Raw genomic sequence first — 98,229 nt, forward strand, 5'->3', positions numbered from 1 at the left:
TGCGTGAGGGTGAGCTTCGCTCACCCGAACGCAAAAAAAGTGGAACGCCATCCCTTTGGGTTCGCCTCCCGACCCGACGGGTATGGTTTCACTTGGGTTGGTGGTTTCCCAGTTCAGTAAGGAGGGACAGATCACCCACGAGATGGAAGAGCGCGCCCGGACCGCGGCGGCCGAACACGACGCGAAGATCGTTGCGACCGTTCCGGTACCGGGATCGTACGACACGCCGCTGGCCGCCGATCGATTGGCACGACGGGACGATATCGACGCCGTTGCGGTGCTGGGTGCGATCGTCACCGGCGACACCGACCACGACCAGGTCATCGCAGACGCCGCTGCTCAGGGGTTGACTGACGTATCCCTCAAACGGGATACGCCCGTCACGCTCGGCATCACCGGCCCGGCAATGAGCGTCGACGAAGCCAACGCGCGCGTCGACCACGGTGCGACCGCTGTCGAAAGCGCTATCGATCTTGCGAAAACGTTGTGAATGTGTACACGAGTATGAGTATGAATTTCACAGAGCGCATCCAACGCGTCGAACCGAGCGCGACGATCGCCATCAGCAACCTTGCGTCCGAACTCGAAGCCGACGGCGTCGATGTCGTCGATCTGAGCGTCGGTGAACCGGACTTTCCAACGCCCGAGCCGATCGTCGACGCGGCCAAAGACGCGATGGACGCCGGCCATACGGGGTACGCGCCATCGAACGGAATCCCAGCGCTCCGGTCGGCCATCGCTGACTCCCTCGGAGAGCGCGGGCTGTCCTACGATCCTGAGGAGATCATGGTCACCCCCGGCGGAAAACAAGCGTTGTTCGAAGTCGTACAGACACTCGTCGAAGACGGCAGCGAGGTCGTTCTCCTCGATCCGGCGTGGGTGTCCTACGAGGCGATGGTGAAAATCGCCGGCGGATCACTCAAACGCGTTGATCTCACCCCCCACGATTTCCAACTCGAACCCGCTCTTCCCGAACTTGCTGAGACCGTCTCTGCACAGACGGATCTCATGATCGTCAACTCCCCGAGCAACCCCTCTGGAGCGGTGTTCTCCGAGACGGCCCTCGACGGCGTGCGAGATCTCGCGGTGGAACACGACGTAACCGTCATCGCTGATGAGATGTACGATCGGATCACCTACGGCGTCGAACAGACGAGCCTCGGAACGCTCGATGGGATGGCAGACCGCACCGTCACCGTCAATGGGTTCTCCAAAGCGTATTCGATGACCGGCTGGCGACTGGGCTATTTCGCCGCGCCGGGCGATCTCGTCGATCAAGCGGACAAGCTCCAGTCCCATTCGGTCACGTGCGCGACGAACTTCGTCCAACACGCTGGTGTCGCCGCACTCACCGAATGCGAGGAGTACGTTACAGAGATGCGCGACGCGTTTGCCGAACGGCGCGATATGCTCGTGGATCTCTTCGACGACCATGGCGTAGATGTGCCCGTCGGTGACGGCGCGTTCTACATGATGGTACCTGTCGCGGACGACGACCAACAGTGGTGTGAAAACGCCCTCTCAGAGGCCCACGTCGCCACCGTCCCCGGCAGCGCCTTCGGAACGCCCGGCTACGCGCGCCTGTCGTATGCAGCAAGCACCGAGCGGCTCAAAGAAGGCGTCGACCGGCTCGCTGACAACGGTTACCTGTAAGTCCGGTCGTTGCCGTCGTTTTCCCGACGGAATCCATTAACACCGTTCCGTGCAGATCCGATCGATGATCTGTCCGGTTGAGAACAGTTCGCCATTGTACTGTGGCTCTCGCTCCGAAGCGCGCTCAACCGAGCAGTCGATCCCTCGGTCTGCCAGTGCGGCTTCGATGTCGCTTTCGTCGTGGTGTTGGTCGTGTCCCAACAGGATGATGTCGGGATCGATCCGTTCGATCGGAACGAAGATGTCCTCTGTGTGTCCCAGATGCGCTTGATCGACCATATCTAATGCCCCAACCATATCGCGGCGCTGGCGGTCGGGCAGAACGGGCTGGTCCTTGTGGGTTACGTTGCTCCGGCGAGCGATGATGACGTGGAGTTCTTCCCCCATCGCCTTACCTTCACGGAAGTAGTGCAGGTGACCTGGGTGGAGGATGTCGAAGGTCCCCTGGGCGACGACTCTCATCGGCGTAGCTCCTTATCGATGTCCGCCTGTGTGAAATCGAAGAACTGTTCTTCCGGATCCGACAGCGCTACATCGAGCACTGACAGCTCAGTGGGCGTTCCGTCCCGATCAAACGCCTGCCAGTCGGATTCCCCGTAGGGCGCACCGAGTATGATGTGAACCGATCCGCTCCCGAAGGTAGCGATGTCGGCGTCGCTTGGCTGGAGGACGCCGTTGGGATGAGAGTGAACGGAGCCGACAGCCTGCCGGTCGTTCGGAACCATGTTCGTTTTCATCGTCGCGCTCACCGGCGACGATTCCGTACCGGGGACGACGAGTACGTCGGTGATAACAGTGCCCGATTTTTCTAGTCCAAGTGACCGGGCGTCTTCACCGCGAAGCAACCCCATATACTCATCGGGGTGTGTGTTCTCGGCAGCCTCACGCGCGAACGTGAGCGTCTCCTCGGCAATGCCGAGAATCTCGTCCGAGCGAAACAGGCGCATATCTACTAAGAGGATCCGGTTTCCATCTAAGGGTTCCGAAACGGGTGGCCACCGCTCGCGGGTGGTATCCTGCGTCTCACCCATTCCTGAGCCGATTCAACCGATCTGTTTTTGAGTATGGACAGAATTTAGACAAAGGTCGTTCGAAAGGGAAGCGTTAACACCGACGAGTGCCGAGTTCGGGGAAATGCCACCTTCACGCGTCTCTATCACTATTGTCTACGACCTTGCACCGAACTGTACGATGGACGATGTCGAGGTCGGTGAGCATTATCACGCCACAGTCAACGGTGTCGCCGATTACGGTGTCTTCGTGGACCTCTCAGACAATCTCTCGGGACTGGTTCACGAATCGAAGCTTCTCGATGAGTACGAGTACGGCGATTCGCTCATCGTTGAGTTGGATGAGGTCCTTGACAATGGCGATCTGAGCTTCAGCGAGGCCCAGCCAACCGAATACCGAACGGATGTCATCGAGCCGGGACAGCTCATCACCGCGGCTGCTCTCGATGACAACATTGGCGATCCCGTCCATTTCGTCGGTGAGATCATTCAGATCCGCCAAACCTCTGGGCCGACGATCTTTCAGGTCCGAGACGAAGTTGGTGTCGTTCCGTGTGCCGGCTTCGAGGAGGCTGGTGTTCGCGCGTATCCAGAGTACGAGATCGGTGACATCGTTCGGGCGTCTGGCACTGTCGAGCAACACGACGGTGGGAAACAACTCGAAATCGATCAGTTAGAACCAGTTCCGAACGCCGAGGAAGTGCGCGCACAGATCGACGAATCGCTCGACGCAGTCGCGGAACCCAACGATGTCGCTCCGTTGGTCGACTGGCCGGAACTCGATACCATCCTCTCAGACCTCTCTGACGTTGCGAAAACGCTTCGTCGGGCTGTGCTTGATGGGCGTCCGATCCGAATCCGCCACCATGCCGACGGTGACGGCATGTGTGCCAGTATTCCGCTCCAACTCGCGCTCGAACGGTTCATCGAGGAGCGATACGAAACGCCCGAAGCCTCCGAATATCTGCTTCGCCGCCTGCCGAGCAAAGCCCCATTCTACGAAATGGAAGACGTGACGCGCGACCTCAACCACTCGTTGTCCGACCGGGACCGTCACGGGCAGAAGCTGCCGCTGTTTTTGATGCTCGACAACGGCTCGACTGAGGAGGACACGCCTGCATACCGGACGCTTGCTGAATACGACATTCCGATCGTCGTCGTCGACCACCACCATCCGGATCCGGACGCCGTCGAGCCGTTGGTCACACAGCACGTCAATCCGTATCTGCACGACGAGGATTACCGTGTCACGACCGGTATGATGTCAACTGAACTCGCGCGGATGATCGATCCCGAGCTGACGGCGGATCTCAAACACGTCCCGGCCGTTGCGGGATTGTGTGATCGCTCGCGCGCAGACGCGATGGACGCGTATCTCTCGCTCGCCGCCGACGCCGGCTACGACGAAGCCGACATCGAGGACATTGGTGAGGCGCTCGATTACGCCGCGTTTTGGCTCCGGTATGACGACGGTAACGGTTTCGTCAACGACGTACTCGATGTGGGTTGTGACGATTCCGGGCGACACGAGGAGTTGGTGTCGTTTCTCGCTGACCGGGCCGAACGCGACCGTGACCGCCAACTCGACGTAACACTTTCCCACACTGACCACGAGCAGCTTGCTAACGGTGCACACTTGTACCGAATCGATGTCGAACATCACGCCCACCGCTTCACCTATCCAGCGCCGGGGAAGACAACGGGCGCGGTCCACGACGAGATGGTGACGAAACACGACGGCGATCCCGTGATCACGATCGGTTATGGGCCGGATTTCGCCGTGCTCCGGAGCGATGGTGTGCGCCTCGACATTCCTGAGATGGTCGCCACCTTAGCAGAAGAATACCCCGAAGCGGGGGTCAGCGGTGGGGGACACCTCGTTGTGGGTTCGATCAAATTCGTCTCTGGCCAGCGGCAGGCGGTGGTTGACGCGCTCGTCGAGAAGATGGCCGACGCCGATATCGACGAACAGCTCCGAAGCACCCTACTGTAGCTGTCATTTCACTGGTCGCGTTCAAAGTCGATCGTTTTAGCGAGTACTAACGCGATCAGCAGGAGGATCCCGATCGCGGCGATGATTCCAACCGGAAGTCCGCCGTCAGTCTCGCCTCCCCAGTCCCGTTCGAACACCGCTTTGTAGTAGCTTCCGGCCGCATCTCCTGTGAGGACGACCATGACTTCCCGGTTCTCTCGGGCGGATTCCTCGTTCCAGTTGAGGCTGCCAACAACGACGTGTTTGCCATCGATGATCACTCCCTTCGCGTGGATCTTCTCATAGCGATCGTTCGGCTCCGCAAGCTTCGCTTCGAGCGGGAGATCCTGCTCGGCTGCAATCCGGTTGAGGTGCTCAACGAGCGCGCTGTTTTCCTCGCTGACGTACCATTCATCGCTAAGGAGGAGACGAACATCGACACCCCGGCGCGCGGCCCTGAGCACCGCCTTCGTGAATGGACCGTCGGGACCGGCAGTCGACACCTGTACAACTCGGATCGTTTCGGTGGCGTTGTCGATCAGATCGATCACCCCCGATTCTGCGTTGTCGGGCGCAACGAGCAACTGCGCCCGATCGATGGGTACCCGCTTGGAATCGAATTCAGATGGATAGGATTCGAACGCCTGACCGGTCGCCTCGAACGTTTCGTTTCGACGAAACTCCGACCACGGCGTCGTGTCCTTCCAACCGGTATCTGCTCGAAACACCCCAGCCAATCGGTCGGTGAGTGCTGCATCATTGACGATCGCGCCCCACCCCCGACTTGACCGACCACCGACCCCCGATGGTTTCCAATTTTCTGTCATCACGAGCGAGCGATCGTCCACGACGGCGTATTTCGCGTGGTGGTAGGCGTATCGCGCCCGTTCACCACCAAGGACGTGGACTTCGATACCTGCCGCCACTAGTCGGTCAAGGACTGTCGCCTCGTGGGTCGAGATTCCGCCGACGGGACCACCATCAACGAGCACCTCGACGTGGACACCACGCCGGTGTGCCCGGATCAGTGTAGTGGCAATCGTCTCGGACGTGAACGTGTAGCCGCCGATCAGGATCTGATCGGTAGCGGAATCGAGTGCGTCACGGGGAACGTCAGGCGAATCCGGAAGCACGAACAGCTTTGAGGACGCCGCTCCCGTTTCGAACACCGAAACGGTGGTGTGACCGAGAGGCTGCCAGTTCCATCGCTCACCGGTCTGCTGGTATCGTTCTCCTTCCGGTGCGGTGTCGTACTCGACTGTATCGATCGATGTGTTGTCCTGTACGAGACGGAGCCGCTCGCCGCTGTTGGTAAGCGCCAGCGTTCCTCCGAGCGGTTCAACCGACTTCTCCACTGCGGTTTCGGCCGCCGCTGGCTCCGTCGAGAGCACGACCCGGCCGCTCACTGTCGTATTTGGTAACGAGGCGGTCGATTCCCCATCACGGAACTGCCAGCCGCTCACGTTCGTGGCGTTTGGAACGTCGATAACGATGAACTCACCGGCGTCACTCTCTGTGACTGGGTTCGGATACACACCGACGATTTCGGCGGCGGCGGTCGCTGATTCGTCTGCGACTGCCGTCGGGGAAACGCCTGCGAACGCCGAGACGACGAACAACGTGATGATCGTGCAAGCCAGTCTTACCGCTTGTGAGTTACGTTTACCCCCTGCGGCTCTCGTCGTCGTTCCCACAACCGCGATGGATGCGCTATTCGATATAAAATTACGCCCAGTTCACCGACGCGGCCGTCAAACCGCCTCGGCGTCGTTGTCAGCCGTGGCCGTCGTGGCTCGTTCGGCTTCGGCCTGAACGAGATACGACCGGTCATCGTCGTAGTCGCTCGCGTGTTCGAGCGCTGTCCGGGTACCGATCCGATTGAGTGCCCACGCGGCACTCGCTCGCACTGTGTCGTCGTCGTCGTCGTCGAGTTGTTCGGCCAGCGGCTCAACAGCACGAGTGTCACCGATGCGCCCGAGTGCCTTGGCGGCCGCGCTACGGACCGATGGCGAATCAGCAACGAGCCGATTAGCCACGGCTTGGGTCGCCTCTTCGGAACCGATCTCTCCGAGAGCCTTGAGCGTTACCGTCTGTAAGACGGGATCGCCATCCTCTTCGATGAACGGGACCAGCGTCTCGACGGCCCGGTCGTCACCGATCTTTCCAAGCACCTCGATCGATTTTTGGCCTCGCCTTTGCGCGCGCTGGTTCATCTCCTCGAACGCGGCTTGAGGTCCCATCCGGGCCAGTGCGTCGAGACAGTTCTCCTCCATGAATTCCGAGGCGAGTTTGTCGAGCGCGAGCAGGATCGGTTCAGGATCGTTGTCCGATTCTGCGATCCGAATTACGGTGAGTTCTGGAGGGTAGTCCTTGCGGTTTTTCGGAGTAAGAACGTCGTAAAACCCTTGCCGTTCGAGTTGCTTGCGTACCGTTAGGTCGCTCCACTCCTGTGCCTCGTCGATCTCGGTTTGGAGCGTCTCGGTCGCTTCGAGGACGATCTCGATTGTTTCCGTATTGTCGTCGGGGTGGAGTTGTGCGGATTCGACGGCGTCAATTGCCGCTTCGAGCGCAGTAGCCGCCTCGTCTGCCGAAGTCGGTTCGTGTGCGATGTCGGTTTCGATGGCTCCAGAAACCGTTTCCACGAACGTCTCGACAGCGCTGGCAACGTCGGCGTCCCCCTGTTCAGTCCATCGGGTATCAGTGATCTGGGAAGCGATCGATTCGATCTCCTCGGTGGCGTCGCTCGCGTACGGTCCGCGCTGCTCTTCCAACTCCTCGCGGCTCTCGTCTGCACGCTCTTGGAGGCGAACGCGTGGGGACTCTTCGTCCTCATCAGCTTCGTCCTCGTCCGGTGCTGGAAGCTGTTCGATCTCTTCATCCACCACGTCGAGTTCTGCCTCGATGTCGTCGAGTTCCGCCTCTGTTGACGCGGCTTCGAGCGATTCCTCGATCGCATCGAGCCGATCGACGATCTTCTCGGGATCGGGGGCGGATCCATCCGAGTCCGTTGCCGTCGTTTCGTCGTCCCCGTTGCTCATGCATCAGACTGCGATAGTCCCAGCCAAGAGCGTTTCCTTTCGAAGCACGACACACCTCGATGATCGGGATCTGGTATCGAAAACCGCCGGGTCTATATTTTCGTGGTCGCTACCACCGCTATGGATCGGCGCGCGTTTTTGGCGACGGCAGCAGGACTCACGAGCGCCACGCTTGCAGGGTGTTTCGCTTCAGGATCGCTCTCCGCTACTGAGTACGATATCGGCATGGCGTCGAACGCGTTTACGCCCGACCACTACACCACCTCTGTCGGTGAGACCGTCGTTTGGGGTAACACCAACTCCCGCGCTCACTCTGTGACCGCCTACGAAAACGCAATTCCAGACGAGGCCGATTACTTCGCTTCTGGCGGCTTCGACACTACAACTGCTGCCAGAGAATCGTGGCGGGAGCACAACGGACGTGATGGCGGCAAAATCCTCACCGGACAGACGTACTCACACACCTTCGAGGTGCCAGGGACGTACAGCTACTTTTGCATTCCACACGAGAAAGTCATGACCGGCGTGATCGTCGTCGAAGAAAAGAAGTAAAGGGTTACTCGTCGAGTTCGACGTCGTCGCCTTCGACACTAACCGACGTTGCCTGTTCTTCTGCGATCTCTTCGGGGTGCGCTTCGAGCGTCGCTTTCTGGATCTCGACGCGTCGGAGCGGATAGATCGTTTTTGCTTCGTTGTAGATCCCACCTGACAGCCGACCGGAGACGATGCCGTCGATGAACTCTTCGAACGTTCGCTCTTCGGCAGCTGTCTCTACAATGTCGGTCATCTGCCGCCGGATCGCCTTCTCCTGGCTGTGATCGGCCTTCTTGGTGGTGTAAGCGACAGGCTGAACCTGTATCCGGTAGTCATCGGCCGTGAGGACGGTTACGAATGCGCCGATCTTCGAAGAGCCTCGGCGGACGAGGCTCCGGAGATAGTCGCGCGTGAGTTCGTGTTTGATGAACTCCGTGTAGGCGCTGTCGCTTCCCACATCCCTGATTTTGAATGTGAGTTTGGTGTTGTTCTCGCTGGCGTCGTTTCGCAACGCGCCGAGCGTCGTTTCGATTGTTCGCCCGTCGAGTTGTTCGGGCTCCCGTGCGACTGTTTCACCGAGTTCGGCCCGGTCGAACTGCTCCGGGGCGAACACCGTGTACCAGCGTTTCTCTCGCTTTTGTCGTGAGACTGATCGTTCACTCATGATTGGTTGTCGTGTCGTTCGTCAACTGTGCTGCTACTGTAAGATTTGTAACGTAATCGTCCACCGTCGTCCGCAAGCCGCCGGTCGTCTCCCGTTCGATCTCGGTTACGATCGTGCCATCACACACCGTCGTCGTCATCTCCTCGGTGTTGTCCGGTGTGAGGGCCGCTGCGATGACACTCGCGTTATCCGTCTCCGTCCGGATGGTTGCTCGACGTGACATCTCAGACCGCCTCCCGGAACGCGTTCACGACGGCGCTCCGTGATTCCGATTCCACGAGCGCGTGGGCGTACCGGCCGCGCTTCGTTACCGTTGTCTCCTCTTCGACAGCCGAGACGGCACTAGCTAGTGGCGTTCCAATATCTCGCTCTCTCGTTCGTGCCGTGGCTACGACACCGTCGTCCGTGGTGGCGACCACGACCGGTTCCGGCGAACGGTACTCTCGAATGAGTCGTACAACTGTCTCGACGGTTGCTGTCGGCGTCTTGGGAAGTTCCACGACGACACACTCAGGATATCGGTCGAGTTCTGCAGTTCGAACGGCGTCGTGGACGTTCCGGGCATACTTCCGCCACCCCGTAAGGGCGTTCTCGGGACGCCCGTGTCCGAGAGCGAGCGCCAATCCTTCGCCTGGGTTCGATCGGGCAAGCGCGTCGAGTACGTCTGCGTATCCCGCGAGCGTCGTAAACGGACAGCTCTCATCCGCTTCGACCACGTCGGGACTGAGCGCCCGCTCAACCGCAGTCGACGCGTGCGTACCTGACTCGTCGACGACCGACACCGCAAGCATCGACGCGATCTGTACGCGAGAGGCAGCACCATCTCCTGTGCCATCGATTTCGGACACCACTTCGGCCGCTGCGTCCGGGTCGCCCGAGAACGGCGCGTGGGCCAACGTCGTGTGTGCTAACCCATCGACCGGATCGGTCGTCGGAATGGCAAGCCCCGGTCGATCGTCCCTGTTGAGGCGTTCACCGAACACGTCCGCGTAGTCATCGATGTCCCGCTCGGCCGCGATGATCCCAGCGAGCGCGAGCACTTGGAGCGTCGATGACAAGCCTGTTTCCGTGCTGTTCGAACGCTCTCGTGCGATTTCGACGGCGCGAACCGATACCGGTCGATTCGTGATCGAAACGTCACCGCCAGTCTGCCCGACGCCAACAGTTACGTCCGCTTCGCTCACACCGGCCGTGGCTCTTGTCACACGGGCCTGAAACGGGATCGAAAGCCCCTGTGCAAGGATGCCTGTCGCTGCTACTGCGTCTCCGTTCGACGCCGTAACGAACTGGACGAATTCCGCCTCGTTGAGTTCGCTGACGACGGCACGTACGGAGCGATCGGTTGCGGTGTGATCAGCGGTGGACATCGTGACTATTGAACTACTCCTGGTTGAGGAGTTCGCGCGCCGTCTCGTAGGTGTAATCGAACTCCGAATCGATCTCGTCTCCTCGGTAGTAGTTCACCAGACGGCGAACTTTCGACTCCGTGTTCTGGAGCGCCCGCTTGTTCTGGTGATCTCCGGGATGTTTCTCCATGTGTTCATTGAGACGCACTGCGCGTTCGAGTAGATTCCGGAGATCCTCCGGAATGTCCTGTCGAGCGTCGTGTTCTTCAAGAATCTCGGTCACCTTCTTCCCGGTGGCGAGCTTGACATCGGGCACTGGGACACCTTGAACGCCCTCGTCTCGGAGTTTGAGTCCGATAACGCTCGGATCGTGTCCCTGTTCTGCGAGTTCGACGACCCGCTCTTCGATCTTGTCCGTTTCTACGTCACTCCACTCTGGTGGTTCGTCTGCCGCCGGGCGGTCCGAACCGGACGAGCCCCGGCGACGGGTGTGCATGCGTGCCATAGTTGTGATTGGAACCACACGATACGCTCTATGCAGCGCTCGCGCGAGACGAGCAGCTGTTGCACTACCGCACTCCCGAGCCGTGAAAGCCCACGACGGTGATGTCGGATGTGCGGCCGTGCCGTTCCCATCCGATGGTACGCCGTCAACCTCAAAACGGTTTCTACTTCTGCCTCGACGCTTCGATGGGGTTAAGTCACCCGAACGGATACACCAGTTTGCGGGCTCGTAGATCAGGGGTAGATCACTCCCTTGGCATGGGAGAGGCCCCGGGTTCAAATCCCGGCGAGTCCATGAGCGAGCTGAGTTTTACGGAGCGAGTGAATAGTGAGATGGGTTTGGGCCAGCGAGTCGCAGCACCCGACCGGCGGGAGGGTGATCGTCTTGCCCAGTTCAAATCCCGGCGAGTCCATGAGATATGGGGTTGTCGTGCCTGTCAAATGGAGAGAAGCCCGCGAACAACCGTATTGAGTTCAACTTCACACACGATAGTAGACCTTCATCGTAGGATCAATGGCTTGCAGACCGACAATAGAACGATGGGAATTATTCACTGGCATCTACCACCTACGATCGGCTAGCAGCGGGCATCACAACGACGCATACCGAAAATAGCCGCTGTGATTGACTCCTGTGTGATTACGGGAACTTTTGAGCATACACTATTGTATAATGATGTATATTATATCAATTACATATATCGTCGAACTTACTGAAGTATAGCTTAAATTCGAAATAGTTTGTGTGATATCTATGCAACGGAGTCCGGTTGGTTGGCGTGTAGACACTAATACACAATAACAGAGATATTATCTCTATAAGTCAATAACATATGATGATTTGGCCGACGACACCGGACTGATTGTCATTGTACACTGCTTATCTCACATTGTAGGTGTGAAATATTTTTACTAGCGTGCGCCATAACCAACACTGCAGTTGGGTCGATGTAGTTCACCACATGGTGCAAACAAATTTTGAGTGAGATCATGCCGGTTCTGGATGCACACGAATAACCGTCATTCTACTAAAATTCTCTATCTAATCACCTATGGAAAACTTTAATACTAATCCGGTAATCAGGTTGGTAAAATAGATGTACAACTCAGAACGCTTCAAGTTTGGAATAGTAACCCTTCCGTCGGTTGTACTTCCGTCACCAGAAGACGTTTGTACCGCGATCGAGGAGACGCCGATAGAATCGATCGAAGTTCCTCATTCAGAACCAACGATTCACCGTCATTCAATCGATAGCATGGTTCTTAGTACCGATCGCGACGGCGATCCGTACTGTCATTTCCAGTACCAGGTGGCCTTCTCTGGGTGTGAGACTGGTCGTTCCGCTGCGCAGCAATCGCCGGGCGTACAACCATGGCACGTTCGGTCGCGTGTTTTCTACTTTGACAACGGTCAGTTTGCAGTCCAACCCGCACGCGGTCTATCAGAAACGTGGTTTCCATCGTTTCTCACTCTCTTGACAGATACGCCGGTGGGTGACGAGTTCAGAATCTATGGTACAGAAAGAAAGTCCTCTGACACGCCACCGACCCACGGCGTCTCTCAATCGAGTGACTCTTCGGAGCGCGTACCAGCGAGTGATGGAACTGCTTCGCTCGTCTCTTCAGCAGCTTCTGACAATCGCTCCCCTCCGCAGGGTGGTGATCCAGCAGATCTACTGGCTGAGGCCACACGGACAGGTTCCGTCGGTGCTCACGGTACGCTCTCTGGAGTGCCTTTGAGTTCGGGCTGTGCACCAGACACTGTGGTGGCAACGTGGGACGAAACCGATTGGTCAGACAACGTGGACAAAGCCAAGCGAGCCACAGAAATCTACCGGCAGATCGCTCCGTATCTTCAAAACCACGTCTAAATCAAACATCACGATCGGTATGTTGTGTAAGATATTTTATTATAATGCTCTATAATTGTTTCTTTCACGCCCACTTCTGAATGTTCACTCGGATAATAGTAAAATACAAACAATGAAAATGTTTCTGTACAAATCGAGGCGAACAGACCTTGACAGACTAAATATATGATTCTTCCAATTCTATAAAAACTATCTATAGTGATTTTCGATATATGGTATTCCACAATCTAGCTTATACAGCGGTCTACTCATCTTGTATAGAAGTACACAGTTAAAACCCGAAGCGGAAATATTTGATCCATGCCGTTGGTTGATCGAGCCGAAAATCGTGAATAGCGGCTCTGTGTTGTGCAGTACCACCGTAAACAGCCTTGAGCGATTGAAGATAATATCGTGTGAGATATGCTATAATATAGCATAAGATATAACGGATAAAATTCTGTTACGAAGTATGGTATGATATCCAATGTGTTTGTGTATGTTGGAGCTACTGTTTTAGGAGTGGTAAAGTATATGAGGTGTGTGCTCATCCTCTACTACTGGCGAGTACGATACTGAACTGGTTCATTCCGATCCGGGGAATGTGAAGCCCCGAGATCAGTGGGTGAGTTTACCACCCCATCGTGATGGGATATCGCTTCTCAGAATCGAAGTCAAGGCAAGGGATTTTCTCGCTCTCGCCATGGTCGTTTTCTCCTGAATAGTTGGAAAATATCTGTTTTTGTTACCCTCTGTTGAGATCGTACACCGGTACCATGCCACTACGTGTGAGATATTTACAACAGTAACGACTATCTTCGAATATATTGTATGCGTTCTGGTAGTATGTTCTTCCCGTGGTAGGCGACCCCTGTGAATCATGCGAGAAACGGTAGTATATCCATCATTCTCGGATTACAGGATTGTGTCTTGTATTCCCCAACGATAGACTTATTTGTGAACGGATACAACATCACTCCATGCACGATCTGACTGGCTTTCAGCGTGACCTGCTGTACGTGATTGCTGGCCGAGACGAACCGCACGGATTGGCGATCAAAGACGAACTCGAAGACTACTACGAAAAGGAGATTCACCACGGCCGTCTGTATCCGAATCTCGATACCCTTGTCGAGAAAGGTCTTGTCGAAAAGGGGCAACTGGATCGGCGGACGAACTACTACGAAGTAACCCGTCGGGGACAGCGCGAGATCGAAGCCCGCAACGAGTGGGAAGCGCAGTACCTCGAAGCTGACTCGAACGAATAACTGTTTCGTGCATCAGGGAGACCGCGGTGTGTGCTCCCTGTCATTCTCAATCCTGAACACCCCCTGATAGAGTCATCACTACCAATTGATCCGTCTTGGATTCGGGGACGCGACCGATTCGTCGTTCCCAGACGGCACCGAGAGAAACGGAATGTGACTGCACGGTCGTATGACGCCGATATCACGGTACGAACGAAACGCTCCTGGGATATACACAGACGCATTGCCATGCAATTACAACCATACTCCTGTAATGTTCGTGTCAACGATCTCCCTCATAATAATTATTATTTGTCAAAATTTGCCTAGCGCGTGGAGGGATACGTGCAACCGCGCCGCCAATCAATTATTTTTCGACATGATGAGATCTATATTTACTAACTCATGGATCGCCTGCTGTTCACAGTTCACTGTTTCGTACTCCCAACGAATCGTAACTCCGGTCACGCTATCGTATCATAATTCCTTAGATTATAATTTAATTTTTTGGTAACAAAATATATACGTGCAACGTCCGACTCTGGTTATTATGGCAACTCATATCACGTGCCATCTCCCCACCGACGAGTTCGCCTTACACGAAGCGCTCAACAGTGTTTCTGATCTCTCACTCACTTGTGAGCGTATTGTCGCATTGGGAGATAAAACTACGACGCCGCTGTTGCGGTTTCACGGTTCTGATCTCAGCTCGCTCGAATCGGCGCTCGAAGCTGATCCGACAGTCGATGGATTCGAGGTACTGACACGCGTCCAAGACGAGGCGCTGTGTCACGTTCGTTGGAACAGCCGGGTTTGTCTTCTCGTTCGGATGTTGACAGCGACGGAGGGACTCGTGCTTTCAGGTGCTGCGACAGAACGACGGTGGACGTTCCGACTTCTCTTTTCGACACGTGATGCGCTTTCTCGGCTCGATGAGTTTTGTACCAAACACAACCTTTCGTTGGATGTGAGCAGTGTCGAGACGTGGGATGGTAACGGTCCCGACCCGCTTGGCTTGACGGCCGATCAGTACGAGGCGCTCGTCACTGCGTACAAGCACGGCTATTTCAAAGTTCCTCGGGAAATCGTTCTCGACGAACTCGCGGTTGAGATGGAGATCTCCCACCAGGCGCTTTCAGAACGGTTACGCCGTGGGCATGATACGCTCGTCCAGCGGGTGCTCCATCCCACAACGACCGAACCCAGCGAGGAGGTCCCAGCGGACGAAGGAGCCGAAACGACTGAAACGTCCTCACTCGTGTCGTCTCGGTTGTCGACTGTTAATCTCGATTGAGTACACAGAACGTCATCAGACGATTGTCGATCTGAGCTTCTGCTCTCGACGTTTTCGAGCAGACCAGTGACACTGCAAGCATTACTGATTTTGTGTTACCCAACCACGTACGATCTATGCCTCAGTGCCAAAACTGCGATGCGTTCGTGTCGAGGCAGTACGCCCGTGTGTTCACGCCGAATGATGTCAGTGATCCTCGTGTCTGTCCGAACTGTGAGGACAAGGTGCGAGACGGCAACAGTGTTCGGGAAGTCCACAACTGAACCCCGCGCGCGTTTTTCTCAGGTTCGTTTTTGAATCTCCTCTCGGAGAACAGTGCTCACTAGTTCTCCATCAGCTTTGCCCCGGAGCGCACCCATGCATTCGCCCATCAGCGCGGAAAACGCACCCATTCCTTCCGACCGGATCTGGGCCTCGTTTCGATCAACGACCGTTACGACCGTCGATCGAACGGCATCCTCGTCAACACCGGCGAGTCCGGCCTCCTCGATGGCCTGTTCAGCGCTCAAATCCGGATCAGTGGCAAGCACCTGGAGTACCGTTGTGACGCCTTCTTTCGCAAGTTTGTCCCCAACGAGTTCGAGCGTGGTGATGAGGTGTTCTTCGGTGAGATTTTCGACGGGAACGTCGTCACGGCGAAGTTCGGTGAGTGTGCCTTCGAGCGTTCTGGCGGCAAGCGTCGGGTCAATCCCCGCTTCGATCGCTCGCTCGAACGTTGTCATTCGCCGTCCGTACGCGACCTGCTCTGCAAGCGTCGGATCCAATCCCAGTTTAGAGACGTATCGCTCTTTCCGTTGGGTGAGCAACTCCGGCGTTTCCACATCGGTGGGATCGAGCTCCACCGGTGGCACGTCGGTTTCAGGATACATCCGTGCCGCACCGGGAAGCGGACGGAGATACTCCGAGGTGCCCTCGGCTGTTGCTCCGCGTGTTTCTTCAGGAACGCCCTCAATCGCAGCGCGCGCTCGATCGGCAGCGGCTTCGATCGCTCCCGTAGCGACCGTCGTATCAGCAGCGACCAACGCTACGGCGTCGTGTTCACTCGCACCAACGGCTTCGCGAAGGGCGTCGACTTCGGCTTGGGTGACGCCATACGCGGGCAGTTCGTCCGTGTGGAAGATGCCGCCCGCACCACTGCGCTTTGCGTGGTCGGACAGTTCGGTGCCGAGTCGGCGGTCGGGTTGGATCTCTCGCCCAACCAATCCATCGAATCCGAACAGGGGAACGGCCATGACTGACTCTGCACCAGCGATCACACCGCTATCGGTGTCAGCAAACACATCGCTCACGTCCACTGGTTCACCGACACTCGCGTCCCGTTCGGTGAGCGTCTCGCTGATGTCGAGTAGTTCGAGCTGTCGATCAACCTCGTGTTCGACGATAGCGGCGATCTCATCGAGACTCTGAACCCCTTTCAGTTCGACGCGGGCACCGTTTTCGATTGAGACGTTCACGTCCTGACGGATGGTACCCAGTCCCCGCTTTACCGAGCCGGTCGAACGGAGCAACATCCCGAGCGTTGCAGCGGCTTCCTGGGCCTGCTCGGGCGTTCGGATATCTGGCCCCGTGCCGATCTCGACCAACGGGATCCCTAACCGGTCGAGACTGTAGGTGACGCCGTTCTCAGCCCCTTCGACTCGCTGGGCGCTTTCTTCTTCGAGGAGCAGATCCGTGATCCCGACCGGTCCGTCGTCGGTTTCGATCTCGCCGTCGGTGGCGATCAGTGCCGTACGCTGGAATCCAGACGTGTTCGATCCATCAACAACGATCTTCCGCATGATGTGGGCCTGATCGACCATGTTCATATCGAGTAGCTGTGCAATCTCTAAGGAGACAGAAAGCGCCTCTCGGTCGATGCGGTGGGGCGGTTCGTCGTCCTCTTCGACCAAACACGTTGTGTCGTAGGACAGATACGTGAATTCCCGTTCGATGCGGCTCTCTTCGAGGGCGGCCTCATCGATCTCGCCCAGCTCGCTGCGTGTCGGGTGGAGATACCGCGTCACTTCTCGCGTCGCTGCCTCTGGCTCTCGTCTGAGTGTCGGACAGTCACAGAAGAGCTTCGTGTCGGTGTCGAGTTGCTGGTGGATCTCTAACCCCGCTACCAGCCCGACATCCTCGTAGTCGCGTGCGGTCATTATGTCGTGATGTGAGTCCGAACAGTAAAAAACCGTTCAGTCCGCGCCGATCGGTCTGTCGCCATCACTCGGGCAGCCAATGTTTCGTTTCTTCGTCCAACGGTTCAGTGGGAAACTCCGATCCTTCATAGTCATCAAGTGAACAGAACCGGAGTCCGGATTCTTTCATTAGCCGTCGACAGCTCGGTAGCGAGTAGTCTATTCCGAATCGTTCGTGGATGTACTGACGAACCAGTTCCGGTGTCCATGTCACGGCGTCGTCGCTGAATCCCGTTGGAGATCGGCGGAGCACTTGCTGTAACGATGCTTGTTGCTCTTCTGTGAGTTTTCGAGGCCGTCCCGACCGATGGGCGTCCCGGACGGCGTTCTCGATCGTCGGCTCCTCTAACCGCTTGAGCCAACTGTACACCGTCCGGCGCTGAACGCCGTACCATTCGGCAAGCTCCGTTTGAGTCACGCCGTTTTTGTACGCGATCGCTGCGAGAAGCCGCATAGCCGGTTTTTTTCCCTCCACCTGATCGAGTGCTTGCTGCAGATCCTCAAGTGAGATGTCTTCAATATGATCCATTATTCGTTGTTATAATTACGAGCAGAAAGTTCTAACGAATTTAAGCAGATAAAACCATCGGTGGCAGAAACATGTGATGGATTTCTCCCCGGAGTGGCTGCCAAACTCGAATATCAACAAAACACACGTCATTGATCGATCGCCGTACTGCTCACGCTTTGAGAAACGCTGAGTTCACTACGTCGAATGAGACTAAAACAAATTACTCAAAATTTTCTTCCCATATCGCTGGAGGTATCGTATTGACTATTCGTCTCCACCGAGGATGCCGACCTCAGTCATTTTCTCGGGATCGAGTACTGCGTCGGCTTCGTCTTCTGTAAGATGCCCTTCTTCGATGGCAACCTCACGGACCGTCTTCCCTTCTTTGAGCGCCGTTTTGCCGATCTCAGCGGCAGCGTCATAGCCAATGCTCGGGTTGAGCGCGGTCGCCAGCGCCATACTCCGGTCGACCTGTCGTTCACAATGGTCGCGGTTCGCTTCCAATCGAGCGATGAATCGCGCCGCGAACACGCTGCTGGCGTTAGTGAGCAACTCGATTGACTGCAGGACGTTGTGCGCGATTACCGGTTTGTAGAGGTTGAGATCGATCTGTCCGTCCGCCGCACTGGCGGAAACTGCGGCGTCGTTCCCGATGACCTGCTTGTGGACTTGATTGACTGCTTCGGCAACAACCGGGTTGATCTTTCCGGGCATGATGGAAGATCCCGGCTGGTTCTCAGGCTGATCAATCTCGCCCAACCCGTTTCTCGGGCCGGACGCGAGTAGACGGAGATCGTTTGCGATCTTGTTAAGCGACCCTGCGACGACCCGGAGCGCTCCGTGGGTCTCGCTCATCGCGTCGTGAGCGGCTTGGGCCTCGAAATGGTTGTCGGCTTCCCTGAACGGGAGACCGGTCTCTTCAGCGATATATTCGGCTGCAAGCGCCGGAAACTCGGGATCAGTGTTGAGACCGGTCCCGACTGCCGTCCCGCCGAGCGCGAGTTCGGCCAGACGCGGAGTCGTGTTTTCAAGCCGCTCAATCCCTTTCTCGACCTGCGTGCGGTAACCACCGAACTCCTGTCCGAGCCGGACGGGTGTTGCGTCCTGAAGATGGGTTCGACCGGTTTTCACGACATCATCGAACGCCTCTGCTTTGGCTGTGAGTTCGTTTTCGAGTGTTTCGAGCGCGGGCAGTAGGTCGTCATCGACCGCCTCAAGCACGGCGACGTGCATCGCGGTCGGAATAACATCGTTGCTCGATTGGCCGAAGTTCACGTGGTCGTTCGGGTGGACGTCCCGCGATCCGATCGTTCCACCGGACAGTTCGGTCGCCCGATTGGCGATCACTTCGTTTGCGTTCATGTTCGAGGACGTGCCGCTCCCCGTTTGGAACACGTCGACTGGGAACTGGTCGTCGTGCTCCCCAGCGATGACTTCGTCCGTTGCGGTAATGATGTGCTCTGCCGTCTCGTCGTTGAGGTGACCCAGTTCTCGGTTTGCGCGCGCAGCCGCCTTCTTCACGATACCGAGCGCACGAACAAACCGCCGTCCGAACGTCACAGAACTGATCGGGAAGTTCTCGATCGCGCGTTGGGTTTGTGCCCCCCAGTAGGCGTCAATCGGAACTTCCATTTCTCCGAGGCTGTCGTGTTCGATCCTGTGTTCCTGATCGCCCATAGTACACCATCTTCCGGTCCAGTCGTAAAATCTATCGAAAGATATCGGTGGACGGCTAACCAGACGAGCTGAAACGGTGGCCACACGTACCAGAAAGCATTTATAAAAGTGGACCTATGTTCGGAATATCGAATCAGAACGTTCGACCGGGAATACGGGCAGATAATCGACAGATAGCGATTCAAGTCAGGGATGGGAGATCAAAACGGTGGAGGTACTAGGCACACGATGGGACTACAGAGAGCGATTCGTGGTTATTTCATACCAGTCGTCGTGTTGTGTTCGGTGTGCAGTGGTGTGATGGGGGGGGCTATGATCGTGGGGGCAGTCACAGGCACCGGCTCACAAGCCGATCGGCTCGATATGATCGGTGAGACCGATCCGATCCGAGATGACGGACCGCCAGAACAGTCCCTCCGATCCTATTCTGCACCGCCAAATCGGTCCAACGGATTGGTGAGTGACCCACTTCCATCGTCCACCCCCCATGATGACATGACGATCGAGGCGGTCACCACGCGGACAGCACCGGGATCGAAGTTCGATGACGTACAGACGACGGATGACGTTTCGGAGCTCGCCCCGGAAACGGAGACGGTCGCTGCCGAAGACGTGCTTGTCATACAGATGACATCTAGGGAGCTATCGAACGCAGTCGCGGGATCATCGAACACTACTTCGAACGCGCGTTTACTCGAACTCGTTCAATCCGGTGTTCTTGACGTTCGAATCGAAAACGGTGCGTCGAACACGACGCTTGACCTTCCGGCAACGAACGAGACAGGCGGTCTTCGAGTGATCCCCGAGACGGATGGCTCTGCGGTGTACGTCCTGATTGATACAGAGCGAGCGGTGTTTTCGGATCGCACGACCGGCGTTACACCCGGTAATCTCACCGTGACGATCGCCAGTCACGGAACCGAAGAGCCGGTTTCTTCACACGTCACAGTCACGCCTCGTGAAGCGTCGTTCGAGACGAACGATGGCAAACTCAGACTTACAGCCGACTCGAACCGAACCATCACCGGCGACACGACAGTTGCTCCGAACACAAATCTCACGGTACACGTTCGAGCGAATGAGGAGGCGACGTTCAACATCACCCGTACCACTCGGGTGAACGACGACGGAAGTTTCAGCTTACGCGTCGATTTCGGCAACGTAACGAAAGGAACGCGATTCGTGGTGTTGATTCCGAATGCGGGTTTCACGGAAGATGTGAAGACGGAGGGCGTTCTCACCGCTACGTCGACTGCGTCAGTTCGTCTCACGGCCCAACACCTCAAGACCGACGAATCTCAGACAGTCACCGTGAGATCCGCCAACCTCTCCGAAGGCGGCTTTTTAGCAGTGTACAATCGGTCGTTTCTCACACAGAACCGATCGGAAGCACGAAAGAGCTATCAGGGGGTCTCTGAGTATCATCAGCCCGGTAGCCATTCGGACATCAATATTACGCTTGATGGCGACTACCGCGGAGAAGGAACCGTTATCGTGGTTCCACATTTGGATACGAACGACAACGGACAGTTCGACGGTCACAACGCCTCGCTCGACGAGCCGTATCGTGGTGCTGACGGCGGAGCGATCATCGCAATGGCGAACGCTTCGAGCGGAACTGTGGGGGGTAACCATTCATCCACCAGCCAGCACGCTCCGCCTGCTTTTACAGAACGTGATCCCTCTGACGCAGCCGAAAACGGCAATGATCCGTCTCAAACGACTACTCCAGTTGCCACCGGTCAAGAGAGTGAGCGAGGAACACAGGGCACCGGCAGTAACGGCTCACCGAACGCACAGCTGACTGAGGTTGATGGTCCGGGCTTCGGACCGCTTGCTGGTCTCATCGCCGTCGGTATCACTACGCTGATCGCGATGCGCAGCCGACTCTGAGCCGATTCGGAGTGCAACCCAATAGCTATGCGGTCTCTTGTTGAATGTACCAACGATGGTTGAGGAGTTCGTTCGGGTGTTGGTGTGGAGCCGCCGGCTTTCGGATCCGTTGGCGTGGATTGTGGTCACCGCTTTTCTCGCGGGAGCGGTGCTCGAACAGACGGACCGAGACGGCGCTCGCCGGGTCACCGTCGTTGGATGGTTGCTGTTCGCAGTCTTTTGGTTTTCGTTGATCCACTACTATCTCGTCGTTTCCAAAAGCGCTATCGAAGGGATCGGCTGCATCGTCGCCGTTCCGGCGTGTGTGTACACGGGGTATCTGCTTTCTCAGGGGCGCGATTCCCTGTTCGTTCTGTCCCGTGCCGTCGGCGCGATGGGACTCGTCTTTCTTCCCTTCGAAGCGATACCGCTGTTGACGACGGCGTTGATCGAAACCGTGACCCACCAAACGGAGTTCGTGATGGGGGTGTTCGGCCAGACGGCTCCGGCGGACTTTCGCGTCGTCAGTGGGACGGTTGTCGGCCGACCGGATCGACGCAGCACGTTCCTGTTCGTTGACGACACCGGTCATCGGCTCACGTACACGATCCGGATCGCGTGTACGGGGTTGGGAAGCATGGCAATCTTCGGCGGACTGATCGGTGCTGTTCGCGCGCCTCTCTCCCGGAAGCTTCGCGCGCTTGCGGTGTCGATCCCCGTGATCTACGTCCTTAATCTCATTCGAAACACGTTCATCGGGCTGACGTTTGGGCAGCAACGCCTTCACGTTGCGCCCGATCTTGTTTTGGGACTGTTCTCGGCCACCGACCCGTACAAAGTGTCGTATTTCTTGGCCGACCGGGTGCTCGCCCAGAGTCTATCAGTCCTCGTACTGATCGTGATCACGTGGTTCGTGATCCGTGAACTCCCCGCGGTGCTAGTCGTTATCGAAGACTTAATGTATCTGTTTACCGGTACCGATTACGACCTGCAGTCAATCGTCGCAGGCGGTGACTCAACTCACACCGAGTAGCTGTCAAGACAGTCCTGTGGCGCGCCAGCGAGTTCAGCGAGCGCATCGGCTTCCATGTGGTGGAGTGTGCCCGGAACGATGAGTAGGTGCAACGGCGGGCCGAACGCTCGGCTGGCGAGTGCGGAGAGTTGGTCAGCCACGACGACGGGGTCATCGCTACCGGCTCGACAGACTGCGACGGCGAGAACGTCCTCATACTGTTCATAGAGCAACTCGCTCGCAGTCGACGCCCGCATGAATTCCTCACGCTCGGCTTTGATATCGAGATATACGAGTGTATGCAGCTCGTGCTCGCGGTTTGTCTCGATCGTATCAAGAACGCTCGTTGGCACGGCGTCGCCGCCGTGAGCGGACGGAAACGGGAGCGTCGTTGCCTTCCCGAAGCGGTAGTTTTGCAGCCCAGTGAGCGAGCTGGCCGCCGCTTGGGCCGTCGTGCCGTGGATAACGCGGGTGTCGATGTCGCGCTCAGCCGCTCGGAGTCGCAGATCAACGTGGGTAGTCGAGATCATCGGATCGCCAGCCGTAAGAAAGACGACGTGATCGGTCATCGCCGCGTCGAGGATCGGTTCCGGTTGCTGTTCGACGCCTACGCGATCAAGCACTTCGATAGCGACATCGTGATACGCTTCGAGCGTTTCGAGTGTGGTTCCGGTGAGCTGGCTGGTGTAAAACTCCGCGACCACGCGGTCGGCTTTCGAGATCGCGTCCCGGCCCGCAACGGTGATCGAGTGCTCGTCGTACAACCCCAACCCCACGAACGTGAGCATGGCAGAGCTGAGAGACCAACCGGGTTAAACCGACCGAAGACCGTTCACAACGGATGACGCCTCATCATCGATGAGTATCGGATTGCCACCCTTGAGATGCGGCACTCAGCGGCGTTTTCGCCCTGCTCAAGCGGTTTGGCGATGAATCTATTTCTTACTTGATAGTTCTGTCGAGAAACTGCCGGATGGTCTCAGGGCCAGCAGGCGGGAGGTCCGCGAGGAGTGGGTCCGGCGATTGGCCCTTTTCCACGTGAGTCGCCTCATACACCGACTGGGCGTGATTTGGATCCGCCACGAGCAGGTCCATCGCCACGCGTTCAGACGCAATGTCCTCGACGGTCTCGGCCCAAACGTGGTTCAGATCGTGTAACTCATAGCGGATCGCGTTCACACCAGCATCGTCCATCGTGTCGAAGAACCGACGACTGTGTTCGACATCCACCACCTCGTCCTCACGGCCGTGCAGCAACAGCGTTGGCGGGCTCTGGGACGTGACGTGAGTAACCGGACTCGCTTGTGCGTACCTGTTGGGGTGTTCGGATTGCGGACCGCCCATCAGTACCGGGATGATACCTTCTGCGTCGTCAGTGAGCGTGAGGTCGGCAACGCCGTACCAACTGATAACGGCCTGCACAGTGCCAGCTTCCTCAGGGACGACGGTTTTCTCTACCTCGTCGGTGAAGGCCTCCCCGAGATCGGTTACGTCATCGACAACCCCCGCTAGAAGGGCGAGATGCCCACCGGCGGATGAACCCCACGCGGCAATTCGCTCGGCGTCATATCCGTATGCATCGGCATTGGCCCGAAGCCACCGAATTCCAGCTTTCACGTCCACGAAGTGATCAGGGAAGGTGCCCCGAGGAGTGGGGTTTGCTGGGTCGTGCATTTCTTCGATATCCGCTCGGGCTGGAACCGCTTGGAGGCGATAGCTGACGCTGGCGATGGCACAGTCCCACTCAGCGGCGTACCGCTCCGGGTCCGGAATGTTAGCGCGCGTTTCCGCGATCCATCCACCACCGTGGATGTAGACGACGAGCGGCGGGGTCTCACTCTCTGGAACATATAGATCGAGTTTCATCTCACCAGTCTCGCGCTCAGCGTAGGTGATCCCCTCATGGATAGTGATATCGACCATTCTATCACGAATGTGGTTGGGCCGAGTATATCAAAGTACGCGGGTTTGACCCTACCATACGAGATCCCGCCGTCCAGTGCAGACGCTTCGCTCTTCTTCTTGGTTCAGAGCGACACTGTCTTGTTTTCAGGTTTAACAGAGCGGTTCCGTTTCGTTCCGGTCGAACGATTCACCACGGTCACGGCTGACTGTCTCTCAGTTCGCGCGCTGTCACTGTGACGCCCAACAGGAATCCCAAACTCCCACCGAGTGGTATCCACAACGACGTCATCTTGGTGTTACAGCCATCGTACCATGAGAGCTGCATTGTCATCGGATCGACCGAGAGCGATCGAACGACGGGGAGGGAAACACCGAACAGCTCCCACTGGGTCATACTGTCGGGACAGAGGACGGCAGTGCTCGCTATCGGAAACAAGAACGTGTACACGATGAGTCCGACGCCGATGAGAAGCAGTGCTCCACCGCCGAGCAGACGGGCGTAGTTCCCGCGTACACTCCTCGTCATCGCAGTTCGTTCACTAGTGGTGATCTTTTGAGCGAGCACATGTATCTTGTCGTTCATCCACTGCGTCAGGTGTTCATCTCCCGTCGAAGCGTCAGATTTAGTCGCACAGACCGGCGAGGGAAGCCATGAATGAGGTTCCCTGCGTTCGCGTTCGGCCGTCTGCGGGTGAGGAGACCCGTCAGAAACTCGCCGGGCGTGATCTCCTACATCCGGCATACGAAATCACCGTCTCAGAGGGCTGGCTGTACATTCCTGTGGTGGCGGTCCCAGACGGCTACACCGTTGAGGAGCACGCTGTCCCCGAGCGCGATCAACAGACGATGCCAGCGGACGTGTTGGGATTCGAGCCGTCGTACACGCGTCTCGGTGACATCGCAATCCTCGATGAGGACGATCCAGACCGGGCGAGGGAGATTGCGGACGCACTGGTTGCCTCGGATCTCCCCCTCTGTAGCGTCCTCAACCGCGCTTCGAAGGTGAAAGGCGAGCTTCGGGTGCGCGAGTGGGACGTGCTCGCAGGCGAGACGACAACGGTCCACCGGGAGTACGGCACTGAGTTCGCGCTCGATCTCGAAGCGGTGTACTTCTCTCCCCGACTCGCCACCGAACGTCACCGCGTCATCGAGCAGGTCCAGCCCGACGAACAGTTTATAGACATGTTCGCTGGTGTCGGTCCGTTCGTCGTTCCCGCCGCCGCACGCGGCGCGAACACTGTCGGTGTGGATCTCAATCCGGTTGCGATCGAGTTCCTCGAAGAGAACGCCGACCGAAACGGGGTCACTGACCGCGTGACGGCCATCAACGCTGATGTCCGCGAGATCGACTACACCGGGTGGGCCGACCGGATCGTGATGAACCTCCCACACAGCGCCGATGCATTCCTCGACACCGCTGTCAGACTGGCTGGCGATGAGTGTTTACTCCATTATTATGACATCCAACACGAAGATGACCCGTTTGGTCCTGGTGAGCGCGCCATTCGGGCGGCCGCGTCTGGGTACTCCGTCACCGTCGAAACCAGACACACCGTGCGGTCGTACGCTCCCCACGAGTTGAACGTCTGTCTCGACGTTCGCCTCAGCCAGTAGTCAGAATCAGGATCACACCACCAGCACCGCGAACGTCCCGATGAGCACGAGCGTGACGAGCAACACGCTCGTCCCGATACTAGCCTCTAACCGAACGTTTTCCCTGCCAGTGAGTCGTCCAACGGCTCGTCCCGGCTGTTCGACGACATCGATCAAAACGCGCGTGGACGCCACCACGACTCGATCGATGGCTGCGTACAGTTCGGTGACGGCGAGAACGACACCACGCGTTCCGTACAACGCCAGTGGGTTGTACAGCCGATCGATGTCGGGCACACGACCGACTCGTTTGAGCGGCTGTTTCAGGAATACGAAGCCGACGACGGCGATGGCAGCCAACGCCAGCGTCTCACCGACGTGACCGAGGGTGTACGTTGTGTACTCGAACCCGGTCGTCGGGAGGAGCGCAAACAGTGCCGACGGCGCTAACCCGTACAGCACACACAACCCGGCGACAAGAACCATCGCCACCGACTGTCCCCGATTGGCGTCGTTCACGGAACCGTCGTACGTTCCTTCAACGAACGCGCTGTATCCGAGCTTGATGAACGAGAGGAACGTCCCGACGCCACCAGCAAGCAGGAGATACCACAGCACGTCGAGGTGTTTTTTGTGTGCGGCTCCCAGAACCATCCCCTTCGAAACGAAGCCATTGAATCCTGGGAAGCCGGAGATTGACAGCGCAGCGACGGTGAACGTGATGGCCGTGATCGGCATCTTTCGGCCGAGTCCGCCGATCTTCTTCAGGCTCTCCTCACCGGTCCGGTAGATGACCACTCCGACGGTCATGAACAACAGGCTCTTATAGAGGATGTGGTTGAACACGTGACCGAACGCGCCACCGGTTGCGAGCGCGCCGCCGATCCCGACGCCCGCGATCATGTATCCGACCTGTGACTGAATGTGATAAGAGAGGAGTCGGCGCATGTCGTTTTGAAGCAACGCCATTCCCGCGCCGAAGACGGCCATCAGCCCGCCCATGTAAGCGATTGCGAGCTGTCCGTCGGGAAACGCTCGGTACATTCCGTACACGCCTGTTTTCGTCGTGTACACGCACAGAAAGACGCTCGCCGCAATGTGTGGTCGCGGATACGTATCCGGTAGCCACGCGTGCAGTCCGACGAAGCCGACGTTGACACCGATTCCGATTCCCGCGAGCACTGGGGCGACATCGCCAGCGAGCCCGCCAGCGGTTGCGGTGAACAGGAACGATCCGACGAGCACGTAGTGCCACACCACCGCTCCGAGCAACAGCGTTCCGCCGATGCCGTGTAACAGCGCGTACCGGTACCCGGCGCGCACCGCGCGACCACCGTAATACCAGACCAACAGCGTGCTGGTGACCGCCATCAGCTCCCAGAAGAAGATGAGCGTCAGCCAGTCGCCACCGAAGACGGCACCGAGGCTCGTTCCCACGTAGCCGAGCGCGAACGCCGTTTGAATCGACGACGCCTCACTCGCCCACGAGTAGAGTACGGCGACGGAACCAATGAACGCGAAGATGATCCCCATCAGTGTGGAGAACGGATCGACGTTGAGCAACACGACATCGAAGCCGAACAGCTTCGCTGGGAGGTGTTGTCCGGCGGGCATGAGCCAGACGTACGGGACGAGCACACCTGTCGTGAGAACGCCGAGTGCGTGGCCGAGCCGCCGATCGATGAAGGGTACTATCAACGCGACCGCGAGGACGGGCACGAACGGCGGCACGATCGGATCGACCATCAGACGCTCACCCCCGTCGCGCTGGTGACGACGAGTCTGACGATCCGAAGGAACACGGCAGCGTCGGGGACGATCCCGAGAACGATCGATCCTGCGGCCGCAAAGAGGATCGGGCCGAGCATGAACCACGTCGACTCCTCACCACCCCAGCCCCGGTGTTCCCAGGCCAGTTTCCCGTCGGGACCGTGATCAGGATGGAGGTTGGCTTGCGTCTCTTGGCGGTCCCGTGGTCCCTGCCCCCCGTGATCCGGTGCGTAGCCGTGATCGTCTTTCTCTCCGGCTGTATCATCGGTATCATCGGGAGCATGGCCGCCGTCGGTGACGGCTTCCCCGTCCGCGTACCGACCACCTAACACGTTCTCGACGACCGGCTTCGGGTCATCACGTTCTGGTGACTCGAAAAAGGCGGTGTACACCACTGGCCAGAAATACGCGATGTTGAGGATCCCCGAGAGGAGCAACGCACCGGTGAACAAGATGTGCCCAGTTGAGACGGTGCCAATGAGGAGGTAGTACTTGCTGACGAAGCCAGCAACGAGCGGGATACCGGCCATCCCCAACGACGCGACCCCGAAGGCGGTCATTGTCAACGGCATCCGCTTGCCGATCCCCGCCATGTTGCTGATGTCATCGGTGTGGGTTTCGACGTGCACGGCTCCGGCACAGAAAAACAGCGTGAGCTTCATGAACGCATGAGCTGGGATGTGGAGGAGTCCACCTACCAGCGCGTAGGGACCGAGAACGGCCAGCCCGAGTACGATGTACGACAGTTGGCTCACTGTCGAGAACGCGAGCCGCCGTTTGAGATTGTCCTGTCGGAGCGCGATGATGCTGGCGATTGTGAGGGTGATCGCCGCGACCGTTGCGAGCGGCAGCCCCACGCCGAGATCACCGACCAGATCCGGTCCGAACACGTCGAGGACGACGCGTGCGACGCCGAACACGCCGGATTTGACGACAGCGACGGCGTGCAACAGCCCGGAGACGGGGGTCGGTGCGACCATCGCGTCCGGAAGCCACGAGTGCAACGGCATCAACGCCGCCTTGACGCCGAACCCGGCGGCCAACAGGGCGAACGCTGCGCGTCCAAAGACGGGATCAGCGGTGGCGAGTCCTGCGATCCCGCCGGGGGTGAACGCCGTCGTTCCCGTGAGCCAGAACACGAGCACCGTTCCCGCCAGCACGGCCACACCGCCGCCGAAGGTGTACGCCAGATACTTTCGACCGGCCGCACGCGCCTCTTCGGTCCCGTCGTGGGCGACCAACGGGTAGGTCGCAACCGTCAGCAGTTCGTAGAAGACGTACAACACGATCAGGTTGGCGGCAAACGCGATGCCAATCGTCGAAGAGAGACTGGCGGCAAACGCCGCGAAATAGCGCGTTTGTGCGTGCTCGTCCAGCCCTCGCATGTATCCGATGCTGTAAAAGCTCGTCACCAACCATAACAGACTCGCAAGCAAGGCGAACAGGACGCCCAGCGCGTCTGCTCGCAACGCGAATCGAACACCCGGCACGAACGTCCCGATGTCGGTGACGTACACCTGCCCGGAAAGCACACCCGGCACCATACTCCCGACGATGCCGAGCTTCGTTCCGGCAGCGAGGAGCGTCCACGACTCGCGCAGGTCCGGTCGTCTGTGGGAGGCGAGAATCAGAACGACGGCGATTGCTGATACGAGCACTGCAGCGATCGGTCTGAGGGATGTAACGTCGGTCATGATAGCAGGTGTTCGATGGTCGGTTCAAGAAGCTGTCCGTATTCGAAGGCGACGACGCCGAGGACGACGGACAACACAGCTGCGGTCACGACCGTCATCCACATTCCCATGGAGGGAGTGGTGCCGGTACCGTCGGTGGCGACGTTGACCGCGTCTGTCGCGTCTGTCGTCTCGACGCTCGATGTGGTGACGGCCGGTTCTCGGAAGTACATGCGCTCGATGAGCCGCGCGAAGTACGCCAGTGTCAACAGCGTACTCAGGAGGATAACGGCCGCAAGCGGCCACGACTGGGTTTCGACCGCACCCAGAGCAATGTACCACTTGCCGACGAACCCGATCGTTGGCGGAACGCCGACCATAGCGAGCGCAATGATTCCGAAGGACCCCGCGCCGATGGGCAGGTGTTTGCCCAGTCCTTCGAATTCCGTGACGGTTCGGGAACCGGCGTTGGTCCCGATTAACCCTGCCGTCAGGAACAAGCCACCTTTCATGATAGCGTGACCCACAAGATGGATCGCCGCCCCCGTCAAGGCAGTGTCGTTCCCCACTGCGATGGCACCGATGATAAGGCCGAACTGTGACACCGACGAGTACGCGAGAAGCTGTTTGATCTCACTCTGTGCGACCGCGAGGAGACTCCCGGTCACGATGCTGACTACCGCTCCGGCCATGAGCACAGTTCGCGCGAACGGATTCGCTAGCAGAAAGTCCACGGTGAATACGGAGAAGACGATCCGTATCAGTGCGTACGCCGAGACCGTCGAGACAAGCGCTGATATGAGGCCACTCACCGCGTCCGGTGCACCGGCGTACGCGACTGGTTGCCAGGTGTGTAACGGGAACACGGCGATCTTGACGAACAGCCCAACCACGAGGAGTCCAAACGCAGCTTGTACGAGAGACGACGTGTACCCCACCGCGGCGAGTTGTCCGGACAGATCGGCCATGTTGAGTGTCCCTGTGGCGACGTACGCGTAGCCGATCCCTAACAGGAACAGCGACGCGCCGAACGTACCAACAAGAAGGTATTTCAGCGCGGCGAGCGCCGACCGCCCGCCCTTGCCGCTGGCGACCAGTGCGTACGCCGTCAGCCCCGTTATTTCGAGAAAGACGTACATGTTAAACACGTCTCCGGTGATGCTCATTCCCGTGAGTCCAGCGACGAGCAGGAGATACGTCGCGTAGAACGAGTTCGACCGCGGTCCTGCCGTTCGGGCGTAGCCGAGCACACCGAGAGCAACGACGGCCACCAGAACGATCATCGTCGCTGAAAGCCCGTCAATGACGAGTTCGATGCCGTAGGGTACGGTGAACCCTCCAACGACGTACTGGACGGGGTCGCCGTTGAACCCGCGGAGCGCGAGCGATCCCGTTATAGCGATCTGTACGATTGACGCGAGTGTGGCGATCGGCCATCCGGTGCGTGGACGAACGAGTCCAACGAGCAACACCGCGATGGACGCGAAGATGGGGAACACGATCACCAACGCCGGGAGATCAGTCATCCTCGCTCACCTCCCGGATCACGGTGGTGTCGAGAGTGCCGTACTCCCCATAAATGCGGACGATGAGTCCGAGCGCGACGGCGGTGAGACTCACCCCGACGACGATCGCGGTGAGGATCAACACGTGCGGGAGCGGGCTGACGTACGGTCCCGGTGCGGTCACCAACGGCGGACTTGCACCCGACACGTACGCGATCACGATGAAAAACAGGAAGATTCCTGATTGGAAAACGTTCATCCCGATGACTTTTTTCACGAGATTAGATTTATCTATCATCATGTATGTTCCGATACCCATCAGTAGGAACGCCACGAGGTAGTAGAGCCGCTCGTTCAGCAGCTCGATCACGCAGTCTCACCCCCGTTGTCCTCCATTCCGGACGCGATGACGAAAAAGAGCCCCGTCACGATTCCGGAAACGATGAGACCGATCGCAAGCTCGACCAGTTCGATCCCGTACTTGGAGGCGTGATGGATCTCATACGCGTGATACTCCAGGAACGATCCGCCGAGTAAGACGGGTCCGGTCCCGATCAGTATGAACGCGAGGACGCCGCTTCCGACGAGACCGACCGGGAGTTTCGGACCGACCCAGTTCCGCGTTGTCTCGATGCCAAACGCCATACCGAGCATGAGAACGATGGTGCCGACGATGACGCCGCCCTGAAAGCCACCACCGGAGGAATCCGCACCGTGGAACATCACGAACAACCCGAACGTGAACACGAACGGCGTGATGATGCGGACGGTCGCCATGATGATCGGACTCTCAACGTACGGTGTCGGTGTTCGCTCGTCTGTGCTGTCGCTCATTCGAACACCTCCTTCTGGAGAACGAGGAGAATCCCGACGCCTGCTGAGTAGACCACGACCGCCTCACCCAGTGTGTCGAAGCCACGGTAGGCCGCAAGCACGGCCGTGACGACGTTGTTGACCTCAGTTTCGGTGTACGCGTTTTCGAGGTAGTAGTTGGTCACGTTGTCAGTAACCACTGCTGACTCCGACGATCCGACCGGCGGCAGCGCGAACACGGTCGTCGAAAGCACTGCGACGAACGCGATCGTAATGATAAGCGCCCCGGGATTGACGCGCTCAACTGTTCGCTCGCCCGTCGGTCGCACGGTTTTGGCAATGGTCAACAGAAACAGGACCGTTATGACGCCTGCGCCGACTGCGGCCTCCGTGAGTCCCACATCCGGCGCTCGAAGGAACACCCAAACAATCGAAATACCCAGACTGTACGCGCTGAACGCGATGATCGATCCGAGCACGTCCCGCAACAGCGCCGTGACGAGGGCTGATCCCACGACGAACACCAGCAGCGCAATCTCCAGTGCTTCGTTCATGATTCTTCCTCCTCCGTCGTCCACGGTTCGATGCCTTGATCGGCCGCTGCCCGCACGATAGCGTGGGCGGCAGTGGGGTTCGTCAGGAACATGAACACCAACAATAACACCGTCTTCAGCGTCGATAGATCGCCACCGAACGTGATCGCTACCGCGGTGAGCGTCAACACTGCCCCGAACGTCTCGCTCTTCGAGGCGCTGTGTGTTCGCGTGTAAACGTCCGGAAGCCGAACGAGACCGATGGCGGCGACAACGGCGAAGAACACGCCGCTACACGTCAATAGGAGTATGAGAATCTCCTGTATCTCCATTACAGCACCTCACCCCTGTCGACCGTGAATTTCGATATTGTGATACTCAACAGGAAATTCAACAGTGCATATACGAGGGCGATGTCGAGCGCGCCCGGTTCTCCGATTGCCGCCGCTAACAAGGCGATGACGATGACGACGTTCGAACCGAGGACGTTGATCGCGACGACGCGGTCGGGCATCGTGGGACCACGAAGGATCCGGTAGACGGCGACCAGTGACGCGGTGATGAACGCGGCAGCAGCTCCAAAGAGGATCTCCGTAACGAGCGTCATGTGTTCTCATCTCCGTCGTTCATGCGTTCTCGGGGAGTTGGGATCTCCGTGGCTTCTCGGCCATAGAAGACGAAACGCACCGCCCGCTCAAGCGATCCCTCCAACAGATCTTCGTACGTGGTGGGCGTCAGCGCGTGAACAGTGAAGCGTCGTTGAGACACGTCGACAGTGAGAGTCCCCGGAATGAGCGTGATGCTGTTGGCGAACGTCGTTATCGACAGTGACGACCAGACGGCGGCGTCGAACTCAACCACCTTCGGATCGATCGGGAGTTCCGGGTGGAGAACGACGTAGGCGATGTGGAGGCTGCCTTTCACGATCTCCCACAGGAGGTACGGGAGGTACAGCGCGAGCCGTCCGAGTTGTTTTCCCGCCCGAACGGGACGAACGGGGGATGTGAGCGATACCTGCCACAGCGCGACCGAAACGACGCTGGCGCTGATCGCTCCTGTGACGAGGTCGTACGTTTCGAGCGATCCCGCGAGCAGCAGATAAAACAGGTACGAAACCCCGAACAACGCCAAAAACTGCGTGACAGTGCCGCGACGAACCAACGGCGGACTGCGCCGCTCTCTCTGGACGGGTGCCTCTTCGACATCCAAGCCGGCCTTTCGTACTTCGGCTTCCAGCGGCGGCAACAGGGGTGTCGTTCCGAGCGGGGAGAATTCAGGGTCGAACACCGCAACATCAAGATCGTGAGTGCGCGCGTACCGCACCAGAGCGTTGGCGTAATCCACCGGACTGAATAGATACTCTTCGGTGCCAATCACGGCGGTGTCGATGGTTACCCGCTCGGCGTCGTCTTCGATATCCTCCTCTGTCCACACGGTCACCCGGTCAAGGAGCGTGTCCGCTACTGTGGTTTCCTCTGACTTCGGGTCGAGCGTGGGACGCTCCGAAAGCGGATACACGAAGTGAATCGTCGCTGCTCCTTCCGTTTCGTCGGTCCGTTCGAGTGCGTGTCGGATAGCATAAGCGACGGTGTTCCGCAGCGTGACCGACTCCGACACCGGAACGAGCAGACGGAGATCGGTCACCCCGACCACCACCTCGACGAACAAGACGACGTACTAACCAGAGTAGATGACATCAATCTTCGCGTAGTCATTAGACCAGGCGGGTTAAAGGATTTCTTTCTCAATTCGGCTTAGTCGATCTCAATTTGGACGACAGCAGGACGATGCGACCGATACTTTTTGAAATTCGTATTCTCTGTGCCGGTGTTCTCCAGTCAGAGATCCCACAGCGGTGACCCCACCGCTTGAACATCCCGTTCCCGTCAGCTTACGTGGCAACGATCCGTTTGACTGCATTGGCGGCAACCACGGCGATCCCAATCTCCAGACCGCCGGCTGCGAGAAACGCCGGTAGATAGCCGTACTGATCGGTGATGATGCCGCCGATGAGGAAGCCGCTCAACATTCCGAGACTTCCGAACACGTTGAAACCACCCATTCCGACGCCGCGTTCTGTCGCCGGAACGATGTCGGTAACGAGCGCCATCGTCGTCGGTGAGACACATGCTCCACAGATCCCGCAGGCGATCAGTAACCCACCAGCCAGGGCGTACCCAGGCGCGAGTCCGATACCGATGATCGTCACTCCATACAACATCGATCCGACGACGACCGGCAGAAACCGACCGATCCGATCCGACAGCCAGCCAATGGGGTACTGCAACACGGCGAACGGCACGAAAAACAACGCCAGCGTGAGTCCTGCCTGTGCCGCGTCGAGTCCGAACGCGTCCCGGAAGTACGCGACGCCTGTCAAGGCGAAAAAGCCGGCGGTCAGCCGATCAATGTATCCGAATGCGAAGGGCACGAGGAGCGCAGGGCGGGTACGAATGTGGTCCGCGATTGCGTCAACTGGTAGCCCGGTAGCAGGACTCCGGTCCGGAATCGTTGCGGCGAGGACCGCGACACCGCCCAACAGCACCGCGCCACCGTACAGGGGTGCCAACGGGTCGACCGTCGCAAGTTGGCCGCCGGCAACGGATCCGAGTGCCGCGCCGAGTCCGACCGCCGTGCCTGCTGCGCCCATGTTTCGGCCGTGGCCGCCGGAGAGATCCATCAACATCGTAATCGACAGCGAGAACGCACCGATCGTAAACGCTCCACCGACGACCCGCAACAGGAGCACAACGCCGAACGTGACACCTAACTGAGGGACCAGCGCGACCGCGAGGTAACTGGCTGCCCCACCGGCGGCTCCGAGCACCACGAGTGGGGTCCGACGGCCCAGCGCGTCGCTCAGAACGCCCCACAGAACGGCACAAACGACGAACGCACCGAACTCCGCGACGAGAAACCACGTTCCTGCGAGAATGTCATCACCACCACCGAGGGCGGCGACCGTGTTTTCTAACCCCGGATACAGAAACACCTGTGAGACGAGCACACTCCACACGATGAGTGCGAGCCGTCCTCGGTCACTCATCGTTCAGAGGACGGCGTGCTCGCTGATCGAGACGGCGCGGTCGATGGAACCAGCTCATCATGCTCACAGTTCAATCATCGTGGTGCCGTTTTATCCCTCCGTCGGAACCGTCCCAACACAACGGTTTTACTGGTCGACGGTGGTGGGGTAGGTGTGAACGAGTTCGGTGTTGACGAGGCGGGAAAGGGACCTGTGTTAGGGCCGATGGTAGCTGCGTGTGTGGTTGCCCAACCGGACGCGCTCCCCACTGGAATCGATGATTCGAAGAAGCTCTCAGCGACGCGCCGGGAGTCGCTTGCAACCCGGCTGGTTCAGGATCCGACTGTCAGCGTGGGCGTGGCTCGGATCTCGCCCGCTCGGATCGACGACCCAACGACCGACATGAACACGCTCACGGTCGCCGCCCACGCCGAGGCGATCTCGGAAGTCATCTCGTCGTCAATGGCGGGCGTCGTTGACGGCGCGGACACCGATCCAGCCCGGTTCGCCCGGCGAGTGACCGATCGGGTATCGGTTCCAGTCGAGATCACCGCCGAACACGGGGCTGATGAGGCGTACCCGCTCGTCGGTGCCGCGAGCGTGATCGCAAAAGTCGAACGCGACAGCGCCATCACGGCGCTGGGTGCGGAGTACGGCGATATCGGTAGCGGCTACCCGAGCGACCCGACGACGCGCGCGTTTCTCGCTGAGTATGTGGGTGAGCATGGTCATCTTCCGGAGTGTGCGCGAACGTCGTGGAAAACGGCGAAAGAAGCGCTTGCGGCAGCCGAGCAGTCGGCGCTCGATTCGTTTTGAACCGCTCAGTCCAACACCAGATTCCGGATCACATCGCCGTACGCCGGTCGTGTGATGAGCACACCGACGAGTACGCCGACAATGGTGATCAGCGCAAAGCCTTGGAGATCACCGAGCGACAGCGCGGCCAGGGGTAACATGGCGACGATGGTGGTGGCTGCAGCCGCGCCGATGACCCAAAACGCCTTCCGGAACCGCGATCGGAACACGCGGTTCGTCGATACGTCTCCCTGCTGGAGTATCTCATCAGCGATGATGACGAGGTCGTCCACTCCAGTCCCGATCACCGCGATGAAGCCGGCGATGTGTGAGAGGTCGATAGCGAGACCGATAGCGGCCGAGAAGCCGAGCAGGATGAACACCTCAGCCGCCGCCGTCACTACCATCGGCACCGCGATCCGTGGCTCTCGGTACCGGTAGGCCACCGTCCCGGCGACAGCGAGCATGGTGAACAGTCCGGTGACGAGCGAAAGCAGCTTGAATTTCTCTGCTAAACTCGGCTGGATGTACGTGGAGGTCCCCTCGTCAATGTTGAGCGTCGTCGGCAAGGCACCGGCTCGCATATCCAACGCGAGGTTTTGCGCCTCAGAGAGGTTGGCGCTGGTGATCCGAAATCTCGGATCGTCTACGAAATCGCCACGTTTCATTTTGGTAGACAGGTCTCCCATACTCGCTGCGGACACGATTTCCCCTTTTGTGATCGTTCCGTTAACGACCTTTCCATTTGAAACGGTGTACAGGCAGTGGCCTGAATCGTTCTTATTGGCGGCGTAGGTGCATGGTGGCTGACTCAGGAAGCCGAATTCCCGCATCGCATTCGAGAAGTTCTTTGCGGCGTCCTGTTTAAGCGTGATCGGCACTCCGGGCCGTCCACCCCGTGGTTGGTCTGCTGGATCGACACTTTTGATTCCTTCCTGCGTGAACAGCTGGACGTTCCGGTACGTTTTCGTTCCGTTTTGCTCCACTGGGAAGTGCGCGACGACGAGCACTGTCCCGCGCTCGTCGATGAGATCGACGACCTCCTCTGGCTGTTTGTTCGGCACTTCGACCACGATGAACGCCTCATCACCCGTTGTAGATCGTGAGATCGACACCTCACCACCAGACAGGCCGGCACCCGTGACCTTCCGATCGAGGACGCCCTCAGCGGTTTCGAGCGTTTTGTCGGTGACGCCGTCTCGGATGTCATCGGTTTGAACGTCTTTCCCTTGGTTCTGGAGCGCCCGAGCGAACTCCTCTTGGGTTACGTTCTCGTTAAACACCTCAACGGTTCCGCTGTTCTGGGATGTCGGTTGCACCCGCACGTCCTGTGGCGACAATGATAATTCGTTTGTGAGTGCTCGTTCGAGCTTGGCCTGTCCTTGGGGATCCGATCCGTTGAATCCGACATCTTCGGCGGTCATTCCGACTAACGGCGCTCGGATCCGCGTTCCCCCCGATAGCTCCAGTCCGAACTGGAGGTTCGTCGGGCCAGCAGTGGCCGACTCTGAGGCGTTCTCTACCGTGGCGTTCTGGGCGCTTCCGCCGTTACCGACGGGAGCGAAAATCGAGACGGCACTCCCCAGAACGATCAGAACGAGCAACACGATGCGCCAGTTTTCCCGGAGGCTGAAATTCCGGCTCATCCCGCGACCCCCTCGTATTTGTAATACCGCAGCAGGCTCACGTTGAGCAGATACGTGTTCATCAGATCCGCAGTGAGTCCGAACACAAGTATCAGTCCGATATCGGGTAACAGGGGAATACCAAACACGAGTGGCGAGGAAAAGATGGTCATCACGACCATCGCCACGATCGAGGTGAGCGTCATCGTCACGCCGGTCCGGCGCGCGCGGTATGTGGATTCATAGAAGTCTCCACGCCGCCGGAGAATGCTGTTGTTGAGCAGTATGTCCGAGTCGACGCTGTACCCGATGAGCATCAACAGCGCTGCGACGGTTCCCAGCGAGAGCGGAATACCGAAGACGTTCATCAGCGCGACCGGGATCATGATGTCGGAGAAAGCGCTGACGACGATGGCGATCGACGGAACGAACGTTCGGAACAAGACGAACGTGAGCACGCTCATGCCGACGAACGCGACGGCCACCCCGATTAACGCTTGTCGTTGGGCGTCCGTGCTGAACGCCGCCGATCGCGTCTGGGCTGACTGAACCGTATACCCTTCTTCCTCCGCAGTGTTCATGATCTCGTTCACCTCACTCTGTTCGGTCGCCTGAATGGTCACAATGTAGGAATCGCCGCTCTCAACGACCGAATCCACCTCGTAGGGTAACTGCGATTCGAACGTCTGTTCGATCTGGTCGGGTGAATCGGACGCCGAGATCTGTAGCTCCGTCCCGCCGGTGAAATCAATTCCCGGCGTCACGGGCACGCCAGTGACGACGTACCAGCCCGCAATAATGAGAAGAGCGACCGCCAGCACGGCGAGCGGGATCGCAGCGAGCTGGCGGTTCGTGTACCGGCTGTACTCCACATCCGGTACCTCGAAGTCGGTCATGACAGGCTGTGTGAGACCAGATCTGATAAGCTTTTTTATACAATCCTGGTGAGCGTGATTTCCGTCTCCTCACGGTAAATATCTCACACTCACAACGCCAGTATCCGGGTCGGATCGCAGTTCAACGCGGTTGACGCCCAGTCGCGCTGCGCGTGTTCGTGTCGCGTTATCGTCCATCACGTCCGCGACGACGTCCTCGGTGTCGTCCGGTTCGACAGTGAGCACGTGTATCTCTCCGACCCCAGCTCGTTCACGACGGGTGATCTCTCCGACTGGTTGGTCGGCCGCGAGCTCCTGTTCCTTGGCCGTCGGGGATTCTTCGCCCCGCTCGATCGGAATCGTTCGTCGCTCTTCGATATCAATAATCTGCCACGTCACGTTCATGGGTGGCTCTGGCGCGATCGTTCCTTCGACAACGTCGTCTTCTTCGACGCCCGGATTGTCCGATAAGGTGTGTACCTGTCCGCTCTCGACATCGGTGAGCACTGCAGTGTCTGTTTCGGCGTGCGTAATGAGAAACGTGCTTTCCGTTTCGGTCGTCATACTCCGTCATTCACTGTGGACGGCTTTTTGTCTATCTGTCTCAGAAAGCGGTAGCTCAGTTGGCGTTCAGTCGATGCACCGCTGCCATCACGAGGACGGCCACCAGCGGCGGTAGCAGACCCGCTTCTCGGGGAAGCCCGTACAGAAACTGGACGATCGATCCAACGATCCCAGAGGGGACCGCGCCGCGTTGGCTTGCCGGCGCTGCAATGAGCGCCCCCCCATACAACGCAAGGAGGAAGAGAAAGCCCGATAACGCAATCCAGCGGTCGTAATCGACTGTGCCGTCGTGAACTCGGTGCTGTCGTGCCACAAGCAGGATGGGGGCGATGATCGGGGCGATAACGAACAGCCAGACCAGCAAGTACAGCGCGGGCTGGAAGGTGAATGTGCCGGCCGGCACGCCCGCGATCGAACTCAACAGCGCGACGGTACCAAGTCCGAACAGGATCGTTCCTCCGAGCGTGAGTAGTCCGCCAACGAGCACGTACAGTTTGCACAGCCGGGAGTCACTCGCCCGGAAGGCGTAGGGGACCGCCGTGATCGCGCCTGAATAGCTGGTCTCGCTCGTGCTCGTGTCCATCGTCGGGAAAAGGTAACCGGTCCGATTAAGCGCCACGGTGTCGGTTCGGCGTGTGTCGCCCGACTTATAGTACGTGCCAACAGAAACCGATCATGAACGTCGATATCGGCAACGCCCTCGACGCGGTTGCACAGCCGGGAGTGTCCGATGATTCGCTCCGACGACTCGACGACCGTGTGGCTGCCGCCCACGACCGGATCGAACGCGGAATCGCCGGTGAAGAATTCGGATACGCCGCGCTTTCGCTGCCCGAAACGACCGATTCAGACGCCATCCATGACGCTGTCGCTCCGCTCGCGGACAGCGAGTACGTGCTCACGGTTGGGATCGGTGGCAGCGCGTTGGGAGCGGCTACCGTCGCTGGCGCGCTCGGAGTGGGCGACCGCGCGCCCGTCCTCGACAACGTCGATCCGCAATCGGTGCAGACGACGCTGGAGTCGCTTCCCCTCTCGGAGACGGCAGTCCACGTCGTCTCCCGCTCCGGAACCACCGCAGAGACACTCGGAAACTTCCTGGTCGTCCGTGAGGCGATGGCCGACGCCGGCGTCGACTGGACCGACCGGACGATCGTCACGACCGGCGAATCGGGACCACTTCACGCGCTTGCGAACGAACACGCCTTACCGATGTTGTCGGTTCCAGCGGGCGTTCCAGGACGGTTTTCAGTGCTTTCGCCCGTGGGTCTCGTCCCCGCTGCGATACTGGGCTGTGACATCGAGGCAGTGCTCGCAGGCGGACAAGCCGGACGGAACGCGTTGGCACCCAGCCTCTTCGACTGCCCGGCCTACGCGTACGGTGCCGTGGCGGTGGCGCTCGAACGCCGTGGTGCCCACGTGAACGCGTTCGTCCCCTACGCCGAGCGACTTGAGTATTTCGCGGAGTGGTTCGCCCAGCTCTGGGCCGAAAGCCTCGGCAAAGACGGCATGGGTCAAACCCCGGCACGGGCGCTCGGCGCGACCGATCAACACTCACAGCTCCAACTCTACCGCGCCGGCAGACACGATAAACTCATCACGCTCGTCCGTCCGCGCAACCGCTCTCAGCTCACGATTCCAGATACCGAGATCGAGGAGTTGGCGTATCTCGGAGATACCGGCGTGGGCGAACTCCTCGACGCGGAATTCAAAGCAACCGAAGCGAGTCTCGCAGCGGCAGGCCAACCCAACGTCCGCGTCGAGATCGATCGACTCGACGCGTCGACCCTCGGGGAACTGCTGTACGGCATGGAGGCCGCGTGTATTCTCGCTGGCGAGTTGCTCGATGTCGAGACGTTCACCCAACCCGCTGTCGAATGGGGGAAACGAGCCGCCCGTGGACTGCTCGGGGACACCGACGCGCCCGAAGCCGACGCGATCACTGAAAAAGAACAGCTGATGATCGAAGCCGATTGCTCTGAATGATTGGCGTGTGACAGGATCGCATCGCTTGTATCGTTTTCGACTTTCCGAACGCGCAAGATCTATTCGATAACCGTTCGTACGACCGCTAATGGATCAACAGACGCCGTCCCTGAGGTGGACCGAATAACGATGGCCGAAACGTCTGACCGATTACAGACAGTTACAACCGCGATCATGATCGCCATCGGGGCGTACGTCCTCGGAAACATCGTTGCCAGCACGGTGATGTATGTGTTATTTCTTGTCGGGATTCCTATGGAAGGATACCCCGAACGGATGGCGGTGTTGAGCACACTCACGGTGCAGGGTGTCGGGTTCCTCGGATTCGGGCTTGTGTATCTTCATTATACCGATCAACTCGATCTCCTTTCGATCGATCGTCCCAGTCGTTCTGATATCGGCTACCTTCTCGGTGGAATCGTCGCCATATTGCTCAGTTGGCGAGTGATCGGCATCGTATTCACACAGCTGTTGGGCATCGATCCCGCAGAAAGCTCATTCATCGAACAGGGCATCCAAAACCCGACATTGTTGCTGGTGTTGGCTCCGCTGTCGATCCTCATCGTTGGACCGGGTGAGGAGTTGCTGTATCGGGGAATCGTTCAGGGATCAATCAGGCGCGTTCTCGGACCCGTCGGCGGGATTCTCATCGCCAGTGCCGTCTTCGCGTCGATCCACGTGTTCGGACTGATCGGCTCACCGTTAGAGACGCTTGCAACCCTGCTCACGGTGTTCGTTCTTGCTCTCGTCCTCGGCACTGTCTACGAGCTATCGGAAAACCTCCTCGTTCCGGCGCTCATTCACGGACTGTACAACGCCACGCAGTTCCTGCTCGCTTACCAGCAAGCGACCGGCGGACTCTCGGGGCTTGGCTAGTTGAGGGCACTGTCAAAAAAATGTCTCGCTGACTACTGCCAGTGACGATTGATCTCACCGCTTTGAATGGTTCCGGTTCTCGTGTTGGAACGTGAGACCAACATCCACCGGAACGCGCCCGCTTTCGCCGCTGTTAGCGGCCCATGTGGCGGCGACGGTCACCCGTTCGAAGTTTCCGTTGTGAAGGAACTGTCTCAGATCCCGTTTGTCGCTTTCAGTGAAGGTTCGCGTGTCGAGCTGTTTCACTTTGTAGTTCCCGTTGTGTTTGATTCCGATGAACGTGAACTGGTATTCGACGGGGCGTTCCGTCGCTTCGCGCTGACTCATGAACGGGCCGGTGGTCGTGCCGTCGTGGTGTTGGCCGCCCACCGAAACGTTCCGGACGTACCAACCGTCGTTATTCGTGGCCCAGTCGGTCGCATACCGGAAGGAGATGAGCACCTCCTCGCCCGCATAGTCGGACAGATCGAACGTTTGGTTCGTCCATCCCTCGGACTGGCCGGTGAAGCCGGGAACGTTCCCTTTCACGGTCGGATGAGCGCCGTCCGCAGTCGTCGAGACGGTGTTCTCGTTCGAGAGGCTCTCCCACGTTTCCCCACCATCAGTGGAGACCTGAACGAAGCCGTAATCCCAGTTCTGTTCGATATCGTAGTACGTTTCGAAGGAGAGCGTCGGATCGCGTTCGCTGACGTTCGCCTCTACGATAGCGAACCGATCAAGGAGATTGCCCGAACCGCTGTGGAGCACTTGGCCCTCTCCGTCAACCGGATCAGTAGTCGTGTTCCACTGGGTACCGATGTAATCCGTTCCTGAGACGTTCACGTCCGTGATCGGACCTTTACCAGCAGTGTCGTACGTCTGGTACGCGGTTCCCCACGCGCCTGCCGTCTTCACGTTCCGGGAGGTGTTGACGTTCAAATCAACACCGTCGATGTCGTATCGGTCATTCGGTGGCTGGTTTCTGCCGTCCAGCACGGCTGCGGTTGCGAAGTCCTGATACAGGTGGTAGAAATCCGTGTCCGCACCGTATTCATCGAGCGTTTGTTCGACGCCTGCGATCCCGTTTTTCTTCTCTTTGAACAGATCAGAGATGAACCCTGATCCGTAGCGGTCGGTGAGATACATCTGGAAGAGGTACGCCTCCCCATAATCTGCGAGAATGTTAATATCGCCCTGATCACCCCAGTTTGTCAGCGAGTTCGAAGGTAGCTGTTCGTAGGCGCCGACGTGGCCGTCGGGAACTCCGTAGCCGACGGCGTACTCCGCGAAGTCGGCCATCCCTTCGTTGATCCACGATGTCTCATCACCGTCGTAGTCGCCGTGGATCAGGTGTTGGTATTCGTGGGCAAACGTCCCTTCGACGCCGACCCGCTGGTTCGACTCGTTGATCGCGTTCCACTCGGCGGAATCGACCGTGATGACGTTGCGATCGGTGTACGACTGGACAGTTGGGGAGTAATATCCTGCTGTGTACACTGGATACTCCGGATCATTGTAGTTCTCATCCCGGATGTTCGTCACCAACAGCACAGTTTTGTTCCCTGCGTTCTCGGTGGTGTGGTAGTAGTCATCAGGCAACTCTGTTTGATTGGCGACCGGGCTGTTGTTGCCGTCCCGCGGCGTGGGTGTCCCGAACAGTTCGGACTCCGTCGGATGAATCGTAGTGTCGAACTCCGAAACGAGGTGATCTACCTGTGCGTCCGAAATGCTCGGCGTCGGACGTGGGTCGCCGTCGGGCCAACTCATATCGTTCGCTACCCAGACCTCGATGTTGTCACCGACGCCGCGGAGCGTGAACGTCTCGAACGTATAGCCGTTCGGTCTCGATGTGGGGAATTGGCGCGTTGCTCCCTCACTCGCCGTGTCGCTGGCCGCCGTGGTCCGGTCAGCCGTATCTGACGCCGACTCGAGGTGCACCGGCTTTTCTAATGCCTCCTGTGATGGCTCGACCGGACGCGGCGATTGACTCGAATTGTTTACTAGCTGGTTGGATGACTGGACAGTTGTCTGTCGGTGATTTTCATCGTCCATCTGGGGGACGGCACCGCCTCCAGTCCCCACAGCGGCGGCCGAAACCACAAGGACGGCCGCCAGTAGGATAGTTTTGATACGCATTCCGAACAGATGTGTTCGATCATACCAAATAATACTTACGAATTTCATACCAAGTTATATTATATAGTAATTATCACTATGATGGTTCAGGACCGTCCTGTCGCCGCGCATTCCCGGATGATGGACTCCATACCACAACGCTAACGGGTCTTCCACCCGAAGGGAATACAATGAGTGGTGATGGCTCCCACCGGAACGATGACGCGCCCGCTGGTTCGTCGGACGACGGTGAGCCGGCCGGTTCGGACACTGAGGAGCCGTCTGTAGAGGCGTTGCGCCGGCAAGTTGAGGAGAAATACGACTTCGACGATTTTGGTCCTCGGGACATGGAGCGAATGACCCCGGAGGAGTGGGACGCCGCATTCGATCCGGAGACGTGGATCACAGGCACGGAGTTGCTTGATCGGGTCGAAGCCGACATGAAACAGCGGATTGCCGACCGGGACGTGTTCGCCCGTATCGAGCGACTTTCAGATCCTGATCGCCTTGTTGCGTACTCTGATGAGGGGTACGCCGTCGTGTTCGGGGACGGGAGTGTCAAAGGAGAAGGGATCGTTCTCCGGGACATCAAACCGTCGGTTGCCCTGTGTTCGATGGATGAATACGAGGCACCGGAGTTACAGCAAGGAGAAGTGCTCCCGCATCCTTCAGAGGTACCGGAAGGAAGTGGATCGCTCGGACACCGAATGATGCTGTTCGTCGGCGTAGCGATGGCGGTGATGGGCGTTCTCCTGATTGGGAGTACGGTCGTCAGTGGTTCTGAGCGGGCGGTTATTGGAACGGCGTTCGGTCTCGGATTCATCGTAGTCGGGGTGGTGTTGTTCGTCATCGTGGCGAACGCCCGCCTCTCGGATCGATTTCGGTCCGAGGAGTACCGGGATCGGCTTCGAGCTGTCGGTCGCGGCTCGGACGAACAGCCCACGGTACTGGATGAACTCGAAACGGATGATGACGACGCCACCGACGAATCGGGCGATACGCCCTCACACGGGCTGTAGCGGCGCTGTCGGCGGCTTCGGTGGGTTTATACGAATACGGTTCTGACACCAGCCTGTGTATGAACAGACGGGAATTTCTCCGCACAGCCGGCGGCGCTGCGGGGACCGCGGCTGCGACGTCTGCAGTTGCCGGACCAGCCGCCGCTCAGGAGGGTGGAGGTGGCGGATCTGGTCCGATCGACTACGGTGGCTATCTGGAGAACGCCAATGGTTGGAGCAGCGGCGGCACAGCCGATAAGACCGGAAAAAGTGAAGTCACCATCGCGGTCGGTCCGGGCAGCTCGAACAAGTTCGATCCGGTGGCGGTCCACGTCGATCCCGGCACGAAGATCATCTGGGAGTGGAAGGGACCTGGCCACAACGTCCAAGCTAAAGATGGCCAATTCAAAAGTGAGACCAAAAGCGAAGGCACCTACGAGCACACTGTCGATAAGAAGGGTGTGATCCCCTATTTCTGCCAACCGCACAAGGGAATGGGAATGTTAGGTGCGATCGCTGTCGGTCAAGTCCCTCGTAAGTCACCAGCTGCTGCGCAAGAAGTCGAACCCGAGGAGATGGGCGTTCCCATTCAGCCTCACTACGTGGGCTTCGGAGCCGGACTGATGATGACGACGTCCCTCGTGTTTACGTTCTATCTACTCAAATACGGTGAGAGCGCACACACCAAAGGAGGGAACAGCTAATGCCATCCGGTGATAGCAGCTACGGAGCGATCCATCGATACGAACCAGCGAGAGAGAGCACAGCAGCGGCGATCGCGATCGTCCTTCTCACCGTGTTCGAAGTCGTGTTCGTGGGGATGTTCACCTACGGACTCTCTACTGGGTGGGGACTTGATCCGTACGGAAACATGTTTTTGGGCGGCTTGCTCACGCTGATCTTCGTCGATCTCTCATTCATCCTCCTACTGTACAGAAAGGAGTTCCTCCCGGACGTGATGGTCGTCAAAAAGCGGCGCCGTAAGTGGGAAGATCTGTACGTGAAAGAAGAAGACATGGACGGACAGACCGCTGCTGATGTCGACGTTTGGGAGAGCATCAAACAAACGGTGTACCCGTACTACAAACGGTGAATACGTATGGCACAAGGAGATAATGACAAATATCCGGCTGAAACTGGCCGTCGACGGTTCGTGAAAGGTGTGGTAGGTGCGGCGTCGCTGGGTGCGGTTGCGACCGGCACCGGCGTCGCAACGACCTCGCTCACGTCCTCGTCGGGAGAAGGTGGTGGTATTACGAAGTACAGGGCGATCGAGAACACGGGCGGCCCAGCCCCCCGTGGTATGCCTCAGATCCCGATCAAGATCGGGAGCAACGGCGAAATCATTGGGCGATGGCCCGAGCCAAAAGAGGTGAAACAGGGCGGGAAGACGGTCACTGTTGCGGAAACCAACATCGGTGGCACCACCTACACCACGGAGTGGTTCCAGTACTGTGGCGTCCAAACCTACGCAGGGATCGATCCCGAGGCCGACCAGGACAACGTTTTCAAGTCAGCGTCGAGTCCCAATTACGAATGGCAAAGCAGCGAACTGTCAGCTGGTGATCCGCTCACGCTCGATCATTTCAGCAATTACAAGGAATGGGGCAACGACATCGGTAAAAGCGGTCTTGGGAAGCCTGCGGACGCCACGTGGCGATCGAACAACACTGAAACCGCGATTCCGGTCCAAGTGCTACGGAGCAAGCGGATCGAGGAGATGGCCAAAAACGACAAGTGGCTGGAGGCGAGCACGGACCAGGGTGTCATCGCATGGCTCAATAAGTGCACCCACTTCTGTTGTGTGCCCGGTTACAAGGCGTTCGGCGGGAGCGCCCGGTTCGGTGCCGAAAATAAGGTGTACTGTCAGTGTCACCAGTCCGTGTACGATCCGTTCAGCGTCATCGAAACGTCCTTTACGGCGCTTCCCCGACCGGCTGGTGATAGCAGCAGCGAGTCGGAAGGCAGCGGTGGTGGAGGGGAGTAAGCAACGATGAGCTTAGAACCTCGGGACGACCACGATCACGACGCTTGGTTGGAGAGCAAGGACCTCTCGCCGGTCGAGCGGGGGTATCTCAGTACGCTCATGTGGCTCGACAAGCGGTTTCGCGTCGTCGACTACCTGGAGCTGTTAGAGAACCTCTACTATAAGGTCAACCTCCAGATGCCAAAGAGCCACACAGAACAGTACAACCTTGATAACAAGTTCTGGTACTGGTATCCGTTGTACTCGCTCGGCTTTTTCTCGCTATTAGCGTACCTCGTTGCCGCGTTCAGCGGCGCACTGCTCGGGTTTTACTACTCGCCTGGCGCCACCGGTGCGGGTGGTAACCCAGAGATAGCCTATCAACAGCTTGAGTTCATCATGATGGATCTGAACTTCGGGTACATGCTCCGGAGTATCCATCGGTGGTCTGCCCAGGTGATGACCGCCGCAGTATTTTTACACATGCTCCGGGTGTATTTCACTGGCTCGTACAAGGAGCCTCGGGAACTCAACTGGCTGCTCGGGATCGTACTCATCTCGCTCACGCTAGTGTTCGGCTATTCCGGCTATCTGTTGACGTGGGACCAACTCGCCTACTGGGCCAGCCAGATCGGCGTCGAGATGGCGCTGTCAATACCATTATTGGGTGAGTGGGTCGCAAACCTCATCTTCGGTGGATTTACTCCGAATCCCGCAACACTTCAACGGATGTATATCATGCACGTGTTCTTACTGCCGTTCATCGTGACGGCCCTGATCGCCATCCACATCGGGATCGTCTGGATGCAAGGTATCGCGGAACCACACTGAACGGTCGATTGCTATCTCCGCTTATCCGATCGGACTAACAAAACGTTGAAGGTAGCGCGATGGCAACTCAAGATAACGAACAATGACCGAGAGCGACTCCACTGACGATGCCATCCGAACAGACGGAACCGGCATCGTCGCCCCGGACGACGAAACCCCAACGTGGAGCGATCGGAAAGGTCGCACACAGGGGCTATCCCGGTTGACCTACGAGTATTTCGAGCGTGCTCGCCGTGAGGACCAAGACCTGCGGACCGAATCGAGCTACATTGAGCGCGACGTGCTCGGGTTCCCGTCTTGGCCCCACGAAACCATCCGGAACCTCGCTATCGCGTCCTTTTTCGTCGGTATGATCCTCTTTCTCTCAGCGACCCTCCCGCCGCACCTCGACGCACCGGCGAACTCCGCCCAGACGCCGGAAGTCATTCTTCCGGACTGGTATCTGTACTGGTCGTTCGGACTGCTCAAGCTCGGTCCGCTCAACCCAGAGATGTCCGTCCTCGGCGGACAGAAACTGATGTCCGATCGTACCTACGGGGTGCTTGCGAACCTCGTCATCGTTGGTGCGATCGCTATCGTGCCGTTCTTGAACAAAGGATCGGCGCGCGTCCCGTTGAACAACCGTTTTGGGCCGCCATCGGTGTGTCCGGCGTGGTCTTCTCGATCACGATCGCCACGCTCTCGGTCAAAAACCTCATGCCGACGATGATGCCGCCACACCTACTGTTCGATCTGACGTTCCTGCTTCCGATCGTTGCCGGCTGTCTGACCTACGCGGTGCTCAAAACGATGCGCGAAGGGTACATGTACGAACTGAACCGACGGTACTATCGACTCCGACCCCCCCGGTAAGTCGTTTTCCGTCATCGGCCGGATGGATACAATTCCGTTACACTAATATTACTACGCTAAAATACGTTGTAACCGAGCGTTCTCGCTCAGTGATCGGATCGTGAGTACGAGCACCAACCAGCAGATCGACCAGTCGAACCGAGAGACAAAGAACAGCAAGCGTATACGGCTGGACGGGAGCACACACCGGATCATTGAAATCGGGCGAGACAGTACGTCGGTGTTTTCTGATGGGACGATGTATCAGTTGTATCTGTATCACATCCTCGTTGACTCTACGAACGATTTCTCAAGAGGATTTGAAGCCGGTCCGGTCGACATCGATGTTGGAAACGGCTATCGGCAGTTCCCAGTCGATCGCGTGTTGCGCGTTGAAGAGTATCCGCTGCTGATAGAGGGTCGTCGGACGAGCATTACGGAGTGGGTTGTCGCCGTCGGTGAACGCGATCTCGCCTCCCAAGCGAAGTGGAAGGGGTTGCCCAAACCGATCGAACAGGAGTTGTCCTATCGCTGCCGGCCCTCATCGTACATCGACACGCGGCCGTGAACGCCGATAAGAGAGACGCTAGGGCTGTTTCTGTGACAACATGTCGCTTTCCTCCGAGACCGACCGACACTCACGCCTCACACGGAGGAACGGGTGAAACGTGGGTGTACTGGTCGGTACTGCTTTGCAAAGTATTTGTTCTTGGCCGATAATACACGGATATGCAGAGGCGCACGGTGGAACGAATCGAAGGTTGGCCCTCCCGTCAGTTCACTCAAGGGGATGTCGGACTGCGTGATCTGGCGAGTGCCGGATTCAGCGGGGCAGTACACGCTGGCACGTGGATACTCATGTCTGAGGGCCAAAGTGTCGGTGTCTTCGATGGTGATGTTGATGAGATAACGTCTGTTGGAACGATTTACATCAGCCCTGATCCGGTCCTCCCGGTACTCTTCTCGATGTTAGAACAAGAACCCGTTCGGAGTAGCTCCCATCACACCACACGGGTTCCGCTCAAAAACCAGACCAACGCGTTCGACGATTGGAATGGCCGGCAGGAGTACATCGGTTATCTCCGGTTGTCTTCCGATGGGGACGAGTACTACGTCGTGTACGATCAAACCGGCTCGACGAGCGTCGCGTTCGTCGGACCGGAGAATCGGTTTTTGACCAACGAACAGGCCGACACCATCGGCCACACTATCACTGGCGAGTACACAGTCGCGATCGCACCCATCGCCCCGACTCCGGTCTCGAAACCGGCGAACAAAACGCCGTCAGACGCGTCGCCCAGCGCGCTTCCGGGGCAGTCAGAGCGTCTGATTACCGACGGGGCGAGCGAGAGCGTCGAGGATCTTCGACGACGCATCACCGCACTTGAGCGCGAGCGCGACGCACTCAAAACCGAACGAGACAACCTCCTCGAAGAGCGGGATCACCTCAACGCGAAGATCACACGATTACAAGAGCAACTCAATGACCTCGAATCGGCGTCCACGTCTCGGACCTCGTCTACCAACACAAGCAACGCGACGGAGTTAGTCCCTGAGAAGGCGCTGTCGGGCACCTCGCTGTTCGTTCGGTACCATAACCAAAACCGGGCGACGCTCACCGACGCATACCACGGGGAGGCCCCTCCTGAGGAGGTAAACGACAACCTTACGCTTGAACACCACACGAGCTTCGACGCCGAAAACACGGTCGTTGAAAACGAACCGTTTGAGCAGTTTCTTACCGATTCCATCGAGTTCGATGTCGTTTCGTGGGTCGTTCGGGACCTGCTTCATGTCATCTATAATGCGGGGTATGAAGACGACTTGGCAGAACTGTACGATTACATCCCGGATATCGATAGGGCGGCACTTCACGCGCGCAACACCGTCGACAGCACCTCGATCTACTTCGACGTGGTGTGTTTCGACAAGCGCGGCGATCCGCTGTTGGTAATCAACATCCACGATTCGAACGACCCGACCACGGAGATGGAACTAGAAACGCTGCTTGACGACGCGAGCGTGGCGGCGAGCGAGTGGCCGGTGACGGGTGCACTGCTCGTTACCACAAGCTACTTCGAATCGAACGCGCTCACCGTCGCTGACGACGCTACGGCCGGTGGTGGTGGGCTGTTTAGCAGTTCTAGTAGAGCGAACTACGTCCGACTCTCCAGAAAGAGTGGGTTCCACCTCTGTCTCGTTGAAGCACGCCAGCGGCAGTTTCACGTTGCGATGCCGGATCTCTGAATTACCCTTCGACTTCCGCAACCTCGTCGATCTTCATCCCACTGAGCTTCTCGTTGATCTCATCAAGCTTCCCATCGAGGTCGCTGACGAATTCGTCGGTCCGATCAGTCGTGATCGCTCCTTGACTCGATGGCTCGATCAGATCCTCCTCTTCGAGGACGCGAAGCGAATACCGCACCTTATGGTGGGGATACCCGGTCTCATTGGACATCTTCACGATTCCGATCGGCTCGTTCGTGATAACCATCTTGAGCACCTGTAAGTGCCGTTCCAACATATCGACCTCTTTCTCCAGTCTATCTATCATGGCACTTGTTAACTTGTGTTTGATGCTTTTAAATGTTGCTGTCTTCTCGAAAAACCTAGTTATCGTGTGGGGTACGTTACCACCCCAGATCGGTTACGGCCCGGACGGCTGATCGGCGCCGAGCCAGAACGACCACACTCAATTGGATAATAGGTTTGGGGACGTTTAAATCGACCACAATCAGGGAGAACGCGCAGAACGTTGTTCGGCAGACAGGCAACGCTGGTATCGAAATCTGTTTAGCGCGGTGGCAGGAACGTCCGCGTATGACTGTAACCATCGTCGGCTCGCAGCTCGGCGACGAGGGGAAGGGCGGTATCGTCGATCTGTATGGCGATTCCGCGGATATCGTCGTCCGATACCAAGGCGGAGACAACGCCGGCCACACCGTCGTGCACGACGGCGAGACGTACAAGCTCTCGCTCGTTCCCAGCGGTGTCGTTCGTGGCACAACGGGCGTTATCGGTAACGGCTGTGTCGTCAATCTGGCGACGCTGTTCGAGGAGATCGACACCCTCAGGGAACGCGGGTTGGAACCGGACGTTCGGATCGCTGCGCGCGCTCACGTGATTTTGCCGTACCACCGTGTGCTTGATGGCATCGAAGAGGAGGCGAAAGACGATCTCGCGGCGGGAACGACCGGCCGGGGGATCGGTCCGACGTACGAGGACAAAGCGGGCCGCCGCGGGATCCGAGTCGGGGATCTGCTCGATCCGGAAGTGCTCCGCAAACGGCTCGAATACGCCGTTTCACACAACCGGGCGCTCGCAACGGATGTGTACGGCATCGATCCGGGTGAATCGTTCGATGTTGATCATCTGTATGAAGCGTGTCGGGACTTCGCTCAGCGGCTCGAAAACAGGGAGATGGTCGTCAATTGCGGTGAGTTCCTGTCTTCCAAGATCGACGCGGGCGCAACTGCCATGTTGGAGGGCGCACAGGGAACTGCCATCGACATCGACCACGGCATCTATCCCTACGTCACGTCCTCGAACACCACCGCAACCGGTGCACCGGCGGGAACGGGACTCAGTCCAGCAACGGTCGGCACCGGAGAGATCGTCGGCATCGTAAAGGCGTATCTCTCCCGCGTCGGTACCGGACCGCTTCCGACGGAACTCGGACACGTCGAGGGTCAGACCCCGACCGACGGCGGGAATCCGACAGCCAGTGATATCGCTACGTACATTCGGGACGAAGGCGGGGAATATGGTACTGTCACCGGTCGGCCGCGCCGCGTCGGCTGGCTCGACATGCCGATGCTCCGGCACGCGGCCCGAGCGAACGGCTTCACCGGACTCGCCGTGAACCATCTCGACGTGCTCGCAGGTTTAGAGGAGGTGCAGGTCGGTCACGCCTACGAACTCGATGGGGAGACGCTGTATTCAATGCCGACGACCACTGAGCAGTGGGGGCGGTGTGGGGTCGTAACGAAGACATTCGAAGGATGGCCCGAAATTGACCCTGCAGTCGTCGAACAGGGTTATGGGTCACTTCCTGACGCGGCACGAACGTATCTCGACTACATCAGTGCGGAGCTGTCGACGCCGATCTACGCGGTCGGTGTCGGTCCGGGACGAGCGGAAACGATCGTCCGCGAAACCCCGTTTTGAACAGTCCCGACCCGGCACGCTTTTGGCTCGAAGCATCGAGTGAACAAGTATGAAGGAGACGTTGATGGATATCCTGTGTTGTCCTCTTGACAAAGAAACGCTTGAGCTTGAAGTGACTCAGACGGACCAAAGCCAAACGGAGACGGAAATCATCGACGGAGAACTCGTCTGTGCTGAATGTGGTACGAAGTATCCGATCGAGGATGGAATTCCGAACTTATTGCCCCCTGACATGAGAGAGTGAGGCGTGCCTGAACCTGTACTTTTTTTACGCCCACACCCATTTAAGTAACCCGTGCAGGATAGTCTCACCGTTGATGTCAATCCCGAAGGGATGCACACGCTTAGGGTCCCCGAGAGCTTCGAGACACAGGGAGGGTTCGATGTCGTCCTGCGGAATCACGGTGAGTCGACGCACGTGTATCTCAACCTTGATGCCGAACTGTCGGAGGTCGCTACGCTCGACGCCACCAACTACTACATCGAACAGGGAGAGACGCTCTCGCTTACGATTCCGGTTTCTTCGGGGATAGCAGTTGAAGGAGAATTGACAGTTGCGACCGCGTACGGCAGCGAAAAGCGACTCGTTCCCGTCTCCATCAAGCCGGCCCCGCCGGATCACTCGTCAGTCAATGTCGATTCGACGCTGTCGGGATCACGCCGTCCACGACGAACAAACGGAGCGGGTCCGACGCCGTCCCCACCCAGAAAACGACCGACCATCGACGAACAGACGATTCGCCGGGCGCTGCCAGCAGTCGTGTTCGGCACGATCGCTATCGCGCTCGCGCTTTCTTCGGTCTTCGTTGCTGGTGGATTGCGGATCGGTCTCGGCCTATTGGCACTCCTCGCTGGCTCTATCGTGATCGTTCAGCTCTCAGACTGACGATTGACGACGCGTCGTTCTGGGACAATCGGACTGGGAACAGCTACTTAGTTCGTTTCAATTATTACCAGTGTGAGCTTCTCATGGTTGCTATCGAAACACAGATGATTGCTCGAATCGGCTCACACTGCTGTCCAATTCCACAACACATTTAACTGACTGGCCAGTTAGCGACAATACGGTCTAACTGGCCAGTCAGTTACTGCGACAACAATGTCTGAGGACACCACGGAGGAACTGATGGGAGCGACCTACCGGGCGCTGTGCAAGCACGGCTACGCGTCGCTCCGGATGCAAGATATTGCGGACGAATCGACCAAGAGCAAGGCAGCGCTTCACTACCATTATGAAAGCAAGCACGATCTTCTCGTCGCGTTTTTAGAGCACCTTTACGAGCAGTTCGAAGACGACATCGGTGCCGACTGCGGTGACGATCCGGCGACGCGACTCGTCACGTTCGTCGAGGAACGACTCACTCCACGAGGGGACGGACAGAAGGAGTTCCAAACGGCGCTCCTTGAAATCAAAGCACAAGCACCGTACGACGAGGCTTACCGCGAACGGTTGGCGGAATTCGATCGACTTGTTTTCGATCGGCTCCGGTCGATGCTCCAGACGGGAATCGATCGGGGGGTCGTCGACGACGAGATCGATCCGGAGGACACGGCTGCGTTTCTGGTTGAACACATCAACGGCGCACAAATTCGGCACGTCACTGTCGATGCCTCACTCGGGGCGGCGCGCAACCGACTCCGGACGTATCTCACAGAGCAGGTCTTGACAGGGTCGGAAGCGGCGGGTAGTGGTGAGTAGGGGCCAATCCCTTTCGTGGGTCGTTCACGACACGAGATGCGTTTGGTGCTCACCCGATCTCGTCTGCACGACCCGTCTCGCGGAGGATAAACGGGCCGATAGCGAGTGTCCGACGAGCGATCGTGACGAGGCGCAGGATGTAGGTTGCGAGCAGCAGAAACGGAACTGTTGTGAGCGTTACCGCGCCGTTGAAAACCCAATACATATTATCGATTCTGAGGGTCGTGCCCGGAAACGATCCCGGATCGAGGAACGCGAGCGTCGCAACCGCAACACCCAACGCTGGAATCGAAGCATAAATCATGTACCGAGAGAGTTCAATGAGTTCCCATTCGAAAAACAGCGTTTTGATGTGCTCGCGTGCGGGTCCAAAGAACGTGAGCACCTCGATGAGATCGTCGAACGCCTGTTTTTCGTCGTCAGAGAGTTGGTCTGTGTGCTCGTCGCGGAGCCGTCGTGCTTGGTAGATTTTCCACGAATAGTTAAAGTCCAATCCGAATTTCACGACCTGATACCGGCCGAACTGAGCACCTTCGAGCTCGTTGTTCACTGCCTCCGCGTTTTGTGTGAGACTCTCGACGAACCGGCTGATATGGCCTTGCAGTTCCGAATCACGGTCGTTCGCTATGACATCTTTCAGGTCCGCTGCCTTTTTCTGACTCGCATCGATGAGCGCCCGGAGGAACGACGACGGTTCTGGCGGGCTGGTCGTTCCGAGAAACGGCTCGACATCCCGGCGAAACGTGAGTGCCCCCTTCATCCGATCGCGTTGGTCACCGAGTGGTCCGTTCTCCTGTGAAATGACGAGTTGGCTGATCGTGACGACGAGAGTTACTCCCGTGATCAGCGACCCGACGTACGCCTGCATCGTCGTCTCGACCGGATCTTTACTCGACATAGCAGCGCGCAACGGTGTGGCATCGGCCGCGGCAAGCATCATTAGGAATACGAAAAAGACGACACTCCCTATTGCTGTGAGCGACAGCCGACCGGCATCGAGTTGGAGCGCGAGCCTGAACCGACTCCATTGGCTCCCGACCCGTTCTTTAATCGTATCGCTTGGCTGGGAGTCTCTCATTCGATAGTCAATAATTTTTGATACAGATGTATGAGTGTAGTGAAACGCGTCTGCTACCGATAGTCGGTCTCGGCTACCGCTCTAAGATCGCTCGGAGCGCGAATGTGAGGTTTTCTCGGCGTTCGACAACGCGCCGGAAGAAATACGAAGCCCATCTCTTCCCGTACGGAACGTACTGGTACACGTCGTGTTCCGCCGCGAGTGCTGCCTGTGCGTCCTCTCTGACACCCATAAGCATCTGTATCTCGAATGGGGTACCGTAGGCGTCGTGGAGTTCGATGGCGCGGTCGATCATTTGTGGATCGTGGCTCCCGACGGCGACCGCTCCGGTGCTCGTTTCTGAAAACAGATATTTCAAGTGGGTGCGGTACTGTTCGTTCACCGCCGATCGGTCGGTGTAGGCGACGTTTTTCGGTTCGTCGTAAGCTCCCTTTACGAGCCGGACTGTTCCGGGAAGTTCGACAAGGCGGCGGAGATCGTCTTCGGTGCGCTGGAGGTTCGCCTGAATGCAGACGCCCATCTCCGGATACTCCGTAACGAACCGCTCGAACGCGTTCAGGGTCGCGTCCGTCGTTGTTCGATCCTCCATATCGATCCAGACGAACACCCCCATATCACGGGCGGTCCCTACGATAGCGCCGAGATTTTCCATGAACGTCGTCTCGTCGATTCCGAGACCGATCTGTGTGGGCTTGACGGAGACGCACGCTTCAAGATCCGTCCGTCCGATATCTCGACACAGCTGTCGGTAGCGATCCACGTCCGCGCTGACTGCCCTCCGCTCATGATGGTGCTCTCCGAGTACGTTACAAATGGTGTGTATCTCTCGGTCGCGCAACTGACGCGCGTGCTCAAGCGCCTCTGCTTGGGTTTCGCCAGCCACAAACCGGCTCGCAATAGGTGGGATCATGGCGGCAATTACTGCCGTGCCCCACATAGCCTCACTGATTCCTCTCGGTGGTGATAGCTACATCGGTTCTGGTCTGTCACGCCGACAGCCGCCGAAGATCGATCGAACCGTTATTCGTTTCAAAGGTGAGTGTATGCGTCCCCTTTCCCAGCGTGCCCGAAACGGTCGTCGGGCCGTCGTCGGTGAGTGCGATGTCGTGTAGATCGATGGGGGTATGAGTGGTGGTCGCTGTAACGGTTGCGTTGAGATGTCGCGCCAGCGCCGCGTCGATCCGTCCGTTATCCGTATGGACGGCCACATCATTCGAGATCGATGGAACGTCGATCTCGATCGAACCGTTCGACGCCGTCGCCCCCCTGAGACCACCGATATCGCGTGCGACGATCGAACCGTTGTTTGTTGAAAGCGCAACCGTGCCGTCGACGTTTTTGACTGACAAGCTCCCGTTTTGGCTCGCCAGCTTCGGATCACCGGCTGTGTCTCGTACCTTGATGGCACCGTTGTTCGTCTGGAGCCGTTCGATCGGTGCTCCGTTCGGGTATCCAATCAGCAGTGACACGTCTACTCGCTCGGCGTCCGTCTGGTCGTACTTCGTCGTCACCGTGAGTCGGTTGTCCGAACGATCCGTTTTCACCGACACTGCCTCGATCGACCGTTCTGTCGGACCACGAATCTCGATGTCGAGTGTCGCTGTGGTCTCCTCGTGTCCACGGACGGTCACCGGGCCGTTACGATTGTGAACCCGCAAGCTCGTTTCTGAACCCACGTCGTGGGTCCGGTGTTCTGTCTGTCTCATTCGATTTCCGTTTCCGTTGTCGACCTGTATCGGAGAGAGACACCCGCCGACCAACCCGAAACCGGCCGCAACCCCGGCGATGAATGCTCGTCGCTCCATACATGAATGTACGATTTATCAGTGAAAAACCCTCTCGAAATAATAGTATATACTGTTTTTCATTCTGGCTGATACTGTCGGACGGGTAGCGCTGCGGTGAGACGCAGAACGCAAAACGAAGCGGCCAAAACCCTGCTGGTCGAACGCTCAGCATGGCCGCCACAACCCGTCGTCGAATCGTGAAGGACCACCCGAAGGCTGTCACGGGTGTGCTCTCCGTGTTCGGATACGCACTGGTGTTGAGTGCGTTCGGGGGATTCATCCCGTTGTTTCCATCTCTATCTGAGGAGACCGTCCTCCTCTTTTCGGATCTCATCACAGTCGTGAACTCGTTCGCGCTGGTGTCGTTGCTCACAGGCTGGTATTTCATCCGGACTGATCAGGTGTCCCGACACCGCGTTGCGATGTTGTTCGCGTTCGCGCTCATCTGTGTGTTTCTGGTGCTTTATTTGTGGAAGGTCGGCGGCGGGTTCGAAAAGAGTATTCAGATCAGCGACGGGCAGTTCCTCGCGGCGTATGCGTCGGTCATTAGACCGGCGTACCTCCTCATGCTCGCGGTTCACATCCTTCTTTCAGTGGTGGCCGTCCCCGTCGTGTTGTACGCCGTCGTCTTGGGGCTCACGCACACACCAGCTGAGCTTGTCGACACCGCTCACGCGCGGGTCGGACGCATCGCCGTCGTCTCGTGGTCGATCAGCCTCGCACTCGGGATTATCACGTATTTCATGTTAAACCACGTCTACGGGTGGGTGCCACGCGAGACCACAGCAGTACTTCTATTGCTGGCGGTGCCTCGTTTGGACGCTCGATAACGCGTCAGTCGGTTCGTGGGAGGGCGTGCGCTCCGACAGCGACGAACAATAGCGTCAATACGGCGAGAACGAGGAGGTTGCCGTAGGCGTCGGCTACCGGTCCCATCGTCGCGGCTCGCACGCCACGCGCGAAGTACGAAAGTGGTGAGAGACTGACCGCTGGTCGGAACCACGCTGGGAGTAGTGACGGCGTGATGAACGTTTCTGAGAGGAACAACAGTGGGAGGGCGATCGTGTTGCTCGCGGCGATGACGCCGTCTTGGGAGTCAGCGGTGGCACCCAATAAGGCTCCAAAGCCACAGAACAGCGCCACTCCAAGCACGATGAACGGGATGAGTAGCCACGAAAACGTGATCGTCGCCCCTGTGATGGTTACCACCAAACCGAGGATGATGAGGCTCGCAACACCGATGATTCCGACGTTGACGAGGGTATGGGCGAGCAGCCACTCCGTACGCGAAAGGGGCGTTGTTGCGAGCTTCTCGAAGCGGTTGCCTTCCCGGTGACGTGCGACTGAACTTCCGACGCGCGAAAGCGGTGTAAACAGCACGACGACCGCGAGATAGCCGGGCACGTAGTACGCGGGCGGTTGGGCGAACAATCCGCCGCCGGTGGGTTGGGTCTGCACGAGCGCGCCGAAGATGAGAATGATGATCACGGGAAAGAAAAACGTGAAAAACACGGCTGTTCGTCTCCGGACGAACGCCCGGAACGCTGCCATTGTCTCGGCGCGAATGCGGCGCGTGATTGTCATGGTGTCGTGATCTCCTCCATTCGGTTGGCTCTGGTTGCTGTGTCGGTGCTACCGGATGATTCGGTCAACGTGAGATACACTGATTCGAGATCCGGCTGTTGCCACGACAGTGCGTCGTAGTCGACTCCGGCGTCATCGAGCGCGTCGAGTACGTCTCCGATCGCACGGGGTGTTACGCCGCGGATAGTGAGCGTGCGGTCAGCCGTCTCGACGCCGGTTCCGATCGGTTCAGTCGCACGCTCAGCCTCACCAGGATCGACGCTTTTCGCTAGTTCGACTTCCAACCGGTTCGCGCCGCCGTACTCCTCGATCAGCGTCTGTGGGGGGCCAGTAGCGACGAGTGATCCGTCCGCGAGCAACCCGACTGTGTCGGCAAGATACTCGGCTTCCTCCATATAGTGGGTGGTGAGCACGACAGTCGTGCCGTCATCGGTGAGGCGTTCGAGGAGCCGCCATAGGTCGCGTCGACCCGCGGGATCGATCCCCGTCGTCGGCTCGTCCAACACGAGCAGCTCGGGATCGTTCACGAGTGCGATCCCGACACAGACCCGTCGTTGTTGGCCACCCGAAAGCGATTCGTACCACGTGTCCGCCGCGTCTGTCAGCCCAACGTCGTCGAGCACCGCTGTTGGGGATCGGGCGTCGTCGTACAGGCCGCCGTAGTACTCGATGAGTTCCCGGGCAGTGAGCCGCTCGGGCGGGGCGAACGACTGGGGAAGCAGCCCAATCTGCTGAGTGTCCGTCTGTTCCGGTGGTGCACCCAACAGCTCGACTGTGCCCTCATACTCTGTTGTGCCGGTCAGCGAGCGGATGAGCGTCGTTTTCCCGGCTCCGTTCGGACCGATGAGCGCGAACACCGTCCCTCGGTCGACGGAGAGTGACACCCCATCCAACGCGACGGTATCGCCATACTCACGCCGAACGTTTTCGGCGTTTAGAACCATATTCGAATCGAGGTGTGGTTCGGGCGTAAGGCTTCTGATCCACCTTTTTTCCGTGAGGGTGCGCTTCGCTCACCCGAACGCAACAAAGATAGGGCAGAAAAAGCCGCGAGCTTCGCTCGCGGTACCACACCATACCGCTCTGTACCGCGACGGTATCGTCTCACTCACACCGAGCGTTTTCGGCGTTTAGAACCGTATTCGAACCGAGCTGCGGTCTGGGTGTGATGGTTCTGGCGACTTTTTGATACTACCTGATGAGGGCTTCGCTCTTGCTGGGTCCCAGCCATGTGTGCTCATCTGGAAAATAAAACCGAGCGGCTCACTCTCCTGCTGATTCTGTCTTGTTGATTCGTCAACTGTCCTGTTCACTTCTGTGCCAGTCGGTCGTAGACAGGCCGATTGCGCTCGATGTTGTGTTTCGCCAGCTCCCGAACCGCCTTTCGCCGCTCGTCCGGCGAGTCCGCAGTCTTGATTGCTTCAACCAGGTTTTCTTCACGCGTGTCGGAGGTCATTGTCGCCCGGAGATTTCACGCCCGGATCGGTATCCGCATCGCTCTCTACGACAACGTCGTGGATAGCATGAATGTCTTCTGGGGGTTGGATATTCAATCGTCATTGTCTTCACGCGGGTCCTCTACCAATTCGAACAATCGCGTCTCTTCGTGGACGCATTTGACAAGCCCAGCAGCTTCGAGCACTTCGAGACAGTTGTAGCTGCTGTTGCGAGAGCATCCCGTCCAATCCACAAGTGCCCCTTTCGTTGCGCGCTCATTATACAGTTCATTTAGGACCTCTTGATCAACAGCTGTTAGACCGTCGGCATTCATCTCGCCTATCTGTCAACTCCCTTCGTCGGGATCGCTCGCATTGCTGTTCTCCGCTTTCGTCTCTCGGGGGCACTACAGCCGTTCTCGAACTGCCCGCGTGATCCCATCCACGTCGTAATCGTCTTCCTGTTTGTCAAATACGGCATCGCCATCGACACTGACCCGGAACACGCCGTGCTCGCCAGTCACCAACGCGACGCGATCGAGTTGCTGGCCGAAGTTCGATAACAACGCGTGTTGGACCGTCTCGGCACGGTCGAGAAAGCCACACGGCACGCAGTATTCGATTTCAACGGTGGTCATGTCCTGAGCTTTGTACGCAGCTGAGAAAAGCTCCCCGCCGTCGGCCGCCATACGAGCAACAACACGGTGAGAACGAACACGACTGTTGAGAGCGCGTACGACTGACGGGACGCGACCGCCACCAGCGCGCCACCACCCCCAATGATCCCGCTGACGGTGGCTGCGATCAGCGGCAGAACACAGGAGACACAGGAGAACAGTCCGAAAATCCCCGCCGTCGGGTTGCCTGCAGCGTCGAGAATGGTCACGTAGACGAGATAGGCGAGGGTGAGATAGCCGACCACCTTGAAGGGAAGCAGCGCGACCCGAACTAGCTCCCCGCTGTACAACACAGCCGGACCCCACCCCGGTGGCAGGCTCACGAACTCGATCCGGAGTCCAGTCGCCATCTCTCCCATTCCCGGTCCGTACAGTCCGCCGAAAAGACCCAACACGAACAGATACCCCAGCGCGATCAGCCCCCCGCCGTATCGTTTGGACCGGCTCACAGAGGGAACGGCAGTCCGTCCCAGCGCCCAGATGGCGATGTTGATCCAAACGAACGGATAAATGTAGGTCAAAATATCAGTCGGCGTGACCGGTGCGAGCAGTAGATACCCGCCTAAGAGAAGGATCTCGACGTTGATCACGATCGACCACCACAGCACCGTTTCAATGTCGGGTATTCGATCGCTGGCCACAGTGTTCACATCCATACTACAACACCATCATATCGATGATGACGGCGGTGAGAATCGCCCCGAGATAGGCGTTTGAGGCGTGGAACGCCCGGAACGCCGCCTGATCGGTTCGCTCACGGTGAAGACGAACGACCGTCCAGAGGAACACCGCTCCAAGGGATACTGTTGCGCTGGCGTAGAGCCATCCGAGCGGAGTGAGCGCAGTCAACACGTTCGCGGCGAGCAACGTCGCCACGAGGTAGTAGACGATGTGTTTTCTGGTGGTGCTTTCTCCTCGAACGATCGGCATCATCGGGAACCCGCCGCGCTCGTAATCCTCCTGGTAGGCGAGCGCGAGGTTGTAGAAATGGGCTGGCGTCCACAGGAAGATGACACCAGCCAGCACGAATCCAGGCCACCCGATGCTCCCAGTGACAGCGGCCCAGCCGATGAGCGCCGGAATCGCACCAGCAACGCCTCCAATGACCGTGTTCTGGACCGTGTTGGGCTTCAACACGAGCGTATAGACAACGCTGTAAAACGCGATCGCCCCGAAGCCGAGCAGGGCAGCCGTCGCGTTCAGTTGTGCGAACAGGACGATCGACGCGATCGTGAGTACCACGCCAAATACGATCGCGTTGGGCACTCCAACCGTGTCGGTCGCAAGCGGTCGGTCCGCGGTCCGGGCCATCCGGCGGTCAACATCGCGTTCGAGCACGTGATTGAACGTCCCGCTCGCGCCGATCGAGAGCACGCCGCCACCCAGTGTCAGTAGTACCGTTTGGACCGACAGCGGCTCCGTTTTCGTTCCTGCGGCCAGCGCCATTCCCGCTGACGCCACCAGACAGAGCAGCCACATCAGTCGGGGCTTCATCAACCTGTAATACGCCCGAACGGTCGCCACCACGCCCGTCTCGGCGGACCGTCCCGAAGCGACCGCTTTGGCACTGGCTGGCACCGAACTGTCGGAGTGTGCCGCTCGGTCGGCTGGTGGTGTCGTCGATCGGGCTTCGAACTGACCGGTCTCGGCTTCGAGTTGCCACGCGAGTGCGAGCGCGAGCGACACGAAGATCATCGCTCCCGTGAGCAGATGCAGTTCAGCCAGTCTGCCTCGCACGCCGGTGGTCGCAACGAATGCGCCGACGCCGATCTGAATCGGGTACAACGCGAGCACAAAACCGAGCGTGCGCTTGACGCGAGTGGTAGCCTGAGACCAGCCGACGACGGTCGCGGCGACGATCAGCCCCGCCACGATCGCCGCGGCCAGTCGGTGTCCGAGCGCGATCGCTATCTGTGGATCAGCGATCGATCCCGAACACAGCGGCCACGTCGAACACGCTCTCACGGCGTCCGCGAGCGCAGCCGTTGCCCCGACGACGACGAGCAGATACACACCGACGAGCGCGGCCACGAGCAACTTCGTAAATCGCGGTGAGGGGGATTCCGTGGACACTACGTGTGACTCGGGAGCGTTCATACTTATTCCCCCGCTTTTTCGTTTCCCACCCGACGCGTACTGCTCTGGTCGCAGTTCAGCAGGTATTTACCGCCTGCTGTCTAACCGCCGGGTATGACTGCCACGCGGATACGGAGGGCGGTGGGCATCAGTGTCGGTCTTGCACTGACCACCTTATTCGTTGCTCCGGCAGCCGCCCAGCCATCAATCAACTCCGAGCTGATCAGCGATCTCAACACCAGCCTATTGTATGCGGCGGTCCCGATCACGGTACTCGTCGAACTGATCCTCATCTACACCGTGTATCGGTTCAAAGACAGCGGCGAAGCCAAGCCCACACAGGAGAACCGGCGACTGGAGATCACGTGGACGGTCGCAACCGCAATCATCCTCCTGTTCGTCGGACTGGCGTCCACGCAGGTGCTTGCGAGCAGCTACATTGCTGGCACCACTGCCGACTCACCGTCGGCTGAGGGCGGAAACGTCGAAGGGCTATCGAAGAACGTGAGTGGTGCGTACGCACCGACCGAAGACAACGCCATACAGATCGAGGCGGTGGCATACAAGTACGCATGGACGTTCAACTACATCGATTCGCAGGGGGACGTATCAAGCACCAACACGCTCGTAATCCCTGAAGATCGACCGGTGTATCTCCATCTCGTCTCTAACGACTGGCTCCACTCCTTCCACGCCCCCGATCTCGGCCTGAAACAGGACGCATTCCCCGGACAGTACAACACCATGAAAACCAAGGTGACTGAACCCGGAACGTATCAGCTCTACTGTGCTGAGTACTGTGGCGTCGGTCACTCCCAGATGACTGGCACCATCGAAGTCAAAAGCCAATCGGAATACCAGAGCTGGCTCGACGAACAACGATCGGGCGGAGCAGGTAACACGACGGGTAACGCGAGCAATGGAACCGCGACGAACAACCAAACTGCAACGAACAACCAAACCGCAGCCGCGAACGAGTCAACGAACGCCAGCGCGCGTCTCGCTTGAACATCTTCGTCGCCCAAGCGACAAATGAGTGTTTTTTTTTGCTCAGTATTTCGCGTCAGCGCCTGAAGCCGCGTAGATGTCGTCCATGATCCGATCCCGCCTGATCTTCCAAGCGTCGAATCCCTCGATGGAATCCGGGTAGTTTTCATAATGATCGAGGAGTCGGTCCGCGAGCCGTTTGGTCGAGTAGAGGTCGAACAGCGTATCCCAGTGGCCGAGGCTCCGATACAGCGTTTTGAGCGCGATCCGTGGTCCAATGCTTGTGCTGCCCGAATAGAGGGCTTCGGAGAACTTCTGGGTGGGAACCGCTGCGAGCAATCCAGTGAGGTCGTCAATGTCGTAGGCGGTGATGAAGATGTTGTATACGTCGAGCGCGGCGTATCGAGCACCGAAATGCTCCATTATCCGCTTGTTGTACTTCCACAGCGCCGATTCCGCAACGTCACCGGATTCGATCGTTTCGATGGCCTGTTCACCGGCGTATTGGCCGGCGTAGGCCGCCCCAGCGATTCCGCCGCCCGTCGTCGGATTGACGTGCCCGGCGGCGTCACCGACCGCGAGAAAGCCGGGCGCAACCGCTGAATCGTACGGTCGCCGGGTCGGGAGCGCGGCCCCAAGTTTGTCCGTGACGCGTGCGTTGACGAACTCAGTTCGCTCTTCGAGATCTGCTCTGAGTGCCTCAACGAGCTTCATGGGCTGTTCGCTCATCTGGAAGCCCAACCCAACGTTGATCTCCGTGGCCGACCGCGGGAAATACCACAGGTAGCCAGCGGCGCGTTCAGTCGGTTTGAACACCAGGGCGTCGTCCCACTCGACCGGCTCGTCGACTTCCACGATCTCACGGTACGCCGAGCAAAACTGTGAGTAGTTCACATTGGTGTCGAACGTCGCGTTTGAGAAGTCGGCCTTGTCCTGGAGCAAGGACAGCGCGCCCGCGCCGTCGATAACGACGTCAGCTCGATACTCGGTCGCAGATCCGTCATTGACTGCCGTGACGCCCGTTATGCGGCCATTGTTCTGGAGCACATCCTGAACCACCGTCTCGTAGTGAAAGTCTACGCCACGTTGCTCTGCGCCGTCAATGAGGAGACGACCGTATTCCCAGCGGTCGAGCACAGCCAGTTCACCGGGCACTGGAATGTCCAGTTGGGTGTTCTCCGATGGAAGCTCAAGCCGACCGTGATCGACATCAGTATTCGAAAACGCCGGTTCGATCTGCGATTTTGGGATCGCATCGGGGAAGTTCGCTGCGCCCTTGATCGCGTCGCCACAAGCGATGTGGCCCGCCTCCTGCGCCGTCTTGCGCTCAAGGATGGCCACGTCGTAGCCAGCTCGGGCGACTGTGGCTGCAGCATAACACCCTGCAGTACCCGCACCGACGACGACGACATCGTAGGTGGTCATACTTCTTAGAGATTCCCCGATGGGAAAACCGTTATCGATTCCTCGGTCTTCTCTTCACCGCTCAGTTTCGGTTTCGCGCTCGGTTCGTTCGTGCCATTCCACAGCGTTCTCAGGCGTGTCGGTTTCGATCAACTGCGTAAGCTTTCGATCGAACTGCTCGTCCGTGAGATCCCAACGGGCGTAGCGCTCCCGAAGCGTCGTGAGTGCGTCTTGTGTCGAGAATGAGGTATCTCCGTCCGCAGACTGGTCTCGTCTTTTCATCGGCTCGGTCGCCGTCAATGGCCGTGCCCGGTAGTCGTCGTCGAGCGTTGCTGGTATCCTTCCGTCGGTGAGAATTGAGATGAGCGGAACGAGCACGACGAATTCCAGAATCCAAATGAGATCGAACTGCTCGATTCCGGTGAACATAGCGGCGAATCCACCCCCGAGAACGAGCAACGATACGATCTCATCAAGCCTGTTCTTGGCTCGTTTGCGGAGATCATTCATATCAGTAGATACGTCGGTATAACAATAAATACATTCACCACAGCACTCGTTCCGTTGTCGATTTCAACTCCAACAACTGTTTAGTGGTCCCTTACGAACCTTGTCAGTATGACCGAACACACGGTGGAGTTCATCGAAACGGGTGAGACGATCACGGTTTCGGACCGACAGACGATTCTGAGCCGGTGTATCGAGGAAGGGATCGCTCAGGAGTACTCCTGTCGGGTTGGGATGTGTTTGGCCTGTTCGGCGGAGATCATTGAGGGGGAGGTCGAACAGACCGTTGCCGAGAAACGAGGCCTCACCGAGGAGGAAGCCGAATCCTACGCCTTGACCTGTATGGCGCGGCCGCTGTCGGATCTCAAGCTTCGTCGCGGGGCGTATCCACCGAGCATCGAGAACGACGTCGAAACGGGCGATCTCGCCTCGGCTGACGATTAGTACTGACTCAAATATCCCCGCGCATTCACGCGAGCAGGTTTAACCGTAGTGACTAGCATCTTCCGATAGATGCCAGAAACTGATGCGGCACAATGCCCGTGGTATGAGGAATACGAGGAGTTCGGAATTCCCCGCTCGCTCGAACCGTACCCCGACGAACCAGCTCACGATCTGTTGTACACTGCCGCAAACGAGTATCCTGACCAAGGACTGGTACAGCTCGGTGAAAAATACACATATCCGACAGTTCTCGATCACACTGAACGGCTCGCTACGGCGCTGGCAGAACGGGGGATCGGAAAGGGTGACCGCGTCGCCACGATCCTTCCAACGTCAGTCCAGTTCATCGTCGCTACGTGTGCGATCTCCCGCGCCGGTGGCGTTCACATCCCCAACGATTTCCTCGACGCCGAGGACGATCTCGTTTACCGCCTCGAACAGGGCCAACCGTCGGTACTCATCGGGCAAGACAAACACCGAGACCTCATTTCCCGACTACAATCGGAACTCGACATCGAGACAGTCATTCTCACTACTGTTGATGACTACTCACCCGACCCACCTGCCGACCACGACGACCTTGACGGCGTTGAATGGTTCCGTGACGTGATTGGGGCGACCGATCCCGATCCCCCTGCTGTTGACTTCGATCCTACGACGGACATTCACACACTCCTGTTCACCGGCGGAACGACTGGTCTTCCGAAGGGCTGTCGACTCTCCCACCGGAACATCTACGCCAACGCGCTCCAGGGCGTCGCCAGTCAGTCCCAGATGGCTGAACTCATGCGCGGCCAAGAGACGGGCATCATGGCGCTCCCAATGTACCACTCTTATGGCTACTCCGTGATGCACTCGCTGCTTGAACTCGGGTTGAACATGCTGTTGGTTCCCGACGCACGAAACACGGAGATGATGGTCGAGCTGATCAACGAATTCGGCGCGCTCATCATGCTCGGTGTTCCCACCCAGTTCATGGAACTCGTCGATGAGGAACTCGAACAGGACATCATCGGCATCTCCGGCTCTGCGCCGCTGGCGAACAAAACACAACAGGAGTTCGAGGAGAAATCGAAAGGGATCTCACAGGGCTACGGCCTCTCTGAGATGTCACCAATCACGCATTTCAACGCTCGCGGGCTGCTCGATATGATAACGGGAGAGTCGAGCGCCGACGACGCGTTCGATCATCCAACGATCGGCGTGCCAGTTCCAGACACGACGGTGAAACTGATCGATGTCGACACGGGTGAAGAGATTTCCATCGAGGAGGCCGTCGAACACGAACGGGAGGGCGAGATGTACGTTGATGGTCCCCAACGGATGGTTGGCTATCTTGATGAGTCGAAATCGGCGTTCGACGAGGAGGGATTCGTGGCGACAGGCGACGTGGTGAAAATCGATTCGAGCGGTCGGTTTTACGTTGTCGATCGCGTGAAGAACATGATCAACGTCTCGGGACTGAAGGTGTACACAGAAGAGATCGATGACGTGTTGTACGATCACCCCGGCGTTCGACGGCCTGCGACGGTCGGCGTCCCCGACCCAGACCGCCCCGGCAGCGAACGCGTGAAGATCTACATCGAACCCCAACCGGATGGTGACGATCTTGACGCCGAAGCGATCCGCAATCACTTAGAGGAGAAGGTTCCTCGTCAAGCACTTCCAGAAGAAGTCGAATTCGTCGAGAAGATTCCGCTCACTGACATCGGAAAAACGGATAAAAAAGCGCTCACGGAGTGAGCTGGAACCCATCCACGATGGAGAACGGATCGCGTCGCATCACGTCTCGTCTTGGTCGGTACCACACCACTGACAGAACGATACGTCTGGGTCAAGTTGGCGACCACAGGAATCACACCGCTGTATTCCCTGTTGTTGCTCCATCAACAGCCGGTTGTTCATGCGAGCAATGACGTAGGCGTCGATGGCACTGGCGGCGAGCACGGCGTAAATTGGAAGGAGATCCATCACCGGAATCGTTGACAACGAGGCCGATCCGGGGTTCATTACGAGGGCTGACGCCGTCTGTAACGTTTCCTCGGGAACGAACGCCCACGAGGTGAGGAACGAGGCGAAAAACCATCCGACTGCGCGCCACCACCGCCGGAGATATACGTGTCCGAATCCGGTACCGAGAATGCCGAGCAACGCCGCAAGCCACGGCCGTTTCCACCGAATCTGCTCCATACAGTAACTAGTTCGTCAATCAACTATGAGGCTTTCGTCCGTTACATAGCAGGATCGGCACCACTGGCCGTGTGATCGCGGTGTTTTCGACGGTTCACTAACGATCCCGATACGAATGATACCGCATCCGTCACGTCTTTCCACGATGAGAGAAGCACAGTCCCTCCGAAACGAAACCGAGAAACAGAACGGCATCAACAGCCGTTGGCTCCGGCTCTACTCGAACTGTTCGACGGCCTGCTCGTAGCGCGTGGCTGGTTCCTCCCAGTCGACGACCTCGAAGAAGGCGTCGACGAAGTCCCCGCGGGCGGGACCGTAGTCGTAGTAGTAGGAGTGTTCCCAGACGTCGAGCGCGAGGATCGGGTGAGAGCCCCACAGCGCGCCCTGATCGTGCTTGTCGACCACGACGTTCCGGAGCTGATTCGAGAAGCTGTCGTACACCAACAGCGCCCAACCGCTCGCGTCACCAGCGGCAGCTTCGAACTCGCCTTTCCACGCCTCATACGAACCGAAATCCTCCTCGATGCGGTCAGCGAGCGCTCCCGATGGCTCCGCGCCGCCTTCCGGCGACATGTTCTGCCAGAACAGATCGTGGAGCACGTGCCCACAGCCGTTGTGGGTAACAGAGCGGAGCGCGCTGGCCGAACCGTCGAATTCGCCGGCTTCGCGGTTTTCGGCCAGCGTCTCCTCGGCGCTGTTCCAGCCGTTCACGTAGCCCTGATGGTGGGTGTCGTGGTGCCAGGTGAGCACCTGCTCAGAAATGTGTGGCTCTAGTGCGTCGTACTCGTACGGTAGCGGCGGTAGCTCGTAGCTCATGTCGTCAGTTCAATCCACGACCGCACCCGTTTTGAACGTTTGCTGAACTTCATTTTGGTTGGATTGTAGACAATTCATCTCCGTTATAGTGCGCAGTGGTGGTAACTAGTGATCGCTTTTCGATTCGAGTCTTATCAATAACTGTCTTATACTGATATCGTTGGAGGGCAAACCCATACGAAATCGATCTCAGTACTCCATAATACGCTGTACTGGTGTCTGAGAGAGGTTTGCGCTAGCACTTCATATGAAGTCGATGTTTGTTACGCTACCCTAATGACCAAATGCCGGTAGCTGCCTCTGCTAATCGTGATGTCCGCTCATTTATTTGTTCAATTCCCCATTCATCGTACGTTTCTGCCACGCTATTTGTCATTGAAATGTCTGATTTTCGGTAGGTGGTGGTTTTATTTTCGAATGGGTTATTTCCGATCCTTACGTTTTCATCGCTCTCTAGTAGTGTTAAATTTCCAAGCAAATCACGGTGCTGTTCGAACGTCGCTTCTGTCGTATCGAGATAATAGGACCAAGTACTGTATTTTTTTGCAGAAAACGACGAGCGTGGAGCGATATGTTCGATGTCGTATTTCGATAGATCGACTATCTCACCACCATAATACTCCCTTTCTATCTTTGCGAGCATGTATTTTGTCCGATCGTTTAGGATTACTCGCTTATTCTCGATTCCAGCCCTGAATTCGGCATCACTGGGGCACTGGGTGGACAAATATTGCTGCATGGAGTCGATCGGGTCAGGACGTTCAAACGCTGTCGAACAAACGTGTGAATGGATTCGATCGAACTGGCTTCCGGTTGCGTAGTTTGCAACCTTCCATTGAATCAGAAACTTTTCAACCAGATTGAGCACTTCCATAATTTTGTTCGGATTGTCAAACTCACGGAATGCTCTCAACAGAAGGGTTCTCGCCTGTACTGATTTGATGTTGTTCAACTGGTTCAATTTTGAATTGATCGCCGTGTTTCCGGCCGAATCGAAAAAGTCAATATCACAATCACTCATCCTGTAATAAATACAGGACTGGTTGGACATATCTTTTACATACTCTTCGAGCGTGCGTTCGTCGTGCTCCACCACGCCATCAACGATTTCTTTAAAAACATCGAATAATTTATATTCTGATACGTTATCATTGTAGTCGGGTGTCGGAGCAGACATGATATGATGCCGGAAAAACCGACTCGGTTTCGAGAGATGCGGAACTGTATTTGTGATGATGTCTTGCCATCGGGACTGCACACGCTCATAATCGATGTCGTTGGAGTTAGCCGCAATACTGAACAGGTGGTTTTTCATCAGATCGACAGCTGATAGCTCCAACCCCCTATCGTTTAGCGTCTCGAAGAGACGGAACGCTGATTGTTCTTTATTGCATTCGATCGTTACAAGTGTTACGGAACTGAGCAGACGTTTTCGCAACGAGTCCACTTCGTCTAACGTGAGTGAATCTATTTTATCACCAAAGAATTTTAGGGCCTCTTTCATCTGCTCGCTATCGATTTCGCTGTACTCCCGTTCGAGAATGGCTCGAAAGGAGCTATTATCGAACGTACTCAGTTCGAGGTTTTGATGTCGTTTTTGATCCAAGTCGAATTCCCAAAGATAGTCGTTCTCTACTGCTTTGGCTTGCTTTGTATACTCATCATCGCCGACGTATCGTTCACGAATAACAGAAAGTATTATAGAGATCGTAGCTAACCGCTGTTGTCCATCGACCACTTCCAACTGGTTTAGCTCGTTGAGTCCATCCGTCCGTTCGATAACGACGATCGAACCTAGAAAGTGTGTCTCTCCATTTTTGATCGCGGTCACATCGTCCCACAGAGCTCCCCATTGTTCTTCCCTCCAAGCATATCTTCGTTGATAATCCGGAACGGTGTACCGGTAGTTCCGGGAAAGCACACTCTCGACTGTATCTTCATTCGCTGAAAGTCCCATTCCGCCACTCATATTGGTGGCCATACAATACCAATAGTTAAAAATATATCTCTTAGACACGACAACATCGATGGATATAGTTGCTATGCACAGATAATATATTACATTTGTCAATGTTTGGCGTGTATTACAACAGATATCCGTGATGAACGTTACTCTCGTTCGGTCAGTCGTCCGCCTCGGCCGTGTTGTGCTGGCGGGCGGACTGCCGGAGTGCATCGGAGACGGCCGGCACCTCCTCGGTGTCGACTGTCCCCTCGGCTTCGATCTCCGCAAGCGATTTCGGGAACGTCCGGAGGTCGTAGTGGAGCGCGATGCCGGCTTTGGCTCCGTCGCCCATCGCCACGGGGATCTGGTTGTGGCCGGGCGTGAGATCGCCCACGGCGTAGACGCCATCGACGCTTGTCCGCCCGTGGTCGTCGATGACGACGGTGCCGTCGTCGTTCAGTTCACAACCCAGCGTCTCCGCCAGTTCGTTGTTGTACTCCGAACCGTACATCGGGAACCCCCCTTTGTACGCTCGGCGGGTGTCGTCCTCGAACGTGAACGCTTCGAGCCAGCCGTCCGGGCCCGTCTCGGTGCCGGTTACGTCGGCGTCGACAATATCGACCGGGTGGGCGCGGAGTTGTCGGTCGGTCTCGTCGCTCCAGGTCGGCTCGTTCCCTCGGGTGAGGAGATCCACGTCGTCGGTGAAGTTGAGCATGATCATCGCGACGTGGGCAGCACTTTCGTTGTGACCCATCACATAAACCGGCTCGTCGACGAACATGTACGCGTCGCAGTGGAGGCAGTAATGCAACCCTCGACCGGTTCGGGGTAACGGTGGATCGGGTCGCGCGTCCGAGAACCCGGTTGCGAGGACGACGCGCTCGCTACTGAGTTCTGCGTCTCCAGTCTCGACTCGGAACCCATCATCAGTCTGCTCGATCGATTCGACAAACCCGCGCCGGTAGTCAGCCCCATACCCTTCGATCTGCTCGATCGCCGTTTGGAGGAATTCGTTGCCCGACACCGATTCCGTAACGCCGATCACGTTGTGCGTGTCGAGCATCATCGCGGCACGACCGCCGCCCCGATTGATAAGGACCGTATCGTGTCCGAGTCGCGTGGTGTACAGTGCGGTTGTCAGTCCGGCAGGACCGCCACCGACGACTGCTACGTCGTACATTGCGTCGCTCGTCATAGTTGTCCAAACGTGTTCCCTCGTCATAACCTACTGGATACGTGTGAAACCACCCTCTTTCCGGCGAAACACGTTTCCGTCGAGAAGCAAAACACGACCCCATGACGTTCGATCCGGAACCCGACCTCAGCGAGTCTGCAGTCACCGACCGCGTCGACGCGACTATCGACGACAACGACGTCGTCCTCTTCATGAAGGGCACACCGCTGATGCCCCAGTGTGGGTATTCCCGGCGAGCGCTGGGACTCATCGACCAGTACCGCGATGAGTTCGAAACGGTCAACGTACTCGATGCGCTTGACGCGTACCGATCCGCGCTCAAACAGCGCAGCGACTGGGAAACAATTCCACAGGCGTACGTCGAGGGAGAGTTCATTGGTGGAAGTGACATCCTCGCAGAACTTGACGAACGGGGCGAACTCCAACAAACCTTAACGACTGACAGTAGCTAACGCCCCATACATCACCACCACAATACGTGTGGGTCTCTATATCACTCACTGTGGTGATAGACTGCCGATTGACATACCTATATACGCGTCGACTTCTGCGGTGTGTGGCTCGAAAACAGTATAAGTGACGAATCCATAGAATGCACCGACCAGTTCCGGTCGCGGGGATGCCAGTGCCCCGGAGAGCACCTGTCATAGCTATGACCAGCCACGTATACACGCTTCACTCGACACTCGAACTGCCACTCGAAGACGTTCACTCCCATTTTGAATCAGCTGATCTACCAGTCGAAATCGACGAAGTAGAGATCACGCGGCGAAACAACACACTCATCCTGAGTGCCGTTGCGGCCGAAGACAACATTAGCAAGTACACGCCGACGGCACAGCTCAAAGCGAGTGTCAGCGAAAACCGGGTGTATCTTGACGAAGAGGAGGAAGAAGATTCGTTTGGCACGTCGCCCTCTCCAAGCGGTCCACAGTGGGGGGCGTTCGGCCAGCAAGAAGAAGAGGAAGAACGGCCGTCGGAACTCGTCGAATACGCCTGTTTCAAAGGTGATCGGGAAACAGTGCTTCAGAACACGGCGCTTCAGTATCCGATGTTCGAAGTGCTCTGTGATCTGGCTCGCAACGCTGAGAAAGGGAATCTCACAGCGATCACCGCCGTCAACGGACAACTCGAAGCGACCCGGATCGTCGATGGCGAGGACCGGCCCGCCACGATCGAAGTACGGGAGGATCCACACGATTCGTCCGCGTCCAACGGCGTCGATTGGCGAAACAACGAATTCATCGGCTGATTGCCATCGCGTAGCCGGGACCACCGCTCTCCTTTGTCTTTTTTATCGTTTGTCGTGTGCTATCAGTTCACGATTGCGAACGCGGCCGAAAACAACTTTAGGCTGGTAATGATATCTAATTACGATATGGTGGAGTTTCCCGAGTATCTCGATGTCGCGTACGACGACGGTGAAGGCGAACAGCCCGGCGATTATCCGGCGCTTGAGGACAAGATCGAGAAGGCCATCGAGGTCACCCGGATCGGTCTCGAAGAGTACGAATCGCCCGCAGTGATGTGGACAGGCGGGAAGGATTCAACGCTCACGCTGTACTTCGTCGCCCAAGTTGCGGAGAAGTACGGGCTTGAGGTGCCACCTGCCGTGTTCATCGACCACTTCCAGCACTTCGATGAGCTGATGGGTTTCGTGGATCGGTGGGCGGACGAATGGGATCTCGACGTGATTTACGCCCGCAACGACGATGTCGGCAGTCTTGCCGATGAGCCGGGCGAGGAGATCGCGGTTTCGGATCTGAACGAGCAGAACCAACACCACGTTCGTGAGATCCTTGAATACGAAGAGGACACGTTCCCGTTCCTGCTCGATACGTACGTCGGGAACCACTTGTTGAAGACGGTCGCGCTCAACGAGGCGCTCGAATCTCACGGGATCGACGGCATCATCTCGGGCATTCGGTGGGACGAACAGGAGGCACGCGCAGACGAGACGTTCTTCAGTCCGCGCCATGACCCCGATATTTATCCGCCGCACGATCGGGTTCAGCCCATTCTGCAGTTCGAAGAGAGCGCTGTCTGGGACGCGTTCTGGAACTACGTCGTTCCGGATACTGTCGAAGAGTACCCCATGGGACATGTCCCACAGGATTACGACGATCTCCCGAACGGTCTGGACCACGCCGATCTTCCCGTCAGTCCGAAGTACTTCGAAGGGTTCCGTTCGTTGGGTAGCGAGGTAAGCACGGACAAAGCCGACACCGAACCCGCGTGGCTACAGAACTTAGAAGAGACGACAGAACGCGCTGGCCGCGCGCAGGACAAGGAGGATCTGATGTCCCGACTGCGCGATCTCGGCTACATGTAAGGTGCCTGCGACAGACGTGAGGTAACTGAAACGACTGGCTTTTTTCGCTATCTATCGAACAGGAGGTGTGACCGGGCGATGACCATCGCAGAAGAGCGAATCGATCGGCTACACGCGCTCGCACGCACAGCCGTACGTGAGGGCCACGAGGACCGCGCGCGGACGTACGTCCGGCGTGCGCGTCGCATCGCAGAACGAAACCGATGTGGACTGGATCGCTCGTTCAAGCGGTTCACCTGTGATCGGTGTGATGTGTACCTTCGGGTGGGCGACAACGCACGCGTTCGATTGCAGAACGGGCACGTGGTCATTACGTGTTCGTGTGGGGCCCAGTCGCGGTATCCGTACCAGTAGCGGTTTCTCTCAGACGCCCGGAGCTGGGCACTGATCAACCATCACCACGGCTTGGTCGGTCTCACGACCCTGTTCGAGTCCGTGTTTAGCTGCCATTCCGGCTTGGCGAGCCGTTTGTCCCGTGCCGACACCGACGCGGAACGGAACGTCAGTTTTGCTCGTAACGTAGTCGATCACGTCGTGGTACGCCTCCTGATCGAGTGATGGGCAGACCGCTACCACGTTGTCACCACCGACGAAAAACGCAAGCGATTCGTGTTCCTGATAGAGATGTCGTGCGAGCGTCCCGTACCACTGCTGGACGGTGGTGTACACCTCAAACGCGTCGAGTCGGTCCGTGAGCCGATCGGTCGCGTTCTCGATGTCGAAGTGGCCCACGGTAACCTCACCGGCGTCCGCGTCGGTCGTCTCTCCCTGACAGGTCGCGGTTCGGGTGTCATCCTGTGCACTACCAGCAGCCCGGAGCTGTGCACTCGCACTAGCGAGAGCCGCACGCGGGGTAGCACCGACATCGAAGCCAACGCTGACGGTCACCGGATACCGGTTTCCGATCGACGCCTGTAGCTGTTCGTGAGCGTCCCGATCTAGTCGGTTGGTGATGGCGACGATGTTGTCTCCTCTTGTGTAAAAGGCGTATCCTTCCCGGTCTCCGACGAATCCCGCGATCTCAGCGTACAGCCGGGACTGGAGCGTCTGTAGATCCATCTCTGGCCGGGGTGACGGGGTGACGGTCCACGGTCCATAATCGTCGACTTGAAACACCGTCGTCTGGATCATCGTTCACTCCGGTAGGGAACGATCGGCTGCTGCTCGGCTCTCGTCCACATCCCTCTCCCCGTGTACATCCTTCGTGGTGACTGAGGGGGACGTTCGACAAAAGCGTTCTCAAATCCGTTTCCAGTTCCATATTCGTGACGTAGGCGTGCCGGGTTCGCCAGAAACTCGGCGGTTCCCGAGCCGACACGCACAAGTTCGAACCGTTCGGTGGTTCGGTATGGGAACACAGCGATCGGACACCGATCGAGCGGCGCAGATCATCGACCGACTGCTGGACGCGTATCCGGAGTCAACGATCTCGCTCAACTACTCCAACCGGCTTGAGTTGCTCATCGCGGTCATGCTTTCGGCCCAATGCACCGACGAACGGGTGAACGCGGTCACTGCCGACTTGTTCGAGAAATACCCGTCGGCCGAAGCGTTTGCCGAGGCCAATCAGGACGAACTCGCAGAAGACATCTCCTCGATCACATACTACAACAATAAAGCCGAGTACATCCGGAACACGTGTCAGACCATCCTCTCCGAGTACGACGGATCGGTCCCGGATACGATGCGCGATCTCACGGAACTGTCCGGCGTCGGTCGCAAGACCGCGAACGTCGTTCTCCAGCACGGCCACGACATCGTCGAGGGGATCGTCGTCGATACGCACGTCCAACGCATCACCCGACGGCTCGGTCTCACAACCGAACAGTCTCCGAAACGGATCGAAACAGCTCTCATGGAGATCGTCCCCGAAGAGCACTGGCAGCAGTTCACCCATCTCATGATCGATCACGGCCGGGCGACGTGTACGGCGCGTAATCCAGCGTGTGCGGACTGCGTGCTCGAAGACCTCTGTCCGTCCTCGAAGCTCGACAACGACGTTGATCTCGCGAGTAACGAACAGTGGTGATCCTCTAGAGCGTCGCTCTCAGGGCGATGACTGTGGCAACGAAGAATGCGAGACGGGCGGTATCTCTTTCACCTGGGGTGTCGAATAAGATTTATGACTGCATCACCACGATCGGTGACCACCAATACGTCTGAAACTCCGTCGTGGGCAGGGTATGCGGCCTGTGCATGGATGTTCGTGTTCGCCGGGATGAGTTTCTACTGGGCGCTCGGTGGAACGGTTGGACTTCGAACCGTCTCGCCTGATCTGCAGGAGTTGATCCACACACCGTGGCTCACTACTGTCTTCTGGCTCACCGGTTTCCTGAAGCTCACCGGTGGACTGCTTGCGCTCGCGTTCGTCCGGCCGTGGAATCAGCGAATCCCCCACCGGCTGTTGCTCATCGCTGCGTGGGGTGTGAGCGCTCTCTTAGTCTTCCACGGACTCGATTTCGTGATTCAGGGAGCATTCACAGAAAACGGACTCATCAGTCCCGCCTATCCCACGGCGTGGACGCCAGCCCACTGGCAAACGTTCGTGTGGGGACCGTGGTGGGTGCTCGGTGGATTCTTATTTTGTGTGGCGACGTGGAACTACCAGCACCGGTCTCCCGCTACACGTGATAGCGCGTGAGATATCGGAGGACGCCGACGACGTAGGCGAGGATCCACATGAGGATGTAGCCGAACACGCCGATCCGAAGCCGCCACCGCCAGTGGCGCATGTGTTCCCCACCGATCTCATCGAGCAACACCTGTTCGTCGTAGTCGTGGTACAAGTCGTGTTCGCGCTTGGCGCGGAAAATCCGAACGATGCCGGTCAACGCAAACGTGAGCATGGCGTAGGCTTGGAGCCCAAGCACAGCGTGCAACGCGGCGAAACCACCAAACTGGTTGGTGAGTCGCGGGATCATCCACACGAGCATTGGGATCGTCGTGAGTGCCAGCCCCGACAGGATGTATTTGAGATGGTGGGTGAGCACGTCCCACGTTACTTCCTCGGCGTCGATCACGATCCACGCTCCGTACACCAGCAACGGGAAACTCAACGTTACTAAGAGAAGTACCACCGTTGCGATCGCCGCGTCGCCGAGGGCCATGTTTCAGTTGACGGAGAGACTCGGCTAAAACGTGCCGAAAGCCGTGCAGTGGGCGGATCTCTCAATTGAACAACGTGAGGAGCGCGAACCCAATACAAGACACACTGCTGTCACACAACGCCCCCACACTGGATGATCGTCGGTGCACCGCTCACTGATCGTTCAGTGAAAGATACTGTGCTTGGATGATGTTGTCGTCAGATTCGAGCGTTTCGATGAGGTCGGGCGCGGGTTCGTCATCGAGCGAGTAGACGGTGAGCGCCTCCCCGCCGATCGTTTCCCGGCCGTTGTACATGCCGGCGATGTTGATCCCTGAATCACCAAGCACGGTGCCGATGAATCCGATAACACCGGGTTCGTCGTAGTTGCGGGCCACGAGCATGTGTCCGTGTGGGATCGCGTCCACCCGGTAGCCGTCGATACGAACGATGCGCGGGTTTTCTCCCGCGAACTGCGTGCCGCTGACGCTGATCTCACCATCACCGTTGTGGAGCGTCACGGTCACGAGGCTCTGGAAATCCTCCGCCTGCTTGGCTTTGGACTCGACCACGTCGATCCCGCGCTGTTCAGCGAGCGAGGGGGCATTGACTGCGTTAACCTGTGGTTCGAGCTGGCGAAACATCCCTTTTAGCGCGCTGGCGGTGACGATATCGATCTCTTCGGTTGCGATGTCGCCGGCGTACTCGACGTGCGCCTCCTCGACGTGGGCGTCGAACAGTTCCATTGCGATCCGACCGGCGGTTTCGGCCAGTCCGATGTACGGCTCGACACGCGGGAACGCGCTGGCGTCAACCGACGGCGCATTAAGCGCGTTCATCACCGGCTCATCGTTGACCGCAGCGACGATCTGATCAGCGGTGCTGGTGGCGACGTTCTCCTGTGCGGCTTCGGTGCTTGCGCCAAGATGTGGCGTCACAACGACGTTATCGACGCCGAGTAAGGGACTGTCCTCCGACAGCGGCTCGTCGGCAAACACATCGAGCGCTGCCCCGTTGAGAACGCCGTCTTCCACTGCAGTCGCGAGCGCGTGTTCATCGACAACGCCGCCACGAGCGCAGTTGACGAGATAACCGCCGTCGAGTTTCGCCAGCTCAGCCTCCCCGATCAGTCCTTCTGTTTCGGGGGTAAGCGGTGTGTGAACGGTTGCGATATCAGCGCGTTCGAGCACTGCGTCGAGTTCCGCGAGTTCAGCACCTAAGGCGTTGGCCCGCTCCGCACCGATGTACGGATCGTACGCCACCAGTTCCATTCCGAGCGAACCACAGCGCCGTGCCACTTCCTGCCCGACGCGCCCGAGACCGACGATGCCTAACGTCTTGTTGTTGAGTTCCGTGCCGAGGAACTCGCCTTTCGCCCACTCGCCGGTGTTCAGTCGGACGTGGGCCTGTGGGATCGAGCGCGCCGTGGCGAACATCATCGCGACTGTGTGTTCCGCTGCAGCACGGACGTTCCCCTCGGGAGCATTGGCAACGATTACCCCGTGCTCGGTCGCGGCGTCGATATCGATGTTGTCGACGCCGATGCCGGCCCGACCGACGATGACCAGTTCCTCTGCGGCACTGAGCAACTCCGCCGTCACATCCGTCCCCGACCGGACGATGAGTCCGACCGCGTCTCGAACGGCGGTTTGTAGTGCCTCTTCATCCGCCTCGTACGCCGTTTCGACAGCGAAACCGGCTTCACGAAGCCGATCCAATCCGGCATCCGCGATTGGATCCGTGACGAGTACCTTCATATCTCGGTCTCCGTCGGTGGGGGGATAACGCTTTCTTCCTTCACACCTGTGGCAAATATTGTTCGTGACGGTTCAGTGAACATGATTCAGCCACGCTGTTCCGTCTCAGTCTTTCTGTCGTTCTTCGAGCTGTGGTGGTGCTTCCGGTTCACGCTTTTCGAGTGCTGGCTGGCGTTGCGTTCGGTTGAACAGCCGGCTCCAGAGTCGGGCGGCGAGACCGGGACGGTCAGCGGGGAGCAAGCGGCCGTTGATGGCGTCGAGGAGGTAGAGGCGGCCGTGCTGTCGGCCGGCGGGTGTGTGGACGACGCCGCGGCCGGCTTCGAAGTTCTGGAGCGTGTCCTCACCGATCGGGTAATCTTCGAACACTCGAATATCGTTCTCATCGGTCTCGACGAGCCACTCATCATCCTCGTCGGGACCCACGTTACGTTCGACGCGTTCGCGGCCGATCCGTTTGCGGCAGTACTCGACTGATCCCTGACCTACTCGGAGGTGAATCTCCTGAGCCAATCCGCTCAACAGACTGTCAGCCTTGTCACTGCCGTACGTGTCCCGGAGCTGAGGAATCGCTTGGACGCCTAAGATCGCATAGCAGTTGTACGCCCGGCCCGCGTTGATCAGTCGTTCGAGCATGTCCAACTCCGGTAACGCCGCGAACTCATCCAGAATGTAGTACGATCCCCGGTCGTCGTCCAGTCCGAATCGGATGCTCCAGTCGATCAGCAGTCTGAAAATCGGCTGGACCGAGGCGGACTGTTGGATCGGAAAGTCCAACAACAGAACCCGGCCTCGTGGATCGGCCATGTACTCGCGCACCGAAAACGTCCCAGCCTCCCCAAAGTCGTCCCGAAAGACCGCTTTCACCCGCTCTTCGAGGATCGACACGATGTTGCTGCTCGCCTCAACGCCGTCCGGGAGGTGTTTTTTCGATGAAAGATCCTCCGCGACGAACCATTCACGCATGTGATCGACATCCACTGTATCGACGAATCCAATGAGGTCGACGTTCGTCGGTATCTCATCCGGTTTTGCACGGAGTTGGATTAGCCGCAGCACGTCCGCTAGCACTTGGGCAGCCGCGTTCGTGAAGTAGTCGTTGTCGACTTCGGCCCCCGCAAAGACCGCTTTAGCGATCTCATCGTAGTCGCCGTCTTCTTCGATCTCGTTGAACACGTTCCACGTGACCGTCGAATCGCGTGATGAGAGCCGAATGATGTCGTCCTCGGGGAAAAACGCCTGGTAGTCCTGCTTGTAATCGAAGATCACGAACGCCTCATCAGGATCGGCTTGGAGTTGGTGAGCCAGCACTTTGATCGCCTCCGTTTTCCCGCTGCCGGTTTCCCCGAGTACCAACACCGAGCGGTCCATTTCGAACTGCACGGCCCGCTTCGATCCGGGAGGATCGCCGTGTCGATCGTCCGCGTCCGCGAGTGGCACGAGCATGATGTCCTCGTACAGTCGGTGGCGGAGCTGGTATTCGGTCTGACCAAAGCGCCAGTAGACCGCCAACGCGCCCGTCCCACCGAGGAGGATGACCGGATCGAACGCGAGGCTGAAAAACTCCTGGGAAACCAGTGGAACGGCGAGTTGCCCACCGACGACCACGGGATCGATCCAGACCTGCGATCCCAGCCACGGGAGTAAGACCGAACTGACAACGATGACCACGGCCACGTACCGCAGCCGCATTCGGAGATGTAAGAGCACCCAGTTGCGCCCCCGCTGAAGGCGGTCGCTGATCGCTTTTGGAAGACGGTTTAGAACGTCGGTCACTGCGTTGCTCATAGCTCCCGACGTCTCAACGACGCTGTTTCGAACTTCTTGCGTCTCACACTGGTCCGTGGATTCCAGCTCATTAGTTCAGAGGGATGTACCTCCCGGACCTTTTTTCTCGTCGTTATCGTTGCTCGCCCCCTCACTGTTCGTCGTCTCCTCACCAGTGGATGGGTGACGCCCGGCAAGCCGCGCTGAAATCGTACCATCTGAGGGAGATGGACTGTTTGTGGTCTCCAGCTTTCTCTTTTTGATCCCAGCGAGAACGACGTGACTGTCCGTCTCGGTGTCGAACGCCCCGGCGAACGCCGCCATCTCCTCGGTCATTGCTGTCCCTGTAGCCTTCTTTTGGGATGGGTCCTGAGAATCCTTGATCAACTCCTCAAATACCTCGTCTGCGTTTTCGGAGAGTATCTGATCACCACGTATTTCCTGTTCCAGCGCTTCCATAACTTCTTCTTCTATTTCTTCATTTGTATATTCGTGTGAATAATCATTTCTTCGTTTCCAACACTCTATCCGACCAAGCATCTGAAGATGTTCTTCACAGGAGAGATCCGGACAAATCGGAAAAGTAGCCGTATCCATCGTCTTGATACTCTCTGTTTCTTTTGTCGTTGTCTTGGTACCGTCTTCCGTTCCGCCACCAACGTCAACGTTAACGAATGGAAGCGCAGAAACAGCTACCTTGAACGACTTCTTTGATCGATTTCTGTCTTTAACCGACTCTCCTTCTGTTGTGGTCGTTCCTACTGAGGTTTGTGTGGGCTTTTGCTGTTCCCCGCACTTACATCGGTCTAACTGTTGAGGCGGGGTCTCCTTCTCTGTCTGACTCTGTCCATTATCAATAGATTCACCACTTTCTGCATCATAATCGGTAGACTCAACTAACCCATCGACAATTTTACTAATTGTTTGATAGTCACGGATTGCTTGTCTTCTCTTTCTATCAGCAGCATCGTTGATTTCCTTCTCTGAGTACTCTTTAGAAGAAATATTCTTCATCTTCCAAAATATTATATCACCAACTTCAACTATATGATTCTTACAAGTTGGATCCGGACAAAGATTGAATGGTTCCGCGTCTCCTTCTGACTTTTTTGAATTCTCTGTGTCTGCCTCCTCTGTCGTAGACGTTTGCCTTCCCAATATCGTGTTGAGTGTCCGTGAGGAGATATCTCTGTCTTCGCTCTGTTCTTGGTCGGTTTCTGCTGCCGAAACCACCCAGAGCATTTCCTGCCGACCACACTCTTCACACTGCCGCGGTTGTAGAGTGGGGGCATTAGACATCAGCAATTCCTCCAGATACCCACCATGGATCCAGTACAATAGCGTATCGCGTGTTGGGTGGATTGACGCTGTGAGGAGCATCTTGACGTTGTCCGCTTCGACAACAGAGGGCAACTTGGCTGAACACAGGACTGTTCCCCTCGATACTGCCAGAGTGACCGTGGTATTTGTAGAGATTTCGGCCGTAGATTATTCATCGTTAGCGTTTGTGCTGTCTCCCTCTTCCTGTTCTACCATATCCTGATACACTTCTTCTGCATTTTCCCTAAGAACGCGATCCCCCATTTTATCCTTCTCTACACTCTCTGCAACGATCCCGTCTAGTTTCTCCTCCGAGAATTCACGACTGGGGTCGGTTTTCATCCGCCATCGTTCCATTGTTCGAATATCGCCTTCTCGACCATCACAGGAGAGATCCGGACAGAGATAGAAGATCTTCTCTTTATGAACGGTTTCCGACTCTCCTGTCTCCGAACCATCGGCTGCACTAGATCCAATCGTGTTGCTGACAAACTCCCGCACTTGATCAATAGCCGAAGGGGATTTCTTTTCGATGACAAATTCGAGCTTTCGTGGTTTTTTCTCCTGACCACACTCCTCACAGTGGCGGCCCGTGGGTTCTTCCCACATCAGCTATCTCCTCTTTTAGTATGATAATTGACTAGATCCGTTCCGGGTCTCAATCGGCTTGTATGAATGTCAGGTTGTCTCATACAGAATGATGTCTGTGCTATCATATAAAACGTGTTGTTGGAACGCGCCTCCGACGGGGGCCGTTCGTGCCGCTGCGCGCGATTCGATCGGTTCGGTTTTTACGCCGTGGTGAGAGCGTCCGGTATGGAACTCGTTGCGTTCGATTTCGACGGGACGCTTTCGGATTCGGAGATGACGGTCCTTCTGGGTGAACAGAGATCGGTTGCGGACGAAATGGCGACCATTACCGAGCGAGCGATGAACGACGAGATAGGATACGCCACGAGCCTGCGCGAACGGGCGGCACTGCTCGACGGGCTTCCCCTGACAGCCGCTCAGCGCGCGTTTGAGGCGGTGGCGCTTCGGCCGGGGGCAGGAGACCTGATCGACGCGCTCCGCGATGCTGGCGTTCACGTTGCGATCCTCACCGGCGGATTCGAGCGCGGCGTCCAAGCAGCCCTCGACAGAGCGAACACCACTGTCGACACTGTCGTTGCTAACCGTCTCCCAGCCGAAAACGGCGCTCTCACTGGTGACGTAGCGGGACCGCTCATTGAGGGCACGAAAGACGAAGCGCTGGACGATCTCACCCACTCGGTCGAGCCGACAACGACGATCGCGGTCGGTGACGGCGCGAACGATCTCCCAATGCTCGAATACGCTGGGCTTGCTGTGGGATACGAACCGAAACCAGCGGTCGAACCCGCGTGTGACGTAACCGTCACGGCAATGGACGAACTGGCGGAACTGCTCACAGAACGGAACGTGCTCGACGCCTGAACCGTGGTCGGCGCAGGGATGTCGAGTACACTTATTCCGGGGGATGGCAAACACCGGGTATGCGTTCACGGATGACGACCCTCTCACGGCAGTCGATCGAAGGTGTGTTGGACTGGATCAACGACAACCCATTGATGGCCGCAGGTGTCACGATGGCAACGGTCGCCACCGTCTACCTTCTCGTGTTGATACAAGGGGCGGCGACCGAAACAGGAACCGATATCGGCGGTCTCGCCCCGGTCACGCTGTCGGTCATCTCTGCTCGACCGGTGTATCTGCTCGCAATCGTTGTCGGCGTGGGGCCGCTCGTCTGGCGCGAGTGAGGCTACTTGAACAGACTCGTGTGAACGGGGGCGAACGCCCGTTCGTCCTCGCCAGCAGCGGTATCGGTGACCGCCGTTCCGCGGACGCCCTCAGCAAGGAAATCCGACAGCGGTGGGCCGACCTTTTCGGGTTCGACGAGAAAAGCGTCGTGACCGTGGTCTGAGTCGATGATGTGGTGAGCGATCTCCGTCCCGGTCGTGCGAAACGCTTGGGCGATGGTTTCGGATTGATTGACAGTGAAATGCCAATCACCGGTGAACGACATACACAGTGCTTGTCCGTCGAAGGCCGCGAGCGCGTCAGTGTTCGATTCATAGCCCGAAGCGAGATCGTAGTTGTCCATCGCTCGCGTTAGATACAGATAGCTGTTGGCGTCGAACCGCTCAACGAAGCGTTCGGCCTGATAATCGAGATACGACTCCACGTCACGATAAGGGAAAAAGCCGGCTGCGGAATCGACCGGGAAGGTGTCGCGGAGCGAATCCCGGCCGGCCGCTCGTCGACCGAATTTGCCGTCCATTGAATCTTTAGAGAGATACATGACGTGCCCGATCTGTCTGGCAAGGGCCAAGCCGTGGGTGGGATACGCATCCGTATCGTAGTAATCACCGTCCTGCCAATTCGGGTCAGAGGTGATTGCGCGCCGGGCGATGGAATCGAGCGCGAGACACTGGGGATCGAGCCGCGGAGCGGCGGCGATGGCGACGATGTGCTCGGTGTGATCAGGGTGGCGTTTCGCCCAATCGAGTGCGTTCATCCCGCCGACGCTTCCGCCGACGACGGCGTACAGATGCGGGACGCCAAGTTCGTCCAGCAACGCTCGTTGGGCCTCCGTCCAGTCTGCGATCGTGACTGGTGGAAAGTCAGTCCCGTAGGGCGTCCCGTCCGGTCGTGTAGAGGCTGGTCCCGAGGATCCGTAGCACGAGCCGGGGACGTTCGCACAGACGACGTAATACTCGGTGGTGTCGATCGCTTTGCCCGGCCCGACGATATCGTCCCACCACGCACGGGCCTGTCCGCTCGTTCCGGTTGTCCGTCCGCCAGCGACGTTGGCGCTCCCGGTAAGCGCGTGACAGACCAACACCGCATTGTCCCCTGTAAACTCGCCGTACGTTTCGTATGTGAGTTCAAGGTTCGGGATCGATTCCCCACACGCAAAGCGAAACTCGCCCAGAGAAACCGTCTCACTCATATCGCTCGATCGAGATCCGCAATGATGTCGTCTGGCTCTTCGATACCAACCGACAGGCGAACGAGATCCGATGTTACGCCGCTTGCACGCTGTTCCTCTGGTGATAGCTGTGCGTGGGTGGTGCTCGCTGGATGGATGACGAGCGTTTTCGCGTCCCCGACGTTCGCCAGAAACTGCGCCAACTCAACGGATTCACACAACTGCTTTCCGGCCTCGTAGCCCCCCTCTAGCCCGAACGCGATCATGCCTCCGAACCCTCCCGTAAGATACTGGCGGGCGTTGTCGTAGGTTTCGTGGGACTCTAGTCCGGGGTAGGTGACCCACGCGACCGATGGATGGTCAGCAAGGAACCGGGCGACTGCGAGCGCGTTGTCACAGTGGCGCTCCATTCGGATCGAAAGCGTCTCCGATCCTTGAAGCGTGACCCACGCGTCGAAGGGTGATTGTTGGTCTCCGAGACTCCGGAGTGACCGTTGGCGGGCTGCGTTGGTGAACGCCCGTTCTCCGTAGCGCTCAGTGAAGTTCAGCCCGTGAAACGCGGGGTTTTCACCGCCGATCTCCGGATACTTCTCCGGATGCTCCGACCACGGGAACCGGCCGCCGTCGACGAGCACCCCGCCGACGGTCGTCCCTGATCCGTGAATCCATTTGGTTGTTGACTCCCAGACGAGATCCGCCCCGTGTTCGATCGGTCGGCACAACGCGGGTGTGGCAAACGTGTTATCCACCAGTAGCGGTGTCCCGTGTTCGTGAGCGATGGCAGCCACCCGCTCGATGTCAGCCGTCACCAGCGACGGGTTGCCGATCGTTTCGAGGTGCACGTACGCCGTGCGCTCGTCAATCGCTCTCTCGTACGCCGCATAATCGAGCGTGTCGACGAAGCGGGCTTCGATGTCCCGTCGTGCCGCAGTATGGCTCAGATACGCGTGCGTTCCGCCGTAGATCGACGACGCTGACACCACGTTGTCCCCTGATCGGGCGAGCACGAGTGTCGCGGCGTCGAGCGCGGCCATGCCCGATCCGGTGGCGAGCGCGCCGACGCCGCCTTCGAGATCCGCGAGACGACGTTCGAGCGTCCGCACCGTCGGATTGCTGATCCGCGAGTACACGTCACCATCGGTCTCAAGCGCGTACAGATCCGCCGCGTAGTCGGCGTCCTCGAACACGTACGACGACGTTTGGTACAATGGGGGCGCTGCTGCCCCTGTCTCCTCGTCCGCTCGTTGCCCAGCGTGGATACACCGCGTTCCGAACCCACGCGTGCGCCGCTCCTCGCTCTCCATGTTTGTGACTCATATATCTGCATGAGGTTATAACCACCAGTTACGGCAACGTTTGCTGTTGTGCGGTGCGAGAACGATGGTCGTGGCAGGCGTGCTATTGGTAGTGGTCTCTCCTGTCCGGGCAGACGGTCAGCTAAACAACAAACAGAGTATGAGTATTGTTAACATTATCTTTTCAATCCGTGCACCCGTAATCTTCCGTATGAGCGATCACGAGACGTGGCTGGGTCTTCAGAAACCCGCAAAGCCACTAGTTCGGGCCGGTATCTTTCTTGGCATAGGACTGGGTGGGTTTTTCGATGGGATCGTCGTTCATCAAATCCTTCAGTGGCATCACATGCTGTCTGCTGTCACTGACACGACGATTATCAGCGTCCTTCGATTGAACGTGATGGTTGATGGATTCTTCCACGTCGTTACCTACGTCTTTACCATTCTCGGAATCATCCTCCTCTGGCGGGCGTGGCAACAGCACGATGTCCCTGCATCAGGCCGGGCGTTGTTCGGTTCCGTGATCCTTGGTTGGGGCGTATTCAACGTGGTTGAAGGAATCATCGACCACCATCTTCTCGGCATCCACCACGTCTGGCCTGCTGGTCCCGGTTCTGTCCTCCTGTGGGACGCAGCGTTTCTGGTCTGGGGTGTGCTGTTCATCATCGGCGGGTACGCCATCGTTCGTCGTGCTGTCTCACCAGCGTCCGGGCGCGACCGAGAGCAATCTGCGCGAGGCGAACAGGAACGAGAAGAGATCGGCTGATCGGCGGGTCCCCACCCCAGTTGTGAGAAGTCGAATCAGTTAAGCCCACAGTGGAACGCCTGAGAGATATGCGAATGAAGGCGACAGCGCGAGCACATCCGATTCAAGGACTCATCAAGTATCACGGAATGCGCGATCCGGAACTTCGGCTTCCGTATCACGATTCGATCAGCGTCTGCACCGCACCGAGCAACTCAACGACGACGGTCGAATTCGATCCGTCGCTCGCGTCCGATCGGATCGTGATCGACGACGAGGAGGTGTCGGGGCGTGCCGCAGAGCGCGTCGAAACCGTCATTGACGAGGTTCGCGCCCGCGCAGGAATCGAGACGCCAGTCCGGTTCGAAAGCGAGAGTTCGTTTCCGACGAACATCGGCTTCGGTTCCTCATCGTCGGGCTTTGCTGCGGCCGCAATGGCGCTGTGTGAGGCCGCTGGGTTGGAGTTGAGCCGCCCGGAGATATCGACAATCGCCCGCCGTGGGTCGTCATCGGCGGCACGGGCAGTAACAGGCGCGTTTTCCCACCTCCGGACGGGGCTGAACGACGCAGACTGCCGGGCAGAACGCATCGACACCGAACTCGAAGACGAGCTACGGGTTATCGGGTGTGAGGTACCGGCGTACAAGGAAACCGAAGAGGCACACAAAGAGGCCGCCGACAGCCACATGTTCGAAGCCCGTTTGGCCCACATTCACGGCCAGATCGCTGAGATGCGCGATGCGCTGCTGGGCGCGGACTTCGAAACGGCGTTCGAACTCGCTGAGCACGATTCGCTCTCCTTGGCCGCGACGACGATGACCGGTCCTGCGGGGTGGGTGTACTGGCAACCCACCACGCTGTCGATCTTTGAAACGGTGCGAGAGCTCCGACGCGATGGGGTCCCCGTCTTTTTCTCCACCGACACGGGCGCGAGCGTCTACGTCAACACGACAGCCGATCACGTTGACGCAGTTGAGCGCGCCGTCGGTGAGCACGCACCGACGAGACGCTGGCACGTCGGTGGCCCAGCGCGTATTCTCGAAGAGAGCGACGCGCTGTTTTGACACCGGTCAGTGGTCGTACTCACACACTGTACAGGTGAGTTGGAAGTCTCCGTTTTCGAGCGCGACGCCGTGGCCCGTTTTTTCCTCACACTCCGGGCAGTAGACGATCGATTCTAGCTCGTCCCAGTCGTGCATCGCGCCGGGTGCGCCGAGCGCCAACCCGACGACGGTCTCATCGTCGTAGTTGTGACCACACTGGTACTCGCCCGGCGCAAAGCGGATCGCCGCCTCCGGACCGACCCGCACCTCCTCCTCACCGGCTCGGCCGACTTCGAACGTTGCGGTGCCCTCACTGATGTAAAACACCTCCTCTTGGTCGTGGTGGGTGTGGATGCCACCGGAAAACGATTCGCCTGGTGCCAGTTCGAAGTAGTTCATCGCGAAGTCGGTCGTTCCGAGCACCATCGAAATCGGCTTGCGGATCTCGTGCACGTTCAACGGATTCGGAACCGTCTGGATCTCATCGAGTGCTGCTTTTTTCACACCACTGAACAGTTCGGGTGTAGCAAAAAGTTACTGCCACTGGTTGCTCGTTTCTCTGGGTTGTGGGTTTCTCACTGCCGAACGTATCGGTACATCCCACCAATAACGACCGAGACGGCGTAGCTGCCCATCAAGAACGGTACCCAATACACCCAGAGCGCGAAGTTCGGAAAGAGCTGATTCCCGATCGAACTCCCCAGAGACAGCGCGACATAGCCCGGGAGCGCAAGGGGTGTCATGAAATCGTTGTCGATGACGCCGATGGCGAGCGGCCCGACGAGAAGCGCGAACACGACAACGACGCTCCGTCCGACGAAGATCCGCCGGATGTCCGATACAGTCATTGCCCATCCTCCCCCGCGCGTTCGACGCCGTGTGACGAAAGCAGCGATTCCGCAGTTGTCGTCGTCCACTCGACACGCGTGTCGAGATCGGTGAGGAATCTCGCCGTTTCTACGATGTACGCCGGGATGTTCAGATCGTTGCCGGCTTTGTGAACGAGCATCGGACGGCTGCCGTACACCGTGTTTCCGGGCTTGAACTCGTGAAACGGCATATACCACGGAACATGTTTTTCGTTGAGCATCTCGATCGTTTCCTTGGCGTTCGATGGTGCGGAGCCGGCATCCGTCGGGTAGATCGCCTGACCGACGAAGTCCGGATGAAACTTGTAGATCCCTTTCGAGCGGTGCAGATCAAGTAGGACATCCGGCTCGTATTGCATCACTACGTCGTCCCAGATCGCGCGCGCGAGCTTCGTTGTCGGCGTCTCTTCGGGCGGGAATTTGCGATTGAGATCGCCACCAACACCGTGGCGGGTGTCCCGCTCGATCGCCGGTTGGTTCGCGCGCGGAAGCACGATTACTCGCCCGGAATCGAACTGCCAGCGAGACACCGCTTCGGCCGCTCGGTATCCGGATGTTTCATCGCCGTGAACGCCACCGACGACGACGGCTGTTGGTCCCTCGTTGGTCCCCTCGATCGCGTACACGTCCGTTTCGTATCTGGTTCCCTGCAGAACTGTAGTCTCCGGCTCGCCCCTCGCGTTCTGTCGTTGGTCGTTTCCCCCGATTGCTGATCGACTGACCGTCGGTGCCGAAAGTCCGACAGCAGCTACTACTCCCGAAAGATACGTCCGACGCTTCATTGCCGAGGCGTACGTGTTCTGTCGTTATCAGTTTCGCCTTCTGTTCCGACGCGAATTTATCCGAGTACGGTATCGAACGCGCCCTGTAGATCCGATCGGAGATCGTCGACGTGTTCGATTCCGGCGCTCACCCGGATCAGGCCGTCGGTTAACCCGGCAGCGATCCGCTCGTCCCGTGGGATCGCCTGATGGGTCATTGCAGCCGGCTGTTCGATGAGGCTCTCAACCCCGCCCAGACTTTCAGCGAGGGTGAACACCTCCGTGTTCGAGACGACCGCGCTCGTCTCTTCTAACGTCGCGTCGAGTTCGAAACTGAGCATGCCGCCGTAGTCGTCCATCTGCTTGGCTGCGGTCTCGTAGGTCGGATGGCTCTCCAGTCCGGGATAGTAGACGTACTGGACTTCAGGGCGGTTTTCGAGCCACGTCGCCAACGTATGCGCGTTTTCACAGTGGCGCTCCATGCGAATCGGGAGCGTCTTCACGCCCCGCAACACCAGAAAGCACCCGAAGGGGTTCGGCGTCGCGCCGACGCTGTTCTGATAAAAACCGAAACGCTCGTCGAGCGCAGCGTCGGCGGTAACGAGTGCGCCACCGACAACATCGGAGTGGCCGCCCATGTACTTTGTGAGCGAGTGACAAACGACATCAGCACCGTGTTCGAGCGGTCGCTGAAGGAACGGCGTCGCAAACGTGTTATCCACCGCACAGAGAGCGTCGTGTTCGTGGGCAATGTCCGCGACAGCCGCTATATCGATCGCGTTCAGTAACGGATTGGTCGGCGTTTCAACCCACACTACACGAGTGTCCGAGTCGACAGCACCAGCCACTGCGTCGGGATCAGTCATATCGACGAAGTCGAACGATACCGCATACTGATCGTACACCTGAGTGAATAAGCGGTGGGTCCCGCCGTACACATCGTTGCTCGCAACAACGTGATCGCCCGACTCACACAGATTGAGCACCGTGTTGATCGCGCCCATCCCGCTGGAGAACACCCGGCCGTGCGTACCGCCTTCGAGATCAGCGAGGTTCGCTTCGAGCGCCGCTCGGGTGGGGTTGCCGGTCCGAGAGTACTCATAGCCCCGGTCTTCGCCCGGCGCGTCCTGTGCGTACGTCGAACTCGCGTAGATCGGCGTCATGACCGCTCCCGTCTCGGGATCTGGCTGTTGGCCCGCGTGGATCGCTCGTGTCTCGATCCGCCGTGAATTCTCGTCCATGCTCGAACAACACCGCCGATCCGTGTGACTCTTGTCGTTCTTCGATCCAGGAGCAACCTGACGGCCACCCTTGGTATCACCCACAAGCGTCAGTTCGAAACTAGTCGTCTGCGCCGACGTTTTCGGCGCTTTCGACGGTGTAGGGATCGGGTTCGATCGTCGCATACTCGACGGCGCGCCGCCCCAACGTTCTGACTCGTGTTTCAGTGTCCGGATCGGTGAACTCGCCGTCTTCGAACTGGCTGTTGACGCTGGGGATCGCAGCCTGGTGCGGGATCACCCACGCGTTCAGCGCGCGACACACTGACCTGAGGTGATCGAGCGTCGTGACTGTGAACGAACCACCCGACACCGCGAGTAGTCCCACAGTGGTGTTCTCGAACTCGTCAAAGCCACAGTAATCCAGCGCGTTTTTCAGGGGGGCAGAGTAGGAGCCGTGGTACATCGGTGAACCTAACAGCACGCTATCGGCCTCTCTGATCCGATTTCTGAGGTCATCAGAATCTCCTGCGTCGTTAGCATCAGCGTCGTACACCGGCAGCTCAAGCCGCCGGAGATCGATCAGATCGGTCGAGGCGTCCAAATCAGCCGCGCCGTCGAGCGCGTGCCCGAGCGCGGTTCGGGTGTAACTCCCGTCCCGAAGGCTGCCACAAACGGCGGCGACGTGAGGATCATTCATACGTGTTGGAATCCGTAGGGAATGAAAAGTGTACCGACTCGATTGATCGCTGTCCGGTGTGTCTGGTCGTCAACGCTGAGCCGTCGGCAGGGTTCTCACGCGATCTTCTCGTACTGTTCGGCCAGCTTCTCGGCTGCGTCGTCCAGTTGGTCCTGTTCGCTCTCAGAGAGATCCCACTCGACGATCTCCTCGACTCCGTTCTGGCCGAGCTTGACGGGGACGCCGAGACCGACGCCGCTGTGGCCGAACTCGCCATCGAGTGCGATCGAACCGGGGAGCACCTCGCCGGTGTCTCGGAGGACGGCCTCGACCATGTGGCCGACACCCGTGGCCGGTCCCCACTCGGTCGCTCCTTTGCGCTCGATGACGTTCATCGCGCTTTCTTGAAGATCTCCGAGAATACGGTCCTTTTTCTCGTCCGTGAACGACGGATCACGGCCATTCACTCGCACCTTCGAGAACACCGGCACCTGTGCGTCCCCGTGCTCACCGAGGATCGTCCCCTCAACGTTCGTCACCGGCACGTCGAACTCCTGTGAAAGCACGTACCGGAACCGTGCGCTGTCGAGACGGCCACCGAACCCGATCACCTTCTCTCGGGCACGATCACCTGCTTCGTACAGATGCCGGTTCAGGAGATCGACGGGGTTCGAGGTGGTAACCGTCACGAAATCGTCGTTGTACTCGGCCAGCGACGCGCCGATGTCCGCCATGATCGGCGCGTTGTCCTCTGCCAGATCGAGTCGTGTCTGGCCGGGCTTGCGTGGAATGCCCGCCGTGATAACGACTACATCTGAGCCAGCTGTCTCCTCGTAGCTTCCCTGTCGAATGTCCGTGTTCGCGTCGTAGGCGACGCCGTGGTTCACGTCGGCTGCCTGCCCGATTGTCGTGTCCTCTTGGTCGGGAATATCCACGAACACTACCTCATCTGCGATGTCACGGAGCGCGATGTTGTATCCGGCTGCTGCACCAACAGTCCCTGCCGCACCGACTACGCTGACTTTTACCATACCCCAAAATCGGCGTACGGACCGGTTAAACGCTTCGAAAGCTATCATTTCGACATTGGTAACACGTGTACAAAATATCGTTTACACCGTTCTGCACAACTGCTATAACCAGAACCAAAAAATCCGAATAAAATTCGTGTGAGATACGACGTTTCGATCTGGCGATCGAAGTGCCCGGCACTCCGTTTCTCGTCGGAGACCTTTTTGAGATCGACCACTTCCTCTCGTATATGAGCGAATTCGATGAGGAAGCCGAACGGGAGAAGCTCAGAAAGCAGTTCGAAGAGGACAAACGAAAACGCGAAAGCACGGAGCGGATGAGCGAACTCCTTCTACAGGGAGCGACGATGACTGACACACATTGTGATTCCTGTGGCGATCCCCTGTTCCGGTATGAAGGTCAGGAGTTCTGTCCGACCTGTCAGGTCCGAACCGACGGACACCAATCGGCAGACACACAGCAGTCATCAACAGACGCCGAACCATCGGAGTCGACAGAGACAACGATGTCGACGCAGATCGACACCGAAGACGAAACAGTCCCAGCCGACGATCCCCCAGAACCGGACACTGCGACCACCACAGACGCACCGGCCGCGTCTGTCAACACTCCGTCAGATTCCGGTCTCTCGACGGCGCACCAGTCGCTCGTGGCCACTCTCACGCGTTTCGCCAAACGCGCTGAAACGACGGAGGACCCTGACCGAGCGCGTAAGTTCCTCGCGGCCACGGAGGACGCAGCGACAGCCCTCAACGCCCTCAACCAAGCGTCAAAGTAAGTGAACCCGTCTCAACCCAGGTATAATTACACATTAGTATTCGATATAATACAATTGTCTTGATATAGTTGGATAATCGGAATATTAATCAATTTGGCGTGTGATTGCGGCTCAATGAGTGATACGGATCCCATCGTGTTGATCGTAGAAGATGAATCATCGCTGGTGGACATTTACTCACATTGGTTATCTGATGACTATCAGATACGCGCTGCAGAGAGCGGTGAGCGTGCGTTAGAGCTGATCGACGAGGACGTTGATATCATGGTGTTGGACCGGTTGATGCCAGCTCTGACTGGACGGGAGGTAATCGAAAACGTACGAGAGCAGTCGTTAGACTGTAAAATCGTGATGGCGACTGCCGTCGAGTCAAACTTCGATCTCATCGAGGCAGGGGCCGACGCGGCGATCACGAAACCCATCACGAAAGACGAGTTACTGTCCGTCGTCTCACAGATGCTTGCCCACGAGAACTATCGTGAACTGGAGACCGAATATTTCGATTTGCTCGCTGAGCGGAGCGAACTTCTCGCCTCGGCAACGCCCTCAAACGAGGAGTTATCAACGCTCGAATCACGGATCGAGGAACTCGCTGCGCGACTCGACGACAGAACGCAGGAGATGGACGACAACGCGTTTATCAGTCTGATGCGTGATTGATCAGTTCAGTTGCTCGAACACGCCGAGATACTCTTCGTACGTCGAAAACGTCGTTTCGATGGGAGCCGGTTGTTGCATGTCCACACCGGCATTCTGGAGGAGTTCGAGGGGATACTCACGGGATCCCGAATTGAGGAACTGGCGGTACTGCTCGGCGGCATTGGGTTCGTCGTCGTCGAGGAGTCGGTCGACGATCGCAACCGCCGCGCTGATCCCCGTCGCGTACTGGTAGACGTAGAACGCATTGTAGAAATGCGGGATGCGCATCCACTCCCGATCAATCCGGTCATCAACAACCGCTGGTTCGAGATACGTGCGTTTCAGCCCACCGTACAGTTCATCGAGTCGATCTGGAGTGAGCGCACCCCCGTCTTCGACGATTTCGTGGGTTCTCTGTTCGAATTCCGCGAACATGGTCTGTCGCAACAACGTTGATCGGAACCGCTCAAGATACTGATCGAGAACGTGACGGCGAAGCTGTTCGTCATCAACCGTCTCAAGGAGGTGGTGGGTGAGCAACGTCTCGTTGACGGTACTGGCGACCTCCGCAACGAAGATCTCATAATCGCTGTACACGTACGGCTGTGTCTCCTTTGTCAGCTGGCTGTGCATTGAATGGCCGAGTTCGTGCGCCAGCGTGAACAGTGACGACACGTCGTCCTGATAGTTCATCAGGATGTACGGCTGAGTATCGTACGTTCCGCTGCTGTATGCCCCCGATCGCTTTCCCGCGTTCTCGTAGACATCTACCCACCGCGCATCGAGTCCGTCTGCCAAGCGGGACTGGTACTCCTCTCCGAGGGGAGCGACCGCGTCGGTGACGTACGTCCTCGCCTGTTCGTAGGTCACTGTCGGACTTTCGTCCCCAGTAAGCGACATGTACACGTCCCACATCCTGAGTTCGTCGAGATCAAGTACATCGCGCTTCAGTTCGAGATGTTCGTGGAGGACACTGAGATTATCATTGACCGTCTCGACGAGGGTGTCGTACACGGAAATCGGGATGTTTGTGCCGTCGAGCTTGGCTTCACGGGCGGTTTCATAATTGTGTGTTCGGGCCTGTTTCACGTCAGCTGTCACGCTTTTTTTGTACGCTGCCCCGATCGCGTTTCGGACTGATTCCCACTCGTCGTAGAACGTCTCATACACCTCCTTGCGGAACGCCCGATCCGGATTTTTCTGTAGCGTCGTGAAATTCGACAGCGTAATCTCGACCGCGTTTTCGTCGGGATCTTCGACAGCCGGAAACGTCATATCCGCGTTCGTCAGCATGGTGTAGATCTCCCCCGGCGCGTCGGTTACGTCGCTGAAATCGGCAAGCAGCCGCTCGATCGTTGTCGATCGCGTGTGCGGCTTCAGCCGGAGCACGTCATCGAAATACTGCTCGTACTGTTCGAGCGCCGGCTCGTGGTCCATCAGGTCCGCAAGCTCCGCCTCGGTGAGTGTTTGGATCTCCGGTTCGATGAATCCCGCTGCGCTTCTGGCGTCGGCAACCAACGACTGCGCCCGTGCTGATAACGCCTGATACTGCTGGTTGCGGGTGTCCTCGTCGCTTCGCATCCGCGTGTACGTGGCGACGTTCGAAACGATACGCATCATCCGCTCGGAGTGACGTAGCACCGACAGCAACGTTTCAGCGTCCTCTGTTACGCGGCCTTCGTATTCTTTGAGTTCCTCGATAAGCGACTCGGCTGTCTCATAGCTGTCTTCCCACTCCGCATCATTCACGAACAGGTCATCCGTATCCCATTTATACTGTTCCTCGATTTTACCGCGTTCCGGAACCGAACTCATGTACTACGGTTCGTCCCGTCTCTGTTAAACGTATCGTCGGAACGACTCGTATTTCAGTGTCTCTGGCTCCACAGAAAGGATCGTGAACTGATCCGGAACGGTTTCGGCCGTCGGACGATTCACCGGCGTCTGCGGGCGACGATCGCAACTAGTGCCACGGCCAACGCGAGCACCGTCAGCCCGACGCCAAAGCCCGGTCCGGAAACGATGGTTCGCAACCCACCGGAGTCGTCGTTCGAATCCTGATTACTGGTCATCTGGCTCTGACCTTGGCCTTGGTCTTGCTGTTGGGTTTGGGTTCCGCCCTTCGAATCACACGTTCCAGGGGTTATCTTCACTTCTTCATACATGTTGAGCGCATGGGCCTGCTCATCGCCAGAGCGGACGATCCAGCGCTCGACTTGGTTCATCGTTCCTTCACCCTCCCAGCCGGAGTAGGGATAGTGCTCTGCCTCTCTGTTGAACTTCGGATCGATGGTTATCTCTCCCTTCCAGTCGTCAGGGGGTGCTCGGTAGACACCGCCGTCGTTACGTCCACCGTTCCATCCCCATGACGCCGTTGTCATTGATTTGTTGAACGTGAAGGTGTCGTTCGCTCCGGCGTAGCCGTCGTCTTTCACAGTCCAGCCGCCGGTGACCGGCATCCCACGCATTACGAGCGTCACAGTGCCGCCGCCAGTGCTCCGATTTCCTGAAAACTGATCGTGGAGGAAGACGAGGCTCAGCCCGCCGTTCCCCTTGTAGAAGAAGAACTGGCTCGTGTCATCGATCTGCAGGTCGGTCGTTCCGCGGGAACTGTATCCGCTTCCGTGGGTGCGGTAGTCGTAGTAGCTAACCACGTTATTCGTTCCGTCGCCCATCGGGGTGACCGTATAGCACGTATCGCCCTGTTGGACGGCGAACGTTTCGGAGGCGTTGTTTCCGCCCCCTGTCTGAGTTCCGTTCTGTGCGTCTGCGATCGGTGCCATGCTGAGACTCATGGCACCGACAGTGATCACTACCATCACGACCACCACGGTCTTCGCGCTCAAGCCGAGCATACGCTCGTACACCGCCGTTGATGAACTGTTTGTATCGTCGTGCGGCCGATTCATTGTTCAATAACTGTCCGCGCAGCTACCCACCTAAGTATGAACGTGTTTCTCTCGGTAGTGAGCGCCTAACCGTTCTATTCCGACCGATTTGATGTGTTCGCGCTGGTTCGCGAGAGCGATGGGAGGACATACCTACTGCGCTGTCGGGTTCGCTACGGCGGGGGATTTCACCAAACAGCGTTCTACCGTCCAACGCATAGAGTGTCCCCATTCCGAGCCTGACAACTAGCTACCGATGGCTCTTTTCGGATCGCGTTCGGTTATTCTCAACCGCCAAAAAATATCGACTAAGGGGATGTGACGGGTGCCACTGGATCTCGAAACGTTCGCGTGTTTCGTGATCTCAGTCGTCGTCTTTCTTTCGACAATCCCGGCCTCGACCGTCTCGACCGTCTCGGCCACGGTGACCATCGTGATCGTCTCGACCATCTCGGCCACGGCGACCATCG

103 protein-coding genes, 1 tRNA gene and 2 pseudogenes are annotated in these 98,229 nt (G+C 57.9%); 43 read left to right on the forward strand and 63 right to left on the reverse strand.

Annotation, left to right across the window (positions count from 1 at the left end; genetic code table 11):
- Positions 1-82: 82 nt before the first annotated feature.
- Both ribH and EIK79_RS05440 read left to right on the forward strand, forming a co-directional pair.
- Entirely contained in the window at positions 83-490 is a 408-nt protein-coding gene (gene ribH, locus EIK79_RS05435) for a 6,7-dimethyl-8-ribityllumazine synthase (protein ID WP_124954114.1), read from the forward strand.
- A 14-nt stretch (positions 491-504) separates the two neighbouring features.
- Positions 505-1,653, forward strand: a complete 1,149-nt coding sequence (locus EIK79_RS05440; protein ID WP_124954115.1) for a pyridoxal phosphate-dependent aminotransferase — start codon at positions 505-507, stop codon at positions 1,651-1,653.
- A gap of 36 nt (positions 1,654-1,689) precedes the next feature.
- Here the strand turns inward: EIK79_RS05440 and EIK79_RS05445 are convergent, their stop codons facing one another.
- Both EIK79_RS05445 and EIK79_RS05450 read right to left on the reverse strand, forming a co-directional pair.
- The gene (locus EIK79_RS05445) at positions 1,690-2,115 is read right to left on the reverse strand and encodes an adenylyltransferase/cytidyltransferase family protein (protein ID WP_124954116.1); all 426 of its coding nucleotides are present in this window, start codon (positions 2,113-2,115) and stop codon (positions 1,690-1,692) included.
- Entirely contained in the window at positions 2,112-2,600 is a 489-nt protein-coding gene (locus EIK79_RS05450) for a Mov34/MPN/PAD-1 family protein (protein WP_124954208.1), read from the reverse strand. Before EIK79_RS05450 ends, EIK79_RS05445 begins: the two co-directional genes overlap by 4 nt.
- 187 nt (positions 2,601-2,787) lie before the next feature.
- Here EIK79_RS05450 and EIK79_RS05455 point away from each other — a divergent pair, with 187 nt between their 5' ends.
- Positions 2,788-4,656, forward strand: coding sequence for a DHH family phosphoesterase (locus EIK79_RS05455; RefSeq protein ID WP_124954117.1), 1,869 nt, complete (start codon positions 2,788-2,790; stop codon positions 4,654-4,656).
- Between the two features lie 8 nt (positions 4,657-4,664).
- On the opposite strand, the gene EIK79_RS05460 is transcribed toward EIK79_RS05455, so the two are convergent.
- Positions 4,665-6,329, reverse strand: coding sequence for a phospholipase D-like domain-containing protein (locus tag EIK79_RS05460; protein ID WP_233737960.1), 1,665 nt, complete (start codon positions 6,327-6,329; stop codon positions 4,665-4,667).
- 57 nt (positions 6,330-6,386) lie between these two features.
- On the reverse strand, positions 6,387-7,673 hold the full coding sequence (locus EIK79_RS05465) for a HEAT repeat domain-containing protein (protein WP_124954118.1): 1,287 nt from the start codon (positions 7,671-7,673) through the stop codon (positions 6,387-6,389).
- A gap of 120 nt (positions 7,674-7,793) precedes the next feature.
- Between EIK79_RS05465 and EIK79_RS05470 the strand changes: the two genes are divergently transcribed.
- Complete coding sequence (locus EIK79_RS05470) at positions 7,794-8,225, forward strand: cupredoxin domain-containing protein (protein WP_124954119.1); 432 nt, start codon at positions 7,794-7,796, stop codon at positions 8,223-8,225.
- Positions 8,226-8,229: 4 nt separating this feature from the next.
- Here the strand turns inward: EIK79_RS05470 and EIK79_RS05475 are convergent, their stop codons facing one another.
- The 4 genes from EIK79_RS05475 to EIK79_RS05490 are packed head-to-tail and all read right to left on the reverse strand — an operon-like array spanning position 8,230 to position 10,722.
- Entirely contained in the window at positions 8,230-8,871 is a 642-nt protein-coding gene (locus EIK79_RS05475) for a 30S ribosomal protein S3ae (RefSeq protein WP_124954120.1), read from the reverse strand.
- Positions 8,864-9,094, reverse strand: a complete 231-nt coding sequence (locus tag EIK79_RS05480; RefSeq protein WP_124954121.1) for a KEOPS complex subunit Pcc1 — start codon at positions 9,092-9,094, stop codon at positions 8,864-8,866. Before EIK79_RS05480 ends, EIK79_RS05475 begins: the two co-directional genes overlap by 8 nt.
- Before the next feature lies 1 nt (position 9,095).
- On the reverse strand, positions 9,096-10,238 hold the full coding sequence (locus EIK79_RS05485; RefSeq protein ID WP_124954122.1) for a hypothetical protein: 1,143 nt from the start codon (positions 10,236-10,238) through the stop codon (positions 9,096-9,098).
- Positions 10,239-10,251: 13 nt separating this feature from the next.
- On the reverse strand, positions 10,252-10,722 hold the full coding sequence (locus EIK79_RS05490; RefSeq protein WP_124954123.1) for a 30S ribosomal protein S15: 471 nt from the start codon (positions 10,720-10,722) through the stop codon (positions 10,252-10,254).
- A 222-nt stretch (positions 10,723-10,944) separates the two neighbouring features.
- Here EIK79_RS05490 and EIK79_RS05495 point away from each other — a divergent pair.
- From EIK79_RS05495 to EIK79_RS17995, 5 genes are all read left to right on the forward strand, one after another.
- Positions 10,945-11,016 (forward strand) — tRNA-Ala (locus tag EIK79_RS05495).
- A 961-nt stretch (positions 11,017-11,977) separates the two neighbouring features.
- The gene (locus tag EIK79_RS05500; RefSeq protein ID WP_124954124.1) at positions 11,978-12,592 is read left to right on the forward strand and encodes a hypothetical protein; all 615 of its coding nucleotides are present in this window, start codon (positions 11,978-11,980) and stop codon (positions 12,590-12,592) included.
- A 959-nt stretch (positions 12,593-13,551) separates the two neighbouring features.
- Positions 13,552-13,839, forward strand: a complete 288-nt coding sequence (locus EIK79_RS05505; RefSeq protein ID WP_124954125.1) for a PadR family transcriptional regulator — start codon at positions 13,552-13,554, stop codon at positions 13,837-13,839.
- Between the two features lie 529 nt (positions 13,840-14,368).
- A complete protein-coding gene (locus EIK79_RS05510) occupies positions 14,369-15,112 on the forward strand; it encodes a helix-turn-helix domain-containing protein (RefSeq protein ID WP_124954126.1) in 744 nt (247 codons plus the stop codon).
- Positions 15,113-15,228: 116 nt separating this feature from the next.
- A complete protein-coding gene (locus tag EIK79_RS17995; protein WP_185715521.1) occupies positions 15,229-15,375 on the forward strand; it encodes a DUF7563 family protein in 147 nt (48 codons plus the stop codon).
- Positions 15,376-15,393: 18 nt separating this feature from the next.
- On the opposite strand, the gene gatE is transcribed toward EIK79_RS17995, so the two are convergent.
- The 3 genes and pseudogenes from gatE to EIK79_RS05525 all read right to left on the reverse strand — a co-directional run bounded on the left by gatE (position 15,394) and on the right by EIK79_RS05525 (position 19,474).
- Positions 15,394-17,247 carry a Glu-tRNA(Gln) amidotransferase subunit GatE gene (gene gatE / locus EIK79_RS05515; protein ID WP_124954127.1) on the reverse strand — a complete coding sequence of 618 codons (1,854 nt, stop codon included), beginning with the start codon at positions 17,245-17,247 and terminating at the stop codon, positions 15,394-15,396.
- 145 nt (positions 17,248-17,392) lie between these two features.
- Positions 17,393-17,815, reverse strand: a pseudogene (locus EIK79_RS05520) (helix-turn-helix domain-containing protein); the annotation flags it as partial.
- Between the two features lie 246 nt (positions 17,816-18,061).
- Positions 18,062-19,474: a class II fumarate hydratase gene (locus tag EIK79_RS05525; protein ID WP_124954129.1), complete on the reverse strand. Its 1,413-nt coding sequence runs from the start codon at positions 19,472-19,474 to the stop codon at positions 18,062-18,064.
- A gap of 228 nt (positions 19,475-19,702) precedes the next feature.
- On the opposite strand from EIK79_RS05525, the gene EIK79_RS05530 reads away from it, so the two are divergent.
- Positions 19,703-21,367, forward strand: coding sequence for a DUF7282 domain-containing protein (locus EIK79_RS05530; protein ID WP_124954130.1), 1,665 nt, complete (start codon positions 19,703-19,705; stop codon positions 21,365-21,367).
- A 55-nt stretch (positions 21,368-21,422) separates the two neighbouring features.
- The gene (gene artA, locus EIK79_RS05535) at positions 21,423-22,379 is read left to right on the forward strand and encodes an archaeosortase A (RefSeq protein WP_124954131.1); all 957 of its coding nucleotides are present in this window, start codon (positions 21,423-21,425) and stop codon (positions 22,377-22,379) included.
- Here artA and dph5 read toward each other — a convergent pair.
- The 3 genes from dph5 to EIK79_RS05550 form a co-directional block, all read right to left on the reverse strand.
- A complete protein-coding gene (gene dph5, locus EIK79_RS05540) occupies positions 22,367-23,146 on the reverse strand; it encodes a diphthine synthase (RefSeq protein WP_124954132.1) in 780 nt (259 codons plus the stop codon). The two genes, artA and dph5, sit on opposite strands and share 13 nt — an antisense overlap.
- 154 nt (positions 23,147-23,300) lie before the next feature.
- Positions 23,301-24,281: an alpha/beta hydrolase gene (locus tag EIK79_RS05545; protein WP_124954133.1), complete on the reverse strand. Its 981-nt coding sequence runs from the start codon at positions 24,279-24,281 to the stop codon at positions 23,301-23,303.
- A gap of 178 nt (positions 24,282-24,459) precedes the next feature.
- Entirely contained in the window at positions 24,460-24,846 is a 387-nt protein-coding gene (locus EIK79_RS05550; RefSeq protein ID WP_148094131.1) for a hypothetical protein, read from the reverse strand.
- 68 nt (positions 24,847-24,914) lie between these two features.
- Here EIK79_RS05550 and EIK79_RS05555 point away from each other — a divergent pair, with 68 nt between their 5' ends.
- Positions 24,915-25,877 (forward strand): class I SAM-dependent methyltransferase, encoded by a 963-nt coding sequence (locus EIK79_RS05555; protein ID WP_124954135.1) that lies wholly within the window; start codon positions 24,915-24,917, stop codon positions 25,875-25,877.
- 12 nt (positions 25,878-25,889) lie between these two features.
- Here EIK79_RS05555 and EIK79_RS05560 read toward each other — a convergent pair whose 3' ends face one another.
- From EIK79_RS05560 to EIK79_RS05605, 10 genes are all read right to left on the reverse strand, one after another.
- Positions 25,890-27,602 carry a Na(+)/H(+) antiporter subunit D gene (locus tag EIK79_RS05560; protein ID WP_124954136.1) on the reverse strand — a complete coding sequence of 571 codons (1,713 nt, stop codon included), beginning with the start codon at positions 27,600-27,602 and terminating at the stop codon, positions 25,890-25,892.
- Entirely contained in the window at positions 27,602-29,320 is a 1,719-nt protein-coding gene (locus EIK79_RS05565) for a cation:proton antiporter (RefSeq protein WP_124954137.1), read from the reverse strand. The genes EIK79_RS05560 and EIK79_RS05565 overlap by 1 nt, the downstream gene beginning before the upstream one ends.
- Complete coding sequence (locus EIK79_RS05570) at positions 29,317-30,825, reverse strand: monovalent cation/H+ antiporter subunit D family protein (protein WP_124954138.1); 1,509 nt, start codon at positions 30,823-30,825, stop codon at positions 29,317-29,319. The genes EIK79_RS05565 and EIK79_RS05570 overlap by 4 nt, the downstream gene beginning before the upstream one ends.
- A complete protein-coding gene (locus EIK79_RS05575; RefSeq protein WP_124954139.1) occupies positions 30,818-31,174 on the reverse strand; it encodes a cation:proton antiporter subunit C in 357 nt (118 codons plus the stop codon). The genes EIK79_RS05570 and EIK79_RS05575 overlap by 8 nt, the downstream gene beginning before the upstream one ends.
- Complete coding sequence (locus EIK79_RS05580; protein ID WP_124954140.1) at positions 31,171-31,638, reverse strand: MnhB domain-containing protein; 468 nt, start codon at positions 31,636-31,638, stop codon at positions 31,171-31,173. The genes EIK79_RS05575 and EIK79_RS05580 overlap by 4 nt, the downstream gene beginning before the upstream one ends.
- Entirely contained in the window at positions 31,635-32,171 is a 537-nt protein-coding gene (locus tag EIK79_RS05585) for a DUF4040 domain-containing protein (protein WP_124954141.1), read from the reverse strand. The genes EIK79_RS05580 and EIK79_RS05585 overlap by 4 nt, the downstream gene beginning before the upstream one ends.
- Positions 32,168-32,482, reverse strand: coding sequence for a monovalent cation/H(+) antiporter subunit G (gene mnhG / locus EIK79_RS05590; RefSeq protein WP_124954142.1), 315 nt, complete (start codon positions 32,480-32,482; stop codon positions 32,168-32,170). The genes EIK79_RS05585 and mnhG overlap by 4 nt, the downstream gene beginning before the upstream one ends.
- Positions 32,482-32,757 (reverse strand): cation:proton antiporter, encoded by a 276-nt coding sequence (locus EIK79_RS05595; RefSeq protein ID WP_124954143.1) that lies wholly within the window; start codon positions 32,755-32,757, stop codon positions 32,482-32,484. The genes mnhG and EIK79_RS05595 overlap by 1 nt, the downstream gene beginning before the upstream one ends.
- Positions 32,754-33,818 carry a monovalent cation/H+ antiporter subunit E gene (locus EIK79_RS05600; protein WP_233737962.1) on the reverse strand — a complete coding sequence of 355 codons (1,065 nt, stop codon included), beginning with the start codon at positions 33,816-33,818 and terminating at the stop codon, positions 32,754-32,756. Before EIK79_RS05600 ends, EIK79_RS05595 begins: the two co-directional genes overlap by 4 nt.
- A 223-nt stretch (positions 33,819-34,041) precedes the next feature.
- Positions 34,042-35,196 carry an MFS transporter gene (locus tag EIK79_RS05605; RefSeq protein ID WP_124954144.1) on the reverse strand — a complete coding sequence of 385 codons (1,155 nt, stop codon included), beginning with the start codon at positions 35,194-35,196 and terminating at the stop codon, positions 34,042-34,044.
- A 153-nt stretch (positions 35,197-35,349) separates the two neighbouring features.
- On the opposite strand from EIK79_RS05605, the gene rnhB reads away from it, so the two are divergent.
- On the forward strand, positions 35,350-35,991 hold the full coding sequence (gene rnhB / locus EIK79_RS05610) for a ribonuclease HII (RefSeq protein WP_124954145.1): 642 nt from the start codon (positions 35,350-35,352) through the stop codon (positions 35,989-35,991).
- Between the two features lie 5 nt (positions 35,992-35,996).
- Here the strand turns inward: rnhB and EIK79_RS05615 are convergent, their stop codons facing one another.
- The 4 genes from EIK79_RS05615 to EIK79_RS05630 form a co-directional block, all read right to left on the reverse strand.
- Positions 35,997-37,616: a preprotein translocase subunit SecD gene (locus EIK79_RS05615; RefSeq protein ID WP_124954146.1), complete on the reverse strand. Its 1,620-nt coding sequence runs from the start codon at positions 37,614-37,616 to the stop codon at positions 35,997-35,999.
- Positions 37,613-38,491, reverse strand: a complete 879-nt coding sequence (secF, locus tag EIK79_RS05620) for a protein translocase subunit SecF (RefSeq protein WP_124954147.1) — start codon at positions 38,489-38,491, stop codon at positions 37,613-37,615. The genes EIK79_RS05615 and secF overlap by 4 nt, the downstream gene beginning before the upstream one ends.
- Before the next feature lie 69 nt (positions 38,492-38,560).
- A complete protein-coding gene (locus tag EIK79_RS05625; RefSeq protein WP_124954148.1) occupies positions 38,561-39,034 on the reverse strand; it encodes a DUF5812 family protein in 474 nt (157 codons plus the stop codon).
- A gap of 55 nt (positions 39,035-39,089) precedes the next feature.
- Positions 39,090-39,617, reverse strand: coding sequence for a hypothetical protein (locus tag EIK79_RS05630; RefSeq protein WP_124954149.1), 528 nt, complete (start codon positions 39,615-39,617; stop codon positions 39,090-39,092).
- A 92-nt stretch (positions 39,618-39,709) separates the two neighbouring features.
- Between EIK79_RS05630 and EIK79_RS05635 the strand changes: the two genes are divergently transcribed.
- Both EIK79_RS05635 and EIK79_RS05640 read left to right on the forward strand, forming a co-directional pair.
- Positions 39,710-41,017 carry a glucose-6-phosphate isomerase gene (locus EIK79_RS05635; RefSeq protein ID WP_124954150.1) on the forward strand — a complete coding sequence of 436 codons (1,308 nt, stop codon included), beginning with the start codon at positions 39,710-39,712 and terminating at the stop codon, positions 41,015-41,017.
- Between the two features lie 129 nt (positions 41,018-41,146).
- Entirely contained in the window at positions 41,147-41,893 is a 747-nt protein-coding gene (locus EIK79_RS05640; protein WP_124954151.1) for a CPBP family intramembrane glutamic endopeptidase, read from the forward strand.
- A 54-nt stretch (positions 41,894-41,947) separates the two neighbouring features.
- Here the strand turns inward: EIK79_RS05640 and EIK79_RS05645 are convergent, their stop codons facing one another.
- Entirely contained in the window at positions 41,948-44,008 is a 2,061-nt protein-coding gene (locus EIK79_RS05645; protein WP_185715522.1) for an immune inhibitor A domain-containing protein, read from the reverse strand.
- 170 nt (positions 44,009-44,178) lie between these two features.
- Here EIK79_RS05645 and EIK79_RS05650 point away from each other — a divergent pair, with 170 nt between their 5' ends.
- The 8 genes and pseudogenes from EIK79_RS05650 to EIK79_RS05685 all read left to right on the forward strand — a co-directional run bounded on the left by EIK79_RS05650 (position 44,179) and on the right by EIK79_RS05685 (position 50,860).
- On the forward strand, positions 44,179-45,006 hold the full coding sequence (locus tag EIK79_RS05650; RefSeq protein WP_124954152.1) for a DUF7319 domain-containing protein: 828 nt from the start codon (positions 44,179-44,181) through the stop codon (positions 45,004-45,006).
- 59 nt (positions 45,007-45,065) lie between these two features.
- Positions 45,066-45,689, forward strand: coding sequence for a plastocyanin/azurin family copper-binding protein (locus tag EIK79_RS05655; RefSeq protein WP_124954153.1), 624 nt, complete (start codon positions 45,066-45,068; stop codon positions 45,687-45,689).
- Positions 45,689-46,078, forward strand: coding sequence for a DUF7318 family protein (locus EIK79_RS05660; protein WP_124954154.1), 390 nt, complete (start codon positions 45,689-45,691; stop codon positions 46,076-46,078). Before EIK79_RS05655 ends, EIK79_RS05660 begins: the two co-directional genes overlap by 1 nt.
- A gap of 6 nt (positions 46,079-46,084) precedes the next feature.
- Entirely contained in the window at positions 46,085-46,972 is an 888-nt protein-coding gene (locus EIK79_RS05665; protein ID WP_124954155.1) for a Rieske (2Fe-2S) protein, read from the forward strand.
- A 6-nt stretch (positions 46,973-46,978) separates the two neighbouring features.
- Complete coding sequence (locus EIK79_RS05670) at positions 46,979-47,782, forward strand: cytochrome b (protein WP_124954156.1); 804 nt, start codon at positions 46,979-46,981, stop codon at positions 47,780-47,782.
- Between the two features lie 82 nt (positions 47,783-47,864).
- Positions 47,865-48,634, forward strand: a pseudogene (locus tag EIK79_RS05675) (cytochrome bc complex cytochrome b subunit).
- Between the two features lie 100 nt (positions 48,635-48,734).
- On the forward strand, positions 48,735-49,181 hold the full coding sequence (locus tag EIK79_RS05680; RefSeq protein ID WP_124954157.1) for a hypothetical protein: 447 nt from the start codon (positions 48,735-48,737) through the stop codon (positions 49,179-49,181).
- 161 nt (positions 49,182-49,342) lie between these two features.
- Positions 49,343-50,860 (forward strand): DUF7527 domain-containing protein, encoded by a 1,518-nt coding sequence (locus tag EIK79_RS05685; protein ID WP_124954158.1) that lies wholly within the window; start codon positions 49,343-49,345, stop codon positions 50,858-50,860.
- 1 nt (position 50,861) lies between these two features.
- On the opposite strand, the gene EIK79_RS05690 is transcribed toward EIK79_RS05685, so the two are convergent.
- Positions 50,862-51,167, reverse strand: coding sequence for a hypothetical protein (locus EIK79_RS05690; protein ID WP_124954159.1), 306 nt, complete (start codon positions 51,165-51,167; stop codon positions 50,862-50,864).
- Between the two features lie 266 nt (positions 51,168-51,433).
- Here EIK79_RS05690 and EIK79_RS05695 point away from each other — a divergent pair, with 266 nt between their 5' ends.
- The 4 genes from EIK79_RS05695 to EIK79_RS05710 all read left to right on the forward strand — a co-directional run bounded on the left by EIK79_RS05695 (position 51,434) and on the right by EIK79_RS05710 (position 54,479).
- Positions 51,434-52,780, forward strand: a complete 1,347-nt coding sequence (locus EIK79_RS05695) for an adenylosuccinate synthase (RefSeq protein WP_124954160.1) — start codon at positions 51,434-51,436, stop codon at positions 52,778-52,780.
- Between the two features lie 49 nt (positions 52,781-52,829).
- Positions 52,830-53,024, forward strand: coding sequence for a methytransferase partner Trm112 (locus EIK79_RS05700; protein ID WP_124954161.1), 195 nt, complete (start codon positions 52,830-52,832; stop codon positions 53,022-53,024).
- 51 nt (positions 53,025-53,075) lie between these two features.
- Positions 53,076-53,666 carry a DUF7524 family protein gene (locus EIK79_RS05705; RefSeq protein WP_124954162.1) on the forward strand — a complete coding sequence of 197 codons (591 nt, stop codon included), beginning with the start codon at positions 53,076-53,078 and terminating at the stop codon, positions 53,664-53,666.
- A gap of 213 nt (positions 53,667-53,879) precedes the next feature.
- A complete protein-coding gene (locus EIK79_RS05710; RefSeq protein ID WP_233737965.1) occupies positions 53,880-54,479 on the forward strand; it encodes a TetR/AcrR family transcriptional regulator in 600 nt (199 codons plus the stop codon).
- Between the two features lie 49 nt (positions 54,480-54,528).
- On the opposite strand, the gene EIK79_RS05715 is transcribed toward EIK79_RS05710, so the two are convergent.
- The 3 genes from EIK79_RS05715 to EIK79_RS05725 all read right to left on the reverse strand — a co-directional run bounded on the left by EIK79_RS05715 (position 54,529) and on the right by EIK79_RS05725 (position 57,362).
- Positions 54,529-55,557 carry a hypothetical protein gene (locus EIK79_RS05715; protein WP_124954163.1) on the reverse strand — a complete coding sequence of 343 codons (1,029 nt, stop codon included), beginning with the start codon at positions 55,555-55,557 and terminating at the stop codon, positions 54,529-54,531.
- A 73-nt stretch (positions 55,558-55,630) separates the two neighbouring features.
- A complete protein-coding gene (locus EIK79_RS05720; protein ID WP_124954213.1) occupies positions 55,631-56,467 on the reverse strand; it encodes a proline dehydrogenase family protein in 837 nt (278 codons plus the stop codon).
- A gap of 76 nt (positions 56,468-56,543) precedes the next feature.
- Positions 56,544-57,362, reverse strand: a complete 819-nt coding sequence (locus EIK79_RS05725) for a DUF4097 family beta strand repeat-containing protein (RefSeq protein ID WP_124954164.1) — start codon at positions 57,360-57,362, stop codon at positions 56,544-56,546.
- Positions 57,363-57,514: 152 nt separating this feature from the next.
- Here EIK79_RS05725 and EIK79_RS05730 point away from each other — a divergent pair, with 152 nt between their 5' ends.
- Complete coding sequence (locus tag EIK79_RS05730) at positions 57,515-58,174, forward strand: DUF420 domain-containing protein (protein ID WP_124954165.1); 660 nt, start codon at positions 57,515-57,517, stop codon at positions 58,172-58,174.
- Positions 58,175-58,178: 4 nt separating this feature from the next.
- On the opposite strand, the gene EIK79_RS05735 is transcribed toward EIK79_RS05730, so the two are convergent.
- From EIK79_RS05735 to EIK79_RS05760, 7 genes are all read right to left on the reverse strand, one after another.
- Positions 58,179-58,928, reverse strand: coding sequence for an ABC transporter permease (locus EIK79_RS05735; protein ID WP_124954166.1), 750 nt, complete (start codon positions 58,926-58,928; stop codon positions 58,179-58,181).
- A complete protein-coding gene (locus EIK79_RS05740) occupies positions 58,925-59,872 on the reverse strand; it encodes an ABC transporter ATP-binding protein (RefSeq protein ID WP_124954167.1) in 948 nt (315 codons plus the stop codon). Before EIK79_RS05740 ends, EIK79_RS05735 begins: the two co-directional genes overlap by 4 nt.
- Positions 59,873-60,237: 365 nt before the next feature.
- A complete protein-coding gene (locus EIK79_RS18000; protein ID WP_185715523.1) occupies positions 60,238-60,384 on the reverse strand; it encodes a hypothetical protein in 147 nt (48 codons plus the stop codon).
- A 93-nt stretch (positions 60,385-60,477) separates the two neighbouring features.
- Positions 60,478-60,699, reverse strand: coding sequence for an ArsR family transcriptional regulator (locus EIK79_RS05745; RefSeq protein ID WP_124954168.1), 222 nt, complete (start codon positions 60,697-60,699; stop codon positions 60,478-60,480).
- 72 nt (positions 60,700-60,771) lie between these two features.
- Positions 60,772-61,002, reverse strand: coding sequence for a SelT/SelW/SelH family protein (locus EIK79_RS05750; RefSeq protein ID WP_124954169.1), 231 nt, complete (start codon positions 61,000-61,002; stop codon positions 60,772-60,774).
- Positions 60,999-61,697 (reverse strand): DUF7546 family protein, encoded by a 699-nt coding sequence (locus tag EIK79_RS05755; RefSeq protein ID WP_124954170.1) that lies wholly within the window; start codon positions 61,695-61,697, stop codon positions 60,999-61,001. Before EIK79_RS05755 ends, EIK79_RS05750 begins: the two co-directional genes overlap by 4 nt.
- 1 nt (position 61,698) lies before the next feature.
- Positions 61,699-63,138, reverse strand: coding sequence for a heme o synthase (locus EIK79_RS05760; RefSeq protein ID WP_124954171.1), 1,440 nt, complete (start codon positions 63,136-63,138; stop codon positions 61,699-61,701).
- 93 nt (positions 63,139-63,231) lie between these two features.
- On the opposite strand from EIK79_RS05760, the gene coxB reads away from it, so the two are divergent.
- A complete protein-coding gene (gene coxB, locus EIK79_RS05765; RefSeq protein ID WP_124954172.1) occupies positions 63,232-64,125 on the forward strand; it encodes a cytochrome c oxidase subunit II in 894 nt (297 codons plus the stop codon).
- Positions 64,126-64,167: 42 nt separating this feature from the next.
- Here the strand turns inward: coxB and EIK79_RS05770 are convergent, their stop codons facing one another.
- Together EIK79_RS05770 and EIK79_RS05775 are read right to left on the reverse strand one after the other, a co-directional pair.
- Entirely contained in the window at positions 64,168-65,529 is a 1,362-nt protein-coding gene (locus tag EIK79_RS05770; RefSeq protein ID WP_124954173.1) for a geranylgeranyl reductase family protein, read from the reverse strand.
- 54 nt (positions 65,530-65,583) lie between these two features.
- A complete protein-coding gene (locus EIK79_RS05775) occupies positions 65,584-66,018 on the reverse strand; it encodes an SHOCT domain-containing protein (protein WP_124954174.1) in 435 nt (144 codons plus the stop codon).
- 108 nt (positions 66,019-66,126) lie between these two features.
- Here EIK79_RS05775 and EIK79_RS05780 point away from each other — a divergent pair, with 108 nt between their 5' ends.
- Together EIK79_RS05780 and EIK79_RS05785 are read left to right on the forward strand one after the other, a co-directional pair.
- Positions 66,127-66,459 carry a 2Fe-2S iron-sulfur cluster-binding protein gene (locus EIK79_RS05780; protein ID WP_124954175.1) on the forward strand — a complete coding sequence of 111 codons (333 nt, stop codon included), beginning with the start codon at positions 66,127-66,129 and terminating at the stop codon, positions 66,457-66,459.
- A gap of 69 nt (positions 66,460-66,528) precedes the next feature.
- A complete protein-coding gene (locus EIK79_RS05785; RefSeq protein ID WP_124954176.1) occupies positions 66,529-68,202 on the forward strand; it encodes an AMP-binding protein in 1,674 nt (557 codons plus the stop codon).
- 39 nt (positions 68,203-68,241) lie between these two features.
- On the opposite strand, the gene EIK79_RS05790 is transcribed toward EIK79_RS05785, so the two are convergent.
- The 4 genes from EIK79_RS05790 to EIK79_RS05805 form a co-directional block, all read right to left on the reverse strand.
- Positions 68,242-68,649, reverse strand: coding sequence for a zinc ribbon domain-containing protein (locus EIK79_RS05790; RefSeq protein WP_124954177.1), 408 nt, complete (start codon positions 68,647-68,649; stop codon positions 68,242-68,244).
- Between the two features lie 216 nt (positions 68,650-68,865).
- Positions 68,866-69,465, reverse strand: a complete 600-nt coding sequence (gene sod, locus EIK79_RS05795; protein ID WP_124954178.1) for a superoxide dismutase — start codon at positions 69,463-69,465, stop codon at positions 68,866-68,868.
- A 268-nt stretch (positions 69,466-69,733) separates the two neighbouring features.
- Complete coding sequence (locus EIK79_RS05800) at positions 69,734-71,446, reverse strand: DUF262 domain-containing protein (RefSeq protein ID WP_221621691.1); 1,713 nt, start codon at positions 71,444-71,446, stop codon at positions 69,734-69,736.
- A gap of 142 nt (positions 71,447-71,588) precedes the next feature.
- Positions 71,589-72,605: an NAD(P)/FAD-dependent oxidoreductase gene (locus EIK79_RS05805; RefSeq protein ID WP_185715525.1), complete on the reverse strand. Its 1,017-nt coding sequence runs from the start codon at positions 72,603-72,605 to the stop codon at positions 71,589-71,591.
- A 101-nt stretch (positions 72,606-72,706) separates the two neighbouring features.
- Between EIK79_RS05805 and EIK79_RS05810 the strand changes: the two genes are divergently transcribed.
- The 4 genes from EIK79_RS05810 (at position 72,707) to EIK79_RS05825 (ending at position 75,291) form a co-directional block, all read left to right on the forward strand.
- On the forward strand, positions 72,707-73,057 hold the full coding sequence (locus EIK79_RS05810; RefSeq protein ID WP_124954181.1) for a glutaredoxin family protein: 351 nt from the start codon (positions 72,707-72,709) through the stop codon (positions 73,055-73,057).
- A 200-nt stretch (positions 73,058-73,257) separates the two neighbouring features.
- A complete protein-coding gene (locus tag EIK79_RS05815; protein WP_124954182.1) occupies positions 73,258-73,857 on the forward strand; it encodes a DUF7110 family protein in 600 nt (199 codons plus the stop codon).
- A gap of 126 nt (positions 73,858-73,983) precedes the next feature.
- A complete protein-coding gene (locus tag EIK79_RS05820) occupies positions 73,984-74,937 on the forward strand; it encodes a phosphoadenosine phosphosulfate reductase family protein (RefSeq protein ID WP_124954183.1) in 954 nt (317 codons plus the stop codon).
- A 78-nt stretch (positions 74,938-75,015) separates the two neighbouring features.
- Positions 75,016-75,291: a ribonuclease P protein component 4 gene (locus EIK79_RS05825; RefSeq protein ID WP_124954184.1), complete on the forward strand. Its 276-nt coding sequence runs from the start codon at positions 75,016-75,018 to the stop codon at positions 75,289-75,291.
- 9 nt (positions 75,292-75,300) lie between these two features.
- Here EIK79_RS05825 and EIK79_RS05830 read toward each other — a convergent pair whose 3' ends face one another.
- Positions 75,301-76,068, reverse strand: coding sequence for a GTP cyclohydrolase IIa (locus tag EIK79_RS05830; RefSeq protein ID WP_124954185.1), 768 nt, complete (start codon positions 76,066-76,068; stop codon positions 75,301-75,303).
- 217 nt (positions 76,069-76,285) lie between these two features.
- Here EIK79_RS05830 and nth point away from each other — a divergent pair, with 217 nt between their 5' ends.
- A complete protein-coding gene (gene nth / locus EIK79_RS05835) occupies positions 76,286-76,966 on the forward strand; it encodes an endonuclease III (protein ID WP_124954186.1) in 681 nt (226 codons plus the stop codon).
- Between the two features lie 93 nt (positions 76,967-77,059).
- Positions 77,060-77,578 (forward strand): DUF3995 domain-containing protein, encoded by a 519-nt coding sequence (locus EIK79_RS05840; protein ID WP_185715526.1) that lies wholly within the window; start codon positions 77,060-77,062, stop codon positions 77,576-77,578.
- Here the strand turns inward: EIK79_RS05840 and EIK79_RS05845 are convergent.
- The 5 genes from EIK79_RS05845 to EIK79_RS05865 all read right to left on the reverse strand — a co-directional run bounded on the left by EIK79_RS05845 (position 77,559) and on the right by EIK79_RS05865 (position 83,472).
- Positions 77,559-78,044, reverse strand: coding sequence for a DUF7321 family protein (locus EIK79_RS05845; RefSeq protein WP_124954188.1), 486 nt, complete (start codon positions 78,042-78,044; stop codon positions 77,559-77,561). The genes EIK79_RS05840 and EIK79_RS05845 overlap by 20 nt on opposite strands.
- Before the next feature lie 151 nt (positions 78,045-78,195).
- Positions 78,196-79,779: a phosphoglycerate dehydrogenase gene (serA, locus tag EIK79_RS05850; protein WP_124954189.1), complete on the reverse strand. Its 1,584-nt coding sequence runs from the start codon at positions 79,777-79,779 to the stop codon at positions 78,196-78,198.
- A gap of 105 nt (positions 79,780-79,884) precedes the next feature.
- Positions 79,885-81,564, reverse strand: a complete 1,680-nt coding sequence (locus EIK79_RS05855; protein WP_124954190.1) for a type IV secretory system conjugative DNA transfer family protein — start codon at positions 81,562-81,564, stop codon at positions 79,885-79,887.
- Positions 81,565-81,639: 75 nt separating this feature from the next.
- A complete protein-coding gene (locus EIK79_RS05860; protein ID WP_221621692.1) occupies positions 81,640-82,842 on the reverse strand; it encodes a hypothetical protein in 1,203 nt (400 codons plus the stop codon).
- A gap of 189 nt (positions 82,843-83,031) precedes the next feature.
- Positions 83,032-83,472, reverse strand: coding sequence for a hypothetical protein (locus EIK79_RS05865; protein ID WP_124954192.1), 441 nt, complete (start codon positions 83,470-83,472; stop codon positions 83,032-83,034).
- Positions 83,473-83,679: 207 nt separating this feature from the next.
- Here EIK79_RS05865 and serB point away from each other — a divergent pair, with 207 nt between their 5' ends.
- Positions 83,680-84,315, forward strand: a complete 636-nt coding sequence (serB, locus tag EIK79_RS05870) for a phosphoserine phosphatase SerB (protein WP_124954193.1) — start codon at positions 83,680-83,682, stop codon at positions 84,313-84,315.
- Between the two features lie 59 nt (positions 84,316-84,374).
- The gene (locus EIK79_RS05875) at positions 84,375-84,638 is read left to right on the forward strand and encodes a hypothetical protein (RefSeq protein ID WP_124954194.1); all 264 of its coding nucleotides are present in this window, start codon (positions 84,375-84,377) and stop codon (positions 84,636-84,638) included.
- Positions 84,639-84,640: 2 nt separating this feature from the next.
- On the opposite strand, the gene metX is transcribed toward EIK79_RS05875, so the two are convergent.
- Positions 84,641-85,831, reverse strand: coding sequence for a homoserine O-acetyltransferase MetX (metX, locus tag EIK79_RS05880; protein ID WP_124954195.1), 1,191 nt, complete (start codon positions 85,829-85,831; stop codon positions 84,641-84,643).
- Positions 85,828-87,114: an O-acetylhomoserine aminocarboxypropyltransferase/cysteine synthase family protein gene (locus EIK79_RS05885; RefSeq protein WP_124954196.1), complete on the reverse strand. Its 1,287-nt coding sequence runs from the start codon at positions 87,112-87,114 to the stop codon at positions 85,828-85,830. Before EIK79_RS05885 ends, metX begins: the two co-directional genes overlap by 4 nt.
- Positions 87,115-87,316: 202 nt before the next feature.
- On the opposite strand from EIK79_RS05885, the gene EIK79_RS05890 reads away from it, so the two are divergent.
- Both EIK79_RS05890 and mvaD read left to right on the forward strand, forming a co-directional pair.
- Positions 87,317-87,871, forward strand: coding sequence for a DUF2243 domain-containing protein (locus tag EIK79_RS05890; RefSeq protein ID WP_124954197.1), 555 nt, complete (start codon positions 87,317-87,319; stop codon positions 87,869-87,871).
- Between the two features lie 74 nt (positions 87,872-87,945).
- On the forward strand, positions 87,946-88,914 hold the full coding sequence (gene mvaD, locus EIK79_RS05895) for a phosphomevalonate decarboxylase MvaD (protein WP_124954214.1): 969 nt from the start codon (positions 87,946-87,948) through the stop codon (positions 88,912-88,914).
- Positions 88,915-88,920: 6 nt separating this feature from the next.
- Here the strand turns inward: mvaD and EIK79_RS05900 are convergent, their stop codons facing one another.
- From EIK79_RS05900 to mdh, 6 genes are all read right to left on the reverse strand, one after another.
- Entirely contained in the window at positions 88,921-89,397 is a 477-nt protein-coding gene (locus EIK79_RS05900; protein ID WP_124954198.1) for a cupin domain-containing protein, read from the reverse strand.
- A 71-nt stretch (positions 89,398-89,468) separates the two neighbouring features.
- Entirely contained in the window at positions 89,469-89,741 is a 273-nt protein-coding gene (locus tag EIK79_RS05905; protein WP_124954199.1) for a hypothetical protein, read from the reverse strand.
- Complete coding sequence (locus tag EIK79_RS05910; protein WP_124954200.1) at positions 89,738-90,544, reverse strand: M99 family carboxypeptidase catalytic domain-containing protein; 807 nt, start codon at positions 90,542-90,544, stop codon at positions 89,738-89,740. Before EIK79_RS05910 ends, EIK79_RS05905 begins: the two co-directional genes overlap by 4 nt.
- 56 nt (positions 90,545-90,600) lie before the next feature.
- Entirely contained in the window at positions 90,601-91,764 is a 1,164-nt protein-coding gene (locus EIK79_RS05915) for a cystathionine gamma-synthase (protein ID WP_124954201.1), read from the reverse strand.
- 100 nt (positions 91,765-91,864) lie between these two features.
- Positions 91,865-92,443 (reverse strand): NADPH-dependent FMN reductase, encoded by a 579-nt coding sequence (locus tag EIK79_RS05920; RefSeq protein WP_124954202.1) that lies wholly within the window; start codon positions 92,441-92,443, stop codon positions 91,865-91,867.
- A 95-nt stretch (positions 92,444-92,538) separates the two neighbouring features.
- Positions 92,539-93,453, reverse strand: a complete 915-nt coding sequence (mdh, locus tag EIK79_RS05925; RefSeq protein WP_124954203.1) for a malate dehydrogenase — start codon at positions 93,451-93,453, stop codon at positions 92,539-92,541.
- Between the two features lie 230 nt (positions 93,454-93,683).
- On the opposite strand from mdh, the gene EIK79_RS05930 reads away from it, so the two are divergent.
- Positions 93,684-94,232, forward strand: a complete 549-nt coding sequence (locus tag EIK79_RS05930; RefSeq protein WP_124954204.1) for an Sjogren's syndrome/scleroderma autoantigen 1 family protein — start codon at positions 93,684-93,686, stop codon at positions 94,230-94,232.
- A gap of 114 nt (positions 94,233-94,346) precedes the next feature.
- Complete coding sequence (locus EIK79_RS05935; protein WP_124954205.1) at positions 94,347-94,892, forward strand: response regulator transcription factor; 546 nt, start codon at positions 94,347-94,349, stop codon at positions 94,890-94,892.
- Here EIK79_RS05935 and pepF read toward each other — a convergent pair whose 3' ends face one another.
- From pepF to EIK79_RS18005, 3 genes are all read right to left on the reverse strand, one after another.
- Positions 94,893-96,686, reverse strand: coding sequence for an oligoendopeptidase F (pepF, locus tag EIK79_RS05940; RefSeq protein ID WP_124954206.1), 1,794 nt, complete (start codon positions 96,684-96,686; stop codon positions 94,893-94,895).
- A 119-nt stretch (positions 96,687-96,805) separates the two neighbouring features.
- Positions 96,806-97,780, reverse strand: coding sequence for a hypothetical protein (locus EIK79_RS05945; protein WP_124954207.1), 975 nt, complete (start codon positions 97,778-97,780; stop codon positions 96,806-96,808).
- Between the two features lie 225 nt (positions 97,781-98,005).
- Positions 98,006-98,229 (reverse strand): hypothetical protein (locus EIK79_RS18005; protein ID WP_221621693.1); only part of this gene is annotated, 224 nt, incomplete at its 5' end.

The sequence above is a fragment of the Halocatena pleomorpha genome (genome assembly GCF_003862495.1).
Classification (GTDB): Archaea; Halobacteriota; Halobacteria; order Halobacteriales; family Haloarculaceae; genus Halocatena; species Halocatena pleomorpha.

What these genes read in the sequence shown, in the direction of transcription:
- serB (WP_124954193.1), top strand. Translation starts at nt 83,680, where the DNA reads ATGGAACTCGTTGCGTTCGATTTCGACGGGACGCTTTCGGATTCGGAG.
- EIK79_RS05885 (WP_124954196.1), bottom strand. Translation starts at nt 87,114, where the DNA reads ATGGAGAGCGAGGAGCGGCGCACGCGTGGGTTCGGAACGCGGTGTATC.
- EIK79_RS05825 (WP_124954184.1), top strand. Translation starts at nt 75,016, where the DNA reads ATGACCATCGCAGAAGAGCGAATCGATCGGCTACACGCGCTCGCACGC.
- EIK79_RS05660 (WP_124954154.1), top strand. Translation starts at nt 45,689, where the DNA reads ATGCCATCCGGTGATAGCAGCTACGGAGCGATCCATCGATACGAACCA.
- EIK79_RS05760 (WP_124954171.1), bottom strand. Translation starts at nt 63,138, where the DNA reads ATGAACGCTCCCGAGTCACACGTAGTGTCCACGGAATCCCCCTCACCG.
- EIK79_RS05820 (WP_124954183.1), top strand. Translation starts at nt 73,984, where the DNA reads ATGGTGGAGTTTCCCGAGTATCTCGATGTCGCGTACGACGACGGTGAA.
- EIK79_RS05710 (WP_233737965.1), top strand. Translation starts at nt 53,880, where the DNA reads ATGTCTGAGGACACCACGGAGGAACTGATGGGAGCGACCTACCGGGCG.
- EIK79_RS05935 (WP_124954205.1), top strand. Translation starts at nt 94,347, where the DNA reads ATGAGTGATACGGATCCCATCGTGTTGATCGTAGAAGATGAATCATCG.
- EIK79_RS05525 (WP_124954129.1), bottom strand. Translation starts at nt 19,474, where the DNA reads ATGGGCGATCAGGAACACAGGATCGAACACGACAGCCTCGGAGAAATG.
- EIK79_RS05735 (WP_124954166.1), bottom strand. Translation starts at nt 58,928, where the DNA reads ATGACAATCACGCGCCGCATTCGCGCCGAGACAATGGCAGCGTTCCGG.
- EIK79_RS05555 (WP_124954135.1), top strand. Translation starts at nt 24,915, where the DNA reads ATGAATGAGGTTCCCTGCGTTCGCGTTCGGCCGTCTGCGGGTGAGGAG.
- dph5 (WP_124954132.1), bottom strand. Translation starts at nt 23,146, where the DNA reads ATGCTCACGTTCGTGGGGTTGGGGTTGTACGACGAGCACTCGATCACC.
- EIK79_RS05530 (WP_124954130.1), top strand. Translation starts at nt 19,703, where the DNA reads ATGGGACTACAGAGAGCGATTCGTGGTTATTTCATACCAGTCGTCGTG.
- EIK79_RS05580 (WP_124954140.1), bottom strand. Translation starts at nt 31,638, where the DNA reads ATGAGCGACAGCACAGACGAGCGAACACCGACACCGTACGTTGAGAGT.
- mnhG (WP_124954142.1), bottom strand. Translation starts at nt 32,482, where the DNA reads ATGGAGATACAGGAGATTCTCATACTCCTATTGACGTGTAGCGGCGTG.
- EIK79_RS05445 (WP_124954116.1), bottom strand. Translation starts at nt 2,115, where the DNA reads ATGAGAGTCGTCGCCCAGGGGACCTTCGACATCCTCCACCCAGGTCAC.
- EIK79_RS05640 (WP_124954151.1), top strand. Translation starts at nt 41,147, where the DNA reads ATGGCCGAAACGTCTGACCGATTACAGACAGTTACAACCGCGATCATG.
- EIK79_RS05635 (WP_124954150.1), top strand. Translation starts at nt 39,710, where the DNA reads ATGAACGTCGATATCGGCAACGCCCTCGACGCGGTTGCACAGCCGGGA.
- EIK79_RS05450 (WP_124954208.1), bottom strand. Translation starts at nt 2,600, where the DNA reads ATGCGCCTGTTTCGCTCGGACGAGATTCTCGGCATTGCCGAGGAGACG.
- EIK79_RS05625 (WP_124954148.1), bottom strand. Translation starts at nt 39,034, where the DNA reads ATGACGACCGAAACGGAAAGCACGTTTCTCATTACGCACGCCGAAACA.
- EIK79_RS05545 (WP_124954133.1), bottom strand. Translation starts at nt 24,281, where the DNA reads ATGGTCGATATCACTATCCATGAGGGGATCACCTACGCTGAGCGCGAG.
- EIK79_RS05650 (WP_124954152.1), top strand. Translation starts at nt 44,179, where the DNA reads ATGAGTGGTGATGGCTCCCACCGGAACGATGACGCGCCCGCTGGTTCG.
- EIK79_RS05910 (WP_124954200.1), bottom strand. Translation starts at nt 90,544, where the DNA reads ATGAAGCGTCGGACGTATCTTTCGGGAGTAGTAGCTGCTGTCGGACTT.
- EIK79_RS05745 (WP_124954168.1), bottom strand. Translation starts at nt 60,699, where the DNA reads ATGAATGCCGACGGTCTAACAGCTGTTGATCAAGAGGTCCTAAATGAA.
- serA (WP_124954189.1), bottom strand. Translation starts at nt 79,779, where the DNA reads ATGAAGGTACTCGTCACGGATCCAATCGCGGATGCCGGATTGGATCGG.
- EIK79_RS05690 (WP_124954159.1), bottom strand. Translation starts at nt 51,167, where the DNA reads ATGATAGATAGACTGGAGAAAGAGGTCGATATGTTGGAACGGCACTTA.
- EIK79_RS05570 (WP_124954138.1), bottom strand. Translation starts at nt 30,825, where the DNA reads ATGACTGATCTCCCGGCGTTGGTGATCGTGTTCCCCATCTTCGCGTCC.
- EIK79_RS05920 (WP_124954202.1), bottom strand. Translation starts at nt 92,443, where the DNA reads ATGAATGATCCTCACGTCGCCGCCGTTTGTGGCAGCCTTCGGGACGGG.
- EIK79_RS05730 (WP_124954165.1), top strand. Translation starts at nt 57,515, where the DNA reads ATGGCCGCCACAACCCGTCGTCGAATCGTGAAGGACCACCCGAAGGCT.
- EIK79_RS05815 (WP_124954182.1), top strand. Translation starts at nt 73,258, where the DNA reads ATGACCAGCCACGTATACACGCTTCACTCGACACTCGAACTGCCACTC.
- pepF (WP_124954206.1), bottom strand. Translation starts at nt 96,686, where the DNA reads ATGAGTTCGGTTCCGGAACGCGGTAAAATCGAGGAACAGTATAAATGG.
- EIK79_RS05770 (WP_124954173.1), bottom strand. Translation starts at nt 65,529, where the DNA reads ATGACCACCTACGATGTCGTCGTCGTCGGTGCGGGTACTGCAGGGTGT.
- EIK79_RS05755 (WP_124954170.1), bottom strand. Translation starts at nt 61,697, where the DNA reads ATGGATGTGAACACTGTGGCCAGCGATCGAATACCCGACATTGAAACG.
- EIK79_RS05475 (WP_124954120.1), bottom strand. Translation starts at nt 8,871, where the DNA reads ATGAGTGAACGATCAGTCTCACGACAAAAGCGAGAGAAACGCTGGTAC.
- EIK79_RS05670 (WP_124954156.1), top strand. Translation starts at nt 46,979, where the DNA reads ATGAGCTTAGAACCTCGGGACGACCACGATCACGACGCTTGGTTGGAG.
- EIK79_RS17995 (WP_185715521.1), top strand. Translation starts at nt 15,229, where the DNA reads ATGCCTCAGTGCCAAAACTGCGATGCGTTCGTGTCGAGGCAGTACGCC.
- mdh (WP_124954203.1), bottom strand. Translation starts at nt 93,453, where the DNA reads ATGGTAAAAGTCAGCGTAGTCGGTGCGGCAGGGACTGTTGGTGCAGCA.
- EIK79_RS05800 (WP_221621691.1), bottom strand. Translation starts at nt 71,446, where the DNA reads ATGGCCACCAATATGAGTGGCGGAATGGGACTTTCAGCGAATGAAGAT.
- EIK79_RS05930 (WP_124954204.1), top strand. Translation starts at nt 93,684, where the DNA reads ATGAGCGAATTCGATGAGGAAGCCGAACGGGAGAAGCTCAGAAAGCAG.
- EIK79_RS05810 (WP_124954181.1), top strand. Translation starts at nt 72,707, where the DNA reads ATGACGTTCGATCCGGAACCCGACCTCAGCGAGTCTGCAGTCACCGAC.
- coxB (WP_124954172.1), top strand. Translation starts at nt 63,232, where the DNA reads ATGACTGCCACGCGGATACGGAGGGCGGTGGGCATCAGTGTCGGTCTT.
- mvaD (WP_124954214.1), top strand. Translation starts at nt 87,946, where the DNA reads ATGAAGGCGACAGCGCGAGCACATCCGATTCAAGGACTCATCAAGTAT.
- EIK79_RS05845 (WP_124954188.1), bottom strand. Translation starts at nt 78,044, where the DNA reads ATGGCCCTCGGCGACGCGGCGATCGCAACGGTGGTACTTCTCTTAGTA.
- EIK79_RS05595 (WP_124954143.1), bottom strand. Translation starts at nt 32,757, where the DNA reads ATGACGCTCGTTACGGAGATCCTCTTTGGAGCTGCTGCCGCGTTCATC.
- EIK79_RS05490 (WP_124954123.1), bottom strand. Translation starts at nt 10,722, where the DNA reads ATGGCACGCATGCACACCCGTCGCCGGGGCTCGTCCGGTTCGGACCGC.
- gatE (WP_124954127.1), bottom strand. Translation starts at nt 17,247, where the DNA reads ATGACCGCACGCGACTACGAGGATGTCGGGCTGGTAGCGGGGTTAGAG.
- EIK79_RS05500 (WP_124954124.1), top strand. Translation starts at nt 11,978, where the DNA reads ATGGTTCTTAGTACCGATCGCGACGGCGATCCGTACTGTCATTTCCAG.
- EIK79_RS05875 (WP_124954194.1), top strand. Translation starts at nt 84,375, where the DNA reads ATGCGTTCACGGATGACGACCCTCTCACGGCAGTCGATCGAAGGTGTG.
- EIK79_RS05915 (WP_124954201.1), bottom strand. Translation starts at nt 91,764, where the DNA reads ATGGACGAGAATTCACGGCGGATCGAGACACGAGCGATCCACGCGGGC.
- EIK79_RS05785 (WP_124954176.1), top strand. Translation starts at nt 66,529, where the DNA reads ATGCCAGAAACTGATGCGGCACAATGCCCGTGGTATGAGGAATACGAG.
- EIK79_RS05615 (WP_124954146.1), bottom strand. Translation starts at nt 37,616, where the DNA reads ATGAGCCGGAATTTCAGCCTCCGGGAAAACTGGCGCATCGTGTTGCTC.
- EIK79_RS05725 (WP_124954164.1), bottom strand. Translation starts at nt 57,362, where the DNA reads ATGGAGCGACGAGCATTCATCGCCGGGGTTGCGGCCGGTTTCGGGTTG.
- ribH (WP_124954114.1), top strand. Translation starts at nt 83, where the DNA reads ATGGTTTCACTTGGGTTGGTGGTTTCCCAGTTCAGTAAGGAGGGACAG.
- EIK79_RS05550 (WP_148094131.1), bottom strand. Translation starts at nt 24,846, where the DNA reads ATGAACGACAAGATACATGTGCTCGCTCAAAAGATCACCACTAGTGAA.
- EIK79_RS05715 (WP_124954163.1), bottom strand. Translation starts at nt 55,557, where the DNA reads ATGAGAGACTCCCAGCCAAGCGATACGATTAAAGAACGGGTCGGGAGC.
- EIK79_RS05700 (WP_124954161.1), top strand. Translation starts at nt 52,830, where the DNA reads ATGAAGGAGACGTTGATGGATATCCTGTGTTGTCCTCTTGACAAAGAA.
- EIK79_RS05855 (WP_124954190.1), bottom strand. Translation starts at nt 81,564, where the DNA reads ATGAGCAACGCAGTGACCGACGTTCTAAACCGTCTTCCAAAAGCGATC.
- EIK79_RS05890 (WP_124954197.1), top strand. Translation starts at nt 87,317, where the DNA reads ATGAGCGATCACGAGACGTGGCTGGGTCTTCAGAAACCCGCAAAGCCA.
- EIK79_RS05480 (WP_124954121.1), bottom strand. Translation starts at nt 9,094, where the DNA reads ATGTCACGTCGAGCAACCATCCGGACGGAGACGGATAACGCGAGTGTC.
- EIK79_RS05655 (WP_124954153.1), top strand. Translation starts at nt 45,066, where the DNA reads ATGAACAGACGGGAATTTCTCCGCACAGCCGGCGGCGCTGCGGGGACC.
- EIK79_RS05465 (WP_124954118.1), bottom strand. Translation starts at nt 7,673, where the DNA reads ATGAGCAACGGGGACGACGAAACGACGGCAACGGACTCGGATGGATCC.
- nth (WP_124954186.1), top strand. Translation starts at nt 76,286, where the DNA reads ATGGGAACACAGCGATCGGACACCGATCGAGCGGCGCAGATCATCGAC.
- EIK79_RS05805 (WP_185715525.1), bottom strand. Translation starts at nt 72,605, where the DNA reads ATGACGAGCGACGCAATGTACGACGTAGCAGTCGTCGGTGGCGGTCCT.
- EIK79_RS05440 (WP_124954115.1), top strand. Translation starts at nt 505, where the DNA reads ATGAGTATGAATTTCACAGAGCGCATCCAACGCGTCGAACCGAGCGCG.
- EIK79_RS05645 (WP_185715522.1), bottom strand. Translation starts at nt 44,008, where the DNA reads ATGCGTATCAAAACTATCCTACTGGCGGCCGTCCTTGTGGTTTCGGCC.
- EIK79_RS05860 (WP_221621692.1), bottom strand. Translation starts at nt 82,842, where the DNA reads ATGTCTAATGCCCCCACTCTACAACCGCGGCAGTGTGAAGAGTGTGGT.
- EIK79_RS05905 (WP_124954199.1), bottom strand. Translation starts at nt 89,741, where the DNA reads ATGACTGTATCGGACATCCGGCGGATCTTCGTCGGACGGAGCGTCGTT.
- EIK79_RS05750 (WP_124954169.1), bottom strand. Translation starts at nt 61,002, where the DNA reads ATGACCACCGTTGAAATCGAATACTGCGTGCCGTGTGGCTTTCTCGAC.
- EIK79_RS18000 (WP_185715523.1), bottom strand. Translation starts at nt 60,384, where the DNA reads ATGACCTCCGACACGCGTGAAGAAAACCTGGTTGAAGCAATCAAGACT.
- metX (WP_124954195.1), bottom strand. Translation starts at nt 85,831, where the DNA reads ATGAGTGAGACGGTTTCTCTGGGCGAGTTTCGCTTTGCGTGTGGGGAA.
- EIK79_RS05720 (WP_124954213.1), bottom strand. Translation starts at nt 56,467, where the DNA reads ATGATCCCACCTATTGCGAGCCGGTTTGTGGCTGGCGAAACCCAAGCA.
- EIK79_RS05565 (WP_124954137.1), bottom strand. Translation starts at nt 29,320, where the DNA reads ATGACCGACGTTACATCCCTCAGACCGATCGCTGCAGTGCTCGTATCA.
- EIK79_RS05630 (WP_124954149.1), bottom strand. Translation starts at nt 39,617, where the DNA reads ATGGACACGAGCACGAGCGAGACCAGCTATTCAGGCGCGATCACGGCG.
- sod (WP_124954178.1), bottom strand. Translation starts at nt 69,465, where the DNA reads ATGAGCTACGAGCTACCGCCGCTACCGTACGAGTACGACGCACTAGAG.
- EIK79_RS05790 (WP_124954177.1), bottom strand. Translation starts at nt 68,649, where the DNA reads ATGGAGCAGATTCGGTGGAAACGGCCGTGGCTTGCGGCGTTGCTCGGC.
- EIK79_RS05695 (WP_124954160.1), top strand. Translation starts at nt 51,434, where the DNA reads ATGACTGTAACCATCGTCGGCTCGCAGCTCGGCGACGAGGGGAAGGGC.
- EIK79_RS05740 (WP_124954167.1), bottom strand. Translation starts at nt 59,872, where the DNA reads ATGGTTCTAAACGCCGAAAACGTTCGGCGTGAGTATGGCGATACCGTC.
- EIK79_RS05780 (WP_124954175.1), top strand. Translation starts at nt 66,127, where the DNA reads ATGACCGAACACACGGTGGAGTTCATCGAAACGGGTGAGACGATCACG.
- EIK79_RS05945 (WP_124954207.1), bottom strand. Translation starts at nt 97,780, where the DNA reads ATGAATCGGCCGCACGACGATACAAACAGTTCATCAACGGCGGTGTAC.
- EIK79_RS05560 (WP_124954136.1), bottom strand. Translation starts at nt 27,602, where the DNA reads ATGGTCGATCCGATCGTGCCGCCGTTCGTGCCCGTCCTCGCGGTCGCG.
- EIK79_RS05470 (WP_124954119.1), top strand. Translation starts at nt 7,794, where the DNA reads ATGGATCGGCGCGCGTTTTTGGCGACGGCAGCAGGACTCACGAGCGCC.
- EIK79_RS05505 (WP_124954125.1), top strand. Translation starts at nt 13,552, where the DNA reads ATGCACGATCTGACTGGCTTTCAGCGTGACCTGCTGTACGTGATTGCT.
- EIK79_RS05585 (WP_124954141.1), bottom strand. Translation starts at nt 32,171, where the DNA reads ATGAACGAAGCACTGGAGATTGCGCTGCTGGTGTTCGTCGTGGGATCA.
- EIK79_RS05665 (WP_124954155.1), top strand. Translation starts at nt 46,085, where the DNA reads ATGGCACAAGGAGATAATGACAAATATCCGGCTGAAACTGGCCGTCGA.
- artA (WP_124954131.1), top strand. Translation starts at nt 21,423, where the DNA reads ATGGTTGAGGAGTTCGTTCGGGTGTTGGTGTGGAGCCGCCGGCTTTCG.
- EIK79_RS05455 (WP_124954117.1), top strand. Translation starts at nt 2,788, where the DNA reads ATGCCACCTTCACGCGTCTCTATCACTATTGTCTACGACCTTGCACCG.
- EIK79_RS05830 (WP_124954185.1), bottom strand. Translation starts at nt 76,068, where the DNA reads ATGATCCAGACGACGGTGTTTCAAGTCGACGATTATGGACCGTGGACC.
- EIK79_RS05865 (WP_124954192.1), bottom strand. Translation starts at nt 83,472, where the DNA reads ATGTGGGAAGAACCCACGGGCCGCCACTGTGAGGAGTGTGGTCAGGAG.
- EIK79_RS05685 (WP_124954158.1), top strand. Translation starts at nt 49,343, where the DNA reads ATGCAGAGGCGCACGGTGGAACGAATCGAAGGTTGGCCCTCCCGTCAG.
- EIK79_RS05510 (WP_124954126.1), top strand. Translation starts at nt 14,369, where the DNA reads ATGGCAACTCATATCACGTGCCATCTCCCCACCGACGAGTTCGCCTTA.
- EIK79_RS05840 (WP_185715526.1), top strand. Translation starts at nt 77,060, where the DNA reads ATGACTGCATCACCACGATCGGTGACCACCAATACGTCTGAAACTCCG.
- secF (WP_124954147.1), bottom strand. Translation starts at nt 38,491, where the DNA reads ATGACCGACTTCGAGGTACCGGATGTGGAGTACAGCCGGTACACGAAC.
- EIK79_RS05485 (WP_124954122.1), bottom strand. Translation starts at nt 10,238, where the DNA reads ATGTCCACCGCTGATCACACCGCAACCGATCGCTCCGTACGTGCCGTC.
- EIK79_RS05605 (WP_124954144.1), bottom strand. Translation starts at nt 35,196, where the DNA reads ATGAGTGACCGAGGACGGCTCGCACTCATCGTGTGGAGTGTGCTCGTC.
- EIK79_RS05775 (WP_124954174.1), bottom strand. Translation starts at nt 66,018, where the DNA reads ATGAATGATCTCCGCAAACGAGCCAAGAACAGGCTTGATGAGATCGTA.